Origin of the sequence: Planctomonas sp. JC2975, assembly GCF_012985205.1 — a bacterium.
GTDB lineage: Bacteria > Actinomycetota > Actinomycetes > Actinomycetales > Microbacteriaceae > Humibacter.
Window position 1 is genome coordinate 288052 of the sequence record NZ_JABEKS010000002.1, and the last position, 115343, is coordinate 403394.

Consider the following 115343-nt stretch of genomic DNA (forward strand, 5'->3'; position numbering starts at 1 on the left):
GGAGCTGCGACCGCGGGCGCGCTGGGCGCAGCAGCGGACGGCTGAGCCGCCGGTGCGGGAGGGATCACGGCCGGTGTCGCGGCCGGAGCGGACGCCTCGGGGGCAGCCGCTGCAGGCTGAGCCTGACCGGACGGCGCCGCATCGGGGGAAGGTCTGTTGGCTGCCTCCGCCTTGCCAGGCGTGTAGGCCTCCAAGATGGGCCACCACGACCTGTCGACCGAATTCTTGTCAACGATGTACTGCTCGTAGAGTTCGTCGACGAGCCACTCATTGGCTCCGAACTCTCCCGACGCTCCCTCGTCTGTTCCTACCCCGGTCAACTGGCTCGACACAGCCGTTCGCCCACTCTCTTCGTTGATTGGCATCTCCGCCGGGACAGGGTCACTGAGGGCACAGGTGACGGGCCGTTCCGGCCAGTCATCAAGCCTAATCGAATCGTCTGAAGCCCGTTGTCAGACGCGGCACGGATGGCATCCCGACATCGGGGCACGACGACGTCGACCGTCGTTCGCCGCGGACAGGGACGACGGTTCGCGGGCATCCGGGAGCAGGTCGAGACGAGTCACGGTACGGTCACGATGTCGTGGCCGATGTGCACGGGTGCGCGACGGCGTTCGGCGCAGCCTCCGGGCACGGTCGGGTGACTCTCACCGTTCTATCGCGCTGCGCGGCTCAGAGGCTCAATCGGCTCGGTCATCCGAGCGAGCTCGGATGACTCTCGCCTCAATCGCCTCTATCGCGCTGCGCGACTCAGAGGCTCAATCGGCTCGGCCATCCGAGCGAGCTCGGATGACTCTCGCCTCAATCGCCTCTATCGCGCTGCGCGACTCAGAGGCTCAATCGGCTCGGCCATCCGAGCGAGCTCGGATGACTCTCGCCTCAATCGCCTCTAACGTGGGGAACATGCAGTTCTATGGCACAGCGCCGACGCATGACCTGACCTATTCGGATGTGTTCCTGGTGCCCAGCAGGTCGAACGTGACGAGCCGCCTCGACGTGTCGCTGGCACCGCAGGACGGCACCGGAGCCACGATCCCGATCGTGTCAGCGAACATGAACTCGGTGACGGGCCCACGCCTGGCCGCCACCCTCGCTCGCCGCGGCGGACTGGGAGTGCTGCCGCAGGACATGCATCCGCAGGACCTCGAGGCAGCGATCGACTGGGTCAAGGCGCAGCCGGTGGTCTTCGATTCGCCGTTCGTGATGAGCCCAGACCAGACCGTCGCAGACGCGCTCCAGATCGTGCCGCCGCTGATCGGTCACGGCATCGTGCTGCACGACGCGAACGACACCTACATCGGATGCCTCGCCGCGCTCGACCTCGCGGCGGCGCTGCCCGACGCCCGCCTCGGCGAGCTGCTGCACGGCTCGCTCGCGTCCATCGACGCCGAAGACGTGCCGGATGCCCGCGCGGCCTTCGACCTGCTGGCCGCTGCGGACCTCGACTTCGCACCCGTGCTCGACCACGGTCGGGTCATCGGCACCGTCGGCCGCACCAGCGCCCTGCGCTCCACCATCTACCGGCCGGCACTCGATGCGAACGGCCGGCTCCGCGTCGCCGCCGCCATCGGCATCAACGGGGACGTCGAGGGGCGTGCCCGCGCACTCGTCGCTTCCGGCGTGGACGTGCTCGTGCTCGACACGGCGCACGGCGACCAGGACGGCATGCGTCGGGCGATCCACGCCGTCGCCGGCCTCCGCCTCGGCGTGCCGCTCGTGGCGGGCAACGTCGTGACGGAGCAGGCCGTGCGCGATCTGGTGGCCGCGGGGGCCGACATCCTCAAGGTCGGGGTCGGGCCGGGCGCCATGTGCACGACGCGCATGATGACGGCGGTCGGACGCCCGCAGTTCTCGGCTGTCCTCGAGACGAGCGCGACCGCACGGGAGCTCGGTGCGCACGTGTGGGCGGATGGCGGGGTGCGGTATCCACGCGACGTGGCGCTCGCGCTCGCCGCGGGTGGCGCATCCGTGATGATCGGCTCCTGGTTCGCCGGAACCGTTGAAGCACCCGGACGCCTGCAGAGCGACGAGGCCGGCGGACTCTACAAGGAGAGCTGGGGCATGGCGTCGACGAAGGCCGTTCAGCAGCGGTTCGAGCGGCTCGACCCGTACGAGCGCGCCCGCAAGGAGCTCTTCGCCGAGGGCATCTCCAGCTCGCGCATCTACCTCGACCCGCTGCGGCCATCCGTCGAGGATCTGCTGGACATGATCACGACCGGCCTTCGCAGCTCGTTCACGTACGCGGGGGCGCGCTCGCTCAAGGAATTCCACGACCGGGCACTTGTCGGCATCCAGTCCGCCGCCGGCTACGAGGAGGGCAAGGCGCTCCCGGTCAGCTGGTAGCGGCGTTGGCGGCGCGCACCAGCAGATCGCGCGCCAGGTCGTCGCGACGCTCGAGCACGAGGCGCCGCAGGGCCGCCGGTGCGTCTGCGTTGTCGGCGATCCAGGCGTCGACGGCGTCCGTCGACTCGGATTTCGGAAACAGGCCGACCACGATGCGCTCGGCCAACTCGATGCTCCGCGTCGTCCACACGTCGGTCAGCGACGCGAAGTACTCGGGATCGTGTGCGACGGTCAGATCTCGTGCGGCGCCTGCGCGGAATCCCGCGATCGTGGCGTCGAGGTGGTCGTTGCTGAGGGTGAGGTCGTCGAGAGCGGAACGCCAGGCCGCATCCTTCACATCCCTGTCGGGACGTGCCGCGAGGGCGCCGATGAGCGCCGTGCGTCCGGATGCCGTGTCGTCGCGTTCCCCTTCGCCGCGCAGTTCAGCCTCGGTCGCGTTTCCGGTGGCCGAGACGGCCGTCCAGAAGGACCAGCGCAGATCCGGATCCAACGGGAGGCCCTCCGGTGCGGCCGTCGCGCCGAGCAGCATGCCCCGGATGTCGTCGGCGTGCTCGCCGTCGTAGGCAGCGGCATCCGCCGTCGCTCGCGCCCATGCCAACTGGCCGTCGCTGCCCGGTGCGGCGGCGAGCAGGTTGGACCATGCCGTCTCCAGCCATGCGGATGCGCGTGCCAGGCGCTCGTCGTCCGGCACATAGTGCTGCACGGTGAACAGCGCATTGCCCAGCACCGCGGTCAGCAGCGCAACGTCGGACTCGGCCGCAGCGTGCGCTCCGACGATCTCGAGATAGACGCCGCCAGGGAGCACGCCGTCCCTGGTGGCGTTCCAGAGCGCGGACCACAGGAGGCCCCTGGCGAGCGGATCGGCCACGCGGCTCAGGGAGCTGCGCACCGTCTGGAGCGACTCGTCGTCGAGTCGGACCTTCGCGAACGTGAGGTCGTCGTCGTTCACCAGAACGAGGTCGGCGCTGCCGGTCAGCTCAACGGGCTCGCCGGCCAGGTCGAGGTCGTCCCGGCGGACACGCACAATCGCGCCGGACGGGTCGGCGTCGTACCAGCCGACGGCGAGCCGGTGCGGGCGGTCGTCCGACGGGACGAGCCGAAGACCCGGCTCGCCGCGTTCGAGCTCGAGCGTCGTCATCCCCGTCGTCTCCAGCCAGGCTTTCGACCAGGCGCCGAGATCGCGACCGGACGTCTGCTCGAGCGCCCTGAGCAGATCCGTCAAGGCGGTGTTCCCGAAGGCATGGGCGCGGAAGTACCGGCGGGAGCCCTCGAAGAACGCATCCATGCCGACATACGCCACCAGCTGCTTCAGAACAGCGGCGCCCTTGGCGTAGGTGATGCCGTCGAAGTTCAGTTTCGCGGCCTCGAGGTCCACGATGTCCGCCACGATCGGATGCGTCGTCGGCAGCTGATCCTGCTGGTACGCCCACGCCTTGCGCCGGTTCGCGAACGCCACCCAGGCATCCGTGAACACCGTGGCCTCAGCCGTTGCGAGCGTGCCCATGAAGTCCGCGAAGGATTCCTTCAGCCAGAGGTCGTCCCACCAGCGCATCGTCACGAGGTCGCCGAACCACATGTGCGCCATCTCGTGCAGGATCGTCGTCGCTCGGCCCTCGTGCTGCGCCCTGGTCGCAGCTCCGCGGAAGACGTACCGCTCCGTGAAGGTGACGCATCCCGGGTTCTCCATCGCGCCAAGGTTGTACTCGGGCACGAAGACCTGGTCGTACTTGCCCCACGGGTAGGGATACCCGAAGTGCTCGGCGTAGAAGTCCAAGCCCTGCTGCGTCACCTCCAGGATCTCGTCCGCATCCAGGTGTTCGGCGAGAGACGCACGGCAGTAGACGCCGAGGGCCACGTCGAGACCGTCGCCGCGCCATCCGCCCTCCACCCGGTGGTACGGGCCGGCGATCACGGCCGTGATGTAGGTGGAGATCGGCAAGGTCGGACCGAACGTGACCCTCTGGACGCCGTCGGCGGTCTCCGTCGCGATCGCATCCCGGTTGGAGAGCACCGTCCAGCCTTCCGGCGCGTGCACCGTGAACACGAAGGGCGCCTTCAGATCGGGCTGCTCGAAGCAGGCGAACACGCGACGGGCATCAGCCGGCTCGTACTGCGTGTAGAGGTAGGTCTCGCCGTCGACCGGGTCCACGAATCGGTGCATGCCCTCGCCGGAGTGGCTGTACGCCGCCGTCGCCACGACAGTGACGGTGTTCTGCTCGGTCAGGCCGTCCAGCAGGATGCGCGCGCCGTCGTAGTGCACGGGGATGCGACGTCCGTTGACCAGCACCGCCTCCACCGACTCGCCGATGAAGTCGAGCCAGGTCGTGCCCCGCGCGGCGTTCGGGGGCTCGGCCGGGCTCCGGGGCTCCGTGTGCCGGGATCGCGGTGTGTTCGAAGATTCCGCGGTCCTGTCGAACTCCACTGTCGTCGTCGTGGTGAAGCCGGTCACGGAAGGATTCGGTGCTGCGGTGAGGTCGAGCTCGACGCGGTACGAACGCACGGCGAACGCACGCGAGCGGGCGGCGGTCTCGGCACGGGACAGGTTGGCGGAGCTCATGATCCCCATCGTTTCACGGGCGGTTCGGAACGCCTCGCCGGTATACTCGCGAAGCAAATGGACGACCCTCCTTCAGCCAGTTCGCCCAGTTCTCTGCGCCAGCGTTCCCCGCGCCATCCCGTGTTACGGCGCGTCCGGCCGAACGGGATCCGGTGACGCCCGTGTCCGAATGGCTCATGCTCGCCGCGGGCGTCGTGCTCACCGTCGGAACGGGATTCTTCGTCGCCAGCGAGTTCGCGCTCGTCAACCTCGACCGAGCGGATCTCGAGTCTCGCCGCGACCGCGGCGAGACTCGGCTCGGCATGACGATCGCCGCGCTCAAGATCACCTCGACGCACCTCTCGAGTGCGCAGCTCGGCATCACGCTGACGACTCTGCTCACCGGCTACCTGATGGAGCCGTCCATCTCGTCCCTCCTGGCCGGCCCGCTCGTCGACATCGGCATTCCGGCCGCGGCCGTGCCGCCGATCGGCACGGTCGTCGGAATCGTCATCGCGACTCTGTTGTCGATGATCCTCGGCGAACTCGTGCCGAAGGGCTTCGCGCTCGCGCTCCCGCGCGCCACCGCCAAGATCGTGATCCCGTTCCAGACCGCGTTCACCGCGGTGTTCCGTCCGGCCGTGTTCGTGCTGAACGCGAGCGCTAACGGCGTGCTGCGCATGTTCGGCGTCGAGCCGAAAGAGGAGCTCTCCGGGGCGCGCAGTGCCGAGGAACTGGCATCCTTGGTCCGTCGGTCGGCGAAGGCCGGCGTGCTCGAATCGGACACCGCCACGCTCCTCGGCCGCACGCTCCGGTTCTCGGAGCACACGGCATCCGATGTCATGACGCCCAGGCCGCGCGTCGCGAGCGTGCATCGGTCGGATCCGGCGACGGAGATCTTGGCGCTCGCCAGACAGACCGGATTCTCGCGCTTCCCCGTGATCGACGACGACATCGACGACATCGTCGGCGTCGTGCACGTGAAGCAGGCCGTCGCGGTGCCGATCGAGCGCAGAGCCCTTGTGCCGGCATCCGCTCTACAGACGGATGCCGTGCGAGTGCCGGAGACGATGACCCTCGACACCCTGCTCGGCGAGCTGCGCGGCAAGGGCTACCAGCTGGCGATCGTCGTCGACGAATACGGCGGGACCGCCGGCGTCGCCACGCTGGAGGATCTCGTCGAGGAGCTCGTCGGCGAGGTGGCCGACGAGCACGACCGCACGAAGGCGGACATCGTGCGCGGCGTCGGATCCGTCACGATCTCCGGCATGCTGCGTCCCGACGAGCTCGAGGACCGCACCGGCATCCGCATTCCGGACGACGGACCGTACGAGACCGTCGCCGGCTACGTGATGAACGAGCTGGACAGGCTGCCCGTTGTGGGCGACGAGGTGCACGTCGACGGCGGCGCGCTGCGCGTCGAGCGCCTCGACGGCCGCCGCGTCGACGCGCTCCGCTTCACGCCCGATCCGGACCGCGAGTCGCGCCGTGCCGACGATGCGGACGCCGACCACTCTGGACGGGAGCGCGACCATGGCTGATTGGGTCGGGATCCTGCTGCTCGTCATCCTGCTGGCGGGCAATGCGTTCTTCGTCGGCGCCGAGTTCGCCGTCATGTCCGCCAGGCGCTCGCAGATCGAGCCGAGAGCCGAACAGGGCAGCCGAGCCGCGCGAACAGCCCTCTGGGCCATGGAGCACGCCACGCTCATGCTGGCGACCACACAGCTCGGCATCACGGTGTGCTCACTGCTGATCCTTAACGTGTCGGAACCGGCGATCCACCACGCGCTCGAGGCGCCGCTGAAGCTCACCGGGCTCTCTGACGCCTGGATCGGCGGCATTGCCTTCGTGATCGCCCTCGTGCTCGTCACGTTCCTGCACGTCGTGTTCGGTGAAATGGTGCCGAAGAACCTGTCGTTCTCCGTGCCGGACAGGGCGGCCATCGTCCTCGCCCCTCCGCTGGTCGGCGTCGCCAGAGTGCTGCGGCCCATCGTGGTGGCGCTCAACAGCACCTCCAACGGCATCGTGCGGATCTTCGGGGTGAAGCCCGTGAACGAAGCGGTCAGCACGTTCACGCTCGACGAGGTGGCCACCATCGTCGACCAGTCGACGCGCGAGGGCGTGCTCACCGACCGCACCGGCACGCTCAGCAACGCGTTCGAGTTCTCTGCCAAGAAGGTGCGCGATGTCGCGCTCGGCCTGCAGACGCTCGTCTGCCTCCCCGAGACCGCGACGCCCGCCGACCTGGAACGCGCGGTCGCCAAGCACGGCTTCTCGCGCTACGTCATCGTGGATGCCGCCGACGAGCCGGTGGGATACATCCACCTCAAGGACGTGCTCGACCTCGAGCAGGACGGCTACACCGCCCCCATCCCGCCGGAGCGATTCCGGCGGCTCACCGTGCTGGAGCCCGACGCCGACATCGAGGACGCGCTCGCCATCATGCGTCGCTCTGGCGGACACGTCGGCCGCAGCGTCGCCCCTGACGGTGAGACGATGGGCGTCGTGTTCCTCGAGGACATCATCGAGGAACTCGTCGGCGAGGTGCAGGACGCGACCCGGCGGCAGTGACGCCCAGACGGTGATGCTGAGCCGACGCCGCGACGTCGACACGGATGAGTTCGGACTGCCGGGCCGAGGTACCGAATGCAGCAGACTGACGTGATGACCTCACGCAGTTCTGTCCTTCTGACCGGTGCCGGACGGGCGTCGAGCATCGCCCATGGCATCGCACGAGACCTCGCGGCCGATGGCTGGGATCTCGCGTTGACCACCTGGAGGAGGTACGACGACACGGCGGGCTACGGCGGCGGCAGCGGCGACGTCGCGGAGCTCGTCGACGACCTCACGGCTGCAGGAGCCCACGTGCACCTGATGGACGCGGATCTCTCCGATCCCGAGGTGCCGGCACGGGTCGTGCGCGAGGCTGCTGCGAAGTTGGGCGGACTCGACGCCCTCGTGCTGTCCCACGCGCATGGTGCAGACTCCTCGATCCTGGACACGACCGTGGAGAGCTTCGACAAGCACTTCGCCGTCAACGTGCGTGCCGCGTGGCTGCTCATCCGCGAGTTCGCACGGTTGGAGCGCGCCTCTGGCCGTATCGTCGCGCTGACGAGCGACCACATCGTGCACAACATGCCGTACGGCGCCAGCAAGGGCGCTCTCGACAGGATCGTCATCGCGGCGGCAGGGGAGCTCGGTCACCTCGGCATCACGGCGAACCTCGTGAACCCGGGCCCCATCGACACCGGCTGGATGGACGACCAGACCCGCGTCGCGCTGACCGCCATGCAGCCGACAGGGAGGCTCGGCACACCGCACGACGCGGCCGAGCTGGTGAGGTTCCTGCTGTCGGAGCAGGGGAGCTGGATCACCGGCCAGCTCATCAAGAGCGACGGCGGCTTTTCCACGCACTGACGCGTTGTGTCGTCTCGCGCTCGCCGGCCGAGCCGAGGCCGCCGCGCTCAGCGCCAGCGCGCCCGAAGGTACTGCGGCGGCCAGTAGGCGAGGTCGACGCCGAGCTCGTGCGCCGCCCGAAGCGGGAAGTGCGGGTCGCGCAGCAGCTCGCGGGCGAGGGAGACGGCATCTGCTCGCCCTGATCGCACGATTTCGGCCGCCTGGGACGGCTCCGTGATGATGCCCACCGCAGACACGGGCAGACCCGTCGAATGCTTGACCCGCTCGGCGAACGGCACCTGGTAGCCGGGACCGATCGGGATGTCGGCCTGCACGTTGCCGCCCGACGAGATGTCGAAGAAGTCGGCACCGGCGTCCGCGCACCAGCCGGCGACGGTGGCGCAGGCATCGACGTCCCACCCGGTCGGCGCCCAGTCGCTCGCCGAGAATCGCACGAAGAGCGGCAGCTCGCCGATGACCGCCCGAACGGATGAGACGACCCTCAGCAGCAGACGAGCCCTGTTCTCGAGACTCCCGCCATAGGCATCCGTGCGCCGGTTGCTGGCGGGGGAGAGGAACTCGTGCAACAGGTAGCCGTGCGCGGCGTGGAGTTCCACCATGCCGAAGCCGGCGCGGACGGCGCGGGCAGCGGCATCCGCGAAGTCCGACACGATCGCCTCGAGCCCGTCGGCGTCGAGCTCCGTCGGTACGGCGAAGCCGTCGAAGGCGATCGACGACGGCGCGACAGTGGGCCAGCCGCCGTGCTCTTCGGGGATGGATCCGTGCCGGCCCTCCTCGCCCCACGGAGCCCACGTCGACGCCTTGCGGCCGGCGTGCGCCAGCTGGATGCCCGGCACCGCACCCTGCGAGGCGACGTACGCCGCGATCGGACGCCAGGCATCGGCCTGCTCGTCGTTCCACAGGCCCGTGTCGCGGTCGGAGATGCGGCCCTCCGCCGAGACGGCCGTCGCCTCGGCTACGACCAACGAGCTGCCGCCGGCCGCGATGGATCCCAGGTGCACGAGGTGCCACGACGTGGGGACGCCGTCGCGTGCCATCACCGAGTACTGGCACATCGGGGCGGTGAAGATGCGGTTGCGCAGACGGGTTCCGCGGATCTGGATCGGGTCGAAGAGCTCGGACATGGACGTTTCCCCCGCTCAGCCTTCGAGTGCGGTCAAGAACGCCCGGAGGTCGGCGGGCCCGGTGAAGACGTGCCCTGTGATGCCGATCGCCTCCGCACCCTCGACGTTCTCCGGTTTGTTGTCGATGAAGACCGCGTGCGCGGCGTCGATGCCGAGCTCGTCGAGCGCGTGGCGGAAGATGGCGGCATCTGGCTTGACCAGCAGCAGCTCACCCGAGACGAACACGCGCTCGAAGAGCGATCCGATGAGCCCCTGCCGGAAGTAGCTGCCGAAGTCGGCGCCGGCGTTCGACAGCAGCGCAAGCCGCGTGCCGCCGTCGCGGAGGTCGACGAGCACGTCGATCGTGCCGGGGTCCACGCTCAGCCAGCCGCGGAAATCCGTCACCCACAGCAGATGCAGCGTGCTCTCCGACCATTGCGCGTGCGTGTCGGCCTCGATCCGCCTCCAGTAGTCGTGGATGCTGACCGTTCCCTGGTCGAGCCCGTCTCGATGTCCCCAGTACGACGGCCAGAACGCGTCGGGATCGACGCCCGCCACCTCGATGAGCGCCTGCCGGTCCGCTTCGCTCGGGCTGAGGGAGATGACCTCGCCGTAATCGAAGATGACCACGCGGTCTGGCAGGGAGATGGGCATCGTGAGCCTTTCGTCGTCGTGCTGTGAAAACCTATCGTGATGGCATGACTACCGACGCGGAGCACGATCGCGGCCAGCCCGCACGCCGTCGCTGGACGCTGGAGGATTGCCGCGACTGGATCGCCGTTCCCGGCGTCGACGACGACAAGTACTCGCGTGGGGTGCTCGGCATGGCCACAGGCTCGGACCGGTATCCGGGAGCGGCCGTGCTCGGGGCCGAGGCTGCTGCGCGCACCGGCATCGGCATGATCCGCTACGTCGGCGACGACGTGCCGGCCGGGCTCATCCTGCAGCGGCGTCCTGAAGTCGTCACTGTCGCTGGACGAGTGCAAGCCTGGCTGCTCGGATCAGGCACGGATGCCGCACACCGTGACCCCGCCGCCACCGACCGCCTGCGCTCGGCGCTCGCCGAAGGCGTTCCGGCGGTCGTCGATGCGGGGGCCCTGGATCTTCTCGCGGTGGCGCGTGGTCCGGTCGTCGTCACTCCGCACTACCGCGAGCTGTCGCGGCTGCTCGCGGAGGAGGGCGTGAGCGCATCCGCCTCCGACATCGCTGCGGATCCGGCGGCTTGGGCAGTGCGCGCCGCACGCGCAAAAGGGGTCGTCGTTCTGCTCAAGGGACACGTGACGCACGTGGCCGCCCCGTCCGGCGAGGTGCTGGACGTCAGCACGGGACCGGATGCCGGCTGGCTGGCCACCGCCGGAAGCGGCGACGTGCTCGGCGGCATCCTCGGGGCCCTCGTCGCGACCCACGCCGACGCCGTCGCCGAAGGCGGGGCGGAAGCCATGGCCCGCCTGGCGGCGACCGCCGCTGCTCTGCACGGTGCGGCCGCAGCTCTCGCGAGTTCTCGGCACGGCGGCGGACCGATCGTCGCCCTCGATGTCGCAGACGCGGTTTCCGCCGTGATCGGCCCGATCGTCGACGATGGGACGTGAGTCGGACAGCCCTCCTGGGCTCGGTAGCATTTAGGACTATGGCGACCGACACCGCGACCGAGGGGCGGTCAGACACCGCGCCCGGCGCGCGCGAAACTCTGCTGCGACTGAGCCACAACCCTTACGCGCAGTGGGGTGCGTTCCTGATCGTGCACGTCGTGCTCTGGCTGTGCGGCCTGTATGGAGCAGGGATGCCGCTCGGCGATGTCACGATCGTCTACCTGCCATGGGCGCAGGACGCGCAGCTGGGGCATCAGTTCATGGGTGTGACGGCGCCGTGGGTGTATCCGCTGGTGGCTATGGTGCCGATCCTGATCCCGCTCCTGGCTGGGCCGGACAACTACGTCATGGCCTGGCTGGCCATGGTGACCGTCTTCGATGTGATCGCGTTCGCCGTTCTCGTCACCCGCAGGAGGAATCGTGCGACGGCAGCTGCCTGGTGGTGGCTCGCCTTCCTGCTGCTCCTCGGACCGGTCGTGCTCGGGCGCCTCGATGCCGTCTCCGTCGCCATCGTCATCGTGGCCCTTGTCTGGCTCGCGGCACGGCCCCGGGCGGCGGCGATCCTGCTGGCGGTGGCGACCTGGATCAAGGTCTGGCCCGCAGGCATCATCCTCGCGATCCTGATCGCGTCTCGCCGCAGGTGGCGGATGCTCGGATACGTACTGGCCGCGAGCGCCGCGATCGTGATCCTCGGCGTGGCCTTCGGCGGGCTCTCCAACCTGTTCAGCTTCGTCACGCAGCAGACGGGACGCGGGCTCCAGATCGAGGCTCCGATCAGCGCGCCCTGGTTCTGGGCGGCGGCGCTGCACGCGCCGGGCAGCTTCATCTACTACGACCAGAATCTGCTGACGTTCCAGGTGATGGGACGCGGCATCGACGTCGCCAGTGCCGCGATGACGCTCGCACTCGCCATTGCCGTGATCGTCGTCGTACTGATCGGGCTGCGTGCCGTGATGCGCAAGGCACCGACATCCCTCGTGCTGCCGCAGCTCTCGCTGGCGATCGTCACCTCGCTCATCGCGTTCAACAAGGTGGGATCGCCTCAGTACATCGCCTGGCTGGCCGCACCCGTCGTGCTCGGTCTTCTGATGTCGGGACGCCGGTTCCTCACCCCGGCCATCCTCGTCGGCGTGACGGCAGGGCTCACGCAGCTCTTCTACCCGTGGCTGTACCTGGAGCTGCTGAACCTGAACGCATGGGTCCTCGCCATCGTCACCGTGCGCAACGTGATGCTCTTCGTCGTGCTCGGCTGGTCCGTCGTCGCGCTATGGCGCACCGGCAGCGGGCGTGCAGCACGCGGCGGCGTGTCGCGGGCGGAGACATCCGACAGCCGGGTGTGGCCGCTGAACAGAGCGGATGCCGCGCCCGGCGACGACCTGCCCATCGAAGCACCGGCCGCTCGCGTCAGCCCGTCGGCAGACGAGCTCTTCCCGCAGCAGCTCTGACGCGATTCACCGGGCGGAGCGGATGCCGGGCCTCGCGTCTCCGGTCCGCCGACGCAGACTGGTTCTGCACCCCTCAGCCGCCGATCGGAAGGACTCATCATGCTCGTCGCATTCTCCGTAGCACCCAGCGGAACGGGAAGCGGGGGCGACTCCGTGCACGACGCCGTTGCGGCGGCAGTGCGGATCGTCCGCGACTCCGGCCTTCCGAACCGCACCGACTCGATGTTCACCACGATCGAGGGCACGTGGGACGAGGTCTTCGACGTCATCAAGCGCGCGACGGATGCCGTCGGCGCGTACGGTTCGCGGGTTTCCCTGGTGCTGAAGGCGGACATCCGCCCGGGCCACACGGGCGAGCTCACCGGCAAGGTGGAGCGCCTCGAGGCTGCGCTGGACGCCCAGCAGCGCTGACGGTTGCCGACGGCTCGCCGGAAGGCATGGGCGATTTCGTGACGTCCGAAATCGATTCGTCATCGAATCGATTCGAGAACGTCACGTCCGACGCCTAGCATTGACCACATGGCCAACCTCACCGACGGGCCGGCGCTTTCGCCGGCCCGAACCCGTCTTGCCCTGCTGGCGCTCGCGCTGGGCGGATTCGGGATCGGCTCGACCGAGTTCGTCGCCATGGGGCTCCTGCCCAACATCGCCTCGGATCTGCTGCCGCAGCTCTACGCCGCCAGCCCGGCCGAGGCCAACGCGCAGGCCGGCTGGATCATCTCCGCGTATGCGCTCGGCGTGGTGGTCGGAGCTCCGACCATCGCAGCGGCCGCAGCCCGCTGGCCGCGCAAGCGGCTGCTTCTCTGGCTGCTGGTCACGTTCACCGCTGGCACCATCGCGGCGGCTGTGGCGCCCACCTTCGGCCTGGTGCTCGTCGCGCGGTTCGTCGCCGCGCTCCCGCACGGAGCGTATTTCGGCATCGCGAGCCTGGTGGCGGCATCCCTCATGGGTCCTGGCAAGCGTGCCAGGGGAGTGGCGTTCGTTCTCTCCGGCCTGACGATCGCGAACGTCGTCGGGGTTCCCGCCATCACCTGGGTCGGCCAGCAGGCTGGCTGGCGCATCGCCTATCTCGCCGTCGCAGGCATTTTCGCGCTCACGTTCGTCGCCGTGCTGCTCGCCGTTCCGTGGCAGGCCGGAAACGCGGAGGCGACGATGCGGCGCGAGCTGAAGGCGTTCATCCGGCCGCAGGTGTGGTTCACGCTCGCGATCGGCGCCATCGGGTTCGGCGGACTCTTCGCCCTCTACACCTATATCGCGCCCATCGTCACCGACGTCGCCGGACTCCCGGAGTGGGCTGTGCCGCTCATGCTCGTGTGCTGCGGCCTCGGCATGACTGTCGGCAACCTGGTGGGCGGCGCCATGGCGGACCGCAGCGTGAAGCGCACCATGCTGACCTTCTTCGTGGTGCTCATGGTGGCGCTGATCGGCGTCGGAGCGCTGGCGCAGAACTGGGTCGCACTGGCCGTCGGCGTGTTCCTGGTCGGGGCATCCGCGTCGGCCATCTCACCCGCCATCCAGACCAGGCTCATGGATGTCGCGCGCGACAGTCAGTCGATCGCCGCTGCACTCAACCACTCGGCACTGAACATCGGCAACTCGTTCGGCGCGTACCTGGGCGGGGTGGTCATCGCCGCCGGATTCGGATACCGCGCACCGGTCTGGGTCGGACTGATCCTGACGGCGCTCGGTCTGCTCCTCGCGATCGGGTCGTTCACGCTCGACAGGGTGCGCCGCGCGCGGGGACTTCCCGTCGCGGGCCACACGGAGGGCATCCCGACCCTCCCGGTCGAGGCGCTCTGAGGGGCGCCGTCGCCGGCGTCCCACATGATCGCGCCAGGCTTCAACTTCTGCACTGGGAATCCCGGGGCACGAGCAACGAGCCGTCGCGGAAACACGCACCGATGGGCCGTGCTCGAAGTCGATCGGTTCGGGGCGCGAGAGCTTGCCGCAGCCGCTCAGTCGTTCTGCAGCAGGATGCCGTCCTGGATGGCGCGCTTGCGCAGCGCCACCTTGGTGCCGACGTCGTAGCCCGCGACGCGGTACTTCTCACGGATCCGCTTGAGGTAGCTCTTGGCCGTCTCGTCGGAGATGCCGAGCTTGAAGGCCACCGACTTCACGGGCTCGCCGGCGCCGTACAGGGCCATCACGCGGCGTTCCTGCGCGCTGAGCTTGGGCGATCCCGTCGTGCTCTGGCTGAGCGCAACGTCGAGCTCCTCCGAGATGAACGAGTCGCCGCGCATCGCCGCCCTGATGGCCTCCACGATCATGTCGGCGTTCTCGCTCTTCACGATGTAGCCCTGGGCTCCCGCCGCGAGGGCCTCGCGCACCACGTTCGGGTCGGAGTACGCACTCATCAGCATGGTGCGCACGCCGGCGGCCTTCAGCGCCTGGAGCTTGATGGAGACGGGGATGTTGTCCTTGAGGTCGAGGTCGAGGAGCACGACATCGACTGGGAACTCCTCGTGCGTGAGTAGCTCGGGCCATGTAGCGACGGCGGCGACCATCTCGATGTCGTCGGCTGCGCTCCGGATCCACTCGGTGAGTGCGGCGAGGAGCATCCGGTGATCGTCGACGATGGCGATCCTGATCGGGGTCTTCTCTTGTTCCTTCACGTGTGTTTCCTCACTCTGGCGGCGAGCCGGGCGATGGGGCACGCCTTGATGCGAGTCGCTCAGCGGTCCGCCGTCGCGTCGACAAGGCAGTCCACCTCAATGCGCACCATAGCGGACTGTCCGGTCTCGGTGTACCGACCGACTCTGCGAATAGCTTGCCACGCCGCGGGATCCACCTGGCGTCGTGGGATGCCGGTCGCCTCGAGTCGAATCTGCAAGCTGTGCACGTGCGGACCGGCATCCGCTCCTCTGACGATGCGGATGACGAGGGCCGCCGCAGGCCGGGGAACGCTTCCGACGAGCAGCCAGATAGCGGAGAACAGGCCATCGCGCTGCCGCGCGGACAGCGACGCGGCGAGGCCGTCAGGGTCGTCGATCCGCGTGACCGGATCGAGGAGCGCGGACTCGGTGACGGCGTGGTGCAGCCAGGTCTGCCTGCGGTCCTCGACGAGGTGCAGCCGCAGCTGGGTCGCCAGGGCTGAAGCGCGTGCGGCAGTCGCCTCGTCGAGCGGGAGTTCCGCACGTCCTGCTGCGACGTCGTCGAGAAGCTGCTCTGCGGCGAAGTCGAGGCGTTCCAGCTCCTCCGATGCCAGCATCCCGACGGCGGAGTCGCTGCTCGTGGTGCTCTGGGTCTGCGCGATCTCGGAGTGGTACTGCACGATCGAGCGGAACGACCGCACCAACGACACCCCGACGAGCGGTGCTGCGCAGGCGATGATGACGAACGCCACACGAGGTGCAGCCGACAGTGGATCGGGAACCTGGAGTCCGAGGACGACGAAGAGGATCACCGCGAATCCGCCCGTGGCCACCAGGATGTCGCGCGGCGGCCTGGTCGTCACGGCCGCGAACAGCAGCCCGCCGACCCCTACGCACGTCACGGGGAACACCGTGGTCGCCCCCGGCGACCACGATCCGATCAGGTCGAGAGCGGTGACGATCCCGCACGCGACGAGAAGGCCGGCGAAGCGCCCCTGCTCAGTGGGCGCCTCGCGGGGCGCCGGCATGACCCACATGAGCGCGGCAACGACGATGAGGAAGACCACGGCCGCCACGCCGAACCAGACCATCGGGTAGAACCGCCCGAACACCGCGAAGCGGATCGTCGAGGCGGCGACCAGCGCGTCCGCGATGACCATCGTGCCGATCCGCAGGCTGCTGACCCCCGTGTAGACGTGGGTGGCGCGGGCATCGAGGCGGCTCATGCTTTCGGCACCTCCAGCACGACGGTGGTGCCGGATCCGGGCGCGCTGAACAAGCGCGCGTTCCCGCCGACGTCGCGAACGCGCGCCACGATCGACTCGGTGAATCCGAGTCGCCCTGGCGACACGCTCCCCATGTCGAATCCGACACCGGAATCGGTGACCATCGCCCGCACAGTGACGTCGTCGTCCGTGATCGTGACGTGCGCCTGCGTCTCGCCCGAGTGCCGGCGCACATTCTCGAGGCATTCGGCCAGCGCGAGCAGGAACGCGTCGAGCGTCTCGGCCGGCAGCAGGACGTGCCCCGTTCCGTGCCAGGCGACGTCGAGTCCCATCCGCTTGAACCGCTGCTTCACCGTCTCGAGCGTGTTGCCCAGCGTGGACTCTTGCACCTGCCGCAGCGTGTAGTCGCCAGAAGCCGCCGGATCGGGCGTGTAGCCGAGCCGCAGCTGGCGAAGCAGCTCGGCGTCCTCGGAGGCCTGAGCTCGCAGCGCGTGCTCGCCGACGCCTCGACCGGAGTGCGCGAGCAGCGTGAGTGTGGCGAGCACCGTGTCGTGCAGCAGCCGCGCGCTCTGCCGACGTCTGGCCTCGAGTTCACTCGCCTGGCGTTCCGTGCGGTAGGCGTCGCTCATGCCCTCGATGCGGTCGACGGTCTGCGGCACGATGCGCGCCACCCAGACAGAGGTTCCCGTGCAGAAGGCCCAGCTTCCGACAGTCACGAAGAGCGCGGCGATGAGGTTGCCGCGCACGGACATCACCGTCGGGATGACCACGGCGAGCACAGCCACGAAGCCGGCGCCGAGGATGACCCGGCGGCGCGCCTCGGCGGCGAGCAGGAAAGCGGCGCTGCTGGAGGCGACGACGAGCATCGCGACGACCGAGGTTGCGGCTGGACCCGACTTCCCGCCGCTGAGCCCGACCACTCCGATGCCGATGAGTGCCGTCACCAGGATGACCACAACGGGGATGGGTGAGGTGCGGCGCTGCAGGTAGGCGCCGGCCGCGACGATGAGCAGGGCGAAGGCCACGATGCTGATGGTGGCCTCGAGCGCAGGAAGCGCCCCTGGAAGGATCGCGCACACCACCGTCGCGCCGCCGGCGACGGTGGTCACGGTCGTCGACGCGAACGCGAGCATACGGTCGCGTTCTTCGACGGTGCGCGTCATCGATCCTCCGGCTGTGCCTCACCCATGGGTGCAGACCCCCAGGCACGTTACAGACAGATTAGGCCGTCTGGCTGACACCGCCTCGCCGGCGAGCAGGCGCCTGTCGGATGTTCGGCCTGCCGGATCGGGAGGCGGCGATCGGCGTGATCGCACGCCGGGCCCGCTGATTCGTCGCCGGGCTCGGCGTCAGGACTCGAGAAGGCGTGCCAGCTGAGGTCCGATGAGGTCGTCCTCGATGAGGAACGCGTCGTGGCCGAATGGTGAGTGGATGACGACCGGGTGCGCTCCGTGGATGCTGTTCGGCATGCCTGCCGCGATGATCTGCTGCCCTTCGACGCTGTACAGCCGGTCGCTGTCGATGCCGAGCACGAGCGAGCGCGCCGTGACCCTGGACAGTGCGGTGTCGACGCCGCCGCGTCCGCGTCCGATGTCGTGCGACGTCATGGCGTTGACGACGGTGATGTAGCTGTTGGCGTCGAAGCGGCGGGTGAACTTGTTGCCGTGGAAGTCGAGGTACGACTCGACGGCGAAGCGTCCGCCCGCGCCGAGCGGAGAGATGCCGCTCTGCCAGCTGCGCTGGAACCGTTCGTTCAGCTCGTTGGCGCTGCGGTAGTTCAGGAGGGCCATGCGGCGCGCGAGCGCGAGCCCTGCGTGCGGTCCGTCGCCGTCGTCCGCGTCGTAGTAGCGCCCAGCCCGGAACTGCGGATCCGTGCGGATCGCCTCGATCTGCACCGAGTTCAGAGCGATCTGGTCGGCGGTGGAGAAGGGAGGCGCCGCGATCACGGCGACGCGCTCCACGCGATCCGGCAATCCGACGGCCCACTCCAAGGCGTGCATGCCGCCCATGGATCCGCCGATGACGGCCGCCCAGCGTGCGATCCCGAGCTCATCGGCCAGCGCCGCCTGGGCGTTCACCTGGTCGCGGATGCTGGTGTACGGAAACCGGGGACCCCACTCGATGCCATCGGGCGCGAGCGATGCAGGGCCGGTCGAACCCTGGCATCCGCCGATCATGTTCGGGGCCACCACGAACCATCGGTCGGTGTCGATGGCCAGGCCGGGGCCGACGATGCCGTCCCACCATCCCGAGGTCGGATGCCCGGGACCGGCGTCGCCCACGACGTGGCTGTCTCCGGTGAGCGCGTGGAGCACGAGCACGGCGTTGCCGCCGTCGGCGTCGGGCGTTCCCCACGTCTCGTACGCGACGACGGCGTTCGAGAGCGTACGGCCGCTCTCGAACGACAGCGGACCGATGCGGAGGAATCGGCGGTCGCCCTCGGGATCGCCATCACGCCAGGCTCCGGTCGCGCGGGGCTTGCCGAGCAGCGATCGTGCCTGCGCGTCGGTGATGAAGCTCGACGGCACCGTGTCTTCAGAGGTCTGCCAGTCCATGGTGAGGTCAATTCTCCCCGCTGCCGCGGCATCCTTCGGCACGTGTTACGGGCGCGCGGCCACCGTGGGGAACGGACGGGCATGCGAAAGGACCCGGACGAAGCCGGGCCCTTCCACGATGTCGGTACGGCCGCACGGCCGCGGCGTGTTACGCCGAGACGCTGTCGGCCTGGGTCGCGGCGCGCGCCGCGGCGAGGCCGGCGTCGAGATCTGCCTTGAGGTCCTGGACGTTCTCGATGCCGACGGACAAGCGCACCAGGCCCGGCGTCACGCCGGCCGTGAGCTGCTCCTCGGGGGAGAGCTGCGAGTGGGTGGTGGATGCGGGGTGGATGACCAGCGAGCGCACATCGCCGATGTTGGCGAGGTGGCTGAACAGGCTGAGGTTGTCCACGAGCGCACGGCCGGCGTCGACGCCGCCCTTGAGCTCGAAGGACAGCACGGCGCCGACGCCCTTGGGGGCGTACCTGTTCGCAGCGGCGTACCACGGGCTGGTCGGCAGGCCTGCGTAGTTGACCGAAGCCACATCGGGGTGGTTCTCGAGGAACTCCGCGATCTCCTGCGTGTTCTGCACGTGGCGCTCGATGCGCAGTGACAGCGTCTCGATGCCCTGGATAAGCAGCCAGGCGCTGTTCGGCGCGATGGCCGCGCCGAGGTCGCGCAGCAGCTGGACGCGGGCCTTGATGATGTACGCCAGTCCGTCGCCGACGGCTTGCGTGTAGCTGACGCCGTGGTAGGACTCGTCCGGCTCCGTGAGCCCGGGGAACTTCGCCACGTTCTTCGACCACTCGAAGTGGCCGCCGTCGACGATGACGCCGCCGATGGTGGTGCCGTGGCCGCCGAGGAACTTCGTCGCCGAGTGGATCACGATGTCGGCGCCGTGCTCGAACGGACGGATCAGGTACGGGGTGGCGATTGTGTTGTCGACGATCAGGGGCACGCCGGCCTCGTGGGCGATGCCCGCGACGGTCTCGATGTCGAGGATGTTGACCTTCGGGTTGCCCACCGTCTCCGCGAAGAACAGCTTCGTGTTCGGGCGGACGGCGCGGCGCCACTCCTCGGGGTCGTCCTGGTTCTCCACGAACGTGGTCTCGATGCCGAGGCGGCCGAGCGTGTACTTGAACAGGTTGTAGGTGCCGCCGTAGATCGAGCTGGAGGAGACGATGTGGTCGCCCGCCTGCGCGATGTTCAGCACGGCGAAGGTCTCAGCGGCCTGACCGCTGGCAACGAGCAGGGCGCCGGTGCCTCCCTCGAGCGCCGCGACGCGCTCCTCGACGACGGCCTGCGTCGGGTTCTGGATGCGCGTATAGATGTTGCCGAACTCGGCCAGCGCGAAGAGGTTCTTCGCGTGGTCGGAGTTGTTGAACACGTACGACGTGGTCTGGTAGATGGGCGTGGCCCGCGCGTTGGTCACCGGATCGGGCGCGGCGCCCGCGTGGACCTGCTTGGTTTCGAACTGCCACTGGGCGGCGTCGGTCATGATGATCTCCCGATTGGTGCGACGGAGGGCCGGCGTGGCATCCGCGCCGGTGGTCCATTCACCATAGGCACGGCGCCTTGCCCGCCCAAAACCCTCGAAACACGACGTAACCTCACCCGGCGGACGGACGCCGACCGTCTTCGGAGGGGGACGGATGCTGCGGCGGCCCGTCGGCATCCGTCGCGTTCTCCAGGGGTGCGTCGATGAGCACCGTGCCAGGCGGGACCGGCACGTCGGGTGCCGTCGGAGGCGGGATCTCGGCGAGCGCCTGCCTGCGGAACAGCCACGGGAAGTCCGGTTCGACCACCCAGTGGAACGCCTTCTTGATGAAGGGCTGCGCGAGGAAGGCGGAGATCGCCACGGCCAGCGCGATCATCCCGATCAGGACCAACGGGGAGGGCTGGTGGTCGAGCACCCCCGACTCGCGCAGCGGATACAGGAAGAAGCTGTGCAGCAGGTAGATGTACATCGTCGCGGCGCCCCACGCCGTGAAGACGACGCGGCGTCGCGGTACGAGGGTGAGGAACGCGAGCGTCAGCAGGGCCCCGATGCCGATCATGAGGAGACGCACGGCTCCCGCCCACCACTGGTCGTACCCGAACGAGTCGTACTGCTCGTCGTACAGGAGGAACCGGCGGATGAGCAGGTCACGCCACACGTCGATGTAGAGGCCGAGGAAAAGGAGCACGAGCGCGAAGAGCGCCAGTGCTCCGGCCCGCCAGCGCCAGGCGACGGCGCGACGCAGCTTCAGCCAGCGCTTGGTGCCGTCCCAGTGGCGCAGCTTCCAGCCGAAGACGAAAAAGGGGAGAAGGCCTGCTGTGCGGGCCAGGGCTAGCGTCGAGTCCACGTTGTCGAGGTATCCGGCGGCCACGGAGACCAGCAGAGCGAACACCATCGGGTAGCGCAGCATCACGATGTACGGCAGCGCGACTCGCCACACGCCGAGCGCGATCAGGAACCACAGCGTCCAGCTCGCGGTCGTGTAGTCGAGGCTCAGCTTTCCCGTCACGGCCCACGAGATCAGGCTCCACACGGTCTCGAAGATCACGTACGGGAAGACGATGTCGGTGAGCAGGCGCTTGACGCCGCGGTATCCGGGCGGTTGCGCCTTCGCGAAATATCCGGACACCGTCACGAACACCGGCACGTGGAACAGGTAGATGAAGAGGTAGAGCGCGTATGCGGTGTCGGAAGCCGCGATCAGCTTGAGAATGGCGTGTCCGATCACGACCAGCGTGATGGCCAGCCAACGAGCGTTGTCCCAGTAGGCGACCCTCGCCTTGCGCGGCGTCGTCGTCGTGATCCGTTCGGCGATCGTCATCCGATCAACACTATGGGGCTCGCCACGCTTCCCGCATTTCGGTCGTCGAGCCGGCGACCGTCAGAATGGTGGAATGGCAACACGGCGTGCGGTGGTCACGGGAGCGAGTTCGGGTATCGGAGAGGCGACGGTTCGCCTGCTCCGACAGCACGGTTGGGACGTCGTCGCTGTCGCACGACGCGTGGAGAGGCTCCGCGCGCTCGCCGACGAGACCGGCGCCGAGGCGTTCGCCGCCGACATCACCGTTCAAGCGGATGTGGACGCTCTGCGCGACCACCTGGCAGCCAACGGCGACGTGCACGCAGTGGTCAACAACGCGGGTGGCGCCAGAGGACTGGACACCGTGGAGAAATCGTCGGTCGAGGACTGGGCTTGGATGTACGAGGTCAACGTGCTCGGCACCAAGCGCGTCATCGCGGCTCTCCTGCCTCTGCTGCGCGACGGAGCGGATGCCGACACTCACGCCGACATCGTGAACGTCACCTCCACCGCTGGCCACGTCGCCTACGCGGGAGGCGGCGGATACAACGCCGCCAAGTTCGCCGAGCACGCGCTGACCGAGGCGCTGCGCCTCGAGCTCAACGGCGAGCCGATCCGCGTCATCGAGGTCGCTCCGGGTCTGGTGCACACGGAGGAGTTCTCGCTCACCCGTTTCAAGGGCGACAAGGCGCGAGCGGATGCCGTGTACGCCGACGTGCCCGAACCGCTGTCGGCCGTCGACGTCGCCGAGACGATCGTCGACGCGCTCGAGCGACCGCCCCATGTGGACCTCGACCTCATCGTGATCAAACCGGTGGCCCAGGCCGCGGCGTACAAGCTGCACCGCGGCCCTCTGAGCGTGAAGCGGGACTGAGCGATGCGGGCGCGGAGTGAGAGGCTCGCCGCGCGCGAACGTGCCGTTGCGCGATGGGAGCGCGCCAGCAGCTGGCCGTTCCTGGTGCTTTCCGTGGCGTTCATCGTCGCGTACAGCATCCGCTGCCTCGACTCGGACTTCGAGCACCACGACCCGGTGATCATCTGGACGATCCTCGCCTTCATCTGGGCCGTCTTCCTCGTCGACTTCATCGTCAGGTTCTCGCTGTCGACGCACAAGTGGACGTTCGTGCGACGCAACGTTCTCGACCTCCTTGGCGCGCTGCTCCCCGTGTTCCGTCCCTTCCGGGCCCTGCAGGAGCTGCGGCGCATCCGGTATTTCCGCAGCCAGACGGGAGCCGCCGTCCGCGCCCGCCTCGTCTCGAACGCCGCGGCGTTCGTGGTGCTGTGGGTGTACATCATCGCTGTGACCGAAGTGCTGGTGGAGCGGGGGGCCCCTGGCGCATCGATCCTGAGCTTCGGTGACGCCGTCTACTGGGCGGTCGTCACGATCGCGACCGTCGGTTACGGCGACATCGTCCCGGTCACGACGCTGGGGCGCACGCTCGCCGTGCTGCTCATGCTGAGCGGTATCGTCATCGTCGGCGTCACGACCGCCACCGTGGTCTCCTACATCAACGACGCGATCCACCCTAGGGACAACAGGCACAAGGCGGGCGCCGAGGGCGACGCCGCTGACAGCGAAGGGGAATGATGAGCATCCATCTCGTCGGAGGCGGCTACCGAGACGGGACCGAGCGCGCCGTGTACGGACCGTTCGTGTCGGAGGCGATCGCCGGGGCCGGGGACGAGCGCGATCCCGTGATCGCTGTGCTCACGGTGCGCGAGTCGGCGGATCCCTCGCACGGCGAGACGCTCGCCGCCGCACTGCGCACGGCGGGTGCCCCCCGCGAGGTCGACATCGTGGCGATCGTGGTCGACGAGGGCGAGACCATCCCGCTTGACGCCGTGGACGGGGTGGACGGGATCCTCGTCGGCGGCGGCCTCACCCCGGCGTACCTCGCCGGACTTGCGCCGCTCGCCGGGCGGATCAGGGACGCCGTCGTCGCCGGTGTGCCCTACCTCGGCTTCTCTGCGGGCGCGATGATCGCACCCGACCGCGCCATCATCGGCGGCTGGCGCATCGACGGAGTCGAGATCTGCTCCGAGGACGGTTCCGAAGAACTCGACGAGCTCACGATCGAGGACGGTCTCGGCCTGATCGACGTGACGGTGGACGTGCACGCCACCCAGTGGGGCAACTTGTCGCGCGCCATCGCGGCCGTCGACTCCGGGGCGGTCGGCGAGGTCATTGCGATCGACGAGTCCACCGTGCTCACCGTCGGCGCCGGACCGCTTCGGGCCGGAGGAGCCGGCACCGTGTGGGTGGTCACGAAGGATGATCGCGGCGTGCTCGTGCGGAGCATGCGGTAGAGCATCCGCTGCGGCACGGGATCTGATCGTCGGAGGTCACCGACCAGTCGGCCTGCGGTCGGACACCAGCGCGAACCCGAACCGAACCGAAGGAACCCGAACCGATGCCGAAGACGCTCGCCGAACTCGCCGCCGAAGGTGCGATGGATCACGGCTGGGCCGAAGCACTGCAGCCGGTGTCCGGCGACATCGCGGCGATGGGGGACTGGCTTCGGCGGGAGGTGGCATCCGGGCGGCCGTACCTGCCGGCCGGAGCGAACGTGCTGCGGGCATTCCGGTATCCGCTCGCCGATGTTCGGGTGCTGATCGTCGGGCAGGACCCGTATCCGACTCCGGGGCATCCGATCGGCCTGTCGTTCGCCGTGGAGCGCGACGTGCGGCCGGTTCCGCGCAGCCTGCAGAACATCTACCGTGAACTCCGCAGCGACCTCGGCATCGAGACGCCGTCGCACGGCGACCTGACAGCGTGGAGCGAGCACGGCATCATGCTGCTCAACAGGGTGCTCACGGTGAGGCCCGGCGCAGCGGGATCGCACCGAGGCGCCGGCTGGGAACGCGTGACCGAGCACGCCATCAGGGCGCTCGTGGCGCGCGGCACGCCGCTCGTCGCCATCCTGTGGGGGAGGGATGCCGCCAACCTCCGCCCCCTGCTCGGTCAGACTCCCATCATCACCTCGCCTCATCCCAGCCCGCTGTCGGCCGATCGGGGATTCTTCGGATCCAAGCCGTTCAGCCGCGCCAACGAGCTGCTCGTGCAGCAGGGCGCGCTGCCGGTGGACTGGTCGCTCGATTGACCCTCGCGGACTGAACCGAGCCGGCAGACCGGTCCGGTCGAGATCGGTGAGCCGTCTTCTCAGGCGGCCAGCGCTCCGGTCAGCAGTTCGCGCAGGATGCGGCGCAGGCGCGGTCCGACATCCACGATTGCGTGTGCGAGTCGCGGGTCGCTGCGATAGAGGGCGGAGATCTCGGGTCCCGGCGTCGCGATCTGCCAGAACGCACCGGCGAGCGCTGTCGCGCTGGCGATGACGTCGACGCCGTCCGCGTCGGACAACGCGGGGAGCAGGCGCTGCATCGAGACGACGATGGCCTCGACCTCGGCGTGGGTGCCGTACTTGAAGCGCCGAACGGCATCCGACGACACGTTGCGCTCCAGGTTCATCGGTGCCTGGGCGAGCAGGTCGCAGAACATGCCGCGCGAGGCGAGAGTGGCCGAGAGGGCGGATGCGACGGCATCCGGATCCGACTCGCTCACGTCGAGTGCGTCCAGCTGTCCGCGCACGCCTACCGACCATTCCCGCCAGCCTTCGCCCGTGAGCCGCAGGAAGATCTCCTCCCTCGTCTCGAAGTAGCGCAGCAACGCGGACTTGTGCATACCGACGGCGTCGGCGATGTCGGTGAGCGTGATCTGGCGGATTCCGCGCTCGGCCGCCAGCTGCCGTGCCGCGGTCAGGATCGCCTCCTCGCGCCGCTGCTTGGCCTCTGGACTCCTCGCTCGTTGGAAGTCTGCGGGCGCCGGTCCACGCTCGCCGTCGGGCATCGGTGATCCATCCATGCCGACAGTTTAGCAAAACGGTGTTGACTAAATAAGAGAACAGTGTTGTACTAAGTGCGTGACAGAGAACGAGACAGTGAACACGAACAGCGAACAGAGCACCCGGATCGGCGCGGAAGGCGCTGCGACGCAATCGGGAGCAGAGACGAAGACCTGGTTCATCACCGGGTCGTCGCGCGGCTTCGGGCGCGCCTTGGCGGTCGCGGCACTCGAAGCGGGAGACAGGGTGGCGGCCACGGCGCGTCGTCCGGAGCAGTTGGACGACCTGGTGGCGACCTACGGAGACCGGGTGGTGGCGTTGCGGCTGGATGTCACAGACGTCGACTCCGTACGCGAGGCGATCGCGTCCGCCCGCGAGGCGTTCGGATCCATCGACGTCGTCGTCAACAACGCGGGCTATGCCAACGTCGCGCCGATCGAGACCGGGGATGACGCAGACTTCCGCACCCAGTTCGAGACGAACTTCTGGGGCGTCTACAACGTCTCGAAGGCGATGATCCCCGTGCTGCGGGAGCAGGGCGGCGGATTGATCATGCAGTTCTCCTCCGTCGGCGGGCGTGTCGGCGGATCGGGCGGGATCGGCTCGTACCAGGCGGCGAAGTTCGCGATCGACGGGTTCAGCCGGGTGCTGCGGTCCGAGACCGAGCAGTTCGGCGTTCGGGTCCTCGTCGTCGAGCCGAGCGGATTCCGCACGGACTGGGCGGGTAGCTCGATGAGCATCGCCGACCTGCCGCAGGAGTATGCCGCCCTCGGCGCGCGTTACGCCGATGCGGCATCCGCGGAATCCAGCCTGCAGGCGGGCGACCCCGACCGGGCCGCGGGCATCCTGGTGCGCCTCTCACGTCGGTCTGACCTCCCGACGAACCTGCCGATCGGAGCGAACGCAGCGCGGTTGTCCGTCGGATTCGACCGCTCGCAGCTCGAGAGTGATCTCGCGTGGCAGGAGGTCAGCCGATCCGCCGACTTCGGCCAGCCGTATCCCGTGGAGTTCCCCGCGGATGCAGACGCCTCGGAGCAGGTCGCCTGATGCGGGACGGGCGGTGCCGGGAGAGAGTGTACCCGGCACCGCCGGCGTCGCGTCAGTCCGGTGCGCGTGACCGTAGCCCGTTCGCCACCCCGCTCAGTTGAGGGCGGACGTGAGGCGGGCCAGGCCGTCCAGGAACGTGGCCCTTGCCGGCTCGTTGTTCCACTCGTCGAGCGTGAGCTCGCGACCGGAGTCTCTGTAGTCCTTCTCGACAGCCCGCATGGCCTGCACGAAGGGCGTCCCGCGGACCATGAGAGACATCTCGGCGTTCAGGCTGAAGGACCGGATGTCCATGTTGCTGGACCCGATCACGGCGATGTCGTCGTCGATGGAGAAGTGCTTGGCGTGCAGGATGAACGGCGCCGGGTACAGGAAGATCCGCACCCCGGCCGCGAGGAGCGTTCGGTAGTACGAGCGCTGTGCGTGGTAGACGAGCCCCTGGTCGCCGATCTCCGAGACGAACAGCTGCACGTCGAGACCACGCTGGCACGCGGTCGTGATGGCGTAGACCATGGCCTCGTCCGGAACGAAGTACGGACTCGTCAGGATCACCCGCTCCGTCGCCCCGTGAATGAGCGAGAGGAACAGCCGGAGGTTGTTCTCCGACTCGTAGGCGGGTCCCGACGGCACGAGCTGGCACGCCAGGTCCGCCGGCTGGAGGTCGACGTCGGAGGCGGCGACGTGCTCGGCCGACGACACGTCCTCTCCGGTCTCGATGAGCCAGTCGGACAGGAACACGACGTTCACCTGCGACACGATCGGTCCGTCGACCCGGGTGACCAGTTCCTGCCACTTCAGGCCGCGCTTGATGTTCTTCTGGCTGTTGTAGTCGCGCGAGATGAGGTTCTGGGAGCCCATGAACCCGACGCGGCCGTCGACCACGACGAGCTTGCGGTGGTTGCGCAGATCCGGCCGCTGGAACTTGCCCTTGAACGGCTGAACGGGCAGCATGAACGACCACTTGACGCCGATGCGGTCGAGCTCGGCGAACGTCTTGTCGCCCTCGGGGATCTTGCGCGACGCGATGAAGTCCGCGAGCAGGCGAACGGTCACCCCCCGCGCGACGGCGCGCTCCATCGCGGAGAAGAACCCTCGGGTCGTGTCGTCCCAGGCGACGATGTAGAACTCGACGTGCACCCAGGCGGTCGCCTCGTCGATCGCCGCCGTCATGCGGTCGATGGAATCCTGGTAGTCGGCGATCAGCGAAGTGCTGTTGCCGCTGAGCGGCGGCAGCCCGGTGAGCGCCTCGTTCTGCTCGGTCACGCGCGCGAACCAGCGCGGCCAGGCGGCATCCGCGTCCTGTCGCACGGCTCGCTCGCGGATGAACGCATCGATCCGCGCCTGCTCGTTGCGGCGCCGGGCCGGCAGCCGGAAGTTGCCGATGAGCAGATAGATGACCAGGCCCAGCACCGGGAGGATGAGGATGAGGAGCAGCCACGCCATCGCGGCCGTCGGCTTGCGGTTGCGCGGGATGTAGATCAGCGCGACCACGTCGATGATCAGCACGAAGACCCACCCGAATCCCCAGAACAGGTTCGACAGCAGTAGCGAGTGCATGTCGCGCAGGGTAGGCGCGTCGCGGTCGTGCCGGGCATTCCCCGTCACCAAATCACCCGCGATGCGTCGGCCGCACGTGCGGCATCGTCGGCCGGCCGCACGAAACAGTTCCGCAACAACCGACGATTACCCTTGTGCCGTGCTGGAAGAGGAATACGAGACGCGGCGGGTGCTCCCGGCGCACCTGCGCAAACCGGAGCCGCAGGAGGCGCCGTTCGCGTATGAGATCCGCGACGCGACCCCGGCTGACCTGCCGCACGTGCGCGAGATCTACAACTACTACGTCACGAACAGCACCGTGACCTTCGACGAGGACACCACTTCGCTCAAGGAGTGGAAGTCGAAGTACGCCTACCTGCGCAAGATCGGCATGCCGTTCATCGTGGCCGAGTCGCCGAGCGGCCAGATCCTGGGATACGCGCTCGCCACGCCCTGGAAGCAGAAGAAGGCGTATCGGTACACGGTGGAGAACTCGATCTACCTCGGACAGGCATCCACCGGCAAGGGGCTGGGCAAGGTGCTCATGCAAGCCCTGCTCGACGCGTCGAAGGCCGCCGGTCTCAAGGAGATGATCGCCGTGATCGCCGATCAGGGCGCTGAGGCCTCCATCGCCATGCACCGGTCATTCGGCTTCAAGGAAGTCGGCAGCATGGGTCACGTCGGCTACAAGTTCGACCGCTGGCTGGGCACGGTTCTCATGCAGAAGAGCCTGAAATGAGCGTCTGCGGCGCGGCGATCCTGTGGGTTCGCCGCGTTGCCGTTATCAATTCGTAATAAACCCTGGCGGATGTCGTGGCCCGGCAATACAGTGATCTCACCGTCACAGCCGGGCGCCTCCTTTCACTCGAGACGATCGACACGACGCTGTACGAATCGAGGCCTGCCGGCATCACTGGGATGCGGCAGGCCTCGTCCATTCACCGCCGGCGACGCAGTCGCGGCCGGCGGATCGGTCACTCCCTCGCAGGCGCCTTGCGCAGCACGTAGAATCCGACGACCGCGGCGACGACCCCGGGGATGAGCAGCCACGCCACGACGCCGATCGCCTTCACCTGCAGGAACCAGGCGCCGACGGTGGCCCAGGAGTCGGTCAGTGTTGCGGCGGCCACACCAGCGACCACCAGCAGCACCACGATCGCCCCCAGCGCGTAGAGGCCGTTGGCGCGCCACCGCACGAAGACGCTGCCGGCCAGGGCGCCGAGCGCGAAGCAGATCATGAACGCCGCGAAGCCGGCAAACAGCCGCTCCCACAGCGGACCGGTGCCGAAGTAGACGTTGCTGAACATGTGGGCGTTCATGCCGTAGCCGTTCGTCCAGTCCTCGACGTAGGAGAGCAACGTCGCCACGGCGGTGAACAGCAGACCTTGGAGGGCGAAGGCGACGACGGTGCCGAAGTAGTAGTCGCGGCGCGTGGCCGACATGCCCAGTGCGAACCGGAAGGTGAGGTTCATCGCCTGCACGGCTGCGACGGCGAAGTACACGTAGATGTACGCCGTTGCCCCCGACCATTCGGTTCCTTCGAGGGACTCGCCTGTCGAGAAGAAGATCGAGATCCAGATGATCATGTTGATCAGGAATACAAATCCGATGATCATCCAGGGCAGGGCGATCATGGTGAATCCGTTGGCGAAGTGGAGCCGGGTGACGGTCCAGACGCGATGCGCTGCGCCCTGCACGACGGTGGAATCGGCGACGGTGGCCGGTGTGCTGATGGCGGTCATGACGATGCTCCGTTTCCGGCTGCTGAGGTCTCGGCGCCGAACTCGGCGCCTGTCGAATTGGTGGAGCGCACGACGAGCTGCTGCAGGGAGACCGGGGCGAGCTCGAGACCGGCAGCGACGGCATCCCGTCGCTCGTCGGCATCCAGGCGTTCGACGGTGACGGATGCCAGCCCGCCGATGCCCTCGCGATGGAGCACTCTGCGCCCGACGATGAACGCCTCGACCGCGCCGCGCGGGCCGACGATCGTGGTCGCCGAATCGCGTGCGGACTCGGACGACTCGTCCATGATGATGCGGCCCTTGTCGATCACGACCACGTGCTCGAGGATGTTCGCCACCTCGTCGATCAGGTGCGTGGAGAGGATGATCGTGCGCGGATGCTCGCTGTAGTCGGCGAGAAGGCGGTCGTAGAAGATCTGGCGAGCGACGGCATCCAGTCCGAGGTACGGCTCGTCGAAGAACGTGAGCGGCGCCCGGGCGGCGAGGCCGACGATGACGCCGACGGCGGACAGCTGGCCGCGGGACAGCTTCTTGATGCGGCGGTTCAGCGGGAGCTGGAAGTCATCGATGAGCTGGGCCGCGAAGTCGGCGTCCCAGTTCTCGTAGAACCACGGCGCGCATGTGAAGACGTGCTTCGGCTTGAACTCGTCCGGGTACTTCTGGCTCTCCTTGATGAAGGACACGCGCGAGAGCACTCTGGCGTTCTCGACGGGGTGCTCGCCGAACACGCGGATCTCCCCGGTGGTGGCGAAGTCCTGGCCGGTGATGGTCTGCATGAGCGTCGTCTTGCCTGCGCCGTTGCGGCCGAGCAGGCCGGTGATGGCGTCGGTCTTGAACGAGAGGCTCACGTCGTCGAGCGCTGTGACGTCACCGAATCGCTTGGTGAGGCCGCTGATCTCGACCACGGGTGCGGTCGATGTGGTCACGATGGTTCTCCTTCGTGCGTGATGAGTTGGCTGAGCTGTGTCGGCGTGATGCCGAGGTTCTTCGCCTCCGCGAGCAGCGGGGCGATGTAGTCGGTGCGAAAGCTCTCGCGTCGTGCGGCGAGGAGTCGTTCGCGGGCACCGGCGGCGACGAACATGCCGATGCCGCGCTTCTTGTACAGGACACCGGTGTCGACCAGCAGTCCGACGCCTTTTCCGGCCGTCGCCGGATTGATGCGATGGAACGATGCGAACTCGTTCGTGGACGGCACCTGGCTCTCCTCGGGCAATGCGCCAGAGATGATGTCGTTTTCGATCTGTTCCGCGATCTGCTGGAAGATCGGCTTGCCTTCGTCGATCACCGGCTCTCCTCTTTGGTTCATTAGTAGAGTAACTAACCGACCAAGCTGCGTCAAGACTCTTCTCGCGAAAGTCACCGTCGCGGTGGGGTCATGAACCTACTGGCCTGCGCGGACGCCGCCCTAGGCTCGTGGCATGGCCGACGACTTGCACGAACTGACCGCGCTCGCTCAGTGGAACCTGCTGCAGAAGGGTGAGGTGACGCCGGTGGAGCTCGCCGACCACTACCTGGGACGCATCGAGGCGCTCAACCCGCAGATCGGCGCCTTCGTGACAGTGACCCCGGATGCCGCGCGCGAGCGGGCGGCGCAGGTGGCGGCATCAGTTCCCCGCACAGCGCCGCTCTGGGGGCTGCCGATCGGCGACAAGGATCTGTGGCGTCGCGCGGGAGTTCCGACCGGATTCGGCTCGCGCCTCCTCGCCGGCTACGTTCCGGAGGAGTCCGACGAGATCGTGCTCGACCTGGACGCCGCCGGCGCGGTCAGCCTCGGCAAGACGAGCGCACCGGAATTCGGGCTCCCGTCGTACACGGAGACGCTCGTCGCTCCGCCCGTGCGCACGCCGTGGGATCTCTCGCGCGGCGCCGGCGGATCCAGCGGGGGAGCGGCCGCCGCCGTGGCCAGCGGCATGCTGCCCTTCGCGCCGGGCTCGGACGGCGGCGGATCCGTTCGCATCCCCGCCGCGGCCTGTGGGCTCGTCGGGCTCAAGCCCTCCCGCGGCCGGGTGCCCTCGGGCAGCGGGCTCGAGTCGCTGGGCGGACTCGTCGTGGATGGTCCGCTGGCGCGCACCGTCGAGGACGCCGCGCTGCTGCTGGACGGCATGATCGCCAGGCGGAACGGACGCGTAGACCACCGGTTCGCGACGCTCGCGCAGGGAGACGACACAGCCTTCCTCCCGCACGCCGTGCGCGGCGAGGGACGCTTCCAGCTCGGGGTGATGACCACGAGCGCCTGGGACCTGGACTACGAGATCACGATCGACCCGGAGGCCCGCTCGGCCCTCGACGACGCCGTCGACGCGTTCGCCGCGCTCGGCCACGGGATCGAGGAGACGGCGCTGAAGCCGGATCCGACGTACGCACCCGCCTTCATCACCGTGTGGAAGGCTGGAGCCGCGCGCATTCCTGCCGAGGGCGACGCCATGGCGCTGCTCGAGCCGCTCACCCGCTGGCTGGTCGAGCAGGGTCGCGCGTTGCGCGCGTCCGAACTCGTCGGAGCACTCGTGGCACTGACCGCGTTCGAGCGTTCGCTCATCCGCCAGCTGTCGTCGTTCGACGCGGTGCTGACCCCGGCGCTGGCGATGACGCCGCGTCCCATCGGCTGGTACGACTCGGAGGACGCGGAACTCAACTTCGCACAGCAGGTGCAGTACACGCCGTTCACGTCGATGCTCAATGTGAGTGGTCTGCCGGCGATCACGTTGCCGGTCTGGCAGACGTCCGAAGGGCTTCCGATGGGGGTGCAACTGATCGGCCGCCCCGGCGGAGAGGCCACGTTGCTCGCGCTCGGAGCGCAACTGCAACGGCGGATCGGCTGGCAGCGGCGCCGCCCGCCCGTGTGGCGCGTTGGGGCATAGAGACGCAGCGCATGGCTCCCGGCCAACCTTAGGTAAGGCTGCCCTTATACTGAAATGGCCATGTACAGACCCGATCACTCCGCGCACACCGGCGCCACAGCGCACCGAGACGACCGTGTGCAGTTCGTCGTGACGGGCGACGAGACGTCGCTCGCCGAATTGCAGAGCGAGCTCGCACTCCTGCCGCTGTGCGCCAAGGGGAGGGTATTCGTCGAGGTGCCGGAGCCGGCGGATGTCTTCCCGCTGCAGGTGCCCATGCGCATGACCGTGACGTGGTTGCCGCGGTCCGTGCGCGGAGGGCGTACTGGCACAGGGGAGCGCTGCGCCCCCGGCCAGGCGCTGCGTCGCGCGGTTGGCGCATGGAGCGCGGAGATGCTCTGCGACGGGCCAGGCGACACCCAGGCGATCCTGACCGGGGACTACCGGGGCGTCAGCGGCGTCTACGAGGTGCTTGCCGGACGCGTGGGCATGACGCCCGAGAACATCACCGCACCCGAGCGCTTCGGGTTGCGAATCGAACCCTGACGCGCACCCGCCGGCCGACTGCCGCCGGCTGAGCTCATCGAAGCCGGGATCCCTGCGATCGTCGTTTCGACAACCTCGACCAGCGGGAGCGCTCCACCGGCCGGGTTGCTCGACCGGCCGGATCGCTCAACCAGCGGACTCGCTCGCCGCGCGGGTGTCGCCGATGCCGAGCAGCCGCCGAGTCGCGTCCCACAGGTCGCGCTCGAGCTGAGGGTCACGGGCCTGCGCATTCACCCGGCCGTTCGCCGTGAATCTGTCGAAATACGTGCCCGACGGCTCGCGGACCTCGGCCTCGCCGGCCAGTGCGATGAGCGGACCGGCGCCGCTTTCGGGCGAACGTCCGTACCTGCCGCCCGTGACGGCATTGCCGAAACGGATCAGCGGCGACTGCCCGCCGAAGCGCGTGACGATCGTGCCCGGATGGAACGAGTAGGCGCTCACTCCCGTACCGGTGAGGAGCTCGCCCAGCCTGCGCGCGAACAGGATCGTGGCGAGCTTCGACGTGCCGTACGCCTGCCATCCGCCGCGCCATGGACGCTGCTCCCAGTCGAGGTCGTCGAGGCGAAGGGATCCGAACATGTTCGCCATGCTGGCGGTGCTCACGACGCGGACGGGCGCATCCTTCGCGCTCTCGACGAGACGGTCGTGCAGCAGGTGCGTGAGCAGGAACGGCGCGAGGTGGTTCGTCTGGATGGTGCGTTCGTGTCCGTCGACCGTGACCTCGCGCGATCCGTAGAGACCGCCGGCGTTGTTGGCCAGCACATCGATGCGATCGAGCCGCTTCAAGAGTGCGGATGCCAGCTCCCGCACGTCGTCCAGTCGCTCGAAGTCCGCGAGCAGTGCTTCGCCGCCGATCCGATCCGCGACGGCTCGCGTGCGCTCCGCGTTGCGTCCGACGACCACGACGCGGTCGCCCTGGCGCGCGAGCACCCCAGCCGCGTACTCGCCGATCCCTGAGCTCGCGCCGGTGATCACGACCGTGCGCTTCGAACCGCTCGATCCGCCTGAACCGCTCATCGATATCCGCCCTTCTCGAGGCCTGCCTCGATCTCGAACCGATTGCGCAGCGGATCACGTCCCGCCACGAAGTACAGCACCGGGAACAGCATGCCGTATCGACGCCACTGGCGCTGGTGCACGGCCTCGTGTTCCAGCACGTCATCGGAGAGCGTGTCGTTCGTGAGGTAGCAACCGCCGACGAAGGAGCCGCCGCGACCGAACGTGCGCCGCGGCATCCCGCTGAACACCCACAGCCCGTGGCGCCTCTCCACCCGGCCCACGCTCCAGAAGAAGCCCCACGCGAAGCCGACGGCCGTTGCGTACCGGTAGCCGAGGTAGGACAGCGCCGAGTCCACCAGGAACTGGCGCGGGAGCGCCGCGAAGGCGGAGAGCGACGCCCGAGCTCCCTGCGTGAGCGAAGCGCGAGCGGTCCGTTGGCTCCGGGCTCGGAAACCGTTCGACTCGCTGCGCCCGCTCATCGGGCTACGGGTCGAAGTGAGCTCGCTCTTCCGGCCCGTGATGCTCATTCGGTGGGGCGCCCGTATGCCTCGAGGAGCCGCAGCCATACCTCGCTGAGCGTCGGATACGACGGCACCGCGTGCCACAGTCGGTCGATCGTCACCTCGCCGACGATCGCCACGGTCGCCGAGTGCAGCAGTTCGCCCACATCCAGGCCGACGAACGTGGCGCCGACGAGCACCCTGCGATCCTCGTCCACCACCATGCGTGCCCGGCCGACGTACTTGTCGCTGGCGATGGTGGCACCGGCGACCCACGAGATGTCGTAGTCCACCACACGAGTGCGGATGCCGGCCTTCTCGGCCTCTGCGGCGCTCAGCCCGACCGACGCCACCTCGGGATCGGTGAACGTCACCTGCGGCACCGATGCGTGGTCCGCTGTCGCGGCGTACGTGGACCACGGTGCCAGAGACAGCGTCTTGCCGTTCGCGCGCGCCGCGATCGCATCCCCTGCGATGCGGGCGTCGTATTTGCCCTGATGGGTCAGGAGGGCTCGGTGGGTGACGTCGCCGACGGCATACAGCCAGGCATCCTCTCCTGCGCCGTCGAGCACGCCGCCTTCGGCATCCGAGCCGGCAGGAGCGAGCACGCGGAGCGAATCGTCCGTCGGCAGCCAATCGCCTGGAGTGAGCCCGACGGTCTCGAGTCCGAGGTCGAGCGTGTTCGGCACGCGTCCGGTGCACACGAGCACCTCGCCGGCGGTGACGGACGATCCGTCGTCGAGCACGATGGTCACGGCATCCGTCTCGTCGTCGCGGGTGACACGCACGGGCGACACACCCGTGCGCACGACGGCGCCGAGGTCCCCCAGCGAGGTCAGCACCAACTCGCCGGCGAACGGCTCGTTCTTGCCGAGCAGACCGCTGCGGGCGATGACCGTCACCTCGACGCCGAACCCGGCGTACGCGGTCGCCATCTCCACCGCGACGACACCTCCGCCGATGATGGCGAGCGACGAGGGCACCTCGTGCACACTCGTCGCGTCACGGCTCGTCCACGGGTCCGCGTCGATCAGGCCAGGGACGTCGGGCAGCAGCGAGGCGGATCCGGTGCACACGGCTACCGCATGCCTCGCGGTGATGACCGTAACCTCGTCGTCCGCACCCGTCACCTCGATGCGCTTCGGACCTGTCAGCCGGGCATGGCCGCGCACCAGATCGATGTTCGCGCCGTTCAGCCACTCGACCTGGCCGTCGTCCTTCCAGTTGCTCGTCACCTTGTCGCGACGACGCAGCACGGCGGCGACGTCGAGGTCGCCGGTGACAGCCTGCTCGGCGCCGTCCACGTTGCGCGCAGCCCTCAGCAGCGCCGCACTGCGCAGCAGCGCCTTCGACGGCATGCAGGCCCAGTACGAGCACTCGCCTCCGACGAGCTCCGACTCCACAAGCACGGTCTTCATACCGCCCTGCACTGCGCGATCGGCCACGTTCTCGCCGACTGCGCCCCCTCCGATGACGATGACGTCGTATTCGATCTCGTTCACGCTCGCAGACTATCCGCGGTGTGTTGCCGGATGGGCCAGTGCGCCGGCGTCCCGGGTGTGCACCGGTGCACCGACCAGGGGATCGGTCCGGCGGCCTCGGCGCTCAGCTCGGCGCGCCGTCGTCGGGCATCCGCCGCGTCAGTGCGCCGAGGATGCGCAGGATGACGGTGAGGTCGTCGGACGCGGCATCCGGCGTGCGGGGGGCGAACTCGGTGATCGCAGCACCCGCCAGCTCGAATCGCCCACGCAGCGCGGTGATGGCGGCGACCACCTCTTCCGGCTGCAGCCCGAACGGCTCGGGGAACTGCACGCCCGACATCGCGCCAGGGTCGAGCACATCCAGATCGACGTGCACGTACACGGAGTCGGCGCCCGTTGCGACGACGGCATCCACGAGGGCGTCTGGTGTGTGCAGCTCCTCGATCGTGACGAGTCGGATACCCGCCTCATCCACGTAGGCCGCCTCGCCGTCGTCGAGTTCCCGCGTTCCGGCCAGCACGACGGAGTGCGGGGCGAGAACGGCGTCGCCGACCGATGCCAGCGGATCCGGGGCCTCGCCGAGCAGCGCCCGCAGCACCATTCCGTGGAACGCCGCGGATGGCGAAGACTCGGCGGTGTTGAGGTCGCCGTGCGCGTCGAACCAGACGAGTGCGACGGATCCGGAGGGTCGCCGCGACACAGCGTGCTGCACGCTCGCGAGGTCGGCGGCGCAATCGCCGCCGATCGTCACGATCAGGCCGTCGCCGATCGCAGACAGCTCCGTGAGAGCGGCGGCCGCCCTGTCCCGGATCATGGAGATCGACGACAGGCGATTGACCCCGGATCCGAGCGACTCGCCCGCCTCCATCGGCACGTCGACAGTGGTCGTGGCCGACGCCGGAAGGTCGCCGGCGACCGCGGCGGCCCCATCCATGAGCTGCATCGCGCGAGAGGAACTCGATCCCTGCCACTGCGGGACGATCAGAAATCGGGTCGGCATTGGAACAGACTACTTTTCCCGCGCGCTGGAGCTGAGAGCGGAGGCCATTTCTGGCCTCCGCCGCGACGCTCCCTCTTGCTCGGCCGGACGGCGGAACCACGCCGCCCGGAACCGGCTCGTGGGGCCCAGCGCCGACCGCCGTCTCGGCGGTCGGCACTCGGCACTTCTCCCGGCGCTCAGGGACCTCGCCGTTGCGCTTCGCGCTATTTGGTCGCGGAGGCCAGGGCCTTGCGCAGCTCCTCCGCCGTGAGGCGAGGGCCGTATGCGGGGGTGTCGCGCTGGATCCGCCAGCTCTCGCTCAGCGGTCCGCCGTCGACGGTGTCGAACCCGATCGCGTCGATGAAGGCGGCGACAGTCGCGTTGGCGGCTGCGTCGTCTCCGAAGATCGCGAGCGCGCGGCGGTCGGGAGTGCCTGCATCCTGCGCCTCATCGGTGATGGCCGAGGCGAAGATGTGGTTGAACGCCTTCACGACGTGCGCGTCCGGCAGATGCTGCTGCAGCTTCGCCGAGCTCGTCTCGCTCAGGTCGTCGAGCTCGGCGATGTGCCCGTCGCGTTCCCAGTAGTAGTTGTTCGTGTCGATCACGGCCTTGCCGTTCAAGGGCTCGACGGGAACCTTGTCGATGGCGAGGAACGGGATGGTCACCACGGCGATGTCCGCGGCGCCAGCTGCCTCGGCTGCCGTTGCCGGGCGGGCGTGGTCGCCCAGTTCCGCTACGAGGTCGGCGAGCGTCTCGGGTCCTCGCGAGTTGCTCACCACCACGTCATATCCGTGCGCGATCGCCTGGCGGGCGATCTGCGATCCGATGTGTCCTGCTCCGATGAGTCCGATGGTCGTCATGGCTCAGGTCAACCGGTCTCGGCCGGGAACGATTCCCGGATGTCGGATCGTTTCCTCGAAATCCTCACCGGCCGCTTCGGCGGTATCCGCTGCCGCCGTCGGTCGTGTGTGGAACCGGCGACGAGCGGATCAGTTCGTCACGCGGGAATCGTGGCGAGCATCCGCTCGAATGCTGCATCGAGGTCGGGGTTGAAGCGCTGCTGCTCGGGGTGGGCGTCGTACCACTCGACGATCTCCTGGGCGCCGCGGTCGAACGTGACCGTCGTCGCGAACTCGGGCACCAGCGCCTTGACCTTGCTGTTGTCGAAGACCATCGAGTGCGCCTTGTCACCGACCAGGCCGGGGCCGAGGTCGGGAGCGATGCGTGCGATCGTCTCGGATGCCACGTGCGCCAGCACCGGCTCGACTCCTGCGGCCTGGCCGAGCCACGTATAGATCTGGTCCCAGGTCGGCGCGTGATCGCCGGTGATGTGGAACGTGTCGCCGACGGCGAGCGGATTGCCCATGAGCCCGTCGAACGCGACGGCGAAGTCGGTGTTGTGCGTGATGGTCCACAGGCTCGTGCCGTCGCCGTGCACGACAACCGGCTTGCCGGCGCGCATGCGAGCGATGTCGGTCCAGTGGCCGGAGGTCGGGATGGAGGTGCGGTCGTAGGTGTGCGACGGACGGATGATCGTCGCGGGGAACGCGTCGTCGCGGTACGCGCGCACCAGGAGGTCCTCGCACGCGATCTTGTCTTGCGAGTATGTCCAGAACGGGTTGCGCAGCGGCGTGGATTCGGTGACCGGGATGCGCGCCGGCGGCGTCTGATAAGCGCTCGCCGAGCTGATGAACACGTACTGCCCCGTTCGGCCCGCGAACCGGGCGACATCCGCCGCGACGTGCTCGGGAGTGAACGCCATGAACTGGGCGACGGTGTCGAACTCGCGCGAGCCGAGCACGGCGTCCACGGCGGATGCATCGCGAACGTCTGCCTCCAGCTCCTCGACTCCCTCGGGCAGCGGGCGGGTCTGCGACTGTCCGCGGTTCAGCACGGTGACGGATGCGCCGCGCGAGACCGCGCGCGCCACGCACGCCGAGCTGATGGTGCCGGTGCCGCCGATGAAAAGGATCGTCTTCGAAGCCATGCTCCGATCCTGGCATCGACGCCCCGTGCGCGTTGGCGCCATCGGACGTGACGCGCCCCCTCGGGCGTATCGACGAGGCCGACGACGGGCAGCATGTTGCCGACTCAGCCGGTCGTTCGCGGAAACACGTCGCCCTGTCGGCAACATACGGCCCCGACGACGAAGACGAGTCGGTGGGAGCCCCTACCGTGGACGAGTGACTTTCGACGACCCGTACGGATCCGACGTTCTCGCTGGCAACTGGCGCGCCAGAGGACTGGTGCAGCCGAAGACGCTCGAAGCGGAGAACGACCTCGTCGTCGAACTCGCCGACTCCGGTTACACCGGCGCGATCGTCGGCATCGAGAACCGGCTCGTGCAGCTCGAGGACCGCAACGGCAGGGTGCGCGCGTTCCCGCTCGGTGGCGGATTCCTGGTGGACGGGAAGCCGGTGGTGCTCGTGCCGCCGACGAAAGCGGGACCGCGAGGGCGGGTGCGCACCGCATCCGGTTCGTTCCACGTCGCGGATGCGCCGGCCCGCGTCGCGCGCGCCAGCCGCATCTTCGTTGAGGGCCGGCACGACGCCGAGCTCGTCGAGAAGGTGTGGGGCGACGACCTGCGGCTGGAGGGCGTCGTCGTCGAGTACCTGGGCGGCATCGACGACCTCGCCGAGATCCTGCGCGACACGAAGCCCGGGCCGGGGAAGCGCATCGGCGTGCTCGTCGACCACCTGGTTCCGGGGTCCAAGGAGACGAGGATCGCGGATGCCGTTGCCCGCGGCCCGCACGGATCCAGCGTGAAGATCGTCGGGCATCCGTACATCGACGTCTGGGCAGCGGTGAAGCCGGAGCGTGTCCGGCTGAAGGCGTGGCCGCAGATCCCGCGCAACGTGGAGTGGAAGAAGGGCATCTGCGCGGCGCTCGGATGGCCGCACGATGACCAGGCGGACATCGCGCGGGCGTGGCAGCGCATCCTGTCGACGGTGACGACGTACCGCGACCTGGAACCCTCCTTCCTCGGTCGCGTCGAAGAGCTGATCGACTTCGTCACCAGCGATTGAGGGAGCGGACCGGAAGCTCGCTTCCAGTCCGCACGTGATCGAGCGTGTCGAGCTCGAAATGCGAACACCGGCAGACTGCGTCGAGCGGTGAACGCGAACACGAGCGATGGGCGCCGGGAGCGCACGCCTTCGTATCATGAGCGCATGGGGCCGGTCGCGTCCGACGGCCGCATCGGAGACTCCGTGCGTGTCGTCGTACCCTCGCATGTCCTTCCCTCTGGGATGGCCATGGCGGGCTTCCGCGCCCAGCGCAGCATCGGCGACCTCCAGGTGGTGCCGTACCCAGCGGTGACCCTGTTCCTCGACCTCGGCGACGCGCCTGTGCACGTCGACGACGGCGACGGCCGCACGCTCAGCGGCAGCGTGGCGATCGGGCTGGCACCGAAGTCGTTGCGCGGGCACGGCAGCGATGTCGAGTGCCTTCAGGTGCGGCTGTCACCGCTTCTGGCGCACGCGATCGGCATGCCGTCCGAGTTCGGCTCCGCCGCTGCCGTGACGGATGTCTGGGGCCGCCCCGCCGCGCGCCTGGAGAGCCGGCTGCGACACGCGTCCTCCTGGGAGCAGCGGTTCGCCCTGGTCGCCGAGGCGGTGGCGTCTCTGGCGTCCGGGTCCGGCGCTCGGGATCCGGAAGTCGCTCAGGCGTGGCGTCGGCTCGTGGTCTCGCACGGATCGGCGCGGGTCGAGGCGCTGGCGGCCGAGGTCGGCTGGAGCCGCAAGCGGTTGTGGTCGAGGTTCAGGGCGCAGACGGGACTGACCCCGAAAGGCGCCGGCCGACTCATCCGCTTCGATCGGGCCGTGCACCGCCTGGCACGCGGCAGCGCACCGGGAACCGTGGCGGCAGAGGTCGGTTACGCCGACCAGTCCCACCTGAGCCGGGAGGTCGCGGACTTCACCGGCTCGACGCCCTCCGCGATCGCCACGGCGCCCTGGCTGGACGTCGACGACGTGGCCTGGCGCAATCCCGGATACACCGCCGTGTGATCTCGCCTTAGGCGGCGAGGAACCGGCGGGAACATTCGTCCAAGACATCCGCTCCGCCGATGGACGACGCTGACGGCATGACTGAACACGAAACCGCTGAGGCGGCCCGCCGGCTCGGAGTGGCCGCCCGACCGGGCTCGGACCCCCACCCTGCGTCCATCTCGTCGGACTCGATAGAGGGTGCCGTCGCCGGCGACGGCGACGGGCGCGAGCTGTTCCTCTCGCTCGCCGCCGGCGAGCTCCACGTCGTGGTCGCCGGGCCTCAGGACGCACCGGCGCTCGTGCTGATCCACGGAACGGCCTCGGATGTGCACGTCTGGGATCCGATCGTGCCCTCGCTGACCGCCGAATTCCGTGTCATCCGGGTCGACCTGCTCGGGCACGGACGCTCGACGCCCTCGACGGACGGATACGGGATCCTCGCGCAGGCCAGACGCATCGGCGAGGCGCTCGACCGGCTCGATGCCGGCAGGGTGAGCGTTGTCGCGCACTCGATGGGATGCCTCGTAGCGACCGCACTGGCCGAGGCGCGCCCGGATCTGGTCTGCGCTGTCGGGCTGATCGACGGCGGACCCGACCTCGAGGCCGCAGCCCCTGACGGTCCGGCGTTCACTGTGCTGCTCGCACCGGGGATCGGACGATTCGTGTGGGCGCTGCGCACAGAGGGGATGGTGCGGGCCGCGGCGGCCAGCGCCGTCACGCGTGACGTCGAGCTCCCGAACGAGATGGTGCGGGCCGCCATCCAGATGACGTATCCGGCGTTCGTCGGTACGGATCGCGCCGCGCGGGACTACCTGGAAGAACGCGACCTGCCGTCGAGGCTCGTGCCGCTCGGTCTGCCGCTTCTCGTCCTCTTCGGTGACGCGGACAAGCGCTGGAGCCCGTCGGCGGCCTCCGCCTATCTCGCGGTACCCGGCGCGAGGCTCGAGCTGCTGCCGGGTGTCGGGCACACGCCGATGCTGGAGGACACGGCGGAGACGGTCCGTCTGCTCCGGCGCTTCCTGTCCCAGGTCGCCGCGAAGGGCGACCGGGCGGCGAACTGAGTCGCCGCGGCCCAGGGCGCCACTGTCCTCCCCGCGCACGTGAGGACGGAGGAACGCGGGCATGCGGCGTGCTGGATAGGCTCCGGTGCTGCGGCATCCGTTCCCGATCCAGGTGCTGCTTCACCGCGGCGGGCATCGTCCTCGACGCGGACGTACCGGCGGGCCTGGCGCTCGGCGAGCATGGCATCGGTCGAGTCAGGGGAGTGGTCGTCGTGCGCATCGCCATCATCGGAGCAGGAGGAGTCGGCGGATACTTCGGGGCCCAATTGGCGGCGAACGGGGAGGACGTCGTCTTCGTGGCACGCGGAGCGCACGGTGCGGCCATCAGGGAGCACGGACTGGTCGTGACGAGCGACGTCCACCCGCAGCATCTCGAGAACGTGACGGTCGTCGAGCACCCGGAAGACATCGGGGAGGCCGACCTCGTCGTGGTCGCCGTCAAGCTCTGGGACACAGACGACGTGGCGAAGCGGCTCGTCCCGCTCATCGCCGCCGGCGCCTCGATCGTCTCGTTGCAGAACGGCGTGCTGAAGGACGACGTGCTCCGACGTCACGTGTCGGCCGCCGGAGTGTTCGGAGGCGCCTGCTACATCTCGGCTTTCATCGAACGCCCTGGCGTGATCGCCCATCACGGCGCGATGCAGCGCATCGTCGTCGGCGAGTACGACCACAGCAGGTCGGCCCGCGTGGTGGACTTCGTCGAGCGCTGCAAGGCCGCCGGCATCGACGCCGACGTCAGCGACGACATCGAGCGCGTGCTGTGGGAGAAGTACGTCTTCCTGGTCGGGATGTCGGCCCTCACCTCGGCGACGCGCCTCCCGATCGGGCCTATCCGGTCGAACCCGCTGGCCAGACGACTCCTCGGCGAGGTGATGGGCGAAGTGCTCGAGGTAGGTCGTGCGCGCGGTGTCGACCTGGATCCCGGGCTCGTGGACGAGCGCCTCGCGTTCGTCGACACCGTCGCGCCGACGATGACGGCATCGATGGCGAACGATCTCGCCGAGGGCAGGCGCCTCGAACTGCCGTGGCTGAGCGGGGGAGTCGTCGACCTCGCGGATCAGCTCGGAGTGGACGCTCCCGTGAACCGCACGATCGCCGGGCTCCTTGCGCCGTTCGTGGACGGTCAGCCGGCCTAGGTGTCCGAGCGGCTCACCTCGGTTCGGCTCACCTCTGGTCGGCTGACCTCGGATCGGACTGATCCTCCCGACCCTCCAGTGCCAGGTATTGATGCGCGAACGCCACAGCCATTCCGCCCTCGCCGACCCCTGCGGCGACGCGCTTGACGGATCCGGATCGCACGTCGCCGATGGCGAAGACGCCCGGCGCGCTCGTCTCGAGCGCGAATGGACGCCGATCCGCCGTCCATTGCGGCGTGTCCGCCGCGTCGGCACCCGTGAGGATGAAGCCGTGGTCGTCTCTGGCGATCTTCTCGGGAAGCCAGCCGGTGACGGCATCCGCTCCGATCATCACGAAGACCACGGAGAACGGATCGCTGGTCGTGCTGCCGTCGTCCTTGTCGAGCACGTCGACGGATTCGAGGGTCGAGTCACCGTGCAGCCCCACGACCTCGCTGTGCGTGCGCACTCGGATGCCGTCGTTCGCCGCGATCTGATCGATCAGGTAGCGCGACATGCTCGCCTCCAGCGAGTCTCCGCGCACCAGGATCGTGACCGATCGGGCGAACCGGGAGAAGAAGATGGCAGCCTGGCCGGCCGAGTTGCCCGCACCGACGATGCAGATGTCGGCGCCCTGCGCGAGTCCCGAATCACTGCGTGCGGCACCGTAGTAGACACCCGTGCCGAGATACCGGCCGACAGATGCCAGCGGCAGCGTCCGCCACTGCACCCCGGTTGCCAGCACGATGACACGTGCACGGAGCAGGTCCCCGCCGTCGAGCACGACCTCGTGTCGATCCGGACGCACGTCGATGACGGATCGCGTCACGACGATCTCGGCACCGAGCCGCTTCGCTTGCTTCAGTGCCCGGCTGGCGAGGTCGTCGCCGGAGATGCCGAACGGGAATCCGGTGTAGTTCTCGATTCTGGTGGAGGTGCCGGCCTGTCCGCCCGGCGCGAGTGCTTCGATGACGACGCTGTTCAGTCCTTCGGCAGCGCCGTTGACGGCGGCGGTGAGCCCTGACGGGCCGGCGCCGAGAACGATGAGGTCGTAGGCGCCACGTGCCGGCTGCACGTCGAGCCCGACGGCTCCGGCGAGGTCGCGCGCGCTCGGCGCCTCGATGCGGCGTCCGCCCGCGAGTTCGACGACCGGGTACCGTCGCCCGGGCTCCGGCTCGACGGAGACCACGTCGAAGGCGACCTGGTTGCGGGTGAGGAATCCCGCGATGTCGTGGGTTGCGGCATCCTGGCGAGGCCCGTAGACGTGCACCTCGATGTCCGGTTGCTCCGACGCCCAGTGCTGCAGGTCGTCGAGATAGCTTCGTGCGAGGGCGGCGACCTTCGCCGGGATGCTCGGTGCCATGCCGCCGAGCGTGTAGAACGCGGTCGGATCCAGCTTGATGATGCGTGCGGTGCCCGCCGCGCGGCCGCTGGCAGGGAACGGCGTGCTCAGCGTCATCGGCACCTCGCCGAAGAACTGGCCCGGCGTGCGCGTGCCGATCACGATCTCGTCGCCGTTCACGAGCTTGGTGATCTCGGCGCCGCCCTCGACGACGACGAAAAAGGCGCGGTCATCGCCCTCGTGCGCGAAGTATTCGCCTGGCAGGAGGCGGATGTCCTCGACCGCGCGCGAGAGATACTCCAGCGGCTCGATGGGCAGCGGTTCGAACACCGGTATGCCGCGCAGCTCCTCGACGGTGATCACGACGCGCTCCTCAGCGGCTCGCACGGCGCGATCGGGCCGCCGCGATCATTCAGAAGTGAGGATTCATCGAACTCTGCGGACATCCGGTGACGGTACCAGGAGTACATCGGACTGGGCAGTGCCCAGTCCGGGGACACGGCCCGAATCAGCACGGTCGGGGGCCGCGATTCGCAGATTTCCTCCTTCGTGATGATGTTCTCGGCCCGAGCCCGCTGCCAGCCTGGCGCGGGATGACGGCCGCTTCCCCTGGAGTGCTCCCGGCGGCGATCGCGGTGCGCGTGCGTCCCATCGATGCGATCCGGTACTGACAGCGATCTGGGCAGTACCCCTGCCGACAGGAAGTACTCCGCAACCTCGTGCGATGGCTGCATTGCCGGTCAGCGAATCGAAACGAACGATGGAGGTGTCCCGTCATCAGGCGGGCATGCCGGAACGGGAGAGTCGGGGGTGAGGCATGACGACGGACGCGGCGGCCGGCGTACGCCGGGTCGGGTTCCTTGGAACGGGACTCATGGGAGAACCCATGGCACGGAATCTGCTCGCGGCAGGCGTCCCGCTGGCCGTCTGGAACAGGTCCCGGGCGCCTCTGGATCGACTCGTCGCCGACGGCGCGCATCCGGCACGGACGGTGGCCGACCTCTTCGCCTCGTGCGACGTCGTCCTCATGATGCTCTCGACCGGTGCGGTCATCGATGAGGTGCTGTCCCACGGCACGGAGGAATTCGGCCGCCTGGTCAGGCGCAAGACGCTGGTCTACATGGGAACGGTTTCGCCCGCTTACTCCGCCGACTTGGAACGGAGCGTGCGTGAGGCCGGCGGCCGTTATGTCGAGGCGCCCGTTTCCGGCTCTGCGGAGCCTGCTCGGAACAGGGAGCTGGTCGGCATGCTCGCGGGAGAACCCAGTGCCGTCGACAGCGTGCGTCCCCTCGTCGATCTGATGTGCGTCTCATCGACCGTGTGCGGGCTCGTTCCCGCTGCGCTCACCATGAAGCTCGCCGTCAACGTCTTCCTCATCTCGGTGGTCACCGGTCTCGCCGAGGCGTTCCGATTCGCGGAGGCCAACGGCCTGGACCCGAACCAGCTGAGGTCCATCGTCGACGCCGGCCAGATGTCATCGCCGATCTCGCGAGTCAAGACCGCGAAGCTCGTCAGCGGGGACCTGTCTCCGCAGGCATCCATCTCCGACGTGCTGAAGAACTGCGAACTGGTGGAAGCTTCCGCCATGAGCGCCGGAGTGCCGGTGGATCTCGTCAGCACGAGTCGTTCGCTCTTCGAGTCGGCTGCGGCCCGCGGTGACGGCAGACTCGACATGGTCGCCGTGCTCGGCGGACTGGGTGATCGACGCTGACGCGGCTCGACGTGTCAATCGGTAACAGTGCCCCCAGAAGGATTCGAACCTTCGGCCTTCTGCTCCGGAGGCAGACGCTCTATCCCCTGAGCTATGGGGGCTCAGTGCCCGTCAAGGCTAGCATCCGATCGGCCGTGCATTTCAATCGGCGGCCGACCGCTCCGTCGGGGTCGACGGGAGAAGGAACGTATGCCGTCAGCTCGGCAGATTCGCGAGCACACCGGCGATCACGGGGCTGGCGTCGCCCGGTTCGGTGAAGTCCTTCGACGACGCGACGACCCAGTATTTGCCGGTGAACGCCTGCGCGACGCCGGATCCGTGGTCGACGCTGAAGTACCCCATCACCTTCGGCGGCACCCCGTACGTCGGCACGACGTTGCTGTGCGTGATGGCGTCGTTCTTGAGGCTGGTGAAGTCGCCTGAGGCGGGCTGCGCGATCGACACCGCAACGATGCCGCCGCTCGACGCGTTCGCGTAGCCGCACGCGACACCGGCGTACGAGACCGCTTTGGCGGCATCGGATCCCTTGTCAGGCTGGTAGCCGGACGCCGGGACGAGCGGCGGAACCATCGCGGCGAGCTGGGCGGTCGTGAGCACCTGATCGCACGTCAGCGTCACAGGCGTCGGTTTGGCGGTAGGGCTGGCCGACGCCTTCGGGGTCGTGGACGGCGCATCCGACGCCTTCGCTCCTGCAGACTGCGACGCGGATGCCGCGGGCGACGACGAAGCCTGGCATCCGGTAAGCAGGAGTGCGGATGCCGCAACGAGCGTCACTGCGGCGGCACTGCCGGACAGCGAACGACTCGGACGGCGAAGACGAGGTATGCGCATGGGAAGACTTCCGAGAGCGGTGGGGGTCGCGTGCCGACGGTGGGGGTCGCGTGCGGACGAGGATACCAAGACCGGGTGAGGCCTCGGCATCCGCTCGCGGGATCGGGCGTCCAGGTGCTGCCCGATAGACTTGGCGGTCGTGAATCCCGATCAGCTCGCCGACCAGTTGTACGCCATCATCACGCGCGTGGTGGACGCTCGACGTGCGAAGCAGGGATCGGCCGAGACGGCGCCGGTGCTCGAGCGTTCGGACATCCGGCTGGAGCGTCCGAAGAACCGGGACCACGGCGACTGGGCGTCGAACGCGGCCATGCGGCTGGCGAAGCCGCTCGGCGTGAACCCGCGCGACCTTGCGCAGGAGATCGCGCTGGAGAGCGAGCGTCTCGACGGCGTGGCATCAGCAGAGGTGGCAGGACCCGGCTTCATCAACTTCCGACTCGACGCGGCTGCCGCAGGCGCCCTCGCGAAGACGATCGTCGACGCGGGCGAGGCCTATGGCCAGAACGTCACGCAGGCCGGACGCACGATCAACCTCGAGTTCGTCTCCGCGAACCCGACGGGTCCGCTGCACATTGCGCACACCAGGTGGGCGGCGCTCGGCGACTCGATCGCCCGCGTGCTCAAGGCGTCGGGTGCCGAGGTCGCCAGCGAGTACTACATCAACGATGCCGGTGCCCAGATGGACAAGTTCGGCGCCTCGGTGCTCGCCGCAGCCAAGGGCGAGCCGACGCCAGAGGGCGGCTACCCGGGTCAATACATCGCCGATCTGGGGGCAGCGGTGCTGGAGCGCGAACCCGACCTGCTGTCCTTGTCCGATGAGGATGCGCTCACTCGCGCGCGAGAGATCGCCTACCACCTGCAGTTGACCGAGATCCGTCAGGAGTTGAAGGATTTCAACGTCGAATTCGACGTGTACTTCAGCGAGCGGACCCTGCACCAGACGAATGCGGATACCGGGACGAGCCTCGTCGACGACGCGGTGGAGCGTCTCCGCAAGCAGGGCCACGTGTTCGATGCCGATGATGCCGTGTGGGTGCGCACCACTGATTTCGGCGATGACAAAGACCGAGTCATCCGCCGGGGCAACGGTGTCTACACGTACTTCGCCGCTGATGCCGCCTATTACCTGAGTAAGTCCGACCGTGGCTTCCAACACAAGATCTACCTGCTGGGCGCCGACCACCACGGCTATGTGAACCGCCTTCGCGCGCTCGCCGGTGCCGCGGGCGATGATCCCGATCGCGACATCGAGGTGCTCATCGGGCAGATCGTGAGCGTTAACGGAGCCCGGCTATCGAAGCGCGCTGGCAACGTCATCGAGCTCGCCGACCTGCAGAAGTGGCTCGGCACGGACGCGCTCCGCTACTCGCTCGGCCGTTCGCCCGCGGACTCGCCGCTTGCGCTCGACCCAGAGGTCCTGCGCAGCCACTCGAACGACAATCCGGTGTACTACGTGCAGTACGCCCACGCGCGCACCCGCTCAGTTGCGCGCAACGCTGAGGTGGCCGGGATCACGCGCAGCGCCTTCGCGCCGGAGCTGCTGACGCACGAGACCGAGGCGGCACTGCTGGGCGCACTGCAGGAGTTCCCGCGCATCGTGGCGTTGGCGGCGGACCTGCGCGAGCCGCACCGCGTCGCCCGCTACATCGAGGAGGTGGCAGGGCTGTACCACAAGTGGTACGACAACTGCCGGGTCATTCCGCTCGGCGAGGAGCCGATCACCGACCTTCACCGCACTCGGCTCTGGCTGAACGATGCGACAGGCCAGGTCATCCGCAACGGACTCGGACTCCTCGGGGTCTCGGCGCCGGAGCGCATGTAGCGAAACCACACGGTTGCCGGTCTCGACCGGCGTACGGCACCGAGACGTGAACGGGGGACCATGTCGACGCAGGACCAGCCGACCGAGCCGCTTCGGGCATCCGACGAAGGGGCGACCAACCCGTACGCGGAGGGGACCGCCGCGGGGAGTGGTTCGGGCGGCACGAAACCGCCATCGGGTGCTGCACGTCGCCGTCGCGGGCTGCGGCCGTGGATCTGGGCCGTTGGCGCGGTCGTCGTCGTGGTCGGGCTGTACTTCGCAGCGGATGCCGTTGTGCGGCAGATCGCGCAGAACACGGTCCGCGATCAGATCGAGAAGCAGCTGCCCGCCGACGTCACCGTGAAGAACCTCGACGTGACGATCCACGGATTCTCCGTCATCGCGCAGCTCATCGGCGGATCGCTCGACAAGGTCGACCTGCACTCGAGCGACGTCCAGGTGGACGGCAACCGCCTGAGCGGCACGATCGTGGCCCACGGCATCCCGCTGGATTCGACGAAGCCCGTTCATCGCATCGACGGCTCGATGACGATCGGACAGGCCGCCGTCAACGGCCTCGTCGACCTCCCGAACGACACGACCGTCACGTTGGACCACAACGAAGTCGGCCTGAAGGGAACCGGGCAGATCCTCGGCATCGACGTGGGCTACACGGCGAGCGTGAGCCCGGCGCTGAAGGATGCCAAGACCATCGTGCTCACCCCGCTGAACGTCAGCGTCACCGCGGGCGGCGGCTCCCTCGATGTCACGCGCTTCGCGAAGGACCTGCTGCCGTCGACCATCTCGATCTGCGTCGCACAGTACCTGCCGGATGGCGTCGACGCCACGGGACTCGCCATCTCGAAGGCCGAGGCTCACGTCTCAGTGGGCGCCGACGACATCGTCCTCGACGAGAAAAACCTGCAGACCAAGGGCTCCTGCACCTGACCCCATCCCCGAGGGTGCCCGATATTCCTTGCGAGGGTGCTCGTTAGTCCTCTCGATGGTGCCGGTTTGTGCACCCGCGAGTGCATGTCAGTATCCGCGCGAGTGCAACGCCGTAGGTCCGGGTCGCACTTTCGCGGGTGAGGCGGCGACCGACACTGAAGTATGACGGCGCCGCTTTCGGGAGCTGGGATACCAGCGGATAGGATTTCGGAACGCGCATTCGCGCATGTCTGAAGGCTTCAGGGGCCAATCCGGGTCCGCTCGCCAGCCCATCCCACTGTTCGAGGTGACACTCCGTGCCCGACAATCCGCTGGCCCCCGCTTGGTTGCGCTCCCCACAGGACGCCAACGACTTCGCGCCCGACGTCTGGCCGCCGAGCCTGACGCGAGATCCCGACGGCGTCGCGACGATCGCCGGCGTGCGCGTCGACGAGCTCGCCCGGGAGTTCGGCACCCCGCTGTATGTGCTCGATGAGGAATATGTCCGCGAGACCGCACGACGCGTGCGTTCCGCCTTCGCCGACGCATTCGAGCGCGTCGGGTCCACGGCAGAGGTGTATTACGCGGGCAAGGCGTTCCTGACCACGGATGTCGCCCGCTGGGTCACGGAGGCCGGCCTGCGCATCGACGTCGCGAGCGGTGGCGAACTCGCCGTGGCGCTCGCTGCCGGCGTGGATCCCGCGCGCCTCGGATTCCATGGCAACAACAAGTCGGCCGCGGAGCTCGACCGCGCGGTCGGCATCGGCGTCGGCACGGTCGTGATCGACTCGGAACAAGAGGTGGCGCGGGTGGCCGCGGCGGCATCCGCTCACGGACGCACGCAGCGCGTCAGGTTGCGCGTGCGCACCGGCGTGCACGCGCACACGCACGACTTCCTCGCCACGGCCCACGAGGACCAGAAGTTCGGCGTTGCGCTCGACGATGTCGAGCGGATCGTCGCGGACATCCGCTCGCGCGACGGCCTCGAGTTCGTCGGCCTGCACGCCCACATCGGCTCCCAGATCTTCGGATCGGATGGCTTCGCCGAGTCGGCAGCGCGCCTCCTGCAGGTGCACGCGCGCCTTCTCTCCGGCGGCGCCGTCCCCGAGCTGAACCTCGGCGGCGGATTCGGCATCGCGTACACCACGGCCGACGAGGCGGAGCAGATCGAGAGCCTCGCCGAGAGCATCGCGCAGGTCGTGGCCGCAGCGTGCGAGGAGGCGAACGTGCCCGTGCCGATCGTCTGCTTCGAACCGGGCCGCGCCATCGTCGGCCGCGCAGGCATCACGCTCTACACGGTCGGCACCACCAAGGCCGTCACGCTGGACGCCGCAGGCGCCGCGGCAAAGCGCCTCTACGTGAGCGTCGACGGCGGCATGAGCGACAACGCGAGGCCGGCTCTCTACGGAGCCGACTATTCAGCGCGGATCGTGGGACGCACCTCCGCCGCGGATCCCGTGCTCGTGCGCGTGGCCGGCAAGCACTGCGAGTCCGGCGACATCGTCGTGGACGCGGAGTACCTGCCAGGGGACGTCGCGCCAGATGACCTCCTGGCGCTCGCCGCGACCGGCGCGTACTGCTGGTCGCTGTCCAGCAACTACAACTACCTGCCACGCCCGGCGGTCGTCGCCGTGCGCGACGGTGCGGCCCGCGCCATCGTGAGAGGCGAGACCATCGACGACCTGCTCGCCCGCGACCTCGGCGCCCGGCACAGCACCGCAACGGCGTTCCCGCCGGTGAGAGAAGCGGATGTCCCCGGCCCGCTCGCCCGTGCCGGCCACCACCCTGGTGGGCCTGGTGCTGCTCCAGACGGGGGCCACGCGCGACACGAAGCCAAGGAGGAGCCGTGATCGACTACCGCACGCTCAAGGTCGCGCTGCTCGGCGCGGGATCCGTCGGCTCCAATGTTGCGAAGCTCCTGCTCGACCACGGCGACGAGTTGGCAGCCCGTGTCGGCGCGGGACTCGAGCTCGTCGGTATCGCGGTGCGCGACGTGGACGCACCGCGGCGCACCGACCTTCCGCGCGAACTGTTCACGACAGACGCCCGTTCATTGATCCTCAGCGCCGACATCGTGATTGAGCTGATGGGCGGCGTGGATCCGGCACGCGAATACGTGCTCCTGGCGCTGACGTCCGGTGCCGACGTGATCACGGGCAACAAGGCGCTGCTCGCCGAACACGGACCGGAGCTCTTCGCCGCGGCGGAACAAGTCGGCGCACAGCTCTACTACGAGGCGGCCGTCGCCGGAGCGATCCCGATCATCCGCCCACTGCGCGACAGTCTGGCGGGCGACCGGGTCGAGCGCATCCTCGGCATCGTCAACGGCACGACCAACTTCATCCTCGACCGCATGGACACCGCCGGCGACGACATGGAGTCCGCGCTCGAGGTCGCGACGGAACTCGGATATGCCGAGCGCAGCGATCCCTCTGCTGACATCGAGGGATACGACGCCGCGGCCAAGGCCGCCATCCTCGCCGGCCTTGCGTTCCACACGACCGTGCCGCTGGAGTCAGTCCACCGCGAGGGCATCACATCCGTGACCGCGCAACAGGTCGAGGCCGCAAGGGCCGGCGGATACGTGATCAAGCTCCTCGCGATCTGCGAGCGCGTCACGGACGAGGGCGGCACCGAAGGCGTTTCGGCGCGTGTGTATCCCGCGCTCGTGCCGCGTGAGCATCCGCTCGCCGCCGTGCGCGGCGTGCACAACGCGGTGTTCGTGCAGGCGGCAGCGGCAGGAGACCTCATGTTCTATGGAGCGGGAGCAGGCGGACTGCAGACGGCCTCCGCTGTGCTCGGCGATGTCGTCTCCGCGGCGCGCAGACACGTGGTCGGCGGCCCCGGGGTGGCGGAGTCGACGCACGCCGACCTGCCGGTCCTCGATGTCGGAGCCGTCCGCACGCGGTACCAGATCACGCTCCTCGTGACGGATGCTCCCGGTGTGCTCTCGCGCATCGCGGCCGTCTTCGCCCGGCACGACGTTTCCGTCGAGACCGTGACCCAGACCGTCGCGTCCGCGCGGGTCCCGTCGGCGGCTCCGGCGGGCTCAGCGGACGGTCGGGAAGTCCCCGCCGGCACGGCTACGCTGGTCATCGGAACGCACGTGGCGTTCGAGTCCGCACTTGCGGCGACGGTCGAGACCCTTCGGGCGAGCGAAGAGGTCGTGCGGGTCACCGCTGTTCTACGAGTTGAAGGAGTCTGACGTGGCGCACCAATGGCAGGGCGTTCTGCGCGAATACGCCGACCGTCTCGATGTGACGGAGGCGACGCCGATCGTCACGCTGGGCGAGGGCGGTACGCCTCTGATCCCGGCCGCCGCGCTGTCGCGTCGCACCGGAGCGGATGTCTACGTCAAGTTCGAGGGCATGAACCCGACCGGCTCCTTCAAGGACCGCGGCATGACCATGGCCGTCTCCAAGGCGGTCGAGGGCGGTGCTAAGGCCGTGATCTGCGCCTCCACCGGCAACACCTCGGCATCCGCTGCCGCTTACGCGACGCATGCCGGCATCAAGGCCGTCGTGCTCGTCCCCGAGGGCAAGATCGCGATGGGCAAGCTCAGCCAGGCGATCGCGCACAACGCGGAGCTGCTGCAGGTGCGCGGCAACTTCGACGACTGCCTCGACATCGCACGCGAGCTCGCGGCCGAGTATCCGGTTCACCTGGTCAACTCCGTGAACAACGACCGCATCGAAGGCCAGAAGACGGCTGCGTTCGAGGTCGTCGAGGTGCTCGGCGATGCGCCCGACGTCCACTTCATCCCCGTCGGCAATGCCGGCAACTACACCGCGTACACGCGCGGCTACACGGAGGAGGCCGAGCGCGGCGTCTCCACCAAGGTGCCCCGCATGTTCGGCTTCCAGGCGGCAGGCAGCGCCCCGATCGTGCTCGGACACCCGGTGAAAGATCCCGACACCGTGGCCAGCGCCATCCGCATCGGCAACCCCGCGTCGTGGGAGCTCGCCCTTGCGGCGCGCGACGCGACCAACGGATACTTCGGCGCCATCGACGACGAGAAGATCCTGGCTGCTCAGCGCATCCTCTCGGCCGAGGTCGGCATCTTCGTCGAGCCGGCAAGCGCCATCAGCGTCGCCGGTCTGCTGGAGCGTTCGGAGGCGGGAGACATCCCGGCCGGATCGCGCGTCGTGCTCACCGTCACCGGCCACGGCTTGAAGGACCCGCAGTGGGCTCTCCGTCTTCCGGATGGCGGACAGGTGCAGCCGACCTCGGTTCCCGTCGACACGGCGGAGATCGCCGAGGTGCTGGGTCTGAGCCGCGTGGCGCACAGCTCGCCGGACGCGGTGTGAGCGCCGCGGACGTGACGTCGCAGGTCCCCGCCGGCCGCTCCGTGCGGGTCAAGGTTCCGGCCACGTCGGCGAACCTCGGTCCCGGATTCGACACGCTGGGGCTTGCACTGGCGCTGTACGACGATCTGACGGTCACCGTTCGTGAGGAGCCTGGCGCGACGGTCGAGGTGCACGGCGTCGGCGAGGGCGAAGTCCCCACCGATGAGTCCAACCTCGTCGTACGGTCCATCGCCCACACGTTCGCTGCCGTCGGCGTGCCCCTTCCCGGGCTCGACCTGGTGGCGCGCAACGCGATCCCGCACGGTCGCGGTCTCGGATCCTCCGGCGCGGCGATCGTCTCGGGCATCGTGGCGGCGAAGGGCCTCCTCGAAGGCATCGCCGAACTCGACTCCACCATGCTGCTCGCCCTGGCGACCGAGCTCGAGGGCCACCCCGACAATGTGGCTCCCGCGCTCTTCGGCGGCCTCACGATCGCCTGGATGTCGCAGACCGGTCCGGCCCACAAGAAGCTCATCGTGCATCGTGGAGTCTCGCCGCTGGTGTTCGTCCCCGAGCACGTGATGTCGACGGCGCTCGCACGCAGCCTGCAGCCGGACTCGGTGCCGCACGAGGACGCCGTCTTCAACGTGTCCCGTTCCGCTCTCCTGGTCGCGGCGCTCGTGCAGAGTCCAGAGCTGCTGCACGCAGCCACGGAGGACAAGCTGCATCAGAACTACCGCGCGCAGGCGATGCCGGAGACGAATCGCCTCATCACCGAACTCCGTTCCGCCGGCTTTCCCGCCGTCGTGTCGGGAGCCGGTCCCTCGATCTTGGTGTTGTGCAGCGATCCTGCGCAGCGCCTGGCTGCCGCTCAGCTTGTCGCCGACCGTGCCGAGACACCGTGGCAGCCGCTCATGCTCGCCGTCGACTTCCTCGGTGCGACGGTGCACCGGGTGGAGGAGGACGCGGCCTGATTCGGTGAAGCGCACGTCGAGCATCCGGCGTGTGCGTGATCGGTCGGGCATGCCGGGGGTGGTAGACTGGGCGGCACCTGCCAGACGGCGCGGTAGATACGCGAATCTGGTGTTCGGGTGAAATTCTTGTAACTCACTGCTGTCGTGCCTGCCCGAAACCCGCGCACGCGATCCCCGACGCACGCGGTCGAACCATGACCGGGCGGCTATCCCACGACACGCACTCTGGGCGAGGCGGTTCTATGCCCGCCAGAGGAAAGGAATCCTCTTCAGTGACCGATGTCAATCTCCACGCCGAGGGCGTGGATCCCACCGTCGATCTGTCGTCGCTGCGCGTTCCGCAGCTGCAGACGCTCGCCACGAGCCTCGGCATCCCCGGTGCGGCGAAGCTGCGCAAGGGCGAGCTCGTCGCGGCCATCGAGGCCACGCGTGCCGCGACGCAGACCATCGACCAGCCGACCGCGGATGCCGTGCAGCCGGGCGCCGAGAACGTCGCAGTTCCCGCCGCTCAGCAGCCCGCACCGGCCGACGCCGAGCAGGCGTCGCAGCCTTCCGGGTCGCGGGACGCGGAGCAGCAAACGGATGACGCCGCTGCGACGCCTCTAGACCAGCAGCTCAGTCCGGCAGAGGCCGAGGCGGCGCTCCGCGCTGCGCTCGACCTTCAGACCCCTCCTGCGCGCACCCGTCGTGGGTCGCGGCGCGTCACCAGCGTGGACGGCGGTCGTACCGTGTCCGCCACCGCGCACGTGAACGCCGGCGACGCAGGCCTTCCCGCCGTGGACTCCGGAAATGAGGAACGCGACGCGGCCGACCGCGATGCGGACCAGGCGAGCGAGTCGGCCGGTGCCAGAGCGCGCGAGGCGCGTTCCGCATCCGACTCCGCGGCCGGTCAGCAGAGCGCGACCGAGGGCGGCAGTGCCGACGACGAGCGTGCCGAGCAGGGTGGCGAGCAGCCCGAGGGCGCCGCTCAGGCGTCCGATGAGGCTCAGCGCGAGCAGCAGCCGCGTCAGGGTCGCCGCAACCGCGGTCGCAACAAGAACCGTCGTGGCGAGAACGGCCAGGACGGCCAGCAGGGCGACGGCGAGCAGCAGGGTCAGAACGGCCAGCAGAACGCTCAGCAGCAGAACGGCCAGAACCAGCAGGGCAACCAGCAGAAGCAGAGCCAGCAGGGCGGTCAGAACCAGCGCGGCCAGCAGAACCAGCAGGGCGGCCAGCAGAATCAGCAGCAGGGCCAGCGTCAGAACGCCGCCCAGCAGCAGGATGACGACCGCAACGGCCGCAACCGCTACCGCGACCGCAAGCGTCGTGGAGCAACGGGCGACGACGTCGAGCCGGAGATCCTCGAGGATGACGTGCTCATCCCGGTGGCCGGTATCCTCGACGTGCTCGACAACTACGCGTTCGTGCGCACGAGCGGCTATCTGCCGGGACCGAGCGACGTCTACGTCTCGCTCGGCCAGGTGAAGAAGTACAACCTGCGCAAGGGCGATGCCGTGGTCGGCGCCATCCGTCAGCCGCGCGAGGGCGAGAACGCCGGACGCCAGAAGTACAACGCGCTCGTCAAGGTGGACTCCGTCAACGGTCAGTCCAACGACGAGGCGCAGAGCCGCGTCGAGTTCAACAAGCTCACGCCGCTCTACCCGCAGGAGCGCCTGCGGCTGGAGACCGAGCCGACCAAGCTCACCCAGCGCATCATCGACCTGGTCGCCCCGATCGGCAAGGGCCAGCGCGGCCTCATCGTCGCGCCGCCGAAGGCCGGCAAGACGATCGTGATGCAGCAGATCGCCAACGCGATCACCACGAACAACCCAGAGGTCCACCTCATGGTCGTGCTCGTGGACGAGCGGCCCGAAGAGGTCACCGACATGCAGCGCACGGTCAAGGGCGAGGTCATCGCGTCCACGTTCGACCGCCCGGCGGAGGACCACACCACGGTCGCCGAGCTCGCCATCGAGCGTGCGAAGCGTCTCGTGGAGCTCGGTCACGACGTCGTCGTGCTGCTCGACTCGATCACCCGCCTCAGCCGCGCATACAACCTGGCGGCGCCGGCATCCGGTCGCATCCTCTCCGGTGGTGTCGACGCCTCAGCTCTGTACCCGCCGAAGCGGTTCTTCGGCGCTGGGCGCAACATCGAGCACGGCGGATCGCTCACCATACTGGCGACGGCACTCATCGAGACCGGATCCAAGATGGACGAGGTCATCTTCGAAGAGTTCAAGGGCACCGGAAACTCGGAGCTGCGCCTTTCGCGCCAGCTTGCCGACAAGCGGATCTTCCCGGCCGTCGACGTGAACGCGTCCGGCACTCGCCGCGAAGAGATGCTGATGAGCTCCGACGAGGTCAAGATCACCTGGAAGCTGCGCCGCGCACTCGCCGGCCTCGATCCGCAGCAGGCTCTCGAGGTCGTGCTCGGCAAGCTCAAGGAGACCAGCTCCAACGTGGAGTTCCTCGTGCAGATGCAGAAGTCGATGCCGGCTCCGACCTCCGGCCACGGCGTCGCGCACTCGCACGCGCACGAGAACGACCACCGCTAGCTGCTATCTGGATGCCCGTGAGGGCTCCCGTGATTCCCACCTGACCGGTGCGAATCGGGGGAGCCCGGCGGGCATCCTGCATTTCCGCCTCAACCGCACGACAGTCATCCAGGAGCACCGCGTGTTCGATTCGATCCAGACCCTGCTCGACGAGCACGAGCAGCTGCAGGAGCAGCTCGCCGACCCCGCGCTGCACGCCGATGCCGCGCGCGCGAAGAAGGTCAACCGTCGGTATGCGGAGCTGAGCCAGATCAAGGCGGCGCACGAGTCGTGGAAGCACCTCGGTGACGACCTGGATGCGGCACGAGAGCTCGCCAAGGAGGACGACGCCTTCGCCGAGGAGGTGCCATCGCTCGAGCAGGCCCGTGACGCCGCGCAGGAGAAGCTGCGGCGACTCCTCATCCCGCGCGATCCGGACGACGGACGCGACGTGATCATGGAGATCAAGGGCGGAGCCGGGGGAGCGGAGTCCGCGCTCTTCGCCGCCGACCTGCTGCGCATGTACCTGCACTACGCCGAGTCGCGCAGATGGAAGACGGAGATCCTCGAGCAGGACTCCACCGACCTCGGCGGCTACACGAACGTGCAGGTCGCCATCAAGGGCAACTCCGCGGATCCCGCAGAGGGCCCCTGGGCGCACCTCAAGTACGAGGGTGGCGTGCACCGGGTGCAGCGCGTTCCCGTGACCGAGTCGCAGGGGCGCATCCAGACCTCGACCGCCGGCGTGCTCGTCTTCCCCGAGGTCGACGAGCCCGAAGAGGTCGAGATCAGCCCCAACGACCTCCGGATCGACGTGTTCCGGTCGTCCGGACCCGGCGGTCAGTCCGTGAACACGACCGACTCCGCAGTGCGCATCACGCACATCCCGACCGGCATCGTGGTGTCGATGCAGAACGAGAAGTCGCAGATCCAGAACCGCGAGGCGGGCATGCGCGTGCTCCGTGCGCGTCTGCTGGCGAAGCAGCAGGAGGAACTGGATGCCGCGGCATCCGACGCGCGCAAGTCGCAGATCCGGGGCATGGACCGTTCGGAGCGCATCCGCACGTACAACTTCCCGGAGAACCGCATCGCCGACCACCGCACGGGATACAAGGCGTACAACCTCGACCAGGTGATGAACGGTGCGCTCGATCCGGTGATCGACTCGGCGATCCAGGCGGACGAAGAGGCGCAGCTCGCCGCACTCGGCGAGGAGTAGCGCGATCCGCTGGGCGTCTGTTCGCCGCTAGGGTGAGCGGATGCCGAGTGTTCTGATCGAGATTCGCCGCGAGTACGCGCCCGACGACGAGGTGGCCATCATCGACGCCGTGCACGGGGCGTTGGTGACCGCGTTCAGGATCCCCGATGACGACAGATTCAGCAGACTGATCTCGTACCAGCCGCACCGCATGGTCGACGGGTTGCAGCCTGGTGTACCCGACGAATACACGCGGGTGACGATCGACTGCTTCTCGGGACGCTCGATCGACGCGAAGCGCAACCTCTACCGCGAGATCGTGGAGCGACTGGAGCCGCTCGGCATCCCGCGCGACAAGGTCTCGATCCTGCTGCGCGAGAGCGCACGAGAGAACTGGGGACTCGGCGGAATCGCCGCCGCAGACAAGGACCTGGGCTTCACCATCGAGGTGTAGGCGTCCATCCAGGTCGCGGAACACCGTCGCGGTGTCGGCACTCGGTCATAGCCTTCGGGTCATGGAGTTGCAGGACGACGTGAAGACCTGGCTGCTGGATTCGGATCCGGCCCTGCGCTGGCAGGTCGAGCGGGATCTGGTGGACGCACCGGAATCGGTGTGGGGCGCGACGCGACGGCGCATGGTCACCGATGGGATGGCGGCGCGGCTGCTCGCCCTGCAAGATGCCGACGGCCAGTGGGACGGGGGCGCATTCTTCCCGGGCGGAGCCGCTTGGTTCGAGTCGCATCCGGACGGATCGCCCCAGCCGTGGACGGCGACCACCTGGACGCTGAACACGCTCCGCGACTGGGGACTGCCGGCCGAGGCCCTCGCGGGCACGGCCGACCGTCTCGCGGCCGGCTCGCGCTGGGACTACGACGATCTGCCGTTCTGGGGCGGTGAGGTGGACGTCTGCGTCAACTCCTTCACGCTGGCGAGCGGCGCCTGGCTCGGCGCCGACGTGTCCGGGCTCGTCGAGTGGTTCCCTGAGCACCGGCTCGCCGACGGCGGCTGGAACTGCGAGTGGATAGCGGGTTCGGTGCGCTCGTCGTTCCACTCGACGCTCAACGCGCTGCGCGGCATCCTCTATTACGAGAAGGCGGTCGGCAGCACGCCTGCCCTCACCGAAGCCAGACGCAGTGCCGAGGAGTACCTGCTCGAACGCCGACTGCTCTATCGCAAGTCGACGGGGGACGTTGTGGGGGCGTGGATCGACGAGTTCGCATATCCGCTGCGCTGGCGGTGCACCGCACTCAAGGCCGTCGACTACTTCCGCGAGGCGGCACTGCTGGACGGGACAGCACCGGATCCGCGACTGGCGGATGCCGTCGGCCTCATCCGCGCGGCCCGCACGACGGACGGAACCTGGGTTCAGGGCCGCAGCAACGGCGGCAAGGTCTGGTTCGACGTGGATGCGCCGGAGGGCGAGCCCTCGAAGTGGCTCACCTTCTTCGCCACGCGCGCGCTCGAGTGGTGGGACGCCGCCGCCGACCCGATCGAAGCCGGTGCGGACGAAGGAGCCGGAATCGAACGCTCATGAGAGTGCCGGATACGCTCGTCAGGTGAGTCTTCCCGATCTCCGCCTGGTCGCCGTCGACATGGACGGCACCCTGCTCGACGAGCACGGACACGTCCCCGACCGTCTGTGGCACCTGTTGCACATGATGCACGAGCGCGGGATCGCGTTCGTCCCGGCGAGCGGACGTCAGTATGCGACGCTCAGGAACACGTTCGACGCGGTCGCCGATGAGCTCTCGTTCATCGCCGAGAACGGCACCTATGTCGTCCACGACGGGCACGAGGTCAGCTCGTCGACGCTGGAGCCCTCGTTCGTGCGAAGCGTGCTCGACGACGTTCGTCGGTTGGCGCGCGAGGGAGTCGACGTCGGCGTCGTGCTCTGCGGCAAGGATGTCGCGTACACCGACCGCGACGACGAACCCTTCCTCGAGGAAACGGCGAAGTACTACTTCTCCCGCGAGACGGTTCGCGATCTCGCCGACCACAACGATGACGTGATCAAGATCGCCGTCTTCGAATTCGGAGACATCGAACGTGACGTGGAACCGGCGCTCGCCCGCCACCGCCCCGACCATCAGGTGGTCGTGTCCGGCGGACACTGGGTGGACATCATGGCGGCCGACGTCAACAAGGGCACGGCGCTGCGCGCCCTGCAGCGCGCTCTGGATGTCACGCCCGCCCAGACCGCCGCATTCGGCGACTACCTGAACGATCTCGAGATGCTGGAGGCGGCCGACCTCTCGTATGCGGTGGCGAACGCCCACCCGGAGATCGCTCGCGTCGCGCGATTCCGCGCACCGTCCAACGCGGAACAGGGCGTCATCACGGTGCTCGAGCAGCTTCTCGGGCTTGAGACCGGCACCGATCGGATATCAGCAGCACGGCGGTAGTGTGCAAAGGATGCGTTCCGGAGGCGTGATGGCAGTGGTCGGCACAGTGCTGCTGACCTGGCTCGTCGCCGTCGACACGTGGATGAGGCTGACCCTCGACGCCGAGCCGACGTCGCTGACGATCGTCGCACTTGCCGTCGCCGTGGGAGTGCTTGCCGCCGTCGCTGCGTTGGCCGTGCGCGACGCGCTGACGGCGGCGGGTCGAGTGGCGCGCGCTCCGGCGCTCACCGGTGTGAGTCACGCGACCGGCAGTCGTCAGCAGCTGCCGAGTCGCCGCGTGCACCTGGTCGGCGGCCGGGGTCCGCGCGCGCCGGGCGGCGGGTTCGTTCCCGCCTGCGACATCATGCGCTGACCGGTTTTCGGCTTTCCGAACCGAGAGCAGCGGCCACGGGCGGGTTACCCCCACCCAGCTGCCCTTCGTACGGAGTCCCATGTCCGGTCCAATGCCTTCGAGTGCTCGTCGCCCTGCTGCACGGCGGATGCGACTCGCGTTGCTGCTCATCACGCGCGGCATCCGTCGAGCGCGACTGCGCCTCGCCCTCTTCAGCGGATGGGTGTGGGTGGCCGCCGCTTCCCTCGTCGGGTTCGAAGTGCTCGAGATCCTTCTCGGAGCACTTCTCGCAGCGCCCGAGGTGCTGCCGTTGGTACTCCTCGCGCTGGCCGCGGTCTGGTACTTCCGCCGTGCTCTGGTGCGCCTCTGGCGACGTCTTTCGTCGCGGGAGCGATCCCGCTGACATCGACCGGATCCGTGAGTGGGGACGCGCATCGATGGCGCTCGGTCCCCGCGCCGTGGCAGGACACCGGGTCGTGACTGTCAGATGTAGATGCCGGGGTCGAGCCACGCCTCGTCTTCGCGGGTCTGCGCGAGATGATGCGGCGCATCCGTCGGTCGTGCGCGCGCCGGGATGCCGGTCAGCACCGAGTCGGGCGGCGCAGACTTCACGACCACCGCGTTCGCGCCGACGACCGATCGCGCGCCGAGCACGATGTCGCCGAGTACCTTGGCGCCCGCGCCGACCACCACTCCGCTCTGCAACGTAGGGTGGCGTTTGCCGCGTCCTCTGGACTTCCCACCGAGAGTGACCCCGTGGTAGAGCATCACGTCGTCGCCGACGATGGTCGTCTCGCCGATCACGACGCCCATGCCGTGGTCGATGAAGAACCGCCGACCGATGCGCGCCCCTGGATGGATCTCGATGCCGGTGAGGAACCGGGCGAACTGGGAGAGGAGGCGAGCCGGTAGCTTGAGGCCGGGGGAGAGCCACCAACGGTGTGCGATGCGGTAGAGCCAAATGGCGTGCAGACCCGAGTACGACAGCGCGATCTCGATGTCGCTGCGCGCAGCGGGATCGTGCCTGCGCGCGTTCTCGATGTCCTCGCGCATGCGGGAGAGTACCGTCATCGAAGCCTTCCTCGTGGCATCCGGTGAGACTCTTCGCGTCTGCGGGATCTCACGGCCCACTCCATCGTATGGCGGCCGCTCCGCCGCTCACGCGCGCGCCTGGCAGCCGAATCGGCTGCCAGGCGTGATGCATTTGACCTCTCGGTCTACGACCCATGTCGCGAGCCTCTCGGGCGATCCGCTCCTCGAGGCGGCGGCGTGCACGCCGCCGAACGCGCCACGCGCCACGCGCCACGCGCTAGGTCCAAGGTGCCGCCTCGTGCCGATATCGGTGCGTCGGTGGCTCGGGTATCGCGACCCGCTCTTCGAGGCGGCGGCGTGCACGCCGCCGAACGCGCCACGCGCTCAGTCGACTGCGGTGCGCCAGGCAGGGACTGGCGCACAAAACAACTCAGTCCAGAAGGTCCTGGTACAGAACAGTGGAGACGTAGCGCTCGCCGAAGTCCGGCACCACGACGACGATCGTCTTGCCGGCGTTCTCCGGGCGCTTCGCGACCTCGACCGCGGCGTGCACAGCAGCACCGGACGAGATGCCGCCGAGGATGCCCTCCTCGACGGCGAGGCGACGTGCCATGGCGATCGCGGCATCCGCGTTCACGTCGAGCACCTCGTCGTAGATGTCGGTGTCGAGCACCTCGGGCACGAAGTTGGCCCCGAGGCCCTGGATCTTGTGGGGTCCCGGCTGTCCGCCGTTGAGGATCGGCGACTCAGCGGGCTCGACGGCGACGATGCGGATGTCCGCCTTCTTCTCGCGCAGGTATCCTCCGGCTCCCGTGATGGTGCCGCCCGTTCCGATGCCGGCGACCAGCACGTCGATGCCGCCGTCGGTGTCCTCCCAGATCTCGGGACCCGTCGTTGCGCGGTGGATGGCCGGGTTGGCCTCGTTCGCGAACTGCTTCGCCCAGATGGCGTTCTCGGTGTTCGCGACGATCTCCTGGGCCTTCTCGACGGCTCCGCGCATGCCGTCGGCACCCGGAGTGAGGATGACCTCGGCGCCGTAGGCGCGCAGCAGCACGCGACGCTCCTTGCTGGCCGTCTCCGGCATCGTGATGATCAGCTTGTAACCGCGGGCAGCTGCGGCGAACGCGAGCGCGATGCCGGTGTTGCCGCTGGTGCCCTCGACGATGGTGCCGCCCGGCTTCAGCTCGCCCGACTTCTCGGCGGCGTCGATGATCGCCACGCCGATGCGGTCCTTCACGCTGGCGGCAGGGTTGTAGAACTCGAGCTTCGCGACCACGGTGGCGTCGGCGCCGTCGGTCACGCGGTTGAGCCGGACGAGCGGTGTCTTGCCGACGACCTCGGTGATGTCGGAGTGGATGGAGCCGGACATGGCCTGCCTTTCGGACTGCGCTTGACTGGGTTGATGGCGCACCCGACGCGGTCGTGCGACGATGCCGGGGTCTCGCCAGAAGCTTATTCTTGACGCTCGGACGCGTTCCCGTTTATGACGTTGCGCTCCGCTCGTCGAGGTACTTGGTGCAGGCCGCGGCGGGGTCGACGGAAGGGACGAACCACATGGATGCTGCGACAGCGGATCGCTCCGCCGACGACTCGACAGGTGTTCCGGCACGCGATTCCGTGGCCGAGGCACCTCTTCGGCTGTCGCTGCGCGACGCGGCAGAGACCCTTGCGGCCGCAGGCGTTCCGGACCCGGTCGTCGACGCAGAACTCCTTGCCGGCCATGTTCTGAACGCGAGCCGGGGTCGTGTGCAGGCGCTCGTGGTGACGGATGCCGCGCTATCGGCCGAACAGGCCGCCCGCCTCCGCGAGCTGGTCGCTCGGCGCTCCACGCGAGAGCCTCTGCAGCACATCACGGGTCGCGCGCCGTTCCGCTCGCTCGACCTCCAGGTCGGGCCCGGTGTCTTCGTGCCTCGTCCGGAGACCGAGCTTCTCGCGCAGCTGGCCGTCGACGCGCTGCTGGCATCGGCAGAGCCCGAGCCGATCGGTGTGGACCTCGGCACCGGCACCGGTGCGATCGCTTTGTCCATGGCGACGGAGGTGCCGCACGCTCGCGTGTATGCGGTCGAACGCTCGCCGGAGGCGCTCGTCTGGACCCGACGCAACGTCGCGGAAGCCGCGGCCGACAACCTGGAACTCGTCGAGGGCGACCTGAAGGATGCCCTTCCCGAGCTCGACGGTCGTGCTGCGGTCGTCGTGTCCAATCCGCCGTACGTGCCGGACGATGCGATCCCGCGGGATCCCGAGGTGCGGCTGTTCGATCCCTCGGTAGCCCTGTACGGCGGCGCGGACGGCCTGGATGTCGTGCGCGTGCTCTCGCTGCGGGCACTTCAGCTCCTGCGGCCAGGGGGACTTCTCGCCATCGAGCACGGCGAATATCAGGGGGCTGAGGTGCGCGACATCCTGACTGCGGACGGATGGCACGCAACGGCCACGCATCGCGACCTGACGCTGCGTGACAGGGTCACCACAGCCGTACGCTGACCGGCGCAGGGCACTTCCGTCGGGCGTCGCGAGCTCCGAGCACGCAGTTCAGCGCGCAGCCTTGGCGCGCATGTTCTCTGCGCGCTCTCGCGCGTTGCGCAATGCCTCCCGCTCGCGCTTGCGCGCCTCCCGGAGCGCCTTCTCGGCTTCCCGCCTGGCTTTGGCGGCCTCCTTCACGCGCTTGTCGGATCCGTACAGTGCGGCATCCTCCGCCTCGCGATCGAGCGCAGGGGCGGCGGCGTGCGTCGTCCCGGCAGAGGCATCCGCATGGGATGTCTCGTCGATGTAGCGCTGGATTCCGTCGAGCACCCGCTCCAGACCGAAGCCGAAGTCGTCGTAGTCGTCGGCCGTGTATGCCCCGGATGCCACGACGGGCGCGAGGTCCGGGAATCGATCCTCCGTGATGAGCGCGGCCAGCGCGGGGGCGTACGAGGCTCCCGTCACCTCCTCGGCCGGTGCCCCTGTTCCGTCGATCTCGGCCTGCACGACTCCGACGGCCCGCGCGTACGAGGCGACGAGAAGCACGCACGCCATCTTCTCGTTGTCGCTCAGCCGCGCAGGCCGAAGGGCGCGGAGGGCCATGTCGACCAGCCGGATCACGTTCGGCGTGATCGGAACGCCGGTCACCGGAATCTGGCTGTACCAGGGGTGGCGTCGCAGCGCCTCGACGTTGGCGAGCGTCCATTGCTTGAGGCCGGTGCGCCAGTCGTCCTCAGGCGGCTCGGGGAGTTCGACCGTCGCCGCGGCATCCTGCATGAGAAGGAGCAGGTCGTCCTTGCTGGTGACGTAGCGGTAGAGCGACATGGTCGTGAAGCCGAGCGCCGAGGCGACCTTCGCCATGGAGAGCGCGCCGAGCCCCTCCGCGTCGGCGATCTCGATCGCGGCCTCGACGATGCGCTCGATGCTGAGCTCGCGCTTCGGTCCGCGCTGCGGCCGCTCGGCAACGCCCCACGACAGCGCCACCGCATGCGGCAGCGACAACTCGGGGGATGCTTCGGTGTCCGACATCACGCTCCTCACCTCTGACCCGGCAGCTGCGCAGGTGCCCTTGCGGCTCGCCCGGACGGTTGTTTCAGTGTATGGCGCACGCTGTGGCGAACATCGTTCCGGCGTTCCGTCGGCGTCGAGAGGAGCCGCGATCGGTCACCTGCGCCTCAGCCCTTGACGCGCCGCCCGAACACCAGCGACGATCCGACGACGCCCACGAGCAGGATCCCCGCCAGCCACGCGAGCGCGACCCATAGGGTGTCGCCCGGCGCCGTCCCGCTGAGCAGGTCGCGCAGCGTCTCGATGATCGGCGTGAACGGCTGATGCTGCGCGAATCCGTGCAGCCAGCCCGGCATGGTGTCTACTGCGACGAATCCGCTGGAGACGTACGGGAGGAAGAGGAACACGAAGCTGATCGACGCCGCGGCGTCCACGCTCAGCAGCAAGCCGCCGAGCACGCTCAGCCACGTGAACGCGACGATCACGAGCACCGCGAACAGCACTGCCGCTATCCATCCGCCGAGGTCGGCGCCCGGCTGATAGCCGAGCAGCAGCGCGACACCGACGACCAGAACGGATGCAGCGATATTGCGCAGCACGCTCGCGATCACGTGCCCGTGCAGCACGGCCGAGCCGAGAACCGGCAGCGTCTTGAACCTGTTGACCGTACCGGTGGCGACATCCTGCGCGACTCCGACGGCGGAGCTCGCCGCGCCGAAACCAAGGCACAGCACGAGTGTTCCCGGCACGACGTAGTTGACGTAGTCGCCGTCCGACTCGATGGCGCCGCCGAAGATCACGACGAACACGAGCATGATCGACACCGGGATCGCGAACGCGGTGACCAGCGAATCGACGCTGCGCAGAGTACGGCGTACCTCGCGTCCGGCCATCGCGACGATGTCGGACACGGCGGTGCCGATTCCCTGGCGGCGGACGGCCGCCGCCCCAGGGGTCACGGTGATGGTGGTCATGCTGCCTTCTCCTTCTCGTTGCCGTTATCGGTGACGTCGGCGGCACGGCTCGCGGATGTCGCCCGCCCGGTGAGCCTGAGGAACACGTCGTCGAGCGTCGGGCCAGCGATCCCGATGTCCGTCACCTGGATTCCTGCCGCAGCCGTCCGGGCGAGGTACGCGCGGATGTCCTCGACGGCGTCGGTCGTCGGCATCCGCACGGTCAGGTCGTCGTCGTCGACCTCGACGTCCCATCCGCCCGCGGCGAGGCGTCCCGCCTCGGCGACGTCCTCCCTCGTCCCGAACGAGAACACGATGTGATCACCGCTCACCTGGGCCTTGAGCTCGTCCGGTGTGCCGGTGGCGACGACGACTCCCTCGTCGATGACCCCCACGCGATCCGCGAGCCGTTCGGCCTCGTCCAGATACTGAGTGGTGAGGAGGATGGTCGTTCCGGCCGCCGCGAGCTCCTCGACCAGCGACCACAGCTGCGCCCTGCTGCGTGGATCCAGTCCCGTTGTCGGTTCGTCGAGGAAGAGGACCGGCGGCGTCGCGACCAGGCTGATCGCCAGGTCGAGGCGCCTGCGCATACCGCCTGAGTATCCGGAGACCTTCTTGTCGGCGGCATCCACGAGGTCGAACGCCTCGAGGAGCCGCGCGACGCGCAGCCGCCGTTCGGATGCCGGAAGGTGGTTCAGCACGGCCATCATGGCGAGGTTCTCGGCTCCGGTCTGGAACCCGTCGACGGAGGCGTACTGGCCGGTGAGGGCGAACATCCGCCTGGCTTCCGCCGGTCTGGCGAGCACATCGACGCCCGCGATCGTCGCCGTGCCGGCGTCGGGCCGGACGAGCGTGGAGAGGATGTTCACCGTAGTCGTCTTGCCCGCCCCGTTGGGCCCGAGCAGGGCGTAGATCTCGCCGCGCGCGACGCGGAAGTCAACGCCGTCCAGAACGGCGTGCTTTCCGTATGTCTTGCGTAGACCGGTCACCTCGATGGCCGGCTGCTGCTGGTTCGTCTTCATGTCAGTTCCTTTCCAGCTCGTGGTGTCCGTCCGCCGGCGCGGCCGGCGGTCTGCTGCCGAAGAACCGCGCGACGGTGTCCGCGACGGCTTCCGGATCCTTCTGGTCGATTCCGAAGTGGTCCAAGTCCGGGAACTCGTGGATGCTCGCGTGCGGGATGGCGTCGGCCAGAAGGTCGCGGACGTCCCGCCCCGTGCCCGCGCCGCTGCCTCCGTACATCAGCTGGACGTCGGCCGTGATGGCGGCGTATGCGGGATACGAATCGTCGAGGCGTGCCACCTCCCGGTGCTCGTTCAGCGTGGTCGCCATCAAGGTGGTGTGCCGGCGCCACGACCGGCGGCCCATCGCGACGGGAAGGATCATCCGCAGCATCGCGTCCGGCGTGCGGCGCGATGCCGGGTTCATCGCCTTGATGAAGGTGATGAATGCTCCTGCCGGGTCACCGGCGTCCAGCCTGTGCTGCGCCGGCTCGATCCAGTCGGAGGGGATCTGTCCGTGGATGGACACGCCCGGTTCGTACGCGGAAACCGCTGCGAGGCCAGTGGCCGCCGCCGCGGTCTCGAGCGCGACGAGGCCGCCGAAGCTGTGCCCGACGAGGTAGACGGCGCCCGTCTGCCGCAGCACGGCGTTCAGGTCGTCGCACTCCGTGCGGATCGAGTAGTCGGCGCCCTGGTCGCAGCTGAGGCCGCGTCCGCGGCGCTCGATGGTGTGCACTCTGTAGCCGTGATCGGCGAGGGCGGTCGCGAAACGCGAGTAGTCGGCTGCGATGCTCAGGGCGCCGGGCACGAGAACCACGTCGGGTCCGACGCCCACCGTCTCATACGCGACGACCCCGCCATCGGCGGAGGTGACCGTGTCGTTCATCGGTGTTCCTTTGCATGTCGTGGAGCGATGGATGTTCGCGAGCGATGCGCATGAACTGCGTATCGCATACGCAGAGTGTATGACGTATACAGTGTGCGACGTAAGCAATAGGAATGCAAGGACCTTCATCGGTTCAATCGGCTCGGCGTTGAGAGCGAGCTCTCAAGGCGCTCACCTCAATCACCCCGATCGCGGCTGCGCCGCTCAGGGGTTCAATCGGTTCGGCCTTGAGAGCGAGCTCTCAAGGCGCTCACCTCAATCACCCCTAGAATCGAGCGGTCATGACCACCTTTTACGACTGCTCCGACGACGACGGTCTCGCCGAGGGCACGAAGCAAGCGCGTTCAGCCATCGAGAACGGCGACCTCATCGTCCTTCCGACCGACACCGTCTACGGCATCGGCGCCGACGCCTTCAGTGGCTACGCCGTCACTCAGCTCCTCGCGGCGAAGGGGAGGGGACGCCAGTCTCCGCCTCCCGTGCTCATCCCCGCTTTGACCACGCTCGATGCGCTCGCCGAGACCGTGCCTCAAGAGGTGCGGGATCTGGCCGGTGCCTTCTGGCCGGGCGGCCTCACCGTCGTCCTGCCGGCTCAGCCCTCGCTGTCGTGGGATCTCGGCGAGACCGAGGGCACCGTGGCGCTCCGCATGCCGAACAATCCGGTAGCGCTCGCGCTGCTGCGCTCAACGGGTCCGCTCGCCGTGTCGTCGGCCAACAAGACGGGCATGCCTGCTGCCACGACGGCGCAGGAGGCGGAGGCGATGCTCGGCGAGGCCGTGAGCGTCTACCTCGACGGCGGCACGGTCGGCGTCGACTACGCAGACGCCGACGTTGAGGAGACGTCCTCGACCATCGTGGATGCCACGGCACTCGCATCCGGAACCGGCAAGCTGCGCATCCTCCGCCACGGAGTGATCAGCGACGAGCAGCTCCGCGAGGTGGTCGGCGACGCCCTCGAATCCGCAGAGGATCAGCAGCCCACATGACCCTCCTTCTCGTCATCGGTCTGATCACCGCGATCGTCACGTTCGTGCTGTCGATCGTGGTGTGGCGGGTGGCGCTGAAGTACAAGCTGTATCCGCGCATCCGTGAGCGCGATGTGCACACCCGTCCGACGCCACGGCTGGGCGGCGTCGCGATGTTCCTCGGCATCGTCGTGGCGTTCGGGGTCGCCTATCTGTTCTCGGTGCTCTTCCAGGGGTTCGGCGGTCCTCTGCTTGGCGTCGTGTTCTCGGACCCGACACCCGTGTTCGCCATCCTCGGCGCTGCGCTCCTCATCGTCGTGATCGGCGTCGCCGACGACCTGTGGGACCTCGATTGGATGACGAAGCTCGCCGGCCAATTCGTGGCTGCGGGCCTCGTCGCGTGGCTCGGTGTGCAGATCTACTCGCTGCCGCTCGGCGGGGGAGTGACGGTCGGCTCGCCCTGGATGAGCGTGGTCATGACGGTCTTCGCGATCGTGCTCGTCATGAACGCCATCAACTTCATCGACGGCCTCGACGGCCTGGTGGCGGGGGTCGCCCTCATCGCGAACGGCGCGTTCTTCCTCTACAGCTACCTGATCACCGTGAAGACGAGTCCGTCGAACTACTTCAGCCTGGCGTCGGTCATCGCGATCATCCTGGTCGGGGCGTGCGCCGGGTTCCTGCCGCTGAACTGGCACCCGGCGAAGATGTTCATGGGCGACACCGGCGCTCTGCTGGTCGGACTCCTGATGGCCTCCTCGGCCATCGCTGTCACGGGTCAGCTCGATCCGGTGTCCATCCAGCAGGGCGGTCCGCGGGCGCTGTTCCCCGCGTTCATCCCGATCATCCTGCCGTTCGCCGTGCTCGTCGTACCGCTTCTCGACTTCGGGCTCGCGGTGTTCCGTCGGGTGCGTGCCGGCAAGTCCCCCTTCAGCGCCGACCGCAAGCACCTGCACCACCGGCTGCTCGACATGGGCCATTCGCACCTGCACGCGGTGCTCATCTTCTACGCGTGGACCGCCGTCGTCTCCATCGGATGCCTCCTCTTCTTCTTCCAGCCCATCTGGCCGGCCGTCGTCTTCCTCTGCGTCGGCCTCGTGGTCTGCACAGCGTTCACGCTCGCCCCGCTGAGTCGCCGCAAGAGCGCCGAGGTGGCCGCAGAACTCACCCCAGCAACCGCGATCGGAGCGGATGCCGCCGCCCGGCTCGACCCGCTCGACGCGGCCTCCGAGATTCCCCGTTCTCACCCGAACGCCACCGCGACGGAACCCGCGCCGCCCTCGGCAGCGCGTGACGACGAGCTCCACACGAAGGAACAAGCCCGATGACAGACCGACAGAAACGACCGTCCGACGGATCGCCGTCCCGGCCGCCAGTACGCCTCACGGCAGCGCCGATGCTGAACCGGGCGCTGCGCGACGGCGGGATCTTCGCCGGCGCCGTCGCTGTGATCGGTGGCATCGTCGGCCTCCTGGTCGCCGGCATGCCGGGACTCTGGGGCGGTCTACTGGGTGGTGTTCTTTCCGCCGTGTTCCTGGCGCTCACGGCTGTCAGCATCCTTGTCGGCGGTCGGTTGGCGCGTGGCGACCTGACGTCACCGGTCTTCTTCGGGGTGGTGATCGGGACCTGGTTCGTGAAGCTCGTCGTCTTCGTTCTGCTCACGTTGCTTCTTCGCACGCAATCGTGGATCGACGGACGAGTGTATTTCGTGGTCGTGATCGTCGTCGTGCTCGGGTCGCTGGTGCTCGATCTGGTCGCGTTCGCACGCACCCGCGTTCCCTATGCAAGTGATGTGACTTTGCCGGGAGAAGATGCTAAACGGGTTGACGACAGCGACGCAGACGGTCGGTCTTGAGCCCGTTTGGTCTTTGATATGCTGTCTTCTGCCACCCCCGCCCGTTCCCTTCTAGCGAACGCCTGACGCCGGAGAATGCCCTGATTACGCCAATGCTCCTCACTACAGTGCTGTCTGCCAGCGGCAACGGTTCTGACGGCGGATTCACCGGTCCGTCCATCTCGGACTTCTTCCCGCCGGAGATCCTGTTCGCCGGCACCCCCTTCGCTCTCAACCGCGTGATGCTGATCAGGCTCCTCGTGGTGGCTCTGGTCGTTCTCGTCCTCTGGCTGGGTACGCGGAACATGAAGCTCCGCCCGTCGCGCACGCAGACCCTGTTCGAGTTCGTCATCGGCTTCGTCCGCAACGGCATCATCTACGACAACCTCGGCGAGCGCATCGGCAAGCGGTACGAGCCGATCCTGATGACGTTCTTCTTCCTCATCCTCGGCATGAACCTGGTTGGATCGGTCCCCGGTCTGCAGATCGCTCCGACGGCACTCATCGGTCTTCCGCTCGTCATGGCCATCGTCGCCTGGGTGATGTTCATCTACGCCGGCATGCGCGAAAAGGGTGTGCGGTTCTGGAAGGACTCGCTGTTCCTCCCCGGCGTCCCGTGGTTCCTCTACTTCCTGCTCACTCCGCTGGAGTTCCTCTCCACCTTCATCGTCCGTCCGGTCACCCTGACACTCCGACTCACGATGAACATGTTGGCCGGGCACATGCTCGTCGTCCTCTGCTTCGCGGCGACGCAGTTCTTCTTCTTCACCGTGCTCGCCGACGGCAATCTGCTCGGCCTGCTCGGAATCGGATCGTTCGCATTCGGCATCGCCTTCACCGTGCTCGACCTGTTCGTGGCAATTCTGCAGGCGTACGTCTTCACGATCCTCTCCACCATCTACATCCAGCTTGCGGTCGCTGAAGAGCACTGATCCGCTCTGAGCAAGAGACCACAGAAAACCCCTTCGAAAGGAACCATCAATGCACATCGTCGGACAGCTTGCCCCGCTGGCTTTCGGCCTCGCCGTCATCGGCTCCGGTATCGGCGTCGGCTATGTGATCGGTAAGACGATCGAGTCGGTTGCCCGCCAGCCTGAGCTGCAGGGTCGCTTGACCAGCCTCATGTTCCTCGGCGTCGCGCTGACGGAAGCACTCTGCTTCATCGCTATCGCCGTCGCGTTCATCCCGTTCCCGACCCCGTAGTCGGCACCTGCACATCCTTTTTCGGCCACTAGTCCAAGGAGTCTGAGTGCTCAGCACCCTGGTAACCGCAGCGGAAGAGAGCCAGAGTCCGGTTCTTCCGTCGATCCCGGACCTGATCTGGGGAACGCTAGCGTTCGTGATCATTCTGGTGTTCGTGCTCCGGTACGCGCTTCCGCGCATCAACAAGCTGCTCGATGAGCGCCGCGAGGCCATCGACGGCAACATCGACCGCGCGGAGCGTCTCCAGAACGAGGCCAATGCTGCGCTCGACCACTACACGGCTCAGCTCGCCGAGGCACGTTCCGAGGCAGGCCGCATCCGTGAGCAGGCTCGGGCCGATGGTGCAGGCATCATCGCCGAACTGAAGGAGCAGGCCTCTGCCGAGGCGGCGCGCATCACCGCGAACGCCCAGGTGCAGATCGAGTCCGAGCGCGCAGCCGCCCTGGCATCCCTGCGCGCAGAAGTCGGCACGCTCGCACTCGACCTCGCGTCGAGCATCGTCGGCGAGGTGCTCTCGGACGACAAGCGCGCAGAGTCGATCGTGGACCGCTTCCTCGAGGACCTCGAGGCCGATGAGAAGTCGAAGGCTGGCAAGTAAGTGGGATCAGCGACTCGGGAGTCACTGGCCGCAGCAGAGGCACGCCTCTCCGCGGCTCCGTCGGTGACCCGCCAGACCGGTGAGCAGCTGCTTGCGTCCGGCAGGGTGATCGAGGGCTCCACGCAGCTTCGTTCCGTGCTCTCCGATCCGGAGGCGGGTCGGAAGGGTGAGCTGGTCAGAACGATCTTCCACTCACTGGATGCCACGGCATCCGAGCTTCTGGCCGACATGGCGGGCTCGCGTTGGTCGAGCACCGAGCAGTTCCTGGATGCGGTCGAGGAGATCGGCATCCGCGCGATAGCGCGCGCGTCGGGCGACGACGGGACAATCGAGGCAGAGCTCTTCTCATTCGCCAAAGCAGTGGGAAGCAACGCCGAACTGGAGCTTGCGCTCGGCAGCAAGCTCGGCGACCCGCAGCGGCGAGTCGACCTCGTCGAGAGACTGCTGGTCGGCCGTGCTTCGGAAGCGACAGTCATCTTGATGCGCTACATCGTGCAGAATCCGCGCGGCCGCCGCATCGGTGAACTCATCTCGCATGTCGCCGACATCGTGGCGCACGACGCAGACGCCATTGTCGTCTCGCTCACGGCAGCCACAGAACCGACGCCGGCCCAGCTCGATCGGCTTCGCCTTTCGCTCGCCGCGCGTTACGGACGCACCCCCCGATTCGACGTGACGGTCGACCCCGAACTCGTCGGAGGCCTGCGGGTGCAGGTCGGTGACGAAGTCATCGACGGCAGCATCTCGAACCGCCTCGCAGATCTGCGACTTCGACTTGCCGGCTGACCCGGCCTACGACGCACAACCCAAGGAAAACGACATGGCAGACATCAGCATCAGCCCCGATGAGATTCGCGCGGCACTCAAGGACTTCGTCGCCGGTTACCAGCCAGACTCCACTGCCGCCATCGAGGTCGGCACCGTGGTCGATGCTGGCGACGGCATCGCGCACGTCGAGGGCCTTCCCGGCGCAATGGCGAACGAGCTCCTGCGCTTCGATGACGGCACCCTGGGCCTCGCGCTCAACCTCGACGAGAACGAGATCGGTGTCGTCGTGCTGGGTGAGTTCGCCGGCATCGAAGAGGGCCAGCAGGTCACCCGCACCGGCGAGGTGCTCTCGGTCGCCGTCGGCGACGGCTACCTCGGTCGTGTCGTGGACCCGCTCGGCAACCCGATCGACGGCCTCGGCGCCATCGAGACGGAGGGCCGCCGCGCGCTCGAGCTGCAGGCGCCTGGCGTCATGCAGCGCAAGAGCGTGCACGAGCCGCTGCAGACCGGCATCAAGGCGATCGACGCCATGATCCCGATCGGCCGCGGACAGCGCCAGCTGATCATCGGTGACCGCCAGACGGGCAAGACCGCGATCGCGATCGACACGATCATCAACCAGAAGGCCAACTGGGAGTCGGGCGACCCCGAGAAGCAGGTGCGCTGCATCTACGTCGCCATCGGGCAGAAGGGCTCGACGATCGCCTCCGTCAAGGGTGCGCTCGAAGACGCAGGCGCCCTGGAGTACACGACGATCGTCGCGGCTCCGGCATCCGACCCTGCGGGCTTCAAGTACCTCGCTCCGTACACCGGCTCGGCGATCGGCCAGCACTGGATGTACGGCGGCAAGCACGTCCTGATCGTGTTCGACGACCTGTCGAAGCAGGCCGAGGCCTACCGCGCCGTGTCTCTGCTGCTGCGTCGCCCGCCGGGCCGCGAGGCATACCCGGGTGACGTCTTCTACCTGCACTCGCGTCTGCTCGAGCGTTGCGCGAAGCTTTCGGACGACCTCGGTGCCGGATCGATGACCGGTCTGCCGATCATCGAGACGAAGGCGAACGACGTCTCCGCCTACATCCCGACCAACGTGATCTCCATCACCGACGGCCAGATCTTCCTGCAGTCCGACCTGTTCAACGCGAACCAGCGCCCGGCCGTCGACGTCGGAATCTCGGTGTCCCGCGTCGGCGGTGACGCCCAGGTGAAGTCGATCAAGAAGGTTTCCGGAACCTTGAAGCTCGAGCTCGCGCAGTACCGCGCACTCGAGGCCTTCTCGATGTTCGCATCCGACCTCGACGCCGCGTCGCGCCGTCAGCTCGACCGCGGTGCACGGCTCACCGAGCTGCTCAAGCAGCCGCAGTACTCGCCCTTCCCGGTCGAGGAGCAGGTCGTGTCCATCTGGGCCGGCACCAACGGAAAGCTCGACGAGGTCCCGGTCGAGGACATCCTCCGCTTCGAGGCTGAGTTCCTCGACCACCTCCGCCGCACCACGTCGGTGCTCGACACGCTGCGTTCGACGAACGTCCTCGACGACAACACGCTCGAGACGCTCGAGCGAGAGGTCGACGTGTTCAAGCTCGAGTTCCAGACCGGCGAGGGCAAGCCCTTGATCGCACCGGGTAGCGAGCGCTACGCGGCGATCGAGGAAGAGGAAGTCGACCAGGAGCAGATCGTCACGCGTAGCCGCTGACCCGCACCGACAACGACTGACGAGAGTAAGACAGGAGTCCCATGGCAGCGCAACTTCGGGTCTACCGGCAGCGCATCCGCACTGCCCAGACGACGAAGAAGATCACCCGCGCGATGGAGCTGATCTCGGCGAGCCGCATCTACAAGGCGCAGGCTCGCGTGCAGGCGTCGGCACCGTACACGCGGCAGATCGTCCGCGCCGTGTCGGCCGTCGCCGCGTACTCGAACGCGTCGCACCTGCTGACCACTGAGCGGGAGAACATCGCCACTGCGGCGATCGTGATCTTCACGTCGGACCGCGGTCTGGCCGGAGCCTTCAACTCGCAGGTGATCCGTGAGGCACTCGAGCTGGAGAGCCTTCTCCGCTCGCAGGGCAAGGACGTCGTGTTCTACCTCGTCGGTCGCAAGGCCGTCGGGTACTTCGCGTTCCGCAAGCGTTCCAGCGTTCGAGACTGGATCGGCGGAACGGACTCACCGGAGTTCGAGACGGCGACCGAGATCGGCAACGCTCTGGTCGAGAGCTTTGCAAAGGGTTCGGCAGACGGCGGTGTCGACGAGATCCACATCGTCTACAACCGCTTCGTGAGCATGCTCGTGCAGTCGCCGCGCGTGGTTCGCCTCCTTCCGCTCGAGCTGGTCGAGGGAGTCGACCCGGTCGAGGACGGCGCGCTGCTGCCCGAGTACGAGTTCGAGCCGGATGCCGAGACGGTGCTGGATGCGCTTCTGCCGGTCTACATCAAGAGTCGCTTGTACAACGCGATGCTCGAGTCGGCGGCCGCGAAGCACGCGGCCACGCAGAAGGCTATGAAGTCGGCGAGCGACAATGCGGACAAGCTCATCACCAACTACACGCGCCTGGCCAACAACGCGCGCCAGTCCGAGATCACCCAGCAGATCTCCGAAATCGTCGGCGGCGCCGACGCCCTGGCATCGCAGTGACGACGGCCGACACCACACGCTTTGATGAAACAGAGAGAGAAGAAATGACCGACACTGCCACCGCCGCTGCAGCGGCTGCGGAGACTACGCCGGGCGTGGGCCGTATCGCACGAGTGACCGGCCCCGTCGTCGACATCGAGTTCCCGCACGACTCAATCCCCGAGATCTACAACGCTCTCAAGACGACGATCAACTTCTCCGGCGACGAGGAAGAGGCGCACGAGATCACGCTCGAGGTCGCTCAGCACCTCGGCGACGACCTCGTTCGTGCCATCGCTCTGAAGCCGACCGACGGCCTCGTGCGCGGTCAGGAAGTGCGCAACACGGGTGAGGCCATCTCCGTTCCGGTCGGCGACGTCACCAAGGGCAAGGTGTTCAATGTCATCGGCGAGGTGCTCAATGCTGAGCCGGGCGAGACGGTGGAGATCACCGAGCGCTGGCCGATCCACCGCAAGGCTCCCGCATTCGACCAGCTCGAGTCGAAGACGACGATGTTCGAAACGGGCATCAAGGTCATCGACCTGCTCACCCCCTACGTACAGGGTGGAAAGATCGGCCTCTTCGGTGGCGCGGGCGTCGGCAAGACGGTCCTCATTCAGGAGATGATCCAGCGCGTGGCGCAGGACCACGGTGGTGTGTCCGTGTTCGCCGGCGTTGGCGAGCGCACCCGTGAGGGCAACGACCTCATCCACGAGATGGAGGAGGCGGGCGTCTTCGACAAGACGGCCCTCGTTTTCGGCCAGATGGACGAGCCGCCGGGGACGCGACTTCGCGTCGCGCTCTCCGCTCTCACGATGGCGGAGTACTTCCGCGACGTGCAGAAGCAGGACGTGCTGCTCTTCATCGACAACATCTTCCGCTTCACGCAGGCCGGCTCCGAGGTGTCCACGCTGCTCGGTCGCATGCCGTCAGCTGTGGGTTACCAGCCGAACCTCGCCGACGAGATGGGCGTGCTCCAGGAGCGCATCACCTCGACGCGCGGTCACTCCATCACGTCGCTGCAGGCCATCTACGTGCCGGCCGACGACTACACCGACCCGGCGCCGGCGACCACGTTCGCGCACCTCGATGCGACGACGGAGCTCTCCCGTGAGATCGCGTCGCAGGGTCTCTACCCGGCGGTCGACCCGCTGGCGTCGACCAGCCGCATCATGGACCCGCGCTACCTGGGCGAGGACCACTACCGCGTGGCCACAACGGTGAAGCAGATCCTGCAGAAGAACAAGGAACTCCAGGAGATCATCGCCATCCTCGGTGTCGACGAGCTCTCCGAGGAAGACAAGATCACGGTCGCGCGAGCGCGCCGCATCCAGCAGTTCCTCTCGCAGAACACCTACATGGCCAAGAAGTTCACGGGCGTCGAGGGTTCGACGGTTCCGCTGAAGGAGACGATCGAGTCGTTCGACGCGATCTGCCGCGGTGACTTCGACCACGTCGCCGAGCAGGCGTTCTTCAACGTCGGACCGATCTCCGACGTCGAGGAGAAGTGGGCGAAGATCCAGAAGGAGAACGGCTGACCATGGCGACGCTGAATGTCAGCGTCGTCTCGGTCGACCGCGAGGTCTGGTCGGGCGAAGCCACCATGGTCGTGGCGCGCACCGTGATCGGCGAGATCGGCATCCTTGCCGGTCACCAGCCCGTGCTCGGCGTTCTCGGGGAGGGTGAGGTTCGCATCACCCTGCCCGGTGGCGAGCGTCTGGTGGTGGACGCCTCCGACGGATTCGTGTCTTTCGAGAACAATCAGCTGTCGGTCGTGGCGAGCAAAGCCCAACTGGTCTGAACGCATTGAACTGAACGCGCTGGGGGTCGGATGCCTGAGACAGGCGAGAGGGTCGATCGACAGTTCGGCGACATGAGGGTCCCCGTTCTGATCGCAATGGCGGGATTGCCCGGAGCCGGCAAGTCAACGATCGCGGAGGTGATCAGCGCCCGTCTGGGGGCGACGATCGTCTCCGTCGATCCGATCGAGTCGGCGATCCTGCACGCGGGAATCGACGCCGACCAGCCGACGGGCTTGGCCGCCTACCTCGTGGCGGAGACGCTGGCCGAGCAAGTGCTGATGTCCGGCCACAGCGTGATCGTGGATGCTGTCAACGCGGTGGAACCGGCGCGCCTGCAGTGGCGCGATCTCGCGCTGCGTGCCGACGTTCCGCTCCGGGTGATCGAGGTGGAGTGCTCGGATCCCGACCTGCACAAGGAGCGCCTGGAGAAGCGGGTGCGCAACCTGCCGCACTTCGAGGAGCCCTCGTGGCGTGCCGTCGAACAGAGCCTGGAGGACTACCAGCCGTGGAAGGGCGAGTGCGCGGCGCTGCCGCGGATCACTCTCGACACGGTGAAAACGCTCGGCCAGAACGTGGATGCCGCCATCCGCTTCCTGGCTCCGTGACACCGGCCCCGAGCGCGCGGTGCTGATCCTCCTGCCGCCGTCCGAATCGAAGCGGACGGGCGGGTCTGTGCGCGCGCGCCTGGATCTCGCCGGTCTCCGGTTTCCGGAACTCGCCTCAGCGAGAGCGACCACGGCGGCGGCGCTGGTCGAACTGGCGCGCAGCGGGGATGCGGATTCCGCAGCGAAGTCGCTGGGCATACCGCGAACACTCGTCGGTGAGCTCGCAGCGAACGCCGCGCTCTTCGAGTCGCCCGTGATGCCGGCGATCGACCGGTATACCGGGGTGCTCTACGACGCTCTGGACGCCGCATCGCTGCCCTCAGAGGCGCGGCGTCACCTCCGTCACACGGTCGCCGTGCATTCGGCGGTGTTCGGTCCGATCGGCGCGCTCGACCGCATTCCCGACTACCGCATGTCCGCGACGTCGCGGCTGCCAGGGCTCCGGCTGCGTCAGCTGTGGACGCCGGCAGTGGCCGCGGCACTCGGCGCCGTGGTCGGCCCCGTCATCGACCTGCGTTCCGAGAGTTACGTCGCGCTCGGACCCGTGCCGGACACGCAGCAATCGGTCTTCGTGCGAGTTGTCGCCGAGGGACCGGACGGCGTGACGCGAGCGCTCAATCACTTCAACAAGCACACCAAAGGGATGCTCGTGCGTGCCTTCGCGCTCGAACGCCCGCGCATCCGTTCGGTGGACGCGTTCGTGCGCTGGGCGACGTCGGCGGGGCTCCGCACCGAATACGCAGGCAATCACGAGGTTCAGCTCCTGGCTCCCTGAGTTAGTATCGACAATGTGCCTGCGGGGGTCGGCACGATGCGAAACGGGCGACACGTGACGGTGAACGCGACGGGTTGAACGGCGACGTAGCGGGGCGACGCCCACCGGTCTTCCAATCAGGGCGCTCGTGAAACTTCTGGCGAGGATTGTCCACGCGAGCGAACGCAATACCGTCGGGTCGGCGAATGAGGTCGGCGCGCGTCCCCTCCGTGCGTCAGTGCGATCGTTCACGGTGCGATGACCGGGTTTCTGATCGCCTGCGGTCGGGCTAGTGCGATACCGGTCACCACGAGGCACACCGTCAGGATCACCGGAACTCACGCCGGCCCGACCTTGTCTGTGCGGCCGTGCCGTGGGTTCGCTGCCCGCGCGCCGCACCAGGCGGTTGCGGGACCCGGACGACGGCGCGGGAACGCGAGCGCTGGAACGACGGCGCCGGCATGACGGCGCGACGAACACCACGAGGGCGACGGCGCCAGAACGGTTGCGCCGTGCGCCGGCGGTGCCCGGGAGGAGGTCAGGCCGGCTCGAGCGCCCGCCAGCATCCGGCGACGTGGTCGTCGACGAGTCCCGCGGATTGCATCAGTGCATACATGGTCGTGGGCCCGACGAATCGGAAACCCAGTTCCCGAAGCCGCTTGCTGAGGGCCGTCGCCTCCGGGGTGACTGCCGGGATCTCGGCGAGCGAGACCGGAGCGTGCCGGTGAGGTTCGGACGGTGCGAACGACCAGATCAGCTCCGACAGCGGAGTGCTCAGGGAGAGAGTGGCGCGGGCGTTCGCGATCGTGGCCTCGATCTTGCCGCGATGCCGGATGATGGCCGCGTTCTGCACGAGCTGTTCGACGTCGTTCTCGGTGAAGGCTGCGACCTGGTCGATGTCGAATCCGTTGAACGCTTCGCGGAATGCTGGGCGACGCAGCAGGATGGTGCGCCACGAAAGTCCGGCCTGGAATCCCTCGAGGCAGATCTTCTCGTAGAGCGCGCGATCGTCGTGGAGCGGCGTACCCCATTCCTCGTCGTGGTAGCGCTGGTACTCAGTGTCGGCACCCACCCAGGCGCAGCGCGCGACTCCGTCGTCGCCCACGAGTACATCGGGTCGGCTCGGTCGGCCTGCGGGTGCGGCGCTCGGCTTGCCCTCGCGGGCATCGCGAACAGTGTCTCGCGCGGTGGCGATCGATTCGGCGGCGGTCGTGTCGCTCATGCTGCCAGCGTTATCCCTTCGTGCTGAAGAAGCCAGAGTTTGGTCGGAATGCCGGCCCCGCCGCTGTATCCGGTGATCCGGCCGTCGGAACCGAGCACGCGATGGCATCCGATGAGGAGCGGGATCGGATTGGCTCCGATGGCGCCCCCGACGGCGCGACCCGCTGTGGCCTTGCCGACGGCCATGCCGAGCTCACCGTAGGTGGTGTGCTCGCCCCAAGGGACCTCGAGGAGTCGCGTCCAGACGGCTTTGCGGAATTCCGTGCCGTGCGGGTTCAGCGGGACGTCGAACGCCTGCCTTTCTCCGGCGAAGTACTGGTCCAACTCGATTGCCGCATCGCGCAGCACGTCGTCTGGCTGGTCGGGACATCCGTCAAGCGGCAGGCGACCTTCGCGCTCGATGGTGAGGCATGTGACGCTCGACCCGTCGGAGACGAGTTCGAGTCGCCCGATCGGGCTCGGGATGCAGAGCAGGTAGGCGTCCATGCCTCGACCATACGGGTGACTTCCGACACGGATCCTCGGCCAGCGGGTCGACGGGAAGACCCGGCATCCGGTGCGGCTGGGGAGGGGAAGTAGACGCCTCCTGCCCCGCCCCGTCCAGCGCGAGTCGACACCGCGATCACGAGTGCGAACGCCTCCCACCGCGAGCGCCGTTCACAGTGCGGCCGCCAGAGCAGAGCCTAGAATTCCGCTGTGATACTCCTCGACGTGATCAGCCTCGTCGTCGCGCTGGTGGCGATCGCCTTCGCTGTGGTCGCCCTGGTGCGAGCGCGCGGAGCAGACGAGAGAGCGGCGGCAGCTGCATCCGTAGTCGCGAGAGCCGAGACCAGTGCACAGGCGGCCCAAGCAGGTCTTGAACAGCTCGAGGGCAGGGTGGGCCAGGCTCGTCAGGATGCCGCGCACGCCGTGCAGGAGGCGACGAAAGCTGCGCAGGCGGCGACTCAGGCATCCGCTTCCGCCGCCGTCAGCCGGCGTGAGGCAGAGGCTGCCGCCGACAGGGCCTCGCGCGCGGAGGCCGAGGCCGATGCGGCGCAGACGGGCGCGGAGGCCGCACGGGTGGAGGCGACGCAGCTCAGCGTCGCGACGGCGTTCCGCGAGGGTGCGGGCGCGAGCGCAGACGTTGCGGCTTCTGCGGCAGCCGGCGAGGCCGAAACCGGCGCCGAGGCCGCAGGACGGGCGACCGTTCAACGTGCAGAGGACCACCTCGTGCCGAGCGGGGCGTCCGGCGGTACCGAACGAGTCGTGCAGGTCGCGTGGAAGCTCGAGCGCGTTCGGAGCACGACCTGGGTGCTGCGCAACACGGGCTTCGCCAAGGCACGTGATGCCCTTCTGTCCGACGCGACAGTGCCGCCGAAGTTCGTGCGTCCGGACGAGGTGATCCCTCGCGACGTCGACCGCGATGACGTGCTGCAGTTCCGGGTGACTGCCGGTCGCGGGACGCCGCCGCCGCGCATCCGCGTGACGTGGCGTGAGGGTGCAGGATCTCCGGCGTACTCGCGCGAGTTCACCGTTCTCGCCACGGCGTAGGGCGACCGCTCGGAGCAGAGTCCGCCATTGCGGAGTGAGCGCACACTCAGTTAGCATCGAGGCGTGCCGAAGATTCCCAACCGCGCGAGCCCACTGCCTCCGGAGGAGCGCAAAGCCGCCATCATCCAGGCCGTGATCCCCGTCATGATCGAGCACGGGGCCGCGCTGACGTCGCGTCAGATCGCCGAGGCCGCCGGCGTCGCGGAGGGAACGGTCTTCAGGGCATTCGGCGACAAGGACACCCTGCTGCGCGAGGCCGCAGAGGTCTACCTCGACCCGGCACCCGTACGCGAGCACCTCCGGGCGCTCGATGCATCGCTTCCGCTGGAAGACAAGGTGCGAGCGGTGCTGGAAGTGCTCACCGAGCGGTTCCACGGCGTGGTCAGCATCATGGCGGCGCTCGGTCTGGCCAGCGGTCGGCCAGAGGAGATCCGCCGTCGTCCCGCGCAGCCCCCGCTCGAGTACGCGTCGGTCGTGGCGCGTCTGGTGGAGCCGGAGCTCGATCGGCTCAATGTTCCACCCGAGGACATCGCCCCGTTCATCCGTCTCATCGCTTTCGCGAGCGCCATCCCGTCCTTGAACCAGGAGAAGGCCTTCGCCTCGCGCGAGCTGGCGCGGCTGATCGTGTACGGCATCGCGGGCGACACCCGCATCGGCGAGGAGGATGCCGTTCGCAAGACGGCAGCTCGAGCTCTCGCTGGGAGGCGGGCAGCGGCATCCGCTCGTGCATCGACAGCGGGTGCGGGGACGGCTGCCGAGGACCTGGCCACGAACGATGCTGAAGGCGTCGCGACGCATGCCTGATCAGCGCCGACGTCGAGAAAAGGCGAAGCAATGTTGATGAGAATCCTGGTGCGGTTCCTCAGGCCGCACTGGCCGCTGCTCGTGGGCGTCGTGGTCTTCCAGCTCCTGCAGTCGATCGCGTCCCTGTATCTTCCGACCCTCAATGCCGAGCTGATCGACAAGGGCGTCATCACCGGCGACACCGGATACATCCTGGCCAATGGCGGGCTCATGCTCCTGGTGACGCTCGGGCAGGTGGTGTGCAACATCGTCGCCGTGTACTTCGGCGCGAAGGCGTCGATGCGCCTCGGTCGGGATCTGCGCGGCAAGCTGTTCTCGCATGTCGGCGAGTTCTCCGAGCGCGAAGTGACGAAGTTCGGTGCGCCGTCGTTGATCACGCGCAACACGAACGATGTGCAGCAGGTGCAGATGCTCGTGCTCATGACGTGCACGCTGCTCGTGTCGGCGCCCATCCTGTGCATAGGCGGCATCGTGCTGGCGATCCAGCAGGATCTCAGCATGTCGTGGCTGATCGCGGTCAGCGTGCCGGTGCTCCTGGTGTGCGTCGTGCTGATCATCTCGCGCATGGTGCCGCAGTTCCGGCTGATGCAGACCCGTATCGACAAGGTCAATCGGGTGCTGCGCGAGCAGTTGTCTGGCATCCGCGTCGTTCGCGCGTTCGTGCGGGAAGACGTGGAGCGGAAGAGATTCGACACGGCCAACCTGGAAGTGACGGATACGGCCATCAGGGCCGGACGACTCATGGCGCTGATGTTCCCGACCGTGATGCTCGTGCTCAACTTCTCCAGCGTCGCCGTGATCTGGTTCGGAGCCTTCCGCATCGACGACGGGTCGCTGCAGATCGGCACGATGACGGCCTTCCTGCAGTACCTCATGCAGATCCTGATGGGCGTCATGATGGCGACCTTCATGTTCGTCATGGTGCCGCGTGCAGCGGTGTGCGCAGAGCGGATCGGGGAGGTGCTGGAGACGGAGTCGACCGTGCGTGCATCCGCCGACGCGATCACGGAACTGGCCGAACACGGGACCATCGAGCTGTTCGAGGTGGGTTTCGCGTACCCCGGTGCTGAGGATCCGGTGCTCAGCGACCTCAACGTGCGCATCGAGCGCGGGCAGACAGTCGCGATCATCGGGTCGACCGGATCCGGCAAGACCACACTCATCAACCTGTTGCCCCGCCTGTTCGATGCCACGAGCGGGCAGGTTCTCGTCGACGGCACCGACGTGGCCGAGGTCGATCCCGACGTGCTGTGGTCGAAGATCGGGCTGGTGCCGCAGAAGCCCTATCTCTTCAGCGGAACCGTGGCATCCAATCTGCGCTACGGCAAGCCGGATGCCACGGAGGACGAGCTCTGGCGTGCTTTGGAGATCGCGCAGGCGAAGGACTTCGTCACGGCGATGGACGGCGGCCTCGATGCAGCGATCGCTCAGGGCGGCACGAATGTGTCCGGCGGGCAACGACAGCGCCTGGCGATCGCCAGAGCTTTGGTGAAGAGGCCGGAGATCTACGTGTTCGACGACTCGTTCTCGGCGCTGGACCTCGCGACGGATGCTCGCCTCAGACGGGCGCTCCGCGACCGTGAACGAGGTGCGACCTTCGTGATCGTGGCCCAACGGGTGTCGACGATCACGGATGCGGACCAGATCCTGGTGCTGGAGAACGGACGGATCGTCGACTCCGGCACCCACGAACAGCTCCTGGCGACATCCGAGACCTATGCGGAGATCGTGTCGTCCCAGCTCGCGGCGGAGGAAGCGGCATGAGCGAGACGAAGTCGGACGCGGCACAGGCGCCAGAGCGGCCCGGTCCGGGCCGCGGGGGACCGATGGCCGGACTCACCATGCCGCCGAAGAAGGCGATGAACTTCGGTCCGAGTGCCAAGCGGCTGATCGGGAGATTGAAGCCGGAGTCGCTTGGGCTGGTGTTCGTCATCCTGCTCACCGTGCTCAGCGTCACGTTCAGCGTTCTGGGACCGAAGCTGCTGGGCGAGGGAACCAACATCATCGTGGCCGGTTTCGTCTCCAAGAGCCTTCCGGCCGGCGCCACCAAGGCCGAGGTGCTCGCAGGCATGCGGCAGAACGGGCAGGGCCAGCTCGCCGACATGCTCAGCGGGATGGAATTGAACCCTGGGCACGGCATCGACTTCGGCGCGTTGTCGCAGGTGCTCCTTCTCGTGCTCGTGCTGTACGCGTTCGCGTCCGTGTTCAGCTGGCTGCAGGCATACCTGCTCAACGGCATCACGATGCGCACGGTGTACCGCCTGCGCAAGGAGGTGGAGGAGAAGGTCCACCGGTTGCCGCTCAAGTACTTCGACACGATGCCTCGCGGAGAACTGCTCAGCCGGGTGACGAACGACATCGACAATGTGCAGCAGAGCCTGCAGCAGACCGTGAGCCAAGTGCTCACCTCGCTGCTGACGGTCGTCGGCGTGCTGGTCATCATGTTCGTGATCTCGCCGCTGCTCGCCGTCATCGCCCTCATCTCCGTTCCGCTGACGTTGGTGGTCACGATGGTGATCGCGAAGCGTTCGCAGAAGATGTTCGTCGCGCAGTGGAAGCACACCGGCCAGCTGAACGCGCAGATCGAGGAGACATACTCCGGGCACGCGATCGTGAAGGTATTCGGGCGTCAGCGCGAGGCGAACGAGCGATTCGCGCTGAAGAACGAGGAGCTGTACCGGGCGAGCTTCGGGGCGCAGTTCGTGTCAGGGATCATCATGCCCTCGATGCAGTTCGTCGGGAACCTCGTGTACGTCGCGATCGCGGTGGTGGGCGGCCTGCAGGTGGCGGCCGGTGCCATCCAGATCGGTGATGTGCAGGCCTTCATCCAGTACTCCAGACAGTTCACCCAGCCCCTCGCCCAGCTGGGATCGATGGCCAACCTGCTGCAGTCGGGTGTGGCATCCGCTGAGCGGGTGTTCGAACTGCTCGACGCCGACGAGCAGTCGCCTGACCCGGATGCCCCTGCCGCACTCGGCGAGACCAAAGGCCGGCTCGAGTTCGAGGACGTCGCGTTCCGTTACGTGGCGGACAAGCCGCTGATCGACGATCTCTCGATGGTCGCCGAACCGGGACAGACCGTCGCGATCGTCGGCCCGACCGGGGCCGGGAAGACGACGCTCGTCAACCTGATCATGCGGTTCTATGAGGTGGACTCGGGCCGCATCACGTTGGACGGCGTCGACATCACACGGCTCACACGGGATGAGCTCCGTGGCCGCATCGGAATGGTGTTGCAGGATACCTGGCTGTTCGCCGGCACGATCCGCGAGAACATCGCATATGGGCGCCCGGATGCCACGGAGGAGGAGATCGTCGCGGCCGCCAAGGCGAGCTACGTCGACCGGTTCGTGCGCTCGTTGCCCGATGGCTACGACACGGTGCTCGACGATGATGCATCCAACGTGAGCGCGGGGGAGAAGCAGCTGCTCACGATCGCCAGGGCGTTCCTGGCGCGGCCGAGCGTGCTCATCCTCGACGAGGCGACGAGCTCGGTCGACACGCGCACGGAGCTGCTGGTGCAGAAGGCGATGAGCGCGCTGCGCACCGGCCGCACGAGTTTCGTTATCGCCCACAGGCTCTCGACGATCCGCGACGCCGACATGATCCTCGTGATGGAGGACGGCAACATCGTCGAGCAGGGCACGCATGCGCAGCTGCTCGCGGCCGGCGGTGCCTACTACTCGCTCTACAACGCGCAGTTCGCGGGGGCTGTGACCGGGGACGTCTGATCGGTGAGGGCCGAGTAGACGCGGCCTGACCGACGAGTGAAGCGGATGCCGCGGAGCAGCAGCTTCGCGGCATCCGCACGCACGCGCCGAAGGCCGGACAGTGCACTCGTCGTCCCCAGCGTTCCATCGCGGACGAGCATTCACGGATGGCAGCTCTCGAAGACGGCCCGGGGATGCGGATCCGCGAGGGTGGTCGCCATGCCAGAACGACTCGTCGCCTCCGATCCGATCACCCTGCTGTCCGTCGTGCCCGAACTCGTGGGATTCGAACCCCGGGAGAGCCTGGTGCTCGTCGCGTTCTGCGGAAAGACGAGCGCGGGGGCCTTTCGCGTCGACCTTCCTCCCGATGCGCCTCAAGTGCCCTCGCCTATCGGTGAGCGATCGCGGTCGGAAAGGGACTCCGCGCCCGGGACGAATGGTCGGCAGCTGGCGGCCGCGCTGCTTGATTCCGTCCGGCGGCTTCAGCGGGTGGATCGGCTCATTCCGATCGTCTACACGGAGGCCTCGTGCGCCGACGGTCCGCCGCACTCCGGCACGGTGTCGGAGATCCGAACGGCGGCGTCCGCTCGGGGGATCCGGACGCTTGACGCCCTGTACGTCGCAGGAGACGGATGGGGCAGCTACACCGGTGAGCCGCGACCCCGCGACGAACTGGAGTCGACCATCGGGCTGCGCCGACTCGATCCGGATGTTCCCGAGCTCGCGCCTCCGCCTCGTGAAGCAGCGAAGCTCCCGAACGTCTCCGAGCGTGATCGTCTGCGCACGGCGACCGCGCTCGCCGCTGTCGAACGCACCGAACCGGGTGTCGATCCGGTGTGGTTGGCCGGATACAGCGCGGACTGGCGACCCGAGGACGTCGGTCCGGCGGCGTCGGCGTTGCTGGCAGGCGTCCTGGCCGATCCGTGCACACGCGACGTGCTCCTGTACGCCTGGGCGTGGGGGAGCAGGGCCGGCAGACGGGCCGTCCGGTTCCAGGAGCGGTTCCTCCGTGGCGGGCCCATCGTCGACGCGCGATTCGCCGCGGCGTTCTCCGGTGCGGACGCACTCGGCCGTCCCGACGTCGAGTCCGTCGAGCACGCGGTCGAGCTCGTGCGCAGGGTCGCCGCTCATCTGGTCGAGACGGACCGCGCTCCTGCGTTGTCTGCACTCGCATGGCTCAGCTGGGCGCTCGGCCGCAGCTCCGTCGCGGGGGAGTACCTCCTTCAGGCGAGAGCGGCGGATCCGTCATACGGCCTCGCGGAGCTGTTGGATGCCATCCTGTCGCGCGGAATCCTCCCCGAGTGGGCCTTCTCCGGCGACCCGTCATCACGCGACAGCGCTCCCAGGCGAGCCGGGGCCGGGCACCGGAGGTCGTCGTGATGGGTCGCACCGAGAGGAAACGTTCGTGCCCGGATTACTCCGGGACGTGTCTCCCGTCACGGCGATCCGCGCCGACAGTACACTCGGGTTTGCCGTCGGAGTGCACCAGCTGCCGCTGGCGCTTGCCGGGGTGGAAGCCTGCTCGGACCAGAGCGGGACCGTCCACGGTCCAGGCACAACGTCGATGAAGTCGTGCGGAAAGGGGACTGGGTGGCCATGGCGCAGCCGTTCGGTCGCGAGCACGGATTCGTCTACATCGCGGTGCCGCGCCCGCCGGAGGACGACTGGATCGCCGTGGCCGCGGAGACCTTCGTCGTGCTCATCGAGTCGGGGCCGGGTGAACGCGGTGTCGACGCCCTGACCGAGCTGGCGCGTTCGGCGGATGCGCCGCTCGAGGCGATTGTGTCTGCGATTCCCGCGGGTCCTGACGGTGTGGACTCCTTCGCGGTGGTCCACCTGGACGAGCGCGCCAACGACGGATGGCGCGTCACCGCCGTCGCACGCGGCCGTGCCCTCGTCGACCTCTACTCGGACGGCGGTTCGCGGAGGTTCTCGTCGTCCGGCGTTCAGCCGTGGCTGATCGCCACGTTCCGCGATGTCGTCGCGTTCGGCCTCGGAGGTCCGGCCCGTCGATTCGACGCCGTGACGCACCGCAACCCGAGTGCCCTGGCCATCGGACTGGGCACGGCGCACGCCGGATCGCTCCTGTGGTCCATGGACTCGATCGATCGCGCGGACGCCGATGCCGCGGACGGCGACATCGGATACGTCCGGCCGGGTGCGGCACTCGACGACGACACGGTGCGCAGGTCGCCGTTCGTGCCCGGACCCGTCGAGCAGCCGGACGAGTCCGCACACGAACCTGTGGACGGCTTCGGCAGGTCGGAGGGAAGCCGAGCAGAAGAACCTGCCAGCGGCGTCCCCGCAGAGGAGACGGTCGAGCGGCACCGGATCGGCGACCTCGCTTCCATCGACGATGCCGAGGATGGGCCGGCGCTCGAGGCGGCACGATATGAGGCTTTCGAGCTGACGGTGGCGCGGGAGTCCGTCGCACATTTGTTCCGTCCGCCAGCTGACACGGACGAGGCCGAGGCCGACGACGAGGACGAGACCGTCGTCGAGGCCGGGGCCGAGGCCGACGACGAGGACGAGACCGTCGTCGAGGCCGGGGCCGAGGCCGACGACGAGGACGAGACCGTCGTCGAGGCCGGGGCCGAGGTCGGGGCCCACGGTCAAACGGCCCCCGGACAGTGCGCGGACGCGGAGGCGGACAGGTACACGGCGCCGGACGCGTCCGAGACCGATGATGCGGCGGGTCAGGCGACCGCGACAAAGGCGACCCCCGAGCCCTCGGTCGGCTCCGAGCCGTTCGCCCGGCCCTCGAAGCCGTTCACCGGAGCGCCTGAGCCGTCTCTCGGAGCGTCGGAGAGACCTGCCGAACCGGTGCCCGTCGACCGCCACGCCCCGGCAGTGCGCAACGGGGCAACGGCAGAACCGACTCCGAGGGTCTCCCCGTCCAGCGAGCTGGAGCCCACCGTCTCGATGCCGAAGCAGCCGACGCGCCGGCCCCGAGGTTCGTCGGTCGGAGCGCCGGTGAGCGCGTCAGCGTCGCCGGCCGGCGCACCCGGTCGGGCCTCCGCACCCGCGCCGAACGCCGTGGCCGAGCCGACGCCGGTGCGCGTCGGTGTCAGAGGGCGGGAGTCCGTGCTGCTGGATGCGCCGATCATCGTCGGGCGACGACCGGCGGGAACGACACGGCACGGAAGGGAGCCGCTGCTGGTCACCGTTCCTTCGCCGGAACAGGTCGTGTCGGCGTCGCACGTGAGGATCGAGCGCCAAGGGAACGTTGTCGTCGTCACCGATCTGAGGTCGAAGAACGGCACGTCGATCACCGTTCCCGGTTCGCGGCCGAGGCGTCTCCGTCCCGGAGAATCCTTCGCCGTGCCAGGGGCCGCGACGGTCGAAATCGGGGACGGGACTATCATCGAGATCACCCCGTAGCACGGTGAACGCGTCGCGCACCGACACGATCGTCGATTGGCCCGGCTTGCAGACCCCACCCGAGAGGACGGCCGCGTGACACAGATCGGGCGCAGCAGCAAGCGGCACCACATCGCCGTGCCCGGCAAAGACGGAGCTCGCATCACGCTGGCGTGGGCATCCGTCACGGACAAGGGCTACCGCCGCGCGGTGAACGAGGACAGCCTGATCGCGAGATCCCCCATCTTCGCCGTGGCCGACGGCATGGGCGGACACTCCGCAGGGGACGTCGCCAGCGCGGCAGTCGTCAACAGGCTCGCCGAGCACACCGGGCCCTCGTTCATCGACGAGGGCTCGATCGACACCGCACTCCGCGACGCCGTCGTCGACATGGAGAAGGGTGCAGGGCAAAGCGATCTGGGCACGGGGACCACCGTGACGGGATTCGCTCTCACGATGGTCGGTGGCGAACCGAGCTGGCTCGTCTTCAACATCGGAGACTCACGGGTGTACGAGCTCGAGGAGGGGGAGCTCCGGCAGCTCACGGTCGACCATTCGATCGTGCAGGAGCTTCTCGACGCGGGCGCGATCACGCCCTCGGAGGCGGAGGTGCATCCGCACTCGAACGTGATCACGCGTGCGGTCGGTTTCAACGAGGATCCCGTTCCCGATTTCAGCCTCGTTCCGCTGACGGTGGGCACGAGGCTCCTTGCCTGTTCGGACGGTCTGACGAAGGAACTGACGGAGCACGGCATCCGCCATTTCCTCACCGTCGGATCGAGCCCGCTGGACGCAGCGGGCCAGCTCATGGACGCAGCGCTCGGCAACGGCGGCAGGGACAATGTCACGGTCGTCGTGGTCGACGTGATGGAGACCCCCGATTCGCCGCTGCCGGCGGGACGACGCACCGGCAGAAGACGCTGAAACATCGGGTGTGAGCCCTGGCCGCTCCGGCCTCAGCGGACCCCAGGCCCCTCGCCACTGGTCCCGCCTACAATGGGTGCACGTTGACCCCGCCCGGGGACGAGGACGACCGAGCTGACCGGAGGCGTCATGGCGAAGAGGTTGCCGTCTGCCCCGCCCGTGCTGCCCGGATTCTCCTACGTTCGCGCGCTGGGATCCGGCGGTTTCGCCGACGTCTTCCTCTACGAGCAGAACATGCCGCGACGTCAGGTCGCCGTCAAGGTCCTCCTCAGCGAAGTCGTGACGCCGAGCGTGCGGGCGATGTTCCAGGCAGAGGCCAACCTGATGGCCCAGCTCAGCTCGCACCCGGCTGTGCTCACCGTGTATCAGGCGAGCGTGGCATCCGACGGCCGGCCGTACCTCGTGATGGAACTGTGCTCGCCGGTGCTCAACCAGCGGTACCGCGCGGAACCGCTCAGCGTCCCTGACGCCCTCGCGATCGGCGTGAAGATCGCGGGCGCCGTCGAGACCGCGCACCGAGCGGGTGTTCTGCACCGCGACGTGAAGCCGTCGAACATCCTCACGACGGCATACGGGCATCCGGTGCTCTCCGACTTCGGCATCGCGGCGACGGTCGGCGACGTCGAATTGGCGGATGCCGTCGGCCTCTCGATCCCGTGGTCGGCACCAGAAGTCATCACCGACGAGACGACGGGAACGGTCGAGAGCGAGGTGTGGGCGCTCGGCGCCACCATCTATTCGCTGGTCGCCGGACGTTCACCGTTCGAGGTCCCCGGCACTGACAATTCCTCGGCACAACTCATCGCACGCATCCAGCGCGCGAAACCCGAGCCGATCGGGAGACCGGACGTGCCGCCAAGGCTCGAGGCCGTGCTGCGTCGCTCGATGTCGAGGAAGCCGGAGGCGCGCCAGCAGAGTGTCCTCGAGCTGATCCGGGACCTGCAGGCCGTTGAGACGGAACTCGGCTTCGCGCCGACTCCGGCCGATGTCGCGACGGATGTCTGGGTCGCCGCCCCGACCGTCGATGACGACGACCGCACCAGGATCAAGGGCGTCGTCGCTGTGACGGGCGCTCAGCGGCGTCGTCGTCGCAGAGAGAATGAGCCGGCGGCGGCAGAGCCGGCGGCGCGCGAGACCGGCGCGACGTCCGGAGCGGTCGCCGGCCGGTTGAGCAAGGGTGGCGCGTGGCTGATCGCCGTCTGCGTCGTGCTCGGAGTGGCCTTCATCGTCACCCTGTCGACCGTTCTCGTGCGCGCAGGGACGCCGTCGGACATCCCGACCGTGCACGACGTCGAGGGTCGCACGGTCGCCGGGTCCGTGGAGTTCACGTGGCCGGACCCTGGAATCTCGCCGTCCGATGAATACCAGGTGAGCCTCGACGGCGGTGTACCGAGCCTGCAGCGCAGCTCGACCTTCACCGTCGATTCCCCGCAGCACAGAGTGTGCCTCACCGTCACGGTGAACCGCTCCGGTCGCACCGGTGCACCGAGCACGCCCAAATGCGTCGATCCCGTCGGGTCACCGTGATCCGCTCGCTCTTCACGCACCATCGTTCCGTCGCTGTGACCGCCGTCATCGGCGTCGTCGTCGTGGCGCTGGTCGCGACGATCGCGATCGTCTCCGGTGGCTTCGTGCAGCAGCGAATGGTGCTCGGGGATGCCGCGGTGTGGGTCACCAATTCGACAACGCAGATGCTCGGCAGGGCGAACACGCAGGTGAACGCCCTCAACTCCGCCGTCACCGCCGGCGAATCGGTGGATGTCGCACAGCGCGGCAAGTCGGTGCTGTTGGTCGACAAGGCGAACAACACCGTCGCGAAGGTTGATCCGGCATCCGTCACCGCAGGCAAGGCCATCGCACTGCCGCCGCGCGATCCGCAGGTCGGCATCGCCGGGTCGAGGGCCGTGATCGAATCGCTGACCACCGGTCAGATCTGGCTCGTGCCGCTCACCGATCTCGACTCCTTCACCTCCTCGTCGGCGCCGACCGTCGATCTCGGCAGCAAGGTCGTCACGTCCCTTGCACCGGACGGCGCACTGTTCGCTTACTCTCCGCAGTCCGGAACCGTGTACCGGATCGACGCGGCCGGCGGCGACTCCGTCACCCAGTCGTGGAAGGCCTCGGCCCCCACCCGTCGTTCTTCCGCATCGACGTCGACGCTGCAGATCACGTCGGTCGGTGGCCAGTGGGCGGTGTACGACGCTCAGTCGCGGCGGCTCCGCACGGCCGAGGGCACCCGCACCCTGCCGGATGCGGTCGGCAGCAATGCAGTGCTGCAGCAAGCGTCCGACACGGGCAGCGATCTTGCCGTGGCCTCGGATTCGGGCGTCTACCTGGTCCCGATGAACGGTGACTCCGTCCGCACGGCGGTCGAGGGCTCCTACGGTGTCGCCGCCGCTCCGGTGTGGGTGGACGGATGCCTGTACTCGGCCTGGAACACGGGTCGCACGTGGCGCTCGTGCACGGGCGGCGCAGCCGGCCGAGGCGGAACGCTCAGCGACGTGCGCCCTGGCGCGGATCTCGACTTCCGCGTCAACGGGGACACCGTGGTGCTCAATGACACAACGCACGGCACCTCGTGGTCCGTGCAGCACGACAACGGACTCATCGACAACTGGGCCGACTTCGCGAAGCCGAAGAACGACAAGCAGCAGACCGAGGAGAACATCGAGGACAAGCCGCCGACGTACGAGAAGGCCGAAGTGCCGCCGATCGCCGTCGACGACCACTTCGGTGCACGGCCAGGGGTGACGAGTCCGCTTCCCGTGCTGCTCAACGACTACGACCCGAACGGGGACGTGCTGGTGATCGACTCGTTCACGCCGGTGCCGTCCGCGACGGCGCGCATCCAGCGCACCGCCGACGATCAGGCACTGCAGATCACCCTTCCGGCCGACGCCCACGGGCAGATCGACTTCGACTACACCATCAGCGACGGTCGCGGCGGCCAGGCCACCGCTCACGTCACGGTGACCGTCCGCGAGCCGGACGAGAACTCCCCGCCGGTGCAGGTCAGAGCCACCAAGGCGACCGTCGGCGCCGGCGGACGGGTGACGACCGATGTGCTGGGCGACTGGTACGACCCCGACGGCGATCCCATCTATCTGGCCTCGGCGACCACCGCTGCACCGAACAGCGCAAGCTCCACACCGCAGGGAACCGTCGTGTACACGGATGCCGGCAAGTCCGGCAGCCTGCAGAACGTCGCGCTCGCCGTCTCCGACGGCCGCAGCGAGGGATACGGCAGCCTTGCCGTGACCGTTCGCCCGCCCACCGAAGTGCCGATCATCGCGGAGCCGTTCGTCGCGACGGCCGTCGCCGGGGACGAGATCACGATCTCGCCGCTCGGCCACGTGCGGGGAGGCGTGGGACCGGTTCGGCTGGCATCCGTACCTGACAAGCCCGATGTGACGCTCAGCCCGAACTTCGACGACGGGACGTTCGCGTTCTCCTCGGATGTTCCCGGCAGCCACTACGTGGACTACACGGTGACGGACGGATCGACGACCGCATCCGGTGAGGTGCGCGTTGTCGTGAGCGCTCCACAGGACGCGGGCGATGCCCCCGTGACGGTTCCGCACACCGCCTTCATCGAGCAGCAGAGCTCGCAGGAGGTGGACGTGCTGGCGACGGACTTCGATCCGGCCGGCGGGGTGCTCCTGATCACATCGGCCCAATCACCGCCGGAATCCGCCGGCGTGAAAGTCGAGGTTCTCGAGCAGCGGATTCTGAGGGTGACGCTGACCAGGCCGCTCAGCGGGCCGGTGTCGTTCGCCTACACCGTGAGCAATGGGACTGCGCAGACGGACGGCAGCGTTCGCGTGCTCGAGATACCGCGCCCCGCCGTGCGGCAGCCGCCGGTGGCCAACCCTGATTCCGCCACGGTGCGCGCCGGCGACGCGATCGACATCCCCGTGCTCGCCAACGACACCCAGGCGGACGGCGACGATCTCACGCTCGACACCACTCTGCCCACCCCGTTGCCGAAGGGCGACGGACTGCTGTTCGCGTCTGGCGACCAGCTGCGGTACCTGGCACCTGACAAGCCGGGCAACTACACGGCCGTGTATCGCGTCGATGATGCGGACGGCCAGTGGGCGACGGCGCAGGTGACGATCGCGGTGCGCGAAGTGGATCCGGAGTCGAACCGCGCGCCCATCCCGCGGACCATCACGGCACGCGTGTTGGCGGGCAACACCGTGCGCATTCCGATCTCGCTCGACGGGATCGATCCCGACGGCGACTCCGTGAAGCTCATCGGACAGTCCACGAACCCGCAGAAGGGCGCGGTGACGGCAGTCGGATCCGATTGGATCGACTACCAGGCCGGCGAGTACGCGGCAGGAACGGACACCTTCGACTACACGGTCGTCGACGCGCTGGGCGCCCACGCCGACGGCACGGTGCGCGTGGGCATCGCGCCGCAGACCGGTGGGGCGCGGAATCCCGTGGCCATCGAGGACCAGGTGACCGTTCGGCCCGGCAGAACAATCTCGGTCCAGGTGCTGGCGAACGACTTCGATCCCGACGGCAGCCCGCTGCACATCACGTCGGTGGAGCGCACGTCGACCGGCATCGCGAAGGCGAAGATCTCCGGCAAGGTCGTGAAGGTCACGGCACCGCAGAAGGAAGGCCGCTACGGCTTCATCTACACGGTGCAGAACGACACGGGAGGCACGAGTTCGAACTTCCTGACGGTGGTGGTGAACAAGAACGCCCCGCTCTCGCGGCCGGTCGTCCAGGACACCGTCGTGAGTCTGGCCGACATCATCGGCCGGACGCAGGTGACGGTGAATCCGCTCGCGAACGTGTTCTTCGCCGACGGTCCGGTGTCGAGTCTCAAGCTGTCGCTGGTCGCCGGCTACGGCACAACAGCGACGATCACGACCAACCACCGGGTGCAGGTGAAGATCCTGGACAAGTCGCAGATCATCCCGTTCAAGGTTGCGCATCCCGACGACCCGTCCGTCGCCTCGTACGGCTTCATCTGGGTGCCGGGCTTCGACGACGCCCTTCCGCAGTTGAAACCGGGAGCGCCGAAGCTCACGGTGCCGAGTGAGAAGACGCTCGTCATCGACCTCGACGACTACGTGGTCACGGCAGGCGGCAAGCAGGTACGGCTGACGGATGCCTCCCACGTGCATGCGACGCACGCCAACGGCGACAGCCTCGTGCGGGACAGCCACACCCTCGTGTACACCAGCGCCGCGCAATACTTCGGGCCGGCATCGATCTCATTCGAGGTGACGGACGGGTCGTCTCCCGATGCGCACGGCGCCCACATCGCCACCCTCGTGCTGCCCATCGACGTGACCGCGCGCAACAACCAGCCGCCAACGTTCACGGGTGCCCAGGTGGAGTTCGAACCGGGACAGCAGAAGACGCTGGACCTCGTGAAGCTCACGCGGTACCCGTACGCGAAGGACCAGCACGAGCTGCAGTACCGCGTGCTCGATCCGAAGCCGAGCGGGACATCCGTCTCGCTGCAGGGCCAGCAACTGACCGTCCAGGTGTCCGACAAGACACCGAAGGGAACGCACCTGAGCATCGACATCGGGGTGCGCGACTCCGTCAGCGACGGCAAGGCCGGGCGCATCGATATCACGGTCGTCCCGTCGACGAGACCTCTGGCCGTGCCGCAGCCCGACCAGGTGATCGCGCGGCGCGGAGCGACGACGACCGTGGACGTGCTGGCCAACGACGCCGCGACCAATCCGTTCCCGTCGACGCCGCTCACCGTTGTGACCGTGCGAGGGGCGTCGGATGCCGCACTGCCGGACGGCGTGCAGGTCACGCCCAGCGCAGACCGCTCCCGGCTCAGCGTGTCCGTCTCGCAGACCGCGCAGCCCATCGACACGACGCTGCAGTACGAGGTGGCGGATGCCACCGGCGACCCGGACCGCTATACCTGGGGGACGGTGACGATCTCCGTGCAGGACCGCCCGGGCCCGGTGGCGAACCTGCACATCGTGGGCGTCGGCGACCGCCAGCTCACGGTCGCCTGGGATGCCGGTTCCGCCAACAATTCGCCGATCACCGGATACACGGTCTCGCTGGTCGCATCGGGGGGAGGGGTCGTCGGATCCACGTCATGCCAGGCGACGACGTGCGTCGTCCCGACTCCCGGCAACGGCCCGCAGAACGCCGTCTCCGTGAGCGTCACGGCGAACAACGCGATAGGGACCTCGGATCCGGTCTCGTACTCCGACGCAGTCTGGTCGAACGTGGTGCCGAACGCGCCAACGAACCTGTCGGTCAGTCCCGGTGACGGACGTCTGACGGTCGGCTGGGGGGCACCGGCGGCGGGCAACAGCGCGAGTCCGGTGACGGGCTACATCGTGACGGTGGGATCCACGGCCACACTCGTGTCCGCCGGTGCGAACACCTTCACGGCGACGGGTCTGACCAACGGTCAGACCTATTCGGTCAGCGTCGCTGCGGTGAACTCGTTCTACGGCCAGCAACCCGTGTGGAACAGCGTGTCCGGCTCCGGTGTGCCGGCTGGTGCGCCGATCATCAGCAACCTGCAGGCAGTGTTCGACGGCCAAGGGAACGCCACCGTCACCTGGAGCATCAATGCGAACGGTGCCGGAGTGACTGCTCTTGCACTCGGCTCGTCAGAAGGCTCGTGCGACGGGATCAGTGTGGACGCCTCTGCCACAACCTGCCACGGGTTGGGCGGCGGCGACACTGTGACGTTCACGCTGACCGCGACGAATTCAGCCGGGACGTCGACGGGCACCGTCTCCGGGGTTGCTCACCGCGCGCCGAGCAACGTCTCCGTGACCTTCGACGCAGCCAACCCGAACGATGCGACGGGCAAGAGCACCGGAGTCTTCGCACCCACTCTGGGGACGCCGTCGGCGACGGTGGATCCCGGCGGGGCCGTCAGCTACTTCTACTCGTTCAACGCGGACCATTCGGGAGCGGTTCCCGTCGGTGCCGGCGATCGCATCACGCCGCCGGACACCAGTGTTTACGGCTCGGGGATGACCGTCTACTTCGCGGCGTCGGTGACCTACTCGAACGGCGTCAGCTACACGACCTGGACGGGAGCGCTGACGACACCGGTCGTTGCGGTCACCGCGTCGAACGTCAGTTTCGCGCCGGCGGCGCAAGGCACTGGCGGAACGTTCACCTGGGCCAGCGGACCGCTCCCAGCCGCCGGATCGACTATCTCGTGCAACGGGGCCGTCACCGGCAACTCCTGCACGACGCAGGATGCGGCTCCCGTCCTGACAGCGTCGGTCGAGGCCAACGGCACGACTTACACAACGGAGAACCGACCATGAGCAGCCGCGACACACTGAACGGCGAGACCCACGACACGCTGCCAGGGCGCAAACCATCGGCAGATCGCCGAAACCCGAACGAGAGGATCACCGTCATGCCGGACGCCCCCGCCGCCCCGCCACGGCAACTCACTCCGCTGACCGAGGACCAGGCATCCTGGTTCGCGAGCACGGTCGAGGCGATCGTCTCCAACGTCGAACGGGTGCTGCTCGGCAAGACGCATGTCATCCGCCTCGCCGTCACGGCACTCCTCAGCGAGGGGCACCTGCTGCTCGAGGACGTGCCGGGAACCGGCAAGACGTCGCTGGCGCGTGCGCTCGCCGAGAGCATCTCGGGAACGAGCAGTCGCATCCAGTTCACGCCGGATCTGCTGCCAGGAGACATCACGGGCGTCGGCGTGTACGACCAGCGCGCGGGCGACTTCGAGTTCCACAAGGGCCCGGTCTTCGCGAACGTCGTGCTGGCCGACGAGATTAACCGCGCGAGCCCGAAGACGCAGTCCGCCCTGCTGGAAGTGATGGAGGAGCGGCAGGTGAGCGTCGACGGCGTCACCCACCGTCTCGCGCCGCCGTTCATCGTGATTGCGACGCAGAACCCGGTGGAACAGGCCGGCACGTACCGGCTGCCAGAGGCGCAGCTCGACCGCTTCGTCATGAAGGCGTCGATCGGATATCCGGACCACGCGTCGATGGTGCGGATTCTGGAAGGCGCAGACCACCCGGCGCACGACACGGTGGTTCCCACTGTCGTGATGGGCGACATGGTGACCACGATGTCCAAGCTGGCACGTGCGGTACACGTCGATCCCGCGATCAACGACTACGTGTCGCGACTGGTGGACGCCACGCGCAACGCCGACGCGGTGCGGCTGGGCGTCAGCGTGCGCGGAGGGCTCTCGCTCATCCGCACCGCGAAGACGTACGCCGCCGGCCTCGGCCGTCCGTACGTGGTGCCCGACGACGTGAAGGCGCTCGCCGAGCCGGTGCTGTGCCACCGCATCGTGCTCGATCCGGAAGCCGAGTTCGACGGCATCACGGCGCAGAGCGTCATCGCCGGCGTCGTGCTGGAGACCCCGCCGCCACTGGACGGGACAGCGGTGTGAGGACTGTGATGTGAGCCTCGACCAGCACTCCGAGACGACCGAGCTCGACAACGCGCGAACTCGGATCGTCGGCGCGCGCGACGGACGCCTCGCCGACTCGATCGTGGCGACGGTGCGCGGCTGGCGCGCCTTCGCGGACGGATGCTCGCGCATCTGGCTCGCCGTCCGTCGCGTTGTGACCGTGGCCGGCGTGTGCGTCGCCGTCGTCACGATCGCCGCCTTCGTCGTCGGATACGTCGCCGGCTGGTCGGAGGCGCTGGTCTTCGCCTGGGTCGGCGCTGCGCTCTTCGTCGTCGCCGTGCTGTACCAGCTGGGATTCGTCGCCTACCGGGCGGTTCTGCACCTGCCGAATCCCCGGGTGATGGTGGGTGTGTCCGCCCCTGTGGACGTCGTGGTCTCCAACCCCACCAAGCGCGGCCTGCTGTCGGCGAGGATCGAGGTTCCGGTCGGCGACGGGGTGGCCGAGTTCGCGATGCCGGGCCTGCGTCCGGGAGCGGAGTTCCGCGATGTGTTCCTGGTGCCGACGACGCGTCGCGGCGTCGTCACGATCGGCCCGGTGCGGTCGGTCCGCGCCGACCCCGTCGGGCTGCTGCGCCGCGAGACGGACTGGCAGGAGACCGCGGAGTTGTTCGTGCATCCGGCCACCGTCGCGATCCCCGGGATGAGCTCGGGACTGGTGCGCGACCTGGAAGGCAGCTCGACGAAGGACCTCACGACGAGTGACATCTCGTTCCACGCGCTGCGCGAGTACGCCATGGGCGACGAGCGACGGCACATCCACTGGCGGAGCACCGCGAAGACGGGCGCGTTCATGGTGCGTCAATACGAGCAGACCAGGCGCAGCAACCTGATGGTCGCGCTGTCGCTGGCCGAGGCCGACTTCGCGTCGGAGGACGAGTTCGAGCTTGCGGTGAGCGCCGCCGCGTCGATCGGCGTGCGCGCCGTGCGAGACGGACGCTCCGTCGCGTTCATCGTCAGCGAGCGGACCCCCGACTTCGCCAGGAAGCCCGTGTTCGACGTGCGTGAGCTCGACACCGTGACGCCGACGCGGCTCCTCGACGCCTTGTGCCGGGTCGACCTCGTGTCTGCGGCACTGCGCATCCCAGATGTCGCGAGGGTCGCAGCCGACAAGGCGCTCGACGTCTCCGTCGCGTATCTGGTGTGCGGATCGACCGTGACATCCGCCCACCTGCGGCATGCTGCCACCATGTTCCACGCCGGCGTCGAGGTCGTCGCCGTGCGCTGCGTTCCCGGTGACCTCCCCGGGCTGCGTCGGGTCGGCGATGTGAGCATCCTCACCATCGGCTATCTCGACGACCTGCGGTCGAGCCTGGCGAAAGCAAGTGCGGCATGAACCGCAGGGACACGTTCTTCCGCGTCGTCGGCACGGCATACATGATCGTGCTGAGCGCCGCTTGCGTCGCCGCATTCTGGCCCGTTTACCGCGATCTCGACTTCCTGGTCATGGGGGTCGGCGCCGTTCTGGCCGGTGCTGCGGTCGCGGTGATCGGCGCGTGGCGGCACTGGTCGTCGCTCGTCACAGTGCTCGTGTCGGCTGCCGTGTTCCTCGTCATCGGTGTGCCGCTTGCGGTGCCGGAGGAAACCCTGTGGCGGGCGGTACCCACCCTGCAGGGCTTCCTCGACTTCGTGACGGCCATCGCGGTCGGCTGGAAGGAGCTCGTCACCATCGGCGTTCCGGTCGGCTCGTACCAGGCGCTGCTGACCCCGGCGTACACCCTCGCCTTCGTCGCGACGGTCGTCGCCGTGACGACGGCACTGCGGTCCCGGAGACCCGACCTCGCGCTCGTCGCACCGCTCGCCGTCTTCGGTCTGGCGATCGTGCTCGGTTCCGACACGTCCGCCACCCCGATTGCGCTCACCCTGTTCATCGTCGTGCTGAGCGTCGGCTGGCTCGTCTGGATGCGCCGTCGTCGTCGCCTCTCACGACTCGTCTCACTGGCGAGCGAGCACGCCGACGGCGTGCGTCGCAGTGAACGTTCCGTCGCGGCGGCGCGGTCGACCGCGATCGCCGTGACGGCTCTCATCGTGGCGCTCGCAGTGGGAGCCGGAATGGCCGTCGGACTGCCCTCGAGCGCCGCGCGAACCGTCGCGCGGTCGGCGACGACTCCACCGTTCGATCCTCGTGACTACCCGAGTCCGCTGTCGGGCTTCCGCTCGTACCTGCAGCCGGGCCTGTCGGATGAAGCCCTCTTCACGCTGCATGGGGTCAGCGACCTCAAGCGCGTGCAGATCGCCACGCTCGACACCTACGACGGCGTCGTCTACGCGGTCGGCACACGGCCAGGCGACTCCGGTGCCTTCGCGCGAATCCCCGACACCGTCTCGCGGCCCATGGTGACGGCGCACAATGCCGCACCGGCGCAGACGGTCGACGTCACGATCGAGGGTCTGCAAGGACCGTGGCTGCCCACCTTCGGAAACTTGGAGCGCATCTCCTTCGGCGGCACCGACCCGTCAGCGCTGGGCGACGGCTTCTACTACAACCCGGAGACGGCGAGCATGGCAGACGTCAGCGGACTGCAGGCGGGAGACACCTACAGCCTGACCGCGTCGCCGCTGCCGTCGATGACGATCGCCCAGCTCGCGACGGCTCGCCCGGGGAAGGCGCAGCTGCCGGCTCTCGACGTGCTTCCCGACCATCTCGTCGACACCGTTCATCGCTATGAGGGTGATGCGACAACACCGGGCGGCCGATTGGCGCTCACCCTCAAGCGGCTCGCGGAGACCGGGTACATCAGCCACGGCCTCGACGGCCAGGTGAAGAGCCTGTCCGGCCACGGTGCCGACCGCATCGACTCACTGCTCACCGAGGTGCCCATGGTGGGCGATCAGGAGCAGTACGCCGTGACGGCGGCGCTGATGGCACGGCAGCTCGGATTCCCGGCCCGCGTCGTGCTCGGATTCCAAGTTCCGCAGAGCGGGGACAACGTCACGGTGAAGGGCAGCGACGTCACGGCCTGGATCCAGGTGCAGACCGCCAAGGACGGCTGGGTCGACGTGGACCCCAACCCGCAGGTGCGGCCGATCCCGGAGAAGCAGCCCGACGAGCCGAAGCAGATCTCGCGTCCGCAGTCGATCGTCGACCCGCCGAAGGACACAACGGATCGCGACCAGAACCCTCCGCCGCAGGCGCATGTCGCCCAGCAGCACGTGAAGCATCTTCCGGCATGGCTGAGCACCCTGCTCACGGTTCTTGCGGTTCTGGGCTGGACGCTGCTGATAGTCGCCCTCGTCGCCTCGCCGTTCCTCGCGGTGATCGCGGCCAAGTGGCGTCGCAGGCGAGCGAGACGCTCGCCCAGGGTTCTGCCGCGCGGACGGATCGCCGGTGCGTGGCTCGAGTTCGCCGACACCGCTCTCGATCACGGGTACACGCCGCCGGGATCTCCTACCCGATCCGAGGTCGCCGAACAGGTGGGCGGCCCGAGACCCGTTCTGCTCGCCGCCGTGGCGGATCGCTCGGCCTTCGGTCTCGCCGAACCCACCGAGGGCGATGCCGACCAGGTGTGGCGGGCCGTCGACGAACTGCGTCGCGACCTCGACGGGCGCACGACGCGGTGGGGCCGCATCCGCGCCCGTGTCTCATTGCGTTCGCTGGGCGGCTACCGTGGTACAGCGGGAACCGACCCGAGACCCGGAGGGAAAGCGCGGTGAAGTGTGCGTCGTGCGGGGCAGCGCTGCCCGAGCGTGCTCTGTTCTGCGGCAACTGCGGGCGTGCCGTGACGGCGGCGACGACTCCGCGTGCACGGATCGTTGACCCGCGGCCCGGCGACACGATGGTGATCCGGCCGACGTCGCGCTGGGTGTTCGCCGACCTCGGCGCAGGCAGGACCGACCAGGGAGCACCCGGAGAGTCGGATGTCGACCAGAAGGTCTCTGACGAACTCGAGGCCTCCGAGCCCGCGGCCACACCAGCCACCGTCCTCGAGGAGTCGGGCGAGCCGACGTCGGCCGCCACGACTCCGCGTGACGACGAGGATGACGCGGTCGACCCCTCTGATTCGACGGATCCCGTCGGCGAGGACGTTGTGCCCACCGACGCATCGCATCCGACTCAGAGGAGCGACACGCGCAAGGCGGACGACCTGCCGGCCCCGCGCCCCGCGGCCAGCGTTCGGGCCAGGTATGCGGCCGGGGCACCGTCCCCCGCCATGCGCTTCTCGCCCTCCGTCTCGACCTCCAGCTCCACGGCGCCGCTGGTCGATGACCCGTTGGCGGGCCTGCCCGCCTCAGATGTACCGACGGCGGAGTCGCCGATCGTGGCGGCAACCGGTGTCGCTCCGATAGCGGCGCAGCACGGCGCGCCGGTGCCGCACGTGCTGTCGTTCTCGACGGGGGAGCGGGTCGTGGTCGTCGGCGCCGGGCTGCTCGGTCGTCGGCCGTATCCGCAGCCGAGCGAGCGGTTCGACCAGCTGGTATCGATCGCGGACAACGAGCGCTCGGTCTCCAAGACGCACCTCGAGTTCGGACTCGAGAGCGGTGAGCTCTGGGTCTGCGATCGCTACTCCGCGAACGGAACCGTGATCATTCCCCCGGCCGGTGCACCGCACCGCTGCGAGCCTGGTCGGCGCTACCGGGTGCCGCGTGGAGGCCGCGTCGAGATCGGCGACCACTGGTTCGACGTGCGCTGAACGTGCGCAGTCGCGGATCGAGGCAGGCTGGGCCACAAGAGCGCTGAGCGCGCGTGGGTCTCGTCATCCCCAACCGGTCGATCGGTCCGGAGTCCACCGACCAGGCTGCGCCCGGCTCGCTCTCGCAGCGGATGGTCGTGAATGGATGCATGCCTTCGCTCGATCCTGCCGTCGGTGAACCGCTCACGCTGCCGCGGCGTCCTGCGCCTCCGCCCCATCCGCCGTTCCCGCTGCTTGCGGTGATCGCCCCGTTGGTCGGTGCAGCAGTGCTCTTCGCTGTCACCCGATCGACGCTCATGCTCGCGTTCGCCGCTCTCAGCCCCGTCATCGCCGTCGCGGGCACCATCGACGGCCGCATCGGTGCGCGACGGCGTCGCCGAGCGGATGCCAGCAGTTACGCGGCTGCGACGGCGCGGTTCCTCGGCGAGGTCGCGTCCGCCCATGACCTCGAGCGTCGTGCCCTGAGCGCACGGCATCCGACGGTGTCCGCCCTGACGACGGATGCCGCACACGGTGCGCGACGCTGGGCGGAGCCCGGCGACCGATTCGCGCAGGTCACGGTCGGCACGGGATCGGTGACCGGCAGCACACCCGTGACGGGCACCGTGGACGACGACACCGACCGCGCTCTCATGGCGAAGGCGCGGACCGTGACGGATGCGCCGATCATCGCGGATCCCGCCGGCGGCATCGGCGTCGTCGCGCCCCTGCCGGTGGCCAGAGCGTTCGCTCGCGGCATCGTGATGCAGCTGGCGTTCGCGCATTCGCCCGGCGTCCTCGCCCTCAGTGCGCCGTCGGGCGAACCGTATGCGTGGCTGACGCGCTATCCGCACCTCTTGCATCCGGGCGGCGAGTCACTGGTGGTCCGGATCGTCGATACAGCCGACGACACCAGTGCCGCGACCGGTGGCGAGCGGATTGCTGCTCCCGATCGAGGCACGCGTCGTGCGGGCGCATCCTCGCCGATGATCGCCACGGTCGCGGTGGCGGAGCGAGTGGATGATCTCCCGGCAGGGTGCCGTCTCGTGCTGGGCGCGGATGCGTCCGGCGCCGTCACCGTGCTCTCGCCGACCGAAGGGATTTCGGTATTCCGCGGCGAGCTGGTGACCGCTCAGGCCGCTGCCGAGTTCGGGCGCACTCTCGCGGCCGCCGCACTGTCGAAGGGCGTGGCGCCGCCGCGGATCCTCCCGACCGTCGTGCGCTGGTCGGAGCTGCACACATCGCACACCGTCGCGCTGGACGCCGGTGAAGTTATCCCGCGCGCGCCCGGCGCTTCAGGCACGGCGCCGGTCGATTCGGTATCCGGCGGGCAGCAGACCGGCTCTGATCGCGGGCTCTCCGCCGTGGTCGGCGTGTCCACGCGCGGACCGCTCCAGCTCGACCTGGTCTCGTCGGGCCCTCACGCCATCGTCACGGGCACCACCGGCAGCGGGAAGAGCAGGCTGCTCGTGACCTGGGTGCTCGGGATGGCGGCGTCTGCGCCGCCGTCGCGAGTGTCATTCCTCCTCGTCGACTTCAAGGGCGGCACGGCATTCCAGCCACTTCGGGCGCTGCCGCACACGGTGGGCGTCGTCACCGACCTCGGCCACGGCGAGGCCAGACGCGCGCTGCGGAGCCTGCGAGCCGAACTCCGCCGTCGCGAATCGGTGCTCGCGGAGCTCGGGGTCGCCGACGTGCGCGACGCCGACGACGGTCTCGCCCGTCTCGTGATCGTCGTCGACGAGGCCGCAGCGATGCTCGCGGCCTTCCCTGAGCTCTCCGAGCTGTTCGCCGACGTGGCCGCGCGTGGCCGAGCCCTCGGCGTGCATCTCGTGCTCGGGACGCAACGAGCGACAGGTGTGCTCAGCGATGCGCTGGTCGCCAATTGCGCGCTACGACTCTCGCTCAGGCTGTCGTCCGAGGCCGACAGCATCGCCCTCCTCGGTACGGATGCCGCGGCCCACCTCCGGCACGCCGCGCCCGGCCGGTTCGTGGTCGCCATGGACGGCGAGGTGATCGTCGCGCAGGCCGCGTCGTCCGAGTCCGCCGACGTGGATGCCGTCGCGCGGTTGCACGGTGCATCCGGGCGTCCGCCGGCACCCTGGTTGCCGGCGCTGCCTCCCAGGATCCCGCTGGAGGCGTTCGGCGTGCCGCCGGAGGGCGGTGTGGTCATCGGCGCACTCGACGATCCGGATCGTCAGCGCCAGGAGGGGACCGTGTACCGTCCGTCGCGTGCGCACCTGCTCGTGCTCGGCGCCCGCGGATCCGGCAAGTCCACAGCACTGCTGGCCGTCGCCGCCCAGTGGACCAACGACATGATCGTCGTCCCGGCCGACACGGAACGCGCCTGGGATGCCGTCGAAGCCGCCGAAGCTCGGGTCCGGCAAGCGACGTCCGCAGCATCCCCGTGCATCGTGCTCGTCGACGACATCGACGCCCTTCTCGCCCGCTTCGACGACGAGCACCGAGATGCGGTCGTCGAGCGTCTGCGGGCTCTGCTGGTGGATGGTCCACGAGTGGGCATCGCCGTCGTGTGCTCCGCATCTGCGCTGCCGAGCGCGCTCCGCGGCGTGGCATCGCGCTTCGGCGAGCGTTTCCTGCTCCGACAGTCGGACCGACAGGAGCATGTGCTCGCGGGTGCTCCAGCAGAGTTTTTCGATCCGGATGCGCCTCCCGGACGCGGCGTGTGGCGTGACAGAGCGGCGCAGGTCGTGCTCGTCGCGTCATCCGCTGAGCGTCTGGTGGACTCGCAGCGGGCGAGTGGTTCCGACCCGGCCCGCACGGGTCAGGGCGACGACGCCGGACCGGGGATCGCCCCGGCCCGCGCTCTCGCTCTGGCTCTCGGCTCCGGCACCATCACGCTCGTGGTCTCAGCGGCGCCGGCAGAGGCCTCGCGTGTCGTGCGCGCGGCGTACGCCGAGGCGGAGATCGTCCACCTCGCGGAGCTCGAATCGCACCGGACTCTCGGAGGGTCGGCGGGTCTGGACGACCTGATCGGACAGACGAAGACCTCGCTGGCGGGAGCCATCGAGGATGGTCTTGTCGAGTCGGACGAGGAGTCGGCAAACTCCGCCAACTCCGCCAACTCCGCCAACCCCGGCACGCTCCGTGTGAGCCAGGGTGGCGTGCCGACCGTGATCGTCGGTGACCCGGATACCTGGCAGGCGCACTGGTCCCTGCTCGGACGCCTGCGCCCGCACGCCTCCGTGGTGTTCGACGGATGCAGCCTCGCCCAGGTCAGGGCCACCTTGCATTCGCGTGTGCTCCCGCCGGTGACGAATGCGGGACACCTGCTGGTGTGCGATCCGAGCGGACGCTTCACCCGAGCGACGTGGCCGGAGCCGAAGGTCGCGCCATGAAACGGCGGTCAGGCCAGGGCGGTGCTCAATGGCGTGGCCTGCATCCCGTTCGCTTCGGCGACACCGGAGTTGGTGATCCTGCCGTCCACGACGTTCAGCCCGAGCGCGAGGGCCGGATCCGAGGCCAGAGCCGCCTTCCAGCCGTTGTTCGCGATGGCCCGGAGGTAGGGGAGCGTCGCGTTGGTCAGGGCGTGGGTGGAGGTGTGCGGCACGGCCCCCGGCATGTTGGCCACGCAGTAGAAGACGGTGTCGTGCACGCGGAAGGTGGGTGCGTCGTGCGTTGTGGGATGCGAGTCCTCGAAGCATCCGCCCTGGTCGACGGCGATGTCGACGAGCACGCTGCCAGGACGCATCCGCGCCACCATGTCGTTGCGCACCAGCTTGGGCGCCTTGGCACCGGGCACGAGCACGGAACCGATCACGAGGTCGGCATCGATCACCGCGCGTTCCACCTCGAAAGCGGTGGATGCCACGGTCTTGATCCGACCCGCATACAGAGCGTCGAGCTCGCGCAGGCGACCGACATTCGTGTCCAGCACCGTCACGTCCGCGCCGAGGCCCACCGCGACGGATGCCGCGTTCGTCCCGGCCACACCGCCGCCCAGCACGACGACCTTCGCCGGATAGGTACCGGGCACGCCTGGCACGAGCAACCCGGATCCTCCCTGCGGCTTCAGCAGGGCGTTCGCTCCCACGATCGGCGCCAGGCGTCCGGCCACCTCGCTCATCGGTGCGAGCAGCGGCAGAGTCCGATCGGCGCGCTGCACCGTCTCATAGGCGATGGCCGTCACTCCGGCGTCCACGAGGGCTCGGGTCAACTCCGGCTCGGCCGCCAGGTGCAGGTACGCGAAGAGCACGAGTCCGTCGCGGAAGCGCGCATATTCGGACTCGATCGGCTCCTTGACCTTGAGCAGCAGGTCTGCGCTTGCCCAGGTGGACTCGGCGTCCGGTTCGATCAGCGCGCCCGCCTCGAGATATGCCGAGTCAGGAATGGACGAGCCATCGCCCGCTCCGCGCTCCACATGCACCTCATGTCCGTGCGAGACCAGATCGTGCACTCCGGCCGGCGTGATCGCTACCCGGTACTCGTTGTTCTTGATCTCGCGAGGAATGGAGATTCTCATCGTTTTCCGTTCTCTTGCCTCTCGGACCGACAGGTCCGATCGCGGTCTCCCTTGACCGCGAAGCTGTGTCCTCGACCGGAGGGGTATCGGCTCAGACCACTGGCCGCATCCGGCCCACGGGAGCTCCTCCGCCCGGGATCGTGGTGTCCATGCGCTCGAGCGCATCGGCCGCGGAGGCCTTGTCGAGCGCGCCCGCCGCCGCCAGCAAGGCGACCGCGCTGACGCGAGCCGCAGGAACGCTGCCGTCCAGCACCTTCACCGCAACCGTCGCGCCATCGGCCGTGGACATCGTCATCACACCGTCGGCCCCAGCCTTCGCATACCCGCCGAGGGTCTCCATCAGCACGGTGTCCGGTCGCCCGTGACCGGAGATCGCCCACGGATGCTCCCTGGCGCTCCGGTGCACATGCGCCGCGTTCCTGTAGAGGGCGAACGGCGACTGCTCGGAGGCGCTCGCCATGCGATGGATTCCGCGTGCCAGCCCGGTCAGCGAGATGGCGAACACAGGAGCCCCGCATCCGTCAACTGCGGTGTGTGCGATCTTCTCGCCGGTGAGGCGCTCGACGACATCCTTGACGTGTTGTTGCAGGGGGTGTCGCGGATCCGTGTAGTCCGCCGTCGTCCAGCCGTTGGCGGCGCATGCGGCGAGCATCGCAGCGTGCTTGCCTGAGCACTCCATGAAGACAGGGGATGCGGATCCGCCCGAGCGGAGCATCTGCTCGCGCGCCTCCCGGTCGGCAGGCAGCGCTGCTGGACACCGCAGCGCGCTGGCATCCATCCCGATGCCGCCCAGGATGCCGCGCACCAGCGCGACGTGCTCCGCCGTTCCCGCGTGGCTGGCGGTGGCAATGGCGGTCTGTTCCGGATCGAGTGCAGCGCCGGCGCCGATCGACGCGACGGCCTGGAACGGTTTCATGGTCGACCGGGGGAGTACGAGCGAATCCGGATCGCCGACGGCGAGCACGCGTTCGCCGTCCTGGCCGAGGACCACGGCGGATCCGACGTGCCGGTTCTCGACGAACCCCGAACGCTCCGCAACGGCGAGTTCCACCGCATTCGCTGCTTCGAAGGTGCCGATGGGGGGCCGCGGAACACGCACCGAATCGCTCATGGTGCTTTCGAGTCTAACCAGGCGGCATGCAGCGGGAGCGGGCGTGGCACGCACGAATCACGCGTGACACGCCCTCCGCTCGCAACGCCGCGCGCGCCGTCGACGATCGCCGCGGACTCCGTCTGCGATGCCCGCTGCCCGCGGGCGACACGCGCTCGCCATAACGATGCGGGCGACGCGTGCTCGCCGACGATGCGGGCGCCGTGAGGCGACGGGAGCCATCGTCTGCGGCGTCGTCGCAGATCCGGCAGAGTAGTCGTCATCGGGTGCTCTGCAGCAGTTGGCCGCGGAGTCATGGCATCGGCCGCATCCGGTCGAGACGAGGACGGACGAGCGCATGAACGTCGACCACCACTACGCGCTGACCATCGAATGGACGGGCAACAGGGGAACCGGCACGAGCGGATACCGCGACTACGGTCGCGACCACGTGATCAGCGCCGAGGGCAACCCGTCGATCGAGGGGTCGAGCGATCGGGCGTTCTTCGGGGATCCCGAACGCTGGAACCCCGAGGAGATGCTGGTCGCCGCGCTGAGCCAGTGCCACATGCTGAGCTACCTGCACGTGGCCCAGCGCAACGGTGTCGTGGTCACCGCCTACGTCGACACCCCGACGGGAACCATGACGGCCACGTCCGATGGGGGAGGCCACTTCACCGTCGTGACTCTCCGGCCCGAGGTGACGATCGCCGATCCGTCGCAACTCGAACTCGCCGAGGGCCTCCATGCCGAGGCGTCGCGGCTGTGCTTCATCGCGTCTTCCGTGAACTTCCCCGTCGAGCACGAGCCGGTCACGCGGAGCGCCTGAGTAGACGCGATCCAGCGTCGGGATCCAGCCCCGGCGAAGCCGGCACGGCGGATGCCTTCCGCGAACGCCTCATGCATGCCGCGCGCACCACGCCCGCCAGTGCCTGACATCGACGCCATCGCCTCCGCATGGCGGAGGTGTCGAAGGCACGCGGCGACAGCGGATCATGACGGCGCCTGGAGCTCGCCGTCGCTCAATCGATGTGTCGCCTCAGTCGACAGGCGCTCGGTCGGCGCTCCGCCTCAGGCGACGGGCGCTCGGTCGGCGCTCCGCCTCAGGCGGCGGGCTCGTCCGACGGCGCTTCGTTGTACGTGCCGGCCGCGACCTGACCGCTGAGCTTCTGGATCGCCGCCATCACTGCGTCTGTTGCCTCACGGCGTGCCTTGCCACTCGTCGCCGGACCGAACGTGGAGAGGTCGATGGGCTCTCCGAACGCGACGGTCACGCGAGCGAAGACGGGCATCCGCGTGCCGACGGGCTGGAGACGCTCCGTGCCGATGAGGCCGACAGGCACGACGGGGGCGCCGGTCGTGAGCGCGAGCCATGCAACGCCGGTGCGGCCCCGGTAGATGCGCCCGTCGCGCGATCGCGTGCCCTCGGGGTAGAGGGCGAACGCGCTGCCGGCGTCCAGGATGCTCTTGCTGATCTCCAGCGCTGTCTGGGAGTCCCGCCCGGCGCCGCGCTTGACGCCGACGGCGCCGATCGCCTCGAAGAAGGTGCGCTTGATCCAGCCCACGAGTCCCGTTCCCTCGAAGTAGTGGGACTTGGCGAGGAACTGGATGCGACGCGGCGCGACCACCGGGATCACGACGCTGTCGATGAACGACAGGTGGTTGCTGGCGAGGATGACGGCGCCCTGCTTCGGCACGTTGCGACGGCCGATCACGCGGGGTCGGTAGAGCACGCGGGCGACGGGCGCGACGACGAAGCGGCCGAAACTGTACAGGAAGCCGGGACGCGGGCTGGGCGCGTCATCCCGACGCGTCTCGTGGCCGTCGACAGGGGAGGCGGATGCGGCAGAAGCACCGGATTCCGGTCGTCCGGCCGTGGTCATGTCCGTTCGACCGGCTGTCGTGGCCATGGGCGGAAGGACTGCGGATGACGCGATGGGGCGCTCCGGCCGCGACAGTGTGGTCATGAGGCGACCCTACGTAGCGTCATATTCCGGCGACGGCATGCCCGATGCCGTATCAGAGCCCCGTGAGGGGATCGACGGTGCAGCGTGTTCCGCCCGTGAGGTTGAGGCATCCGTCGTACTGGGGCGGGAACGGTTCCACCAGCGGGGACCCGAACCACTCCTTGTACAGGCGCCAGAAGTTGAGGTTGCCGAACGTGGAGCAGTCGGTCGCGACATCCGGATGCGCCAGCGTCTGCGGCGACGGCTGGTACGGCGTGTAGTTGTAGAGGTTCGCCGTGGCCTGCGTGCGGATGTCCACCACGCTCGACCCGCACGCCGCGTTCGGGTGGTACTGGATGGCCACCTTCCCGACGTGGTAGCGCCACGAGGCGCCGCCCACGGTGTACTCGCGGAACTGCCACGCCGCGTTGTAGAGCTGGTTGAAGAATCCGAAGTAGCGCGTGTCGCAGGCCGCCGTGTCCGGGCATCCGTATCCGGTGGCCCTCTGGTATCCGTACGCGCTCGGATGCGTCAGCAGGGACTGCTCCTTCTGCAGCAGAACGAGCAGCACCTTCGGACTGATGCGGCAGGCCTGGGCGATCCGAACGATGATCGAGCTGGCACGTTCCGCCTTCTGACCCGTGATCGCCGCGCAGTGCGCGTACTGCGCCGGCTCGTCCGGGGTGTCTTGACGATAGTCGGCGAGGCACGGGGATCCGTCGTCCGAAGAGCATTGCTGCTTCTCCAGGAAGCGCTGCACCTGCACGGCCGTCATGGTGTCAGGGTCGTAGAACGCGGCGTCGCTGATGATCAGGCCGGCGTGGAAGTGCGCATCCGACGGTGCTCGTTCCGGTTGCGGGTGTGGAGCGAAGGCCACCACGAAGGCGAACACGATGACGGACAGCGCGGCAGTCGCCATGATCACGAGGTCGGCGGTCGAGGCACGGACCGCCCAGGCGCCGATACGTGCTGTCTCGCGGTCGCGTTCGGGCATGCCATCGACCTTAGGGCGTATGGCGGGGGCGATGCTGGGCCGGCGGGCCGCTCACCGGCCCAGCATCGATGGACCGTGCTCAGCGGATGCCGGTGCCCGACAAGGCCTCCTGCGAGGAGATCACGGCGTCTGCGAATCCGTAGTCCACCGCCTCGTTCGCGTTGTACCAGGCATCGCGGTCGCCGTCGCGCAGGATCTCCTCGATCGCGTGGCCCGTCTGCTCTGCGGTGAGGCGCGCCATCTCGTTCTTGAACTTCACGATCTGCTCCGCCTGTCGGCTGATGTCGGAGGCGGTGCCGCCGAATCCGCCGTGCGGCTGGTGCATCACGACCCTGGTGTTGGGCAGCACGAAGCGCTTGCCTGGGGTGCCGGAGCTCAGCAGGAACTGACCCATCGACGCCGCGAATCCGATGCCGACCGTCACGATGTCCGGGCTGACGAACTGCATCGCGTCGTAGATGGCGAAGCCGGCCGTGACCGATCCCCCTGGCGAGTTGATGTAGAGCTGGATGTCGCGGTGCGGGTCCGTCGCCGCCAGGAGCAGCAGCTTGGCGCAGAGCTCGTTGGCGATGCCGTCGTCCACCTCCACACCGAGGAAGAGGATGCGGTCGTCCAGCAGCCGGTCGAAAACGGGCTGCTGCGGTGGGCTGATGGTGCGGGACTCCGTCATGGTGTCGTCTCCTGTCGTCGTGTGCCCATGCTGGGGCGACGGTCCGATCCGAGGCGGTCGTTTCTGCCGACGGCGACTTCGCGCAGAGCAGAACGCATCCTCACGACCCGACGGCCGGCGGCGCGTAGCCTGAGGGAACCGACGGAGGGAGCGGTGATGCTGTTGAGGCACGCGGTCGGATCGGCGATCCGACGACTGAGGCAGGCACGCGGACTGACTCTGCGGGAGGTGTCGCAGGCATCCGCCATCTCCCTTCCCTACCTCTCGGAGATCGAGCGAGGCCGCAAGGAACCCTCGAGCGAGATCATCCAGACGGTGTGCGTCGTGCTCGGCGTGACGCTGCGCGAGCTGATGCGCGAAACGGATGTCGAACTCGTCGTCGCGGAACGTGCGGCAGCACGAGGCATGGCCCCGATCCTCGACCTCACGGCCAGGCGTCGTGACCAGGAAGCCGCGGCATCGACGCGGTCGCAGCACCTGCTGCCGAGCGCGAGCGAGCCGGGCGCGCCACGCAGAAGCCAGGCGCGGATGCCCGCACCGGCACCTGCCCGCCGATCGCCCGTCGGCGAGGTGCGAGCGTTCGTCTCCGCAGCCGGGGAGCCGCTGCTGCTCGCCGCCTGAGCGAAGACCCTCGGGGACCGCTCGATTCGCCGACGTTCACCGAGGACGTCGGAAAGGCCGACTCAGACGGACTGCGCCGCCAGGGCCACCTCGATCACGCTCGCGGCGTCATCGATGAGCTCCTCGCTGATCACGACGGACGGCAGGAGCCGGAGCACGCTGTCCCAGCTGCCGGAGTCGAGTGCGATCACACCATTGCTCGTCGCGTGACGCAACACGGCCGTGAGCGCTTCGGGGTTCGGCTTGCGCGTGCCGGGCACGACGAGCTCGATGCCCCACATGGCGCCCTTGCCGCGCACCTCGCCGACGACGCCGAAACGCTCGGCCCAGTCGCCGATCCGTGCGCGCAGCACGCGCTCGACGCGCTGTGCTTCTGCGATCAGGTTCTCGCTCTCGATGGCCTCGAACGTCGCCAGTGCAGCGGCCGTCGAGACGGGGTTGCCGCCGAAGGTTCCGCCGATGCCGCCGGGCTGCACGGCGTCCATGATCTCGGCGCGACCGGTGACGGCCGCGAGCGGGAACCCTCCTGCGATGCCCTTCGCACTCGTCACGAGGTCGGGGACGGCGCCGAAGTGCTCGATGGAATACCACGTTCCGGTGCGGCCGATTCCGGCCTGGATCTCGTCGGCGACGAAGACGATGCCGTTGTCGCGGCAGTACTCGGCGATGCGTGCGAAGTATCCGTCGGCCGGAATGACGATGCCGCCGTCGCCCTGGATCGGCTCGGCGAAGAACGCGGCGATCTCGCTCGCGCCGATGTGCGTCTCGATGTAGTCGATGGTCCGGTCGGCGGCCTCGTCGCCGCTGAGGCCGTCCTTGAACGGATAGCTCCCCGGCACGCTGTACAGCTCTCCGGGGAACGGACCCATGCCTGCGCGTTCCGGCCACGGGCGGTAGGTCATCGCCATCGTGAGGTTGGTGCGGCCG

General features: G+C 68.3%; 101 protein-coding genes and 1 tRNA gene (2 of these 102 only partly in view). 64 read left to right on the plus strand and 38 right to left on the minus strand.

The window, feature by feature from the left end:
- Positions 1 to 332, minus strand: the beginning of a protein-coding gene (locus HII28_RS14725; RefSeq protein ID WP_170026441.1) for a multifunctional oxoglutarate decarboxylase/oxoglutarate dehydrogenase thiamine pyrophosphate-binding subunit/dihydrolipoyllysine-residue succinyltransferase subunit. It extends 3559 nt beyond the left edge of the window; only the first 332 of its 3891 coding nucleotides appear in the window; it begins with the start codon at positions 330 to 332; the stop codon falls past the left edge of the window.
- 571 nt (positions 333 to 903) lie between these two features.
- On the opposite strand from HII28_RS14725, the gene HII28_RS14730 reads away from it, so the two are divergent.
- The gene (locus tag HII28_RS14730; RefSeq protein WP_170026443.1) at positions 904 to 2343 is read left to right on the plus strand and encodes a GuaB1 family IMP dehydrogenase-related protein; all 1440 of its coding nucleotides are present in this window, start codon (positions 904 to 906) and stop codon (positions 2341 to 2343) included.
- On the opposite strand, the gene pepN is transcribed toward HII28_RS14730, so the two are convergent.
- Positions 2333 to 4900 carry an aminopeptidase N gene (gene pepN, locus HII28_RS14735; RefSeq protein WP_170026446.1) on the minus strand — a complete coding sequence of 856 codons (2568 nt, stop codon included), beginning with the start codon at positions 4898 to 4900 and terminating at the stop codon, positions 2333 to 2335. The two genes, HII28_RS14730 and pepN, sit on opposite strands and share 11 nt — an antisense overlap.
- A gap of 161 nt (positions 4901 to 5061) precedes the next feature.
- Between pepN and HII28_RS14740 the strand changes: the two genes are divergently transcribed.
- The 3 genes from HII28_RS14740 (at position 5062) to HII28_RS14750 (ending at position 8296) form a co-directional block, all read left to right on the plus strand.
- The gene (locus tag HII28_RS14740) at positions 5062 to 6420 is read left to right on the plus strand and encodes a hemolysin family protein (RefSeq protein WP_346769349.1); all 1359 of its coding nucleotides are present in this window, start codon (positions 5062 to 5064) and stop codon (positions 6418 to 6420) included.
- Positions 6413 to 7450, plus strand: coding sequence for a hemolysin family protein (locus tag HII28_RS14745; protein WP_170026448.1), 1038 nt, complete (start codon positions 6413 to 6415; stop codon positions 7448 to 7450). Before HII28_RS14740 ends, HII28_RS14745 begins: the two co-directional genes overlap by 8 nt.
- A gap of 93 nt (positions 7451 to 7543) precedes the next feature.
- A complete protein-coding gene (locus tag HII28_RS14750; RefSeq protein ID WP_170026450.1) occupies positions 7544 to 8296 on the plus strand; it encodes an SDR family oxidoreductase in 753 nt (250 codons plus the stop codon).
- 47 nt (positions 8297 to 8343) lie between these two features.
- Here the strand turns inward: HII28_RS14750 and HII28_RS14755 are convergent, their stop codons facing one another.
- Together HII28_RS14755 and HII28_RS14760 are read right to left on the minus strand one after the other, a co-directional pair.
- On the minus strand, positions 8344 to 9420 hold the full coding sequence (locus tag HII28_RS14755; protein ID WP_170026451.1) for an NADH:flavin oxidoreductase/NADH oxidase: 1077 nt from the start codon (positions 9418 to 9420) through the stop codon (positions 8344 to 8346).
- Between the two features lie 15 nt (positions 9421 to 9435).
- Positions 9436 to 10053 carry an HAD family phosphatase gene (locus HII28_RS14760; protein ID WP_170026453.1) on the minus strand — a complete coding sequence of 206 codons (618 nt, stop codon included), beginning with the start codon at positions 10051 to 10053 and terminating at the stop codon, positions 9436 to 9438.
- 44 nt (positions 10054 to 10097) lie between these two features.
- Between HII28_RS14760 and HII28_RS14765 the strand changes: the two genes are divergently transcribed.
- From HII28_RS14765 to HII28_RS14780, 4 genes are all read left to right on the plus strand, one after another.
- Positions 10098 to 10988: an ADP/ATP-dependent (S)-NAD(P)H-hydrate dehydratase gene (locus HII28_RS14765; RefSeq protein WP_170026455.1), complete on the plus strand. Its 891-nt coding sequence runs from the start codon at positions 10098 to 10100 to the stop codon at positions 10986 to 10988.
- Between the two features lie 38 nt (positions 10989 to 11026).
- Positions 11027 to 12433 carry a glycosyltransferase 87 family protein gene (locus HII28_RS14770; RefSeq protein ID WP_170026457.1) on the plus strand — a complete coding sequence of 469 codons (1407 nt, stop codon included), beginning with the start codon at positions 11027 to 11029 and terminating at the stop codon, positions 12431 to 12433.
- 99 nt (positions 12434 to 12532) lie between these two features.
- Complete coding sequence (locus HII28_RS14775; RefSeq protein WP_170026459.1) at positions 12533 to 12844, plus strand: thiamine-binding protein; 312 nt, start codon at positions 12533 to 12535, stop codon at positions 12842 to 12844.
- A gap of 108 nt (positions 12845 to 12952) precedes the next feature.
- On the plus strand, positions 12953 to 14233 hold the full coding sequence (locus HII28_RS14780; RefSeq protein ID WP_170026461.1) for an MFS transporter: 1281 nt from the start codon (positions 12953 to 12955) through the stop codon (positions 14231 to 14233).
- 155 nt (positions 14234 to 14388) lie between these two features.
- On the opposite strand, the gene HII28_RS14785 is transcribed toward HII28_RS14780, so the two are convergent.
- The 6 genes from HII28_RS14785 to HII28_RS14810 form a co-directional block, all read right to left on the minus strand.
- Positions 14389 to 15045, minus strand: coding sequence for a response regulator transcription factor (locus tag HII28_RS14785; RefSeq protein WP_346769350.1), 657 nt, complete (start codon positions 15043 to 15045; stop codon positions 14389 to 14391).
- 59 nt (positions 15046 to 15104) lie between these two features.
- On the minus strand, positions 15105 to 16250 hold the full coding sequence (locus HII28_RS14790) for a hypothetical protein (protein WP_170026463.1): 1146 nt from the start codon (positions 16248 to 16250) through the stop codon (positions 15105 to 15107).
- Positions 16247 to 17413 (minus strand): ATP-binding protein, encoded by a 1167-nt coding sequence (locus HII28_RS14795; protein ID WP_170026465.1) that lies wholly within the window; start codon positions 17411 to 17413, stop codon positions 16247 to 16249. The genes HII28_RS14790 and HII28_RS14795 overlap by 4 nt, the downstream gene beginning before the upstream one ends.
- 186 nt (positions 17414 to 17599) lie before the next feature.
- Positions 17600 to 18805, minus strand: a complete 1206-nt coding sequence (locus HII28_RS14800) for a homoserine O-acetyltransferase (RefSeq protein ID WP_170026467.1) — start codon at positions 18803 to 18805, stop codon at positions 17600 to 17602.
- A 148-nt stretch (positions 18806 to 18953) separates the two neighbouring features.
- Positions 18954 to 20282: a bifunctional o-acetylhomoserine/o-acetylserine sulfhydrylase gene (locus HII28_RS14805; RefSeq protein WP_170026469.1), complete on the minus strand. Its 1329-nt coding sequence runs from the start codon at positions 20280 to 20282 to the stop codon at positions 18954 to 18956.
- Between the two features lie 112 nt (positions 20283 to 20394).
- A complete protein-coding gene (locus HII28_RS14810) occupies positions 20395 to 21603 on the minus strand; it encodes an acyltransferase family protein (RefSeq protein ID WP_170026471.1) in 1209 nt (402 codons plus the stop codon).
- Between the two features lie 73 nt (positions 21604 to 21676).
- On the opposite strand from HII28_RS14810, the gene HII28_RS14815 reads away from it, so the two are divergent.
- The 4 genes from HII28_RS14815 (at position 21677) to HII28_RS14830 (ending at position 24683) form a co-directional block, all read left to right on the plus strand.
- Positions 21677 to 22456 carry an SDR family oxidoreductase gene (locus tag HII28_RS14815; RefSeq protein WP_170026474.1) on the plus strand — a complete coding sequence of 260 codons (780 nt, stop codon included), beginning with the start codon at positions 21677 to 21679 and terminating at the stop codon, positions 22454 to 22456.
- Between the two features lie 3 nt (positions 22457 to 22459).
- Positions 22460 to 23170 carry a potassium channel family protein gene (locus tag HII28_RS14820; RefSeq protein WP_170026476.1) on the plus strand — a complete coding sequence of 237 codons (711 nt, stop codon included), beginning with the start codon at positions 22460 to 22462 and terminating at the stop codon, positions 23168 to 23170.
- Complete coding sequence (locus HII28_RS14825; RefSeq protein WP_240978047.1) at positions 23167 to 23889, plus strand: Type 1 glutamine amidotransferase-like domain-containing protein; 723 nt, start codon at positions 23167 to 23169, stop codon at positions 23887 to 23889. The genes HII28_RS14820 and HII28_RS14825 overlap by 4 nt, the downstream gene beginning before the upstream one ends.
- A gap of 104 nt (positions 23890 to 23993) precedes the next feature.
- A complete protein-coding gene (locus HII28_RS14830) occupies positions 23994 to 24683 on the plus strand; it encodes a uracil-DNA glycosylase (protein ID WP_170026478.1) in 690 nt (229 codons plus the stop codon).
- 59 nt (positions 24684 to 24742) lie between these two features.
- On the opposite strand, the gene HII28_RS14835 is transcribed toward HII28_RS14830, so the two are convergent.
- A complete protein-coding gene (locus HII28_RS14835; protein ID WP_240978048.1) occupies positions 24743 to 25441 on the minus strand; it encodes a TetR family transcriptional regulator in 699 nt (232 codons plus the stop codon).
- A 58-nt stretch (positions 25442 to 25499) separates the two neighbouring features.
- Here HII28_RS14835 and HII28_RS14840 point away from each other — a divergent pair, with 58 nt between their 5' ends.
- Positions 25500 to 26468, plus strand: a complete 969-nt coding sequence (locus HII28_RS14840) for an SDR family NAD(P)-dependent oxidoreductase (RefSeq protein WP_346769351.1) — start codon at positions 25500 to 25502, stop codon at positions 26466 to 26468.
- Between the two features lie 93 nt (positions 26469 to 26561).
- On the opposite strand, the gene cls is transcribed toward HII28_RS14840, so the two are convergent.
- A complete protein-coding gene (gene cls, locus HII28_RS14845; protein WP_170026479.1) occupies positions 26562 to 28022 on the minus strand; it encodes a cardiolipin synthase in 1461 nt (486 codons plus the stop codon).
- Between the two features lie 139 nt (positions 28023 to 28161).
- Between cls and HII28_RS14850 the strand changes: the two genes are divergently transcribed.
- The gene (locus HII28_RS14850; protein WP_170026481.1) at positions 28162 to 28740 is read left to right on the plus strand and encodes a GNAT family N-acetyltransferase; all 579 of its coding nucleotides are present in this window, start codon (positions 28162 to 28164) and stop codon (positions 28738 to 28740) included.
- Between the two features lie 235 nt (positions 28741 to 28975).
- Here the strand turns inward: HII28_RS14850 and HII28_RS14855 are convergent, their stop codons facing one another.
- Genes HII28_RS14855 through HII28_RS14865 form a run of 3 tightly spaced genes read right to left on the minus strand, consistent with a single transcriptional unit; the run spans position 28976 to position 31028 of the window.
- Positions 28976 to 29743 carry a hypothetical protein gene (locus HII28_RS14855; protein WP_170026483.1) on the minus strand — a complete coding sequence of 256 codons (768 nt, stop codon included), beginning with the start codon at positions 29741 to 29743 and terminating at the stop codon, positions 28976 to 28978.
- Positions 29740 to 30669, minus strand: a complete 930-nt coding sequence (locus HII28_RS14860; protein WP_170026485.1) for an ABC transporter ATP-binding protein — start codon at positions 30667 to 30669, stop codon at positions 29740 to 29742. The genes HII28_RS14855 and HII28_RS14860 overlap by 4 nt, the downstream gene beginning before the upstream one ends.
- Positions 30666 to 31028 carry a GntR family transcriptional regulator gene (locus HII28_RS14865; protein ID WP_346769352.1) on the minus strand — a complete coding sequence of 121 codons (363 nt, stop codon included), beginning with the start codon at positions 31026 to 31028 and terminating at the stop codon, positions 30666 to 30668. The genes HII28_RS14860 and HII28_RS14865 overlap by 4 nt, the downstream gene beginning before the upstream one ends.
- Before the next feature lie 133 nt (positions 31029 to 31161).
- Between HII28_RS14865 and HII28_RS14870 the strand changes: the two genes are divergently transcribed.
- Positions 31162 to 32601, plus strand: a complete 1440-nt coding sequence (locus tag HII28_RS14870) for an amidase (RefSeq protein WP_170026488.1) — start codon at positions 31162 to 31164, stop codon at positions 32599 to 32601.
- 60 nt (positions 32602 to 32661) lie between these two features.
- The gene (locus HII28_RS14875; RefSeq protein ID WP_170026490.1) at positions 32662 to 33126 is read left to right on the plus strand and encodes an SIP domain-containing protein; all 465 of its coding nucleotides are present in this window, start codon (positions 32662 to 32664) and stop codon (positions 33124 to 33126) included.
- 126 nt (positions 33127 to 33252) lie between these two features.
- Here HII28_RS14875 and HII28_RS14880 read toward each other — a convergent pair whose 3' ends face one another.
- The 6 genes from HII28_RS14880 to HII28_RS14905 all read right to left on the minus strand — a co-directional run bounded on the left by HII28_RS14880 (position 33253) and on the right by HII28_RS14905 (position 39072).
- Complete coding sequence (locus tag HII28_RS14880; protein WP_170026492.1) at positions 33253 to 34143, minus strand: SDR family NAD(P)-dependent oxidoreductase; 891 nt, start codon at positions 34141 to 34143, stop codon at positions 33253 to 33255.
- Positions 34140 to 34604, minus strand: coding sequence for a Fe-S oxidoreductase (locus tag HII28_RS14885; RefSeq protein WP_240978049.1), 465 nt, complete (start codon positions 34602 to 34604; stop codon positions 34140 to 34142). Before HII28_RS14885 ends, HII28_RS14880 begins: the two co-directional genes overlap by 4 nt.
- Positions 34605 to 34648: 44 nt before the next feature.
- Positions 34649 to 36127, minus strand: a complete 1479-nt coding sequence (locus HII28_RS14890; RefSeq protein ID WP_170026494.1) for an NAD(P)/FAD-dependent oxidoreductase — start codon at positions 36125 to 36127, stop codon at positions 34649 to 34651.
- A gap of 103 nt (positions 36128 to 36230) precedes the next feature.
- Positions 36231 to 37106 (minus strand): arginase family protein, encoded by an 876-nt coding sequence (locus tag HII28_RS14895; protein WP_170026496.1) that lies wholly within the window; start codon positions 37104 to 37106, stop codon positions 36231 to 36233.
- Positions 37107 to 37309: 203 nt separating this feature from the next.
- Entirely contained in the window at positions 37310 to 37945 is a 636-nt protein-coding gene (locus HII28_RS14900) for an NAD(P)-binding domain-containing protein (RefSeq protein ID WP_170026498.1), read from the minus strand.
- Positions 37946 to 38082: 137 nt separating this feature from the next.
- The gene (locus HII28_RS14905; protein WP_170026500.1) at positions 38083 to 39072 is read right to left on the minus strand and encodes an SDR family oxidoreductase; all 990 of its coding nucleotides are present in this window, start codon (positions 39070 to 39072) and stop codon (positions 38083 to 38085) included.
- 196 nt (positions 39073 to 39268) lie between these two features.
- Between HII28_RS14905 and HII28_RS14910 the strand changes: the two genes are divergently transcribed.
- The 4 genes from HII28_RS14910 (at position 39269) to HII28_RS14925 (ending at position 43271) form a co-directional block, all read left to right on the plus strand.
- The gene (locus HII28_RS14910; RefSeq protein WP_346769353.1) at positions 39269 to 40111 is read left to right on the plus strand and encodes a DUF3097 domain-containing protein; all 843 of its coding nucleotides are present in this window, start codon (positions 39269 to 39271) and stop codon (positions 40109 to 40111) included.
- Between the two features lie 144 nt (positions 40112 to 40255).
- Complete coding sequence (locus tag HII28_RS14915; RefSeq protein ID WP_205864953.1) at positions 40256 to 41092, plus strand: AraC family transcriptional regulator; 837 nt, start codon at positions 40256 to 40258, stop codon at positions 41090 to 41092.
- Between the two features lie 77 nt (positions 41093 to 41169).
- Complete coding sequence (locus tag HII28_RS14920; RefSeq protein WP_170026503.1) at positions 41170 to 42135, plus strand: alpha/beta fold hydrolase; 966 nt, start codon at positions 41170 to 41172, stop codon at positions 42133 to 42135.
- Positions 42136 to 42338: 203 nt separating this feature from the next.
- Positions 42339 to 43271, plus strand: coding sequence for a ketopantoate reductase family protein (locus HII28_RS14925; protein WP_205864954.1), 933 nt, complete (start codon positions 42339 to 42341; stop codon positions 43269 to 43271).
- A 28-nt stretch (positions 43272 to 43299) separates the two neighbouring features.
- On the opposite strand, the gene HII28_RS14930 is transcribed toward HII28_RS14925, so the two are convergent.
- Positions 43300 to 44955, minus strand: a complete 1656-nt coding sequence (locus tag HII28_RS14930) for an FAD-dependent oxidoreductase (RefSeq protein WP_170026505.1) — start codon at positions 44953 to 44955, stop codon at positions 43300 to 43302.
- Positions 44956 to 45409: 454 nt separating this feature from the next.
- Here HII28_RS14930 and HII28_RS14935 point away from each other — a divergent pair, with 454 nt between their 5' ends.
- Positions 45410 to 46303: an NAD(P)-dependent oxidoreductase gene (locus tag HII28_RS14935; protein WP_170026507.1), complete on the plus strand. Its 894-nt coding sequence runs from the start codon at positions 45410 to 45412 to the stop codon at positions 46301 to 46303.
- A 28-nt stretch (positions 46304 to 46331) separates the two neighbouring features.
- Here the strand turns inward: HII28_RS14935 and HII28_RS14940 are convergent.
- Positions 46332 to 46404 (minus strand) — tRNA-Arg (locus tag HII28_RS14940).
- Positions 46405 to 46498: 94 nt separating this feature from the next.
- On the minus strand, positions 46499 to 47134 hold the full coding sequence (locus tag HII28_RS14945) for an iron ABC transporter ATP-binding protein (RefSeq protein ID WP_170026509.1): 636 nt from the start codon (positions 47132 to 47134) through the stop codon (positions 46499 to 46501).
- Positions 47135 to 47273: 139 nt separating this feature from the next.
- Between HII28_RS14945 and argS the strand changes: the two genes are divergently transcribed.
- The 13 genes from argS (at position 47274) to HII28_RS15010 (ending at position 61970) form a co-directional block, all read left to right on the plus strand.
- The gene (gene argS / locus HII28_RS14950; protein WP_170026511.1) at positions 47274 to 48956 is read left to right on the plus strand and encodes an arginine--tRNA ligase; all 1683 of its coding nucleotides are present in this window, start codon (positions 47274 to 47276) and stop codon (positions 48954 to 48956) included.
- A gap of 60 nt (positions 48957 to 49016) precedes the next feature.
- A complete protein-coding gene (locus HII28_RS14955; RefSeq protein WP_170026513.1) occupies positions 49017 to 49883 on the plus strand; it encodes a DUF2993 domain-containing protein in 867 nt (288 codons plus the stop codon).
- A 296-nt stretch (positions 49884 to 50179) separates the two neighbouring features.
- A complete protein-coding gene (lysA, locus tag HII28_RS14960) occupies positions 50180 to 51712 on the plus strand; it encodes a diaminopimelate decarboxylase (protein ID WP_170026515.1) in 1533 nt (510 codons plus the stop codon).
- Entirely contained in the window at positions 51709 to 53067 is a 1359-nt protein-coding gene (locus HII28_RS14965) for a homoserine dehydrogenase (protein ID WP_170026517.1), read from the plus strand. Before lysA ends, HII28_RS14965 begins: the two co-directional genes overlap by 4 nt.
- Before the next feature lies 1 nt (position 53068).
- Positions 53069 to 54169 carry a threonine synthase gene (thrC, locus tag HII28_RS14970; RefSeq protein ID WP_170026519.1) on the plus strand — a complete coding sequence of 367 codons (1101 nt, stop codon included), beginning with the start codon at positions 53069 to 53071 and terminating at the stop codon, positions 54167 to 54169.
- Positions 54166 to 55122 carry a homoserine kinase gene (thrB, locus tag HII28_RS14975; RefSeq protein ID WP_346769354.1) on the plus strand — a complete coding sequence of 319 codons (957 nt, stop codon included), beginning with the start codon at positions 54166 to 54168 and terminating at the stop codon, positions 55120 to 55122. Before thrC ends, thrB begins: the two co-directional genes overlap by 4 nt.
- Before the next feature lie 272 nt (positions 55123 to 55394).
- Complete coding sequence (gene rho / locus HII28_RS14980; RefSeq protein ID WP_346769355.1) at positions 55395 to 57656, plus strand: transcription termination factor Rho; 2262 nt, start codon at positions 55395 to 55397, stop codon at positions 57654 to 57656.
- Positions 57657 to 57777: 121 nt separating this feature from the next.
- Positions 57778 to 58854 carry a peptide chain release factor 1 gene (gene prfA / locus HII28_RS14985; RefSeq protein ID WP_170026523.1) on the plus strand — a complete coding sequence of 359 codons (1077 nt, stop codon included), beginning with the start codon at positions 57778 to 57780 and terminating at the stop codon, positions 58852 to 58854.
- 40 nt (positions 58855 to 58894) lie between these two features.
- Positions 58895 to 59287: a tautomerase family protein gene (locus tag HII28_RS14990; protein ID WP_170026525.1), complete on the plus strand. Its 393-nt coding sequence runs from the start codon at positions 58895 to 58897 to the stop codon at positions 59285 to 59287.
- A gap of 61 nt (positions 59288 to 59348) precedes the next feature.
- Positions 59349 to 60368, plus strand: a complete 1020-nt coding sequence (locus HII28_RS14995) for a squalene cyclase (RefSeq protein WP_170026527.1) — start codon at positions 59349 to 59351, stop codon at positions 60366 to 60368.
- 22 nt (positions 60369 to 60390) lie between these two features.
- Positions 60391 to 61236: a Cof-type HAD-IIB family hydrolase gene (locus HII28_RS15000; protein WP_346769356.1), complete on the plus strand. Its 846-nt coding sequence runs from the start codon at positions 60391 to 60393 to the stop codon at positions 61234 to 61236.
- A gap of 10 nt (positions 61237 to 61246) precedes the next feature.
- Entirely contained in the window at positions 61247 to 61588 is a 342-nt protein-coding gene (locus tag HII28_RS15005; RefSeq protein ID WP_170026529.1) for a hypothetical protein, read from the plus strand.
- Between the two features lie 79 nt (positions 61589 to 61667).
- On the plus strand, positions 61668 to 61970 hold the full coding sequence (locus tag HII28_RS15010) for a hypothetical protein (RefSeq protein WP_170026531.1): 303 nt from the start codon (positions 61668 to 61670) through the stop codon (positions 61968 to 61970).
- An 80-nt stretch (positions 61971 to 62050) separates the two neighbouring features.
- Here the strand turns inward: HII28_RS15010 and epsC are convergent, their stop codons facing one another.
- Both epsC and cysK read right to left on the minus strand, forming a co-directional pair.
- A complete protein-coding gene (gene epsC, locus HII28_RS15015) occupies positions 62051 to 62638 on the minus strand; it encodes a serine O-acetyltransferase EpsC (protein WP_170026533.1) in 588 nt (195 codons plus the stop codon).
- A gap of 391 nt (positions 62639 to 63029) precedes the next feature.
- Positions 63030 to 63968, minus strand: coding sequence for a cysteine synthase A (cysK, locus tag HII28_RS15020; RefSeq protein WP_170026535.1), 939 nt, complete (start codon positions 63966 to 63968; stop codon positions 63030 to 63032).
- A gap of 185 nt (positions 63969 to 64153) precedes the next feature.
- Here cysK and prmC point away from each other — a divergent pair, with 185 nt between their 5' ends.
- Positions 64154 to 65080, plus strand: a complete 927-nt coding sequence (prmC, locus tag HII28_RS15025; RefSeq protein WP_170026537.1) for a peptide chain release factor N(5)-glutamine methyltransferase — start codon at positions 64154 to 64156, stop codon at positions 65078 to 65080.
- Positions 65081 to 65128: 48 nt separating this feature from the next.
- Here the strand turns inward: prmC and HII28_RS15030 are convergent, their stop codons facing one another.
- The 4 genes from HII28_RS15030 to HII28_RS15045 all read right to left on the minus strand — a co-directional run bounded on the left by HII28_RS15030 (position 65129) and on the right by HII28_RS15045 (position 68904).
- Entirely contained in the window at positions 65129 to 66088 is a 960-nt protein-coding gene (locus HII28_RS15030; protein WP_170026539.1) for a TetR/AcrR family transcriptional regulator C-terminal domain-containing protein, read from the minus strand.
- Positions 66089 to 66234: 146 nt separating this feature from the next.
- On the minus strand, positions 66235 to 67041 hold the full coding sequence (locus HII28_RS15035; protein WP_205864958.1) for an ABC transporter permease: 807 nt from the start codon (positions 67039 to 67041) through the stop codon (positions 66235 to 66237).
- Entirely contained in the window at positions 67038 to 68042 is a 1005-nt protein-coding gene (locus tag HII28_RS15040) for an ATP-binding cassette domain-containing protein (RefSeq protein ID WP_170026541.1), read from the minus strand. Before HII28_RS15040 ends, HII28_RS15035 begins: the two co-directional genes overlap by 4 nt.
- A 1-nt stretch (position 68043) precedes the next feature.
- The gene (locus HII28_RS15045) at positions 68044 to 68904 is read right to left on the minus strand and encodes an alpha/beta hydrolase (protein WP_170026543.1); all 861 of its coding nucleotides are present in this window, start codon (positions 68902 to 68904) and stop codon (positions 68044 to 68046) included.
- Between the two features lie 281 nt (positions 68905 to 69185).
- Here HII28_RS15045 and HII28_RS15050 point away from each other — a divergent pair, with 281 nt between their 5' ends.
- The 13 genes from HII28_RS15050 to yaaA all read left to right on the plus strand — a co-directional run bounded on the left by HII28_RS15050 (position 69186) and on the right by yaaA (position 80061).
- Positions 69186 to 69890 (plus strand): L-threonylcarbamoyladenylate synthase, encoded by a 705-nt coding sequence (locus HII28_RS15050; protein WP_170026545.1) that lies wholly within the window; start codon positions 69186 to 69188, stop codon positions 69888 to 69890.
- Positions 69887 to 71197 carry an MraY family glycosyltransferase gene (locus HII28_RS15055; RefSeq protein ID WP_170026547.1) on the plus strand — a complete coding sequence of 437 codons (1311 nt, stop codon included), beginning with the start codon at positions 69887 to 69889 and terminating at the stop codon, positions 71195 to 71197. Before HII28_RS15050 ends, HII28_RS15055 begins: the two co-directional genes overlap by 4 nt.
- Positions 71194 to 71724 (plus strand): hypothetical protein, encoded by a 531-nt coding sequence (locus tag HII28_RS15060; protein ID WP_170026549.1) that lies wholly within the window; start codon positions 71194 to 71196, stop codon positions 71722 to 71724. Before HII28_RS15055 ends, HII28_RS15060 begins: the two co-directional genes overlap by 4 nt.
- A 92-nt stretch (positions 71725 to 71816) precedes the next feature.
- On the plus strand, positions 71817 to 72635 hold the full coding sequence (atpB, locus tag HII28_RS15065; RefSeq protein ID WP_170026551.1) for a F0F1 ATP synthase subunit A: 819 nt from the start codon (positions 71817 to 71819) through the stop codon (positions 72633 to 72635).
- Between the two features lie 49 nt (positions 72636 to 72684).
- A complete protein-coding gene (gene atpE, locus HII28_RS15070) occupies positions 72685 to 72906 on the plus strand; it encodes an ATP synthase F0 subunit C (RefSeq protein WP_170026552.1) in 222 nt (73 codons plus the stop codon).
- A gap of 46 nt (positions 72907 to 72952) precedes the next feature.
- Positions 72953 to 73504, plus strand: coding sequence for a F0F1 ATP synthase subunit B (locus HII28_RS15075; protein ID WP_170026554.1), 552 nt, complete (start codon positions 72953 to 72955; stop codon positions 73502 to 73504).
- Positions 73505 to 74290 carry a F0F1 ATP synthase subunit delta gene (locus HII28_RS15080; protein WP_170026556.1) on the plus strand — a complete coding sequence of 262 codons (786 nt, stop codon included), beginning with the start codon at positions 73505 to 73507 and terminating at the stop codon, positions 74288 to 74290.
- 34 nt (positions 74291 to 74324) lie between these two features.
- A complete protein-coding gene (atpA, locus tag HII28_RS15085; RefSeq protein ID WP_170026558.1) occupies positions 74325 to 75962 on the plus strand; it encodes a F0F1 ATP synthase subunit alpha in 1638 nt (545 codons plus the stop codon).
- Positions 75963 to 76003: 41 nt separating this feature from the next.
- The gene (locus HII28_RS15090) at positions 76004 to 76900 is read left to right on the plus strand and encodes a F0F1 ATP synthase subunit gamma (RefSeq protein WP_170026560.1); all 897 of its coding nucleotides are present in this window, start codon (positions 76004 to 76006) and stop codon (positions 76898 to 76900) included.
- Positions 76901 to 76944: 44 nt separating this feature from the next.
- Positions 76945 to 78417 (plus strand): F0F1 ATP synthase subunit beta, encoded by a 1473-nt coding sequence (gene atpD / locus HII28_RS15095; protein WP_170026562.1) that lies wholly within the window; start codon positions 76945 to 76947, stop codon positions 78415 to 78417.
- A gap of 2 nt (positions 78418 to 78419) precedes the next feature.
- Positions 78420 to 78680, plus strand: coding sequence for a F0F1 ATP synthase subunit epsilon (locus HII28_RS15100; protein ID WP_170026563.1), 261 nt, complete (start codon positions 78420 to 78422; stop codon positions 78678 to 78680).
- Positions 78681 to 78752: 72 nt separating this feature from the next.
- Positions 78753 to 79286, plus strand: a complete 534-nt coding sequence (locus tag HII28_RS15105) for an ATP-binding protein (RefSeq protein WP_240978062.1) — start codon at positions 78753 to 78755, stop codon at positions 79284 to 79286.
- A complete protein-coding gene (gene yaaA, locus HII28_RS15110; RefSeq protein ID WP_205864959.1) occupies positions 79258 to 80061 on the plus strand; it encodes a peroxide stress protein YaaA in 804 nt (267 codons plus the stop codon). The genes HII28_RS15105 and yaaA overlap by 29 nt, the downstream gene beginning before the upstream one ends.
- A gap of 517 nt (positions 80062 to 80578) precedes the next feature.
- On the opposite strand, the gene HII28_RS15115 is transcribed toward yaaA, so the two are convergent.
- Both HII28_RS15115 and HII28_RS15120 read right to left on the minus strand, forming a co-directional pair.
- Positions 80579 to 81262 carry a DNA-3-methyladenine glycosylase I gene (locus HII28_RS15115; protein ID WP_170026567.1) on the minus strand — a complete coding sequence of 228 codons (684 nt, stop codon included), beginning with the start codon at positions 81260 to 81262 and terminating at the stop codon, positions 80579 to 80581.
- Entirely contained in the window at positions 81259 to 81747 is a 489-nt protein-coding gene (locus HII28_RS15120) for a methylated-DNA--[protein]-cysteine S-methyltransferase (RefSeq protein WP_170026569.1), read from the minus strand. Before HII28_RS15120 ends, HII28_RS15115 begins: the two co-directional genes overlap by 4 nt.
- A gap of 210 nt (positions 81748 to 81957) precedes the next feature.
- Here HII28_RS15120 and HII28_RS15125 point away from each other — a divergent pair, with 210 nt between their 5' ends.
- The 14 genes from HII28_RS15125 (at position 81958) to HII28_RS15190 (ending at position 107971) form a co-directional block, all read left to right on the plus strand.
- Complete coding sequence (locus HII28_RS15125) at positions 81958 to 82791, plus strand: hypothetical protein (RefSeq protein ID WP_170026571.1); 834 nt, start codon at positions 81958 to 81960, stop codon at positions 82789 to 82791.
- A 63-nt stretch (positions 82792 to 82854) separates the two neighbouring features.
- Complete coding sequence (locus HII28_RS15130) at positions 82855 to 83595, plus strand: TetR/AcrR family transcriptional regulator (RefSeq protein ID WP_346769357.1); 741 nt, start codon at positions 82855 to 82857, stop codon at positions 83593 to 83595.
- 30 nt (positions 83596 to 83625) lie between these two features.
- Positions 83626 to 85359: an ABC transporter ATP-binding protein gene (locus tag HII28_RS15135; protein ID WP_170026573.1), complete on the plus strand. Its 1734-nt coding sequence runs from the start codon at positions 83626 to 83628 to the stop codon at positions 85357 to 85359.
- The gene (locus HII28_RS15140; RefSeq protein ID WP_170026575.1) at positions 85356 to 87326 is read left to right on the plus strand and encodes an ABC transporter ATP-binding protein; all 1971 of its coding nucleotides are present in this window, start codon (positions 85356 to 85358) and stop codon (positions 87324 to 87326) included. The genes HII28_RS15135 and HII28_RS15140 overlap by 4 nt, the downstream gene beginning before the upstream one ends.
- Before the next feature lie 198 nt (positions 87327 to 87524).
- A complete protein-coding gene (locus tag HII28_RS15145; RefSeq protein ID WP_170026577.1) occupies positions 87525 to 88685 on the plus strand; it encodes a DUF4192 family protein in 1161 nt (386 codons plus the stop codon).
- Between the two features lie 216 nt (positions 88686 to 88901).
- Positions 88902 to 90686 carry an FHA domain-containing protein gene (locus HII28_RS20330; protein WP_240978279.1) on the plus strand — a complete coding sequence of 595 codons (1785 nt, stop codon included), beginning with the start codon at positions 88902 to 88904 and terminating at the stop codon, positions 90684 to 90686.
- A gap of 75 nt (positions 90687 to 90761) precedes the next feature.
- Positions 90762 to 91589: a protein phosphatase 2C domain-containing protein gene (locus HII28_RS15155; protein WP_170026579.1), complete on the plus strand. Its 828-nt coding sequence runs from the start codon at positions 90762 to 90764 to the stop codon at positions 91587 to 91589.
- Positions 91590 to 91718: 129 nt separating this feature from the next.
- A complete protein-coding gene (locus HII28_RS15160; protein ID WP_170026581.1) occupies positions 91719 to 93116 on the plus strand; it encodes a serine/threonine-protein kinase in 1398 nt (465 codons plus the stop codon).
- Positions 93089 to 98881 carry an Ig-like domain-containing protein gene (locus tag HII28_RS15165; RefSeq protein WP_170026583.1) on the plus strand — a complete coding sequence of 1931 codons (5793 nt, stop codon included), beginning with the start codon at positions 93089 to 93091 and terminating at the stop codon, positions 98879 to 98881. The genes HII28_RS15160 and HII28_RS15165 overlap by 28 nt, the downstream gene beginning before the upstream one ends.
- Before the next feature lie 95 nt (positions 98882 to 98976).
- Entirely contained in the window at positions 98977 to 99984 is a 1008-nt protein-coding gene (locus HII28_RS15170) for a MoxR family ATPase (RefSeq protein ID WP_170026876.1), read from the plus strand.
- A 10-nt stretch (positions 99985 to 99994) separates the two neighbouring features.
- A complete protein-coding gene (locus tag HII28_RS20740) occupies positions 99995 to 101338 on the plus strand; it encodes a DUF58 domain-containing protein (protein ID WP_170026585.1) in 1344 nt (447 codons plus the stop codon).
- Positions 101335 to 103656: a transglutaminase domain-containing protein gene (locus tag HII28_RS15180; protein ID WP_170026587.1), complete on the plus strand. Its 2322-nt coding sequence runs from the start codon at positions 101335 to 101337 to the stop codon at positions 103654 to 103656. The genes HII28_RS20740 and HII28_RS15180 overlap by 4 nt, the downstream gene beginning before the upstream one ends.
- Positions 103653 to 104633 carry a zinc ribbon domain-containing protein gene (locus tag HII28_RS15185; protein ID WP_170026589.1) on the plus strand — a complete coding sequence of 327 codons (981 nt, stop codon included), beginning with the start codon at positions 103653 to 103655 and terminating at the stop codon, positions 104631 to 104633. The genes HII28_RS15180 and HII28_RS15185 overlap by 4 nt, the downstream gene beginning before the upstream one ends.
- A gap of 149 nt (positions 104634 to 104782) precedes the next feature.
- Complete coding sequence (locus tag HII28_RS15190) at positions 104783 to 107971, plus strand: FtsK/SpoIIIE domain-containing protein (RefSeq protein ID WP_170026591.1); 3189 nt, start codon at positions 104783 to 104785, stop codon at positions 107969 to 107971.
- A gap of 8 nt (positions 107972 to 107979) precedes the next feature.
- On the opposite strand, the gene ald is transcribed toward HII28_RS15190, so the two are convergent.
- Both ald and HII28_RS15200 read right to left on the minus strand, forming a co-directional pair.
- Positions 107980 to 109095: an alanine dehydrogenase gene (ald, locus tag HII28_RS15195; protein ID WP_170026593.1), complete on the minus strand. Its 1116-nt coding sequence runs from the start codon at positions 109093 to 109095 to the stop codon at positions 107980 to 107982.
- A 91-nt stretch (positions 109096 to 109186) separates the two neighbouring features.
- The gene (locus HII28_RS15200; protein WP_170026595.1) at positions 109187 to 110206 is read right to left on the minus strand and encodes an asparaginase; all 1020 of its coding nucleotides are present in this window, start codon (positions 110204 to 110206) and stop codon (positions 109187 to 109189) included.
- A gap of 337 nt (positions 110207 to 110543) precedes the next feature.
- On the opposite strand from HII28_RS15200, the gene HII28_RS15205 reads away from it, so the two are divergent.
- A complete protein-coding gene (locus tag HII28_RS15205) occupies positions 110544 to 111014 on the plus strand; it encodes an OsmC family protein (protein ID WP_170026597.1) in 471 nt (156 codons plus the stop codon).
- A 274-nt stretch (positions 111015 to 111288) separates the two neighbouring features.
- Here HII28_RS15205 and HII28_RS15210 read toward each other — a convergent pair whose 3' ends face one another.
- The 3 genes from HII28_RS15210 to HII28_RS15220 form a co-directional block, all read right to left on the minus strand.
- Complete coding sequence (locus tag HII28_RS15210) at positions 111289 to 112152, minus strand: lysophospholipid acyltransferase family protein (protein ID WP_240978072.1); 864 nt, start codon at positions 112150 to 112152, stop codon at positions 111289 to 111291.
- Positions 112153 to 112204: 52 nt separating this feature from the next.
- Positions 112205 to 113125: a hypothetical protein gene (locus HII28_RS15215; protein ID WP_170026598.1), complete on the minus strand. Its 921-nt coding sequence runs from the start codon at positions 113123 to 113125 to the stop codon at positions 112205 to 112207.
- A 79-nt stretch (positions 113126 to 113204) separates the two neighbouring features.
- The gene (locus HII28_RS15220) at positions 113205 to 113795 is read right to left on the minus strand and encodes an ATP-dependent Clp protease proteolytic subunit (RefSeq protein ID WP_170026600.1); all 591 of its coding nucleotides are present in this window, start codon (positions 113793 to 113795) and stop codon (positions 113205 to 113207) included.
- A gap of 156 nt (positions 113796 to 113951) precedes the next feature.
- On the opposite strand from HII28_RS15220, the gene HII28_RS15225 reads away from it, so the two are divergent.
- Complete coding sequence (locus HII28_RS15225) at positions 113952 to 114416, plus strand: helix-turn-helix transcriptional regulator (protein ID WP_170026602.1); 465 nt, start codon at positions 113952 to 113954, stop codon at positions 114414 to 114416.
- A gap of 62 nt (positions 114417 to 114478) precedes the next feature.
- On the opposite strand, the gene HII28_RS15230 is transcribed toward HII28_RS15225, so the two are convergent.
- Positions 114479 to 115343, minus strand: partial view of an aminotransferase class III-fold pyridoxal phosphate-dependent enzyme gene (locus HII28_RS15230; protein ID WP_170026612.1) — the 3' portion only. Its footprint extends 470 nt past the window's final position; 865 of the gene's 1335 nt are visible here — the last part of the coding sequence; its start codon lies beyond the right edge, outside the window; its stop codon occupies positions 114479 to 114481.

Excerpts from the sequence above, each read along its gene's own strand:
- HII28_RS14730 (WP_170026443.1), top strand. The coding sequence starts at position 904 with ATGCAGTTCTATGGCACAGCGCCGACGCATGACCTGACCTATTCGGAT.
- pepN (WP_170026446.1), bottom strand. The coding sequence starts at position 4,900 with ATGAGCTCCGCCAACCTGTCCCGTGCCGAGACCGCCGCCCGCTCGCGT.
- HII28_RS14745 (WP_170026448.1), top strand. The coding sequence starts at position 6,413 with ATGGCTGATTGGGTCGGGATCCTGCTGCTCGTCATCCTGCTGGCGGGC.
- HII28_RS14750 (WP_170026450.1), top strand. The coding sequence starts at position 7,544 with ATGACCTCACGCAGTTCTGTCCTTCTGACCGGTGCCGGACGGGCGTCG.
- HII28_RS14755 (WP_170026451.1), bottom strand. The coding sequence starts at position 9,420 with ATGTCCGAGCTCTTCGACCCGATCCAGATCCGCGGAACCCGTCTGCGC.
- HII28_RS14760 (WP_170026453.1), bottom strand. The coding sequence starts at position 10,053 with ATGCCCATCTCCCTGCCAGACCGCGTGGTCATCTTCGATTACGGCGAG.
- HII28_RS14765 (WP_170026455.1), top strand. The coding sequence starts at position 10,098 with ATGACTACCGACGCGGAGCACGATCGCGGCCAGCCCGCACGCCGTCGC.
- HII28_RS14770 (WP_170026457.1), top strand. The coding sequence starts at position 11,027 with ATGGCGACCGACACCGCGACCGAGGGGCGGTCAGACACCGCGCCCGGC.
- HII28_RS14775 (WP_170026459.1), top strand. The coding sequence starts at position 12,533 with ATGCTCGTCGCATTCTCCGTAGCACCCAGCGGAACGGGAAGCGGGGGC.
- HII28_RS14780 (WP_170026461.1), top strand. The coding sequence starts at position 12,953 with ATGGCCAACCTCACCGACGGGCCGGCGCTTTCGCCGGCCCGAACCCGT.
- HII28_RS14790 (WP_170026463.1), bottom strand. The coding sequence starts at position 16,250 with ATGAGCCGCCTCGATGCCCGCGCCACCCACGTCTACACGGGGGTCAGC.
- HII28_RS14795 (WP_170026465.1), bottom strand. The coding sequence starts at position 17,413 with ATGACGCGCACCGTCGAAGAACGCGACCGTATGCTCGCGTTCGCGTCG.
- HII28_RS14800 (WP_170026467.1), bottom strand. The coding sequence starts at position 18,805 with ATGGACTGGCAGACCTCTGAAGACACGGTGCCGTCGAGCTTCATCACC.
- HII28_RS14805 (WP_170026469.1), bottom strand. The coding sequence starts at position 20,282 with ATGACCGACGCCGCCCAGTGGCAGTTCGAAACCAAGCAGGTCCACGCG.
- HII28_RS14810 (WP_170026471.1), bottom strand. The coding sequence starts at position 21,603 with ATGACGATCGCCGAACGGATCACGACGACGACGCCGCGCAAGGCGAGG.
- HII28_RS14815 (WP_170026474.1), top strand. The coding sequence starts at position 21,677 with ATGGCAACACGGCGTGCGGTGGTCACGGGAGCGAGTTCGGGTATCGGA.
- HII28_RS14820 (WP_170026476.1), top strand. The coding sequence starts at position 22,460 with ATGCGGGCGCGGAGTGAGAGGCTCGCCGCGCGCGAACGTGCCGTTGCG.
- HII28_RS14825 (WP_240978047.1), top strand. The coding sequence starts at position 23,167 with ATGATGAGCATCCATCTCGTCGGAGGCGGCTACCGAGACGGGACCGAG.
- HII28_RS14830 (WP_170026478.1), top strand. The coding sequence starts at position 23,994 with ATGCCGAAGACGCTCGCCGAACTCGCCGCCGAAGGTGCGATGGATCAC.
- HII28_RS14835 (WP_240978048.1), bottom strand. The coding sequence starts at position 25,441 with ATGGATGGATCACCGATGCCCGACGGCGAGCGTGGACCGGCGCCCGCA.
- cls (WP_170026479.1), bottom strand. The coding sequence starts at position 28,022 with ATGCACTCGCTACTGCTGTCGAACCTGTTCTGGGGATTCGGGTGGGTC.
- HII28_RS14855 (WP_170026483.1), bottom strand. The coding sequence starts at position 29,743 with ATGACCGCCATCAGCACACCGGCCACCGTCGCCGATTCCACCGTCGTG.
- HII28_RS14870 (WP_170026488.1), top strand. The coding sequence starts at position 31,162 with ATGGCCGACGACTTGCACGAACTGACCGCGCTCGCTCAGTGGAACCTG.
- HII28_RS14875 (WP_170026490.1), top strand. The coding sequence starts at position 32,662 with ATGTACAGACCCGATCACTCCGCGCACACCGGCGCCACAGCGCACCGA.
- HII28_RS14880 (WP_170026492.1), bottom strand. The coding sequence starts at position 34,143 with ATGAGCGGTTCAGGCGGATCGAGCGGTTCGAAGCGCACGGTCGTGATC.
- HII28_RS14885 (WP_240978049.1), bottom strand. The coding sequence starts at position 34,604 with ATGAGCGGGCGCAGCGAGTCGAACGGTTTCCGAGCCCGGAGCCAACGG.
- HII28_RS14895 (WP_170026496.1), bottom strand. The coding sequence starts at position 37,106 with ATGCCGACCCGATTTCTGATCGTCCCGCAGTGGCAGGGATCGAGTTCC.
- HII28_RS14900 (WP_170026498.1), bottom strand. The coding sequence starts at position 37,945 with ATGACGACCATCGGACTCATCGGAGCAGGACACATCGGATCGCAGATC.
- HII28_RS14905 (WP_170026500.1), bottom strand. The coding sequence starts at position 39,072 with ATGGCTTCGAAGACGATCCTTTTCATCGGCGGCACCGGCACCATCAGC.
- HII28_RS14915 (WP_205864953.1), top strand. The coding sequence starts at position 40,256 with ATGGGGCCGGTCGCGTCCGACGGCCGCATCGGAGACTCCGTGCGTGTC.
- HII28_RS14920 (WP_170026503.1), top strand. The coding sequence starts at position 41,170 with ATGACTGAACACGAAACCGCTGAGGCGGCCCGCCGGCTCGGAGTGGCC.
- HII28_RS14935 (WP_170026507.1), top strand. The coding sequence starts at position 45,410 with ATGACGACGGACGCGGCGGCCGGCGTACGCCGGGTCGGGTTCCTTGGA.
- HII28_RS14945 (WP_170026509.1), bottom strand. The coding sequence starts at position 47,134 with ATGCGCATACCTCGTCTTCGCCGTCCGAGTCGTTCGCTGTCCGGCAGT.
- HII28_RS14955 (WP_170026513.1), top strand. The coding sequence starts at position 49,017 with ATGTCGACGCAGGACCAGCCGACCGAGCCGCTTCGGGCATCCGACGAA.
- HII28_RS14990 (WP_170026525.1), top strand. The coding sequence starts at position 58,895 with ATGCCGAGTGTTCTGATCGAGATTCGCCGCGAGTACGCGCCCGACGAC.
- HII28_RS14995 (WP_170026527.1), top strand. The coding sequence starts at position 59,349 with ATGGAGTTGCAGGACGACGTGAAGACCTGGCTGCTGGATTCGGATCCG.
- HII28_RS15005 (WP_170026529.1), top strand. The coding sequence starts at position 61,247 with ATGCGTTCCGGAGGCGTGATGGCAGTGGTCGGCACAGTGCTGCTGACC.
- HII28_RS15010 (WP_170026531.1), top strand. The coding sequence starts at position 61,668 with ATGTCCGGTCCAATGCCTTCGAGTGCTCGTCGCCCTGCTGCACGGCGG.
- epsC (WP_170026533.1), bottom strand. The coding sequence starts at position 62,638 with ATGACGGTACTCTCCCGCATGCGCGAGGACATCGAGAACGCGCGCAGG.
- cysK (WP_170026535.1), bottom strand. The coding sequence starts at position 63,968 with ATGTCCGGCTCCATCCACTCCGACATCACCGAGGTCGTCGGCAAGACA.
- prmC (WP_170026537.1), top strand. The coding sequence starts at position 64,154 with ATGGATGCTGCGACAGCGGATCGCTCCGCCGACGACTCGACAGGTGTT.
- HII28_RS15030 (WP_170026539.1), bottom strand. The coding sequence starts at position 66,088 with ATGTCGGACACCGAAGCATCCCCCGAGTTGTCGCTGCCGCATGCGGTG.
- HII28_RS15035 (WP_205864958.1), bottom strand. The coding sequence starts at position 67,041 with ATGACCACCATCACCGTGACCCCTGGGGCGGCGGCCGTCCGCCGCCAG.
- HII28_RS15040 (WP_170026541.1), bottom strand. The coding sequence starts at position 68,042 with ATGAAGACGAACCAGCAGCAGCCGGCCATCGAGGTGACCGGTCTACGC.
- HII28_RS15045 (WP_170026543.1), bottom strand. The coding sequence starts at position 68,904 with ATGAACGACACGGTCACCTCCGCCGATGGCGGGGTCGTCGCGTATGAG.
- HII28_RS15050 (WP_170026545.1), top strand. The coding sequence starts at position 69,186 with ATGACCACCTTTTACGACTGCTCCGACGACGACGGTCTCGCCGAGGGC.
- HII28_RS15055 (WP_170026547.1), top strand. The coding sequence starts at position 69,887 with ATGACCCTCCTTCTCGTCATCGGTCTGATCACCGCGATCGTCACGTTC.
- HII28_RS15060 (WP_170026549.1), top strand. The coding sequence starts at position 71,194 with ATGACAGACCGACAGAAACGACCGTCCGACGGATCGCCGTCCCGGCCG.
- atpB (WP_170026551.1), top strand. The coding sequence starts at position 71,817 with ATGCTCCTCACTACAGTGCTGTCTGCCAGCGGCAACGGTTCTGACGGC.
- atpE (WP_170026552.1), top strand. The coding sequence starts at position 72,685 with ATGCACATCGTCGGACAGCTTGCCCCGCTGGCTTTCGGCCTCGCCGTC.
- atpA (WP_170026558.1), top strand. The coding sequence starts at position 74,325 with ATGGCAGACATCAGCATCAGCCCCGATGAGATTCGCGCGGCACTCAAG.
- HII28_RS15090 (WP_170026560.1), top strand. The coding sequence starts at position 76,004 with ATGGCAGCGCAACTTCGGGTCTACCGGCAGCGCATCCGCACTGCCCAG.
- atpD (WP_170026562.1), top strand. The coding sequence starts at position 76,945 with ATGACCGACACTGCCACCGCCGCTGCAGCGGCTGCGGAGACTACGCCG.
- HII28_RS15100 (WP_170026563.1), top strand. The coding sequence starts at position 78,420 with ATGGCGACGCTGAATGTCAGCGTCGTCTCGGTCGACCGCGAGGTCTGG.
- HII28_RS15105 (WP_240978062.1), top strand. The coding sequence starts at position 78,753 with ATGAGGGTCCCCGTTCTGATCGCAATGGCGGGATTGCCCGGAGCCGGC.
- yaaA (WP_205864959.1), top strand. The coding sequence starts at position 79,258 with ATGCCGCCATCCGCTTCCTGGCTCCGTGACACCGGCCCCGAGCGCGCG.
- HII28_RS15115 (WP_170026567.1), bottom strand. The coding sequence starts at position 81,262 with ATGAGCGACACGACCGCCGCCGAATCGATCGCCACCGCGCGAGACACT.
- HII28_RS15120 (WP_170026569.1), bottom strand. The coding sequence starts at position 81,747 with ATGGACGCCTACCTGCTCTGCATCCCGAGCCCGATCGGGCGACTCGAA.
- HII28_RS15135 (WP_170026573.1), top strand. The coding sequence starts at position 83,626 with ATGTTGATGAGAATCCTGGTGCGGTTCCTCAGGCCGCACTGGCCGCTG.
- HII28_RS15140 (WP_170026575.1), top strand. The coding sequence starts at position 85,356 with ATGAGCGAGACGAAGTCGGACGCGGCACAGGCGCCAGAGCGGCCCGGT.
- HII28_RS15145 (WP_170026577.1), top strand. The coding sequence starts at position 87,525 with ATGCCAGAACGACTCGTCGCCTCCGATCCGATCACCCTGCTGTCCGTC.
- HII28_RS20330 (WP_240978279.1), top strand. The coding sequence starts at position 88,902 with ATGGCGCAGCCGTTCGGTCGCGAGCACGGATTCGTCTACATCGCGGTG.
- HII28_RS15160 (WP_170026581.1), top strand. The coding sequence starts at position 91,719 with ATGGCGAAGAGGTTGCCGTCTGCCCCGCCCGTGCTGCCCGGATTCTCC.
- HII28_RS15165 (WP_170026583.1), top strand. The coding sequence starts at position 93,089 with ATGCGTCGATCCCGTCGGGTCACCGTGATCCGCTCGCTCTTCACGCAC.
- HII28_RS15170 (WP_170026876.1), top strand. The coding sequence starts at position 98,977 with ATGCCGGACGCCCCCGCCGCCCCGCCACGGCAACTCACTCCGCTGACC.
- HII28_RS15180 (WP_170026587.1), top strand. The coding sequence starts at position 101,335 with ATGAACCGCAGGGACACGTTCTTCCGCGTCGTCGGCACGGCATACATG.
- HII28_RS15190 (WP_170026591.1), top strand. The coding sequence starts at position 104,783 with ATGCCTTCGCTCGATCCTGCCGTCGGTGAACCGCTCACGCTGCCGCGG.
- ald (WP_170026593.1), bottom strand. The coding sequence starts at position 109,095 with ATGAGAATCTCCATTCCTCGCGAGATCAAGAACAACGAGTACCGGGTA.
- HII28_RS15200 (WP_170026595.1), bottom strand. The coding sequence starts at position 110,206 with ATGAGCGATTCGGTGCGTGTTCCGCGGCCCCCCATCGGCACCTTCGAA.
- HII28_RS15205 (WP_170026597.1), top strand. The coding sequence starts at position 110,544 with ATGAACGTCGACCACCACTACGCGCTGACCATCGAATGGACGGGCAAC.
- HII28_RS15210 (WP_240978072.1), bottom strand. The coding sequence starts at position 112,152 with ATGACCACACTGTCGCGGCCGGAGCGCCCCATCGCGTCATCCGCAGTC.
- HII28_RS15215 (WP_170026598.1), bottom strand. The coding sequence starts at position 113,125 with ATGCCCGAACGCGACCGCGAGACAGCACGTATCGGCGCCTGGGCGGTC.
- HII28_RS15220 (WP_170026600.1), bottom strand. The coding sequence starts at position 113,795 with ATGACGGAGTCCCGCACCATCAGCCCACCGCAGCAGCCCGTTTTCGAC.
- HII28_RS15225 (WP_170026602.1), top strand. The coding sequence starts at position 113,952 with ATGCTGTTGAGGCACGCGGTCGGATCGGCGATCCGACGACTGAGGCAG.